Genomic DNA, 113,101 nt, shown 5'->3' on the forward strand with positions numbered 1-113,101 from the left:
GGGTTTCCCTGGCTGGCGGGCAGGATCATCGTCGATTACGGCCTGCCGACATTGATGGCAATTGTCATGGGCGTGGCGTCGTTGAATTGGCTGATCACGGTGGCGCGGCTGGTGTGGCGCAAAGCTTCTGCACACAAAATCTTACAGGTGAGCTAAGACCGTTCGTCGCCATCAAGGCACGAACCGCCAGCGGGGGCTGACCAATAAAGGGTAAGGACATTAATCATATGGAGACACCCCCATGAAGAATTCCAAGTTTGCCGCCCTCGCCCTCACCGGCCTGCTGTCTGCCGCATCGCTGAACGCCTTTGCCGCCACTTCCTCGACTGGCAAGACCGACCCGGTCGGCAGCCCGCCAAGCCCGGCCACCCAGGAATCCCAGGATTCGATGGGCACCGGCCTGGACACCAATGGCGGCGCGATCATCGACAACGGCGCTGGCGCTGACCCTCGCACCAAGGGTAACGACACCCAACGCCAGGCACCGGCTGCAGTCGGCAACGGCAAAATGGGCCCCGGCATCAGCAATGAGCCGAAGGTCAATAAAGGCGACGACTCGAACATCCCTGGCGCCCCAAAACAACCTGCGCCTTGAAGCATCCATAACGACACCGACACCCGATCATTCCCAGTGAAGAGGTACGCATGAACGTCGATAGAAACCTTGAAAAAGAAGTCCTCACCCGCCTGCTGCACGCCCACCCGAACGGTCTGGGCAAGGAGGTGCTGGATAACTACCGCGGTGGGAAGGAGGTTGCCAGTGTCTTGGCGTTCCTGCAGGACCGCGGATTTATCAAGGATGGGCATGTGATCACCGACGACGCCGGTGAATACTCGTTGAACCTGCCGATCAAGCTGACCGCGTCAGGCGTTGACGAGGCGCGCAAGCTGGAAGGCGAAAGCACCCAGTAATCCATTTTGTCTGGTCTGGCCCTGACAACAGGGCCAGTTGGAGTATCGCAATGCCTCTTGGAAGCAAAGCTAAATACACCGCCGCACAGAAGCGCAAAGCTGCCCGTATCGAACACAGTTACGAGCACAAAGGCGTGCCCAAGGAAGAAGCCGAAGCCCGCGCGTGGGCCACCGTCAACAAGCAGTCCGGCGGCGGCGACAAAGCCGGCGGTTCGGGCCAGTGCAAAGCGCCGCAGAAAAAAGCCGAGGCACGCAGTGATTCGGCCAAGCGAGCTGCCGCCAGCCGCGAGGGTCACCCTCGCACCGGTCGCACTTCGCTGGCGACGCAGACCAAGGAAAGCTTGCTGAAAGAAGCGCGGGCGAAGGATATTCCGGGCAGGTCGAGCATGCGCAAGGATGAGCTGATCGAAGCGCTGCGCAAGGCTGGCTGACGCCGGCCTTGCCGACACAACAAACGCAATGTGGGAGCCAGCTCCCACATTGTGTTTTGTGTTGCACATTCAGGGTCAGCGGTGAGCCGATACCAGCAGCATCATGGGGCGCTCTTGTTCTTCGGCCAATGCTGGCCGAGCAATGAGGTCCGCTTCGCTTGGCCCCCACTCCTGCACGTGACTGAGCGTGAACCCCGCCTGAATCATCAGAGTGAGCAACGTGCCCAGCGTACGGTGCTGCTTGATCACGCCTTCGGCCAACCAGTGAGTCACCCGCGGCCCTTCCAATTGATAGCCATCCACCGGCCAGCTTTTGCGGCCTTGATCATCGACCAGCCACCCCGGGTTGCGGGGTGCCATGAAGATCGGGTGCTCGATGGAAAACACCAGTCGGCCGCCAGGCACAAGAGCGTGGTGAATACGCTCGAACAGCCCCTTCAGATCGACGATGTAATGAAAGGCCAGCGAGCTGTAGGCCAGATCGAACGAGGCAGCAGGCAGGTCGAGCTGTTCCAGGTCGGCGATGGCATAGGTGATAGTCGCCGCAGAGGTCATCTGTTTGGCCCGCGCCAGCATCTTCTGCGACACGTCCAAGCCCAGCACATGAGCCGCGCCCTGCTCCTGCGCCCAGCGGCTGAACCAGCCATAGCCACAGCCCAGGTCCACCACTTTCAAGCCAGCCATCGGCGGCAACATTGCCTGTAAGGCAGGCCACTCCGGCGCGCCAGCCAGGCCTTCGACCGAGCGGCCCATTTTGCTGTAGCCCTCGAAGAAGGCTGGCGTGTCGTAGATGTTCTGGGTCATGGCGTCGCTCCGTGCTGAGTGGCGCCTATTCTGCCAACAACGCATCCACTTCGGCAGCCCCAGGTGAGGTTGCCGGCCCCCAGCGCGTGACCGCCAGCGCTGCGGCCGCATTGGCGCGGCGTGCCGCATCAGCCGGTTTCAAGCCCTTGGCCAACCCCGCAAGAAACACACCGGCATGCGCATCGCCGGCGCCGTTACTGTCCACGGCGGTCACCTTGAAGCCGGGCACATGCCTGGCCTCGCCTTGAAGGCTGACCCAGCACCCGTTCGGCCCGTCGCGCACCACCAGCAACGCATCGGCAGGCAAGTGCCGTTCAAGTTCGAGCAATGCCTCGGCCAGGGTATCGGCGCCGGTAAACGCCAGGGCTTCCGGGCCGTTGCTGGTCCAGATGTCGATGCGCGGCAGCAAGGCCACCATCAGCGCCGAGTCCGGCGCCTTGACCAGCGGCCCCGGGTCGAACACCACCGTGATGTCACGCGCCAGCGCCAGCAGCCAATCAAGCAATGCCTGGGCCTTGCCCTCGAGCAACAGGCTGTAGCCGCTGACGTACACGTAATCGTCCGCGCGCGGCACGACGTTCGCCAGGTCCTCGGCGCTCAAATCCCCTTCAGCGCCGATATGCGAAATGAAGGTACGTTCGGTGGTGGCTTCGGTCAGCGACACGCATAAGCCGGTGTCCTTGCCGTCGCTGGTCGCCTGGGCCATCTCTACGCCCTCGGCTTGCATGGCCGCGCGCGCCAGGTCGCCGAAACGGCCGTTGCCATGGCGACCGAGGTAAACCACCGGCAGACCATTGCGTCGGGCGGCGGCCATCACGTTGAAACCGCCGCCGGCTTCGAAGCTGGCAGAGCGCGCCAGCACATCGCCGCCAGTTGCAGGCAAGGTGTCGAGGGCCATGACCAGGTCGACGATGACCTGGCCGGTGTGCAGCAATCTAGACATTGGGGCTCTCTACTAAAGCCGGACGACGGTCAGCTGCGCCGCCCAGTACTGCGTAAATTCCGCCGGCCACCAGGAAGGTGACGATCCAGCCCAGCCCGTTGTGACCCAGCCATGAGTCGGACAGCGGGCCGGCGAACCAGATGTTTTCGGCCGTGGTGCCGATGGTGGTGAAGCTGAAGCCCAGCACGATGGCCACGGCCCAGGCGCCGAATGCACGCCATTCCACGCCGCCGCGATACCAATAGGCACTGCTTGGGCTCACGTCCAGCAAGTCTTTGGGGCTGTAGTAGTGGCGATGAAGCAAGTCGACCACGAAGATCCCGACCCACGCCGTAATCGGCACCGCCAGCAGCGAGATGAACGTGATGAACGGGCCGTAGAAACTGTCGGCAATCAGCATGAAGTAGATCGAACCGGCGAAGATCGCGACGATGTCGACGATCACCGCGTGCACGCGCTTGACCTTTAAGCCAAGGGTCAAGGTGGTCAGGCCCGCCGAGTACACCGACAGGTTGTTGGACAGCAGCAGGCCGCCAAACGCGGTGATCAGGTACGGCACGGCCATCCAGGTGGGCAGCATGTCGCGGATCGCGATGATCGGGTCAGTGGCCGAGGCCAAATCGTTGTTGCCCACCGACAGCAAGCCGCCGAGGGTGATCAGCAACACCAGCGGAATCCCCGCACCAAACGCGGCGGAGGCCACCAGGCGCACGGCCTTGACGCTGCGGTGCTGGTAGCGCGACATGTCGGCGCCGGCATTGGCCCAGCCGATACCGGTGCCGGCAGCCATGGTGCCGACGCCGATGATCATCGCGCTCAGCGGCGCCGGCGTGGCGTTGAACACCGCGCTCCAGTCGATGGTGGCGCAGAGGAAGCCGCCTACCAGGATGTTCAAGGCGCCAAATACGTAGGTCGCCCACTTCTGGATCACCAGCAAGGTCGCGTGGCCCAGACCGGAGACGGACAGGGTCAGCAGCACGAAGATGGCGATGAAGATCAGTGTCAGCACGGGCGCGCTTTTGGCTTCGACCGGCGAGTGGAACAGGATCGAACACAACGACAGCAACACGAACGCCGCCGTGGTGGTGTTGACGGTTTCCCAGCCCAGTCGCGACATCAGCGACACAAGGGTCGGGCCGATATTGCCGCGCACGCCGAAGATCGCGCGGGACAGCGTCAGGCTCGGTGCACGCCCGCGGCGGCCGGCAATCGAGATGATGCCCACCACGGCGAACGAGCCGGCGGCGCCGAGGATTGCGACAATGATCGCCTGCCAGATCGCCAGGCCACGGAACGCCACGAGGGTTGCGCCCAGCGGCAAACCGAGAATGCTGATGTTGGCCGCGAACCACACCCAGAACAGTTGCAGCGGATGACCGTTGCACTCGCCTTCAGGGACCGGTTCGATACCGCGTGTTTCCAATTGCCCGGCACTTTGGCCGGAAGAAGTGCTGCTCATGAGGGGTGCTCCTGGTGCCTGTATTGTTGTGGTTGTGGCAGATACTCAAGGTGAATCGACTCTCGGTCTTCCTGACTCTGCGAGTTCAATGCCTGCGGCGCTTAGCGAATTTGCAGCAGCCCCTGCACCAGCGGCTGCAAGTCCAGGCCATTGACCTGCTTGACCTGTTCAATCATCACGGGCGGCCAGCACTGCATGCCCAGGCACGCGCCCAACATCGCGCCGAGCATCGCGGCGATGGTGTCGGTGTCGCCGCCAAGGCTGGCGGCCAGGCACACGGCTTCAAAAGCATTCATCGCGCCCACCGCCACTTGCTGCGCGAGGGCAAACGACACCACCACCGATTCCTGGGAGGCGACAGAGGTGCCAATCAGTTCGTAAAGCAGGTCGGCAAACAGGGCTTTGTCGCCGCTGCCGACGCTCAAGGTCCGCGCCCAGCTGATGCGCGTGGAAATACGCCCACCGGCAATCCAGTGACCATGGTTTTCCGCCTGCTGGGCGATCTGCGTGCCGATGTTGAGCGCTTCGCCCAGGTCCACGCCGTTGATACCGGCTGAGACCACCGCTGCAACAGCGGCCGCGCTGGAGATGCCCAACGTGGTGTTGTGGGTGACCTGGCAGGCCTGGATCACCGCCTGGATGAACGGTGCCGGGTCGCTGACATCGGCGGCGATCCCCACCGGCGTGATCCGCATGGCGGCGCCGTTGGTGGTGCCATAGCGCCCGGACTCTTCCGGGGTGTGGCCGGCGAGGATCATGTCGATGGCGCGCTTGGTCGATGGCCCGAGCAAATCCTGGGAGCCCTTGGCGCGCATCGCCGCTTCCCAGTCGATCAAGCGCTGGGCGAGCACGGTCGGTTCGATCTTGCCGTGGCCTTCAACCAGCAACTCGCCGACCAGGATCGCCTGCTCAGTGTCATCGGTGATCGAACCGGCCGGCATGTTTGGCGCAATGGGTTGGTCGGCGTCGGCGTCTTCCAAACCCGTGATGGCACCGAAGCGCTGTTGCACCTGCTCGCGGCTCAAGGACTGGGTGGGCATGCCCAATGCGTCGCCCAAAGCCAAGCCGTAGAAGGCGCCGAGGGCGCGGTTTTGCGGGGTCATTTTGACGCTCCAAACTGCAGGTGCAGGCGAAAGTGCAGAGGGTCGAGCAAACTTTCGACGTACTCCATGAAGCGCTCGCGGCGGTCGTAGGTGGTGCGCGAAGCCTTGAGAAACACCGTGCCAGCGGGGCGGCCAAGCAGCTCGGCGTCTTCGTCGCTAAGGGGCTCGGCGCCGATCCATTGGTCACCTTCGGCGCCGACGTAGCCGTAGGCGGCCAGGGTGATGGTCAGGGAATTGTCGATCAGGCCGACGCGGGGCAGGCCTTCCAGGCCACCGGAGGCGGGCATCAGCGAGCGCTCCAGCGATACAGCCGTGCCATCGGTGGTACGCCGGCGACGGTCGAGGGCGATGAATTGGTCGCTGCCGAAACGGCTGAGCAGGTCGGGGCGGGTCACGGCTTCCAGGCGCAGCACATCGGTGGTGACCAGCGCCCCCGTGTCCGCCAGGGCCTGGGCCCAGCCGCTGTGTTGGTCGAGCACCATGCCGTCAAACGTGACGATGGAGCCGACGCCGCTCTGGGTCGCGATGTAGTTGCGGCGTTTGAGCTCGGCCAGGGCTTCGCGCAACGTGCCACGGCTGACCGCAAACTCTTCGGCCAACTGGTGCTCGCCTGGCAGCAGGAAACCGTCGGCCATCACCCCCGCCTCGATACGGCGGATGAGCTCGTCGACGACGCGTTTTTTCTTATCAAATCGGACATGTCTAATCATGTACAAATTGATAACCGATAGCGCCCGACGACAGCAAGCGAATTATTTCAGGAAGGTGAAAAAGCCGGCCTCAGGGCTCCAGGCCAATGCGGAAAAACTCCCCGGCGCTCCATACGCCAAGCCAGTTCTGACCGTTGATCGGACGGCTGACCGCCAACTCGACCAGTTGGTAGAAAACATTGCGATGCACGAGGGCTTCGAGGTTGGTGCGCACACGCAAATAGGGCGCGGGCTCCTGGGTGATGGGGTCGATTTCGACGCGCAGCGGGTGTTCGAGGCTGGCCTCGACGTGCTCGTCGACATTGGTAGTGAAGTGCAGCACCTGGCTTTCGCCCTGCCCTTGCACCTCAAGGGTTATCGCCACGAACGGTGCGTCATCGACGGTGATGCCGACCTTCTCTACCGGCGTCACCAGAAAATAATCATCACCGTCGCGGCGAATGATGTTGGAGAACAACTTGACCATCGGCTTGCGCCCGATCGGCGTGCCCTGGTAGAACCAGGTGCCATCGCGGGCGATGCGCATGTCGATGTTGCCGCAGAAATCCGGATTCCACAGGTGCACCGGTGCCGGCCCCTTGCCCTTGGGCAATTGAGCCAACAGGTCATTGGCCTTGGCGGAATCGGACATGCAGTTCTCCTTGAGTTTTTTACTGATCTCCCATGCCCAGCAGGCCGCGGGCGTACTGCGCCAGGGGGCGGGCAATCAGATCTTCTGGCTTGTTGTCGTGGAACGTCAGTAAACCGCCACGACTGCGAATACGTGCAGTATCAATCAAATACTGGGTGCTGGTCTCGATCAACATGATCTGGATGACGCCGCTGTCCAGCCCGACGCGGTCCAGCGCCTGTTGGTCCGTCCATTCATCGGCATTGCCGATGCGGTCATCGGCTGCAGCGAAGCGGCAATACAACAGGTAATGCGCACCCGCCCCACGGGCTTCGGCCATCGCCTGCTCCAGGCCTTCGGGCTTGCGCGCGCGGCGCACCATCGGGAAGTATTCGACAAAGCCGTTGAAGGCTTCTTCGGCCACCACGTTGGGTCGCGGATAAGCGCTGCCCGGCGGCACAAACGCACCTTGGGCGATAAAGACAAAAGAGTCCGGCTGTATGCGAATAGACGCAGTGCGGCGGGTATCACTGTGGTCCAGCAAGCCGGCGTCGCTCATCTGATAGCGGGTGCCTTCGGCCATATCGCTGACGGTCATGCAACCACTCAGCGTCAACGACGCCAGCAACAAAACCAGACTACGCATCCTAATCCTCCAGAAGCCGGTGACGGAAAACCGGCGAATGGGCGTGAGATGCAGAATCCGCGCCATCCGGCAGCGCCGCAAATGAAATGTGGGAGGAGCGTGCGTGGGCTAGCCGCCGATGATCTTCATGATGGTGGCACCGCCGGAGAAGGCCACTTCCTGTTTGTCGCCCAGGGCCTTCATCAGCAGCCCTTGCAAGGCTGGCAGCGCCTGATGGCGCGGCAGGTCGAGCAGGTCGCCGACGTAGTGCCGATTGCTCGACGACAGGCAACCGTGCAGCCAGCCGGTAGACGACAAACGCAGACGCGAACACGTCCGGCAAAACGGCACGCTTTCATTGGCGATGACACCAAAGAAGCCCTGGCCCGGCACTTCGTAGCGCACTGCGGTGGCGTCTACCGGCGCGTTGGCTTGCAGGTATTCGTGGTGTTCACCGATCAGGCTGAGCAGTTGCTGCAGGCTGACGAATTGCTGCAGGAACGCGTTGGAATCCTTGGCCAGATGGCCCATGCGCATCAGTTCGATAAAGCGCAGCTCGTAGCCACGCTCAAGGCAGTAGTCGAGCAGCGGCATGACCTGGTCCAGGTTCTGCCCGCGCAACGGCACCATGTTCACTTTGATCTTGATCCCCGCGGCGCGGGCCTGGTCCATGCCATCAAGCACGGTGGCCAAGTCGCCGCCGCGGGCGATGCTACGGAAGGCGTCGGCGTCCAGGGTGTCGAGTGAAACGTTGATGCGGCGAATGCCGGCATCCACCAGCAGCGGCAGTTTGCGCGCGAGCAATTGGCCGTTGGTGGTCAGGCTGATATCACTGAGGCCCATTCCGCCGACCGCGCTCATGAAGGCTTCCAGCTTGGGGCTGACCAACGGTTCGCCGCCCGTGATACGCAGTCGGTCGATGCCCGCCGCTTCAATCAGGTACGCCACCCCACGGGCCATAGCCTCGGCCGAGAGTTCGTCCTGGGCAGCCACCAGCCGCTTGCCGTTAGGCACGCAGTAGGTACACGCGTAGTTGCAGGCTGAGGTCAGGCTGATTCGCAAGTTGCGAAATCGCCTGCCTTGACGATCAACGATCATGGATCACTCCGGCAGAGGATGATTCGGGCGCGCTAAAAGCTGACCTATAAATCAACTTTTAGCAAGGTCCTTGCCTGAGTATATTCCTGGGGTACTGCAACTGGCAGTAAATCATTGCGCCATCACTGTCGGGAATAGCTCAAGCAGCGGGGGTTTCACCGCTCTTGGGCTCAGCGCCCGGCAGTTCAGCGCTGTGCTTGCGTTTGTTGCCCATGCGCACGCCGATGTCCATCAGGAACTGGAAGAAACCTTCCTGATCTTCCAGCACGTTGCTCCAGAACGGCGAGTGGTACAGCGCCACGGCGCCGTGCACCAACGCCCAGGCGGCGCAGTAGTGGAAATAAGGCGGCACATCTTCAAGCTTGCCTTCGCTGATGCGACCTTTGATCAGCAGGGTCAGGCGCTCAAAGTTCGAGGCGCGAATCTTGTGCAGCTCCTCGACCATTTCCGGGACCTGATTGCCCTTGACCACTTTCTCTTCCAGGCGATCAAACAGGCGGTAGCGCTGCGGATCACGCATGCGGAACTCGAAATAGGCGCGGGACAAGGCTTCTTTGTCTTTATCGACATCGGCCGAGTGCAGCAGCTCGTTCAAGTCGCGCTCGTAGTCGAGCATCAGGCGCAGGTAGATCTCGGCCTTTGACTTGAAGTGCTTGTAGATCGTGCCTTTGCCGATACCCACGGCATCCGCAATCATCTCGACGGTGACGCTGTCTTCACCTTGTTCGAGGAACAGCTTGAGTGCAGTGTCGAGAATTTCCTGCTCACGGCGGCGAAACTCACGGACCTTACGGGGTTCTTTTTGCATGAGGGAGAAGTCTGCAGAGGTCAAAGTGGGAGGGTTGCGCAGGGCCATTGATACGTGGCGATACGATTTACCCAGTGCGAGGGATTATCCCGACTGAACAGTCGTTGGGCAACGCCTATGTGAACCCGTTATGCACTTAACTTTCAGCACGCCAACGTTTTCGCCGTTATCAGTCAGAAACAATACGCGGTAATGACACCCGTGCACCTGCGCAATGAGAACTCAAGCGAAGCGCGCGTATTCCAAATCTGTTTAAAAAACGATCAGATGCGACTGGACTGAATGGGATCCTGATCAATACTTGAACTGTCGGCGTGGCATCTCCCCCAAGTGACGCGTCGACCTGGGTACCGACGGACTGTGTACCCTTGTTTACTCCTAATGGTCTTAGCCCGGATTCACCCCCCAGAACCCGGGTTTTTTTTGCCTGCAATTTGGCCCTATCAGCCGCCGACGTGGGCCAGTGGGAACAGGCGCTTGAAGTTTTCGGTGGTCTGCTCGGCGAAGCGTTCGTACGACTCACCCCGCAGCATTGCCAGGTAATCCGCTACATCGCGCACGTATTCCGGCAGGTTCGGCTTGCCGCGATGGGGGATGGGCGCCAGGTAGGGCGAATCGGTTTCCACCAGCAGGCGGTCGGCCGGCACCTGGCGCGCCACATCACGCAGGGCATCGGCGTTGCGGAAGGTGACGATGCCCGACAGGGAAATGTAGAAGCCCAGGTCCAGTGCGGCCTTGGCCATGTCCCAGTCTTCGGTGAAGCAATGCAGCACGCCGGCCTGGGGCAACGCGGCCTCGCGCAGCAGCGTCAGGGTGTCTGCGCGGGCGCCACGGGTGTGAACGATCACCGGTTTGCCGGTTTGCTGGGCGGCCTGCAGGTGCAGGCGGAAGGACGCCTGCTGCAACTCAGCGGCCTCGGGCTCGTAGTGGTAATCCAGGCCGGTTTCGCCAATCGCCACCACGCGTGGGTGATTGAGTTCGCCCAGGAGCCAATCGAGGGCGGGGGCTTCGCCGGGCTTGAGGTCCAGCGGGTGAATGCCCACCGAACAATCGACATCGGCATAACGATCAGCCAGCGCTTTGACGTCGGCGGCATTTTCAGCGCTGACACCAATGCACAGGAAGTGCCCTACTCCACGCTGGCGCGCAGCTTCAAGGGCAGCATCGAGGGAGCCACCATGTTGGGCAAGGTCGAGGCGATCAAGGTGGCAATGGGAATCTACGAGCATAGGAATGTACAACTTGAGTCACGGAAAGTGTCTGGCCGACGATACACCGTCGGCCGCGGAAATTAACGCCGGCCGAGCAAGCCGACCCACTGCACCAGCAATGCTTCGAGTAACAGCACGCGGTTGAGGTTGGCTTTGCCGAGCACCTTCTGGCGCTGGGCCAGAATCCAGTCCTGGATATTCAGCACCTTGTCCTGCGCGCTTTTCTGCGCCAGGTACTGCACCACTTTGCGCATGTCCGGCAGGCCCAGGCCGGTTTCATCCTGGGTCAACTGGTAGCGCAGGATGAGGCTCGACCAGTCACAGAACCAGTCGAACAGCAGCAATAACGGAATATCCTTCCACGCGCTTTCGGCCAGTTGCGTCGCGGACAGCTCCTGCTTGAGCAGCTTCTTCACGCCATCGACCACCAGCGCACGTTGTTCACGCACACCCTGGGCGTGCAGCTTCACGGCCGCCAAGGGGGAACCTGTGGCCAGGGTCAGCAACTCGACGCGTTCGTCTTCGCCGCACTCGGGCAGCGCCTGCGCCAGCCACTGCAGGCTCATCGCTTCGCTCGGCAATGGGCAGGCCTGCTGCACGCAACGACTGCGAATGGTCGGCAACAGGCGGCTGGACTGGTGACTCACCAGCAGAAGCACCGTATCGCCCGACGGCTCTTCCAGGCTTTTTAGCAAGGCGTTGGCGGCGTTGATGTTCATCGCCTCCACCGGCTCGATCAGCACCACTTTGCGCCCGCCCATCTGCGCGGTCTGCACCACGAAGCTGACGAGGTCACGCACCTGGTCGACCTTGATCGCCTTGTCGGCTTCCTCGGGCTCCAGCAGGTAGTTGTCGGGGTGGCTGCCGGCCTTGAGCAGCAGGCATGATTTGCACTCACCGCAAGCCTCCAGATTGACCGGGCGCTGGCATAACAGGCTGGCCATCAAGCGCTCGGCCAACGCACGCTTGCCGATACCCGCTGGCCCATGCAGCAAATACGCATGCGCATGCTGGGCACGCCCGGCCAGTTGCTGCCAGAGGCTGTCCTGCCACGGATAGGCCTCAGCCACGAGCGCGCTCCAGCAGCGTCGGCACCAGGGCGTCGATGGCGTGCTGTACCTGCGCCAGCGGCTGGGCCGCGTCCAGCAGGTGGTAGCGCGCGGGCTCCGCCTTGGCGCGTTGCAGGAACGCACTGCGCACCGCATCGAAAAACACCTGGCCTTCCAGTTCGAAGCGGTCCAGGCGACCCCGGGCACTGGCGCGGGCCATCCCCACTTCCACCGGCAGGTCGAACAGCAGGGTCAGGTCTGGACGCAAATCGCCCTGGACGAAAGTTTCCAACGTGGCGATACGCGCCAGGCACAAGCCGCGCCCGCCGCCCTGGTAGGCGTAGGTCGAATCGGTAAAACGGTCGCAAATCACCACCGCGCCACGCGCAAGAGCTGGGCGAATCACCTCGGCCAGGTGCTGAGCGCGTGCAGCAAACACCAGCAGCAGCTCGGTGTCCGCGTTCATCGGTTCCTCACCCGGGGCCAGCAATACTTCACGGATGCGCTCGGCGAGCGGCGTGCCGCCGGGTTCGCGGGTCAATACCACCTCGATGCCCTCCGCGCGCAGGCGTTCGGCCAGATAATCGCGGTTGGTGCTTTTGCCGGCGCCTTCCGGGCCTTCCAGAGTAATAAACAAGCCAGTCACAGGCAGTCCTTAGTCAGAGTCATTGCGGGCTTTGCGGCGCGGCGGTATCCGGCGCAGCCTCGACGGGCTTTTCAACCGGCGCTTCGGTCGGTGCTTCGGTCGGTGCTTCGGCAGGAGGCGCCGCGTCTTCCGCCGGTTTCACCGCCGGCGCAGGGCTGGAACGGTAATCGGCACGGCGCTTGAGCTGAAACTCGCGCACGGCGGCATTATGCGCATCCAGGTCATCGGAGAAAATATGGCTGCCATCGCCACGGGCGACGAAATACAGGCTGCTGCCCGGCACCGGGTTCAACGCAGCATGAATCGCCTCGCGGCCGACCATCGCGATCGGCGTCGGCGGCAGGCCGGCGATCATGTAGGTGTTGTAAGGGTTGGCTTCTTTGAGATGCGCGCGGGTCAACTTGCCGTTGTAGCGCTCGCCCAGGCCGTAGATCACTGTCGGGTCGGTCTGCAGCAACATGCCGATCTTCATGCGCCGCACGAACACGCCGGCGATTTGCCCGCGCTCTTCCGGCACACCGGTCTCTTTCTCGACCAGGGAGGCCATGATCAGCGCTTGGTAAGGGTCGGTGTAGGGCGCATCGGCGGCGCGTTTGCTCCACTCCTGGGCAAGTACATCATCCAGACGGTTGTAGGCTTTTTTGAGGAATTCGACGTCGGTCATGCCGCGCACGAAGCGGTAAGTGTCAGGAAAGAACCGCCCTTCAGGGAACACGCCGGGGTGACCAAGCTTGTCCATCACTTCACTGTCACTGAGGCCCGACAGGGTTTGCACGATCTTTTCATGCTTGGCGAGGGCCGACCGCACCTGACGGAAGTTCCAGCCTTCGACCAGCGTCAGGCTGTATTGCACCACTTCGCCGCGCTGCCACAGGCCAATCAAGCCTTCGGCGGTAAGGCCTGGGGTCATGCGGTATTCGCCGCTGTGCAGCGGCTGGCCGTCGAGGTTGAAGCGCCAGTACAGACGCAACCAGAAAGCATCATCCAGCACGCCTTCGGCTTCGAGGCGATTGAAGGTGCCCGTCGGGGTCGACCCGGCAGGCACATCAAGCAATTGTTCCTGGGTCAGATTCAGGGGCTGCTTCAAGGCAGAATCGAGCTTCCAGGCCGAGAAGCCCAGCAGCAAGCCTGCCGAGACCAGGCCGATCTGCAGCAGTAAAACCAGTTTTCGTATCAACTCAAATATCCAATAGCGCGCGAACAATGCCCTGCAGTTTACGGGTGAGCGGCCCAACCGACCAGCTCATCGCAGCGCAACTGCGCACCGGCCAAATGCCATAAACACTGTTGCACACGAAGACTTCATCGGCCTGCTGTAACTGCTCAACGCTGATGTCGGCCACGGCCAGCGGGATACCCAGTGCATGCGCCTGGGCGAGAATCTCGGCGCGCATGACCCCGGCAACGCCACAACGATTCAGATCAGCGGTCAGTAACACGCCATTGCGAACCAGGAACAGGTTGCTGAACACGCCCTCGATAACGCGACCAGACATATCCAGCATTAAACCTTCGGCATGCTCGGCATCCTGCCACTCGGCGCGGGCGATCACTTGTTCCAGGCGATTAAGGTGCTTGAGACCGGCGAGCAACGGCTGCTCGGCCAAACGGGTGGCGCACGCAAACAGGCGGATGCCGTCGGTTGCGTGAGCGTGGGGATAGGTCGCGGGCGGATTGCCCTGCAAGATACGGCGCACCGGGGCGCCGGAGTTGATGCCATAACCGCGCTGGCTGTCGCCGCGGGTGAGGATCAACTTAAGCACTGCGTCGCCAAGAGCGGCGGCGTAAGCCAAGACTTCGTTGCGGATCAGTGCGTGATCCGTGATCAACGCAAGGCGCCGGCAGCCCTCCTCAAGGCGTTGCAGGTGGCGGTCGAGCAGCACGGGCTGCCCGGCCTTGACGGCGATGGTTTCAAACAGCCCATCACCGTACGCCAGGCCGCGATCTTTCAGGGGCACGCTGTCCGCTGGCTGACCGTCGACCCAGCTGTGCATCACTCGGCGAACCGGCGGAACACCAGGGAGCCGTTGGTGCCACCAAACCCGAAGGAGTTGGATATCACCACGTCGATTGGCATCGGCTGGGCTTCGTGGGGGACGAAGTTCAGGTCGCAACCTTCGTCCGGCTCATCAAGGTTGATGGTCGGCGGAGCGACCTGATCCTTGATGGCCATTACGCTGAAGATCGCCTCGACCGCGCCTGCCGCACCCAACAGGTGGCCGGTCATGGACTTGGTGGAGCTGACCGCCAGCTTGTAAGCGTGCTCGCCAAACACCGACTTGATGGCCTCGGCTTCCGCCAGGTCGCCGGTCGGGGTCGAGGTGCCGTGGGCGTTGATGTACTGCACCTGGTCGGGATTCACCTTCGCATCGCGCAACGCATTGGTGATGCAGCGCGCAGCGCCGGCACCGTCGGACGGTGGCGACGTCATGTGATAGGCATCGCCGCTCATGCCAAAGCCGATCAGCTCGGCGTAGATGGTGGCGCCACGCGCCTTGGCGTGCTCCAACTCTTCGAGTACCAGGGCACCGGCGCCGTCAGACAGTACAAAACCGTCACGGCCCTTGTCCCACGGACGGCTGGCACGGGTCGGTTCGTCATTGCGCGTCGACAGCGCACGGGACGCGCCGAAGCCGCCCATGCCCAGGCCGCAGGCGGCCATCTCGGCGCCACCGGCGATCATCACGTCCGCCTCGTCATAGGCGATGTTGCGCGCCGCCATGCCGATGCAGTGAGTGCCCGTGGTGCACGCCGTAGCAATGGCGTAGTTAGGCCCCTGCGCACCCAAGTGGATGGACAGGAAACCGGAAATCATATTGATGATCGAGCCCGGTACGAAGAACGGTGAAATTCGACGGGGGCCGGAATCGTGCAGCGTGCGGCTGGTTTCTTCGATATTGGTCAAACCGCCAATACCCGAACCCATGGCCACGCCGATGCGGTCACGGTTGGCGTCGGTGACTTCCAGGCCGGCATTACGCACCGCCTGAAAACCGGCTGCCAGGCCGTACTGAATGAACAGGTCGAGTTTGCGGGACTCTTTGATCGAGAGATATTCCTCGACATTAAAGCCCTTTACCGAGCCGCCAAAACGGGTGGAATAGGCAGAAAGGTCCGTGTGCTCGATCAGACCGATACCACTGTGGCCAGCCAGAATGCCCTGCCAACTGCTTGGCACATCCGTACCCAGTGGCGACAACATACCCATACCGGTGACTACGACGCGTCTACGCGACACAGCACTCTCCTTTTTTCTTGATGGCGACACTTCGCTTCAGCACGCATTTTATCAGCGCTGAAGTTTCATCAGAGCTAAAGAAAAAACCGCACGCCGTTACAGCAGTGCGGTTTTTCCCTAACAGCAAGCGACGACTACAAACTATTACGCCTGGTGGGCAGTAACGTAGTCGATAGCAGCTTGAACAGTAGTGATTTTTTCAGCTTCTTCGTCCGGGATTTCGGTCTCGAATTCCTCTTCCAGAGCCATCACCAGCTCAACGGTGTCAAGGGAATCGGCACCCAGGTCTTCTACGAAGGAAGCGCTGTTGGTCACTTCTTCTTCTTTAACGCCCAGTTGCTCGGCGACGATTTTCTTGACGCGTTCTTCGATGGTGCTCATACCTTGTTTAACTCCTAATGGACAAATTCAGGCAGCTGGCCAGTGGGTAAGTGTATAGAAAGCCATTTCAGCTTTTCAACTGAAAGCTTCACCCTGTACCCGGTCGGCCACCAGCCTATAAATTAAGTTGCAGCTTTATAACGGATTTTAGACAGCTCGTATGACATTTTTTTGAAGCGATCCGTCACAATTTAACTCATGTACATCCCGCCGTTCACCGGGATTGTAGCCCCAGTCACGTATGCCGCACCGTCGGATGCCAGGAAAGTGACCACATTTGCGATCTCTTGAGCCTGGCCCAGACGGCCCAGCGGAATCTGCGTCAGCAACGCTTCACGCTGTGCTTCCGGCAGTTCGCGGGTCATATCGGTGTCGATGAACCCTGGGGCCACCGAGTTGACCGTAATCGACCGCGAACCGACTTCACGCGCCAATGCACGGCTGAAACCTTCCAGACCGGCTTTGGCCGCCGCGTAGTTTACTTGGCCTGCGTTGCCCATGGCACCCACTACGGAGCCAATATTGATAATTCGGCCCCAACGCGCCTTGGTCATGCCACGCAAAACGCCCTTGGACAGGCGAAACAGACTGTTCAAGTTGGTATCGACCACGTCGTACCACTCGTCGTCTTTCATGCGCATCATCAGGTTATCGCGGGTGATACCGGCGTTGTTCACCAGAATAGCCGGTGCGCCAAATTGTGCAGTGATTTGCGCCAGCACAGCGGCAACCGACTCATCGCTGGTCACGTTCAGCTCAAGGCCCGTGCCCTGAACGCCGTTTTCCTTCAAGGTGGCGGCGATACGCTCGGCACCCGAGGCGGATGTCGCGGTGCCGATGACTACGGCGCCCTGACGGCCCAGTTCCAGGGCGATCGCCTGGCCAATGCCACGGCTCGCGCCGGTAACCAGTGCAACTTTACCTTGCAGACTCATGCAGGCTTCTCCTAAGTTCGGGGATCAGGGATTCAGGCCAGTGCCGCGCGGGCGGCAGCGAAGGCATCCGGGGTATTGAGGTTGGCAGTCGAGACGCCGTCGGCGCAGCGCTTGTTCAGGCCAGCCAGGACCTTGCCCGGGCCACACTCGACAAGCTCGGTGGCACCCTTGGCCGCCAGGGTCTGGACCGACTCAACCCAGCGCACAGGCTTGTAGAGTTGCTCCAGCAGGTCGCGCTTGAGGGTCTCGAGGTCGGCGGCAACGGCCGCGCTGACGTTCTGCACCAGCGGAATCTGCGGCGCCTGCCAGTTGATGGCGGCGATGGACTCGGCAAACCGCTCGGCAGCCGGGCGCATCAGCTCACAGTGGGACGGCACGCTGACCGGCAATGGCAAGGCGCGCTTGGCGCCACGAGCCTTGCAACCTTCGATGGCACGTTCAACGGCGGCCTTGGCGCCGGCAATTACCACCTGGCCAGGCGAGTTGAAGTTCACCGCGCTGACCACTTCGCCTTGGGCCGCTTCGGCGCAGGCTTCGATCACCACGGCGTCGTCCAGACCCAGGATAGCGGCCATGCCGCCCTGCCCGGCCGGAACGGCTTCTTGCATCAGTTGACCACGACGCTCGACCAACTTGACGGCTTCAGCCAGGGTCAGGCTGCCCGCCGCCACCAGGGCGCTGTATTCGCCCAGGCTGTGACCGGCCACGTAAGCCGGGCGCGCGCCACCTTCAGCCAGCCACAGGCGCCACAGCGCGATCGACGCGGTGAGGATGGCCGGCTGGGTTTTATCGGTTTGATTGAGTTGTTCTTCCGGCCCTTGCTGGGTCAGCGCCCACAGGTCGTAACCCAGGGCGTCGGAAGCTTCCTTGAAGGTGTCCAGGATCAACGGATGTTGCGCGCCCAACTCGGCCAACATGCCGAGGGACTGCGAACCCTGCCCTGGAAAGACGAATGCGAGGGATGTAGACATGTAACAAGCCCCTAATGATCTGGTCGTCAAAAATGAACGCTCCCGATTTTGAGATGAATCCACGGGTGGGAGCGCACGAAACTGACAGATTGGATGGTCAATTGAACTGGCCGGTCACATTTAAGCATTCCCGGGCCAATTCGCCTAAGGCAACAAGTCTTCAAGACGGCCGTGCAAGCGTTGCGGCAGGTTTTCCTGGATCTCGATCAGCGCCCGCGCAATCGCACTTTGAAAACCTTGCACCCCCGCCGAGCCATGGCTTTTCACCACAATGCCCTGCAACCCCAGAAAGCTCGCACCATTGTGCCGCGCCGGCGCCAGGTCGGCCTGCAAGCGGCGCATCAATGGCAGCGCCAGGGCGCCGACCATGCGTGAGGCGAGGCTCTGCTTGAACAAGGCTTCGATACGCGTAGCGATCATGGTTGCCAGGCCTTCGCTGGACTTGAGCAGGATATTGCCGACAAACCCATCGCACACCACCACATCGGCTTCGCCACGGTACACACCGTCACCTTCGACAAACCCGACGTAGTTCACCCCCCGCGCATTTTGCAGCAAGGTGGCGGCGAGCTTGACCTGCTGATTGCCCTTGATGTCTTCGGTGCCGATATTCAGCAACGCCACCCTCGGCCGGGTCACGCCCAACGCCTCAGCGGCCACCGAGCCCATCACCGCGAACTGGAACAGGTGCTCGGCACTGCAATCGACGTTCGCACCCAGGTCCAGCAGTTGGCAGTAGCCTTTTTGTGTGGGGATGGCCGCGACCATCGCCGGGCGATCGATCCCGGGCAGTGTCTTGAGCACATGCCGCGACAACGCCATCAAGGCTCCTGTATTGCCGGCACTGACACAGGCTTGCACCTTGGCATCACGCAACAGTTCAAGCGCCACCCGCATTGAAGAGTCGGGCTTGCCACGCAGGGCTGCCGCCGGTTTGTCATCCATGCTGATGGTTTGACTGGCTGGCGTAATCGTCAGGCGCGCGCGATCCACCGCCGGATGGCTGGCAATCAATTCTTCAAGAAGGGAGGGTTGACCGACGAGGGTCAGGTGCAGCGAGGGCGTAGCAGACAGGCTGGCAATGCAGGCCTGAACAATGCTGCGGGGACCGAAGTCCCCGCCCATTGCGTCAATCGCGATGACTTGAGCAGACAAGTGATTACTCGTCAGCGCCCTTGTCGATCACTTTACGACCACGGTATACGCCTTCTGGCGATACGTGGTGACGCAGGTGAATTTCACCGGTGGTTTTTTCTACAGACAGAGTGCTTGCCGTCAGGGCATCGTGCGAACGACGCATGTCACGGGCAGAGCGGGATTTTTTGTTCTGCTGAACAGCCATAATTGATTAACTCCTAAACGTTTGGGTCACGCTTTAACTGCGCCAATACACTGAACGGGTTGGACCGCGTTACCTCGTCCTCGCTCGGCTCGGCCTCGTCATCGAGACCCTCCGGCTGCTGGCATTCTTCCGGATGATGAGCAGGCACAATGGGCAAGGCGAGCAAAAGCTCCTCCTCGATCAGTGCATGCAGATCCAAAGGATCTTCGCCCAGTTCCAGCACGTCATAACCTTTCGGCAACGACTGGGTATTCGCACCCTCCTTCACCACAGCGTAACTGCATTCGCTGTGAATCGGCAGGGTGACCAGCTCAAGACAACGCTGACAAACCATTTTGACTTCGGTGTCGATAAAACTGTGGATTACCACAGACTTACGTTCATCTCGTTCAAAAACAAATTTGGCCTGCACCGTACCGACAGTGTCGGAAAGCGGGTCGCAGAGTCTCTCCAAATCGGCCAGCAGCAATTCACCTTGAAGGGAAGTGCCACGATCTGCCAATTTGCGCGGGTCAACGTGAGGTGGAATCGGGTCATTCAACATAGGCGCAGCATTATAGGGATGCACCCGGCCATGTCAAAGGAAATTCAGCCCTGTGCGTCAGCCGGTCACCCCGCTAGAATCCCCGGCTGCTCTGAGGAGACGCCTATGCTGCCTTTATTACTTGCATCCAGCTCGGTTTATCGCCGGGAATTACTGAGCCGCCTGCACCTGCCGTTCATCTGCAGCTCGCCGGATATCGACGAAAGCCACCGTGAAAATGAATCCGCCATTGAGCTGGTCAAGCGCCTGGCCGAACAGAAAGCTCGCGCCCTCGCCGGCAGCCATCCGGGGCATTTGATCATTGGCTCCGATCAGGTCGCTGCTCTGGAGGGCAGGATCATCGGCAAGCCCCACACCTTCGAGAACGCGCGCGCGCAACTGCTGGCAGCGAGCGGCAAGCGTGTCAGCTTCCTTACCGGGCTGGCGCTGCTGAACAGCGAGACCGGGCACTGCCAGGTCGACTGCGTACCGTTTACGGTGCACATGCGCGAACTGAGCGCTGAACGCATCGAGCGTTATCTTCGGATCGAGCAACCTTATGACTGCGCCGGCAGCTTCAAGGCCGAGGGACTGGGCGTGAGCTTGTTCCAGAGCACCGAAGGGCCGGATGCGACCAGCCTGATCGGCCTGCCACTGATTCGCCTGGTGGACATGCTGCTGGCCGAAGGCGTACAGATCCCCTAAGCCCACCACAAAACCAATGTGGGAGCTGGCTTGCCTGCGATGCACACACCTCGGAACATCAGTCGAGCCGAGGTGACGCTATCGCAGGCAAGCCAGCTCCCACAGTTTGAACCCTGTCGCTTTCGAGGTATCAGCGCAACGTCGGGCCCTGGAAGCCCATGTACATAGCCAATTTCTCGGCCACACTGGCACCCAGCTTCTTGGAGAAGCGATCAAACGGCGATTCCTGAACAGTGAAATCCACCAATTCCTTCTCGCCAATCACGTCCCGCGCCACCGAGCTGGCACTGCCCAGCCCATCGATCAAGCCCAGCGGCAACGCCTGCTCACCCGACCACACCAGGCCGGAGAACAGCTCCGGATGGTCTTTGTCCTTCAGACGATCGCCACGCCCCTGCTTCACGCTGGCAATGAACTGACGGTGAGTGGTATCGAGCACGCCCTGCCAGAACTGGGTTTCATCGGCTTTTTGCGGCTGGAACGGGTCGAGGAATGCTTTGTGCTCACCCGAGGTGTAAGTGCGACGCTCAACCCCCAGTTTCTCCATGGTGCCGACGAAGCCATAACCGGCCGCCGTCACGCCAATGGAGCCGACCAGGCTGGCCTTGTCGGCGTAGATCTGGTCAGCGGCGCTGGCGATGTAATAGGCGCCCGAGGCGCCCAGGTCGGAAATCACCGCATACACCTTGATATCCGGGTGCAGGCCGCGCAGACGGCGAATCTCGTCATACACGTAACCCGACTGCACCGGACTGCCACCTGGGCTGTTGATGCGCAGGATCACACCCTTGACCTTCGGGTCTTCAAACGCCGCGCGCAGGCTGCTGACAATATTGTCGGCGCTGGCGGACTCTTTGTCGGCGATCACGCCACGCACTTCGATCAAGGCGGTGTAGTTGCTGCCACGGGTGGCGCTTTTTTCCATGTCCATCAGTGGACTGAACAGCACCAGCATCGCGAGCAGCCAGATAAAGGTCAGCAGCTTGAAGAAAATCCCCCAACGCCGCGCACGGCGCTGTTCCTGAACGCTGGCCAGGAGAGTCTTCTCCAGCAGCTTCCAGCTTTTATCATCGCTGCTATCCGCCTTTTCCGGCGCCTTCCACTCGTCACTCATGCCATTAACCCCAGCAAAGACTTATTGGGCCCGGCTGAGCCAGGCCTGCAGTTCGGAAAAATGATCAATCGTCAGCCTCGGCTCGTACTGCTGCAAGGCCTCGGCAGCCTGAGCGCCGTAGCTGACCGCCACACTGTCCATGCCAGCATTGCGCGCCATCATCAGGTCGAAGGAGGCATCGCCTACCATCAACGCCTGGCGCGGCGACACACCACAATGGGCAAGGATCTGCTCAAGCATCAGAGGATGAGGCTTGCTGGCGGTTTCATCCGCCGCCCGGGTGATGTCGAAATAATCTTCGAAGTTGTGCGCCTTAAGGACCCGGTCCAACCCGCGACGGGCTTTGCCGGTGGCGACTGCCAAGTGATAACCCTGGGCACGAAAGGCCTCCAGCGATTGCACCACACCGTCGAACAGCGGCGAAGGCGTGGCCTCCAGCGCGATGTAGTGTTCGGCGTAATGATCGCGAAAGGTCACCAGCTCAGCGTCACTGATCTTGGGGTACAGGGTACGGATGGCTTCAGGCAAGCCCAGGCCGATGATGCCTTTGACCGCGAGATCGGTGCACAACGCAAAGCCCGAGCGGGTTGAAGCTGCGTGCATTGATTCCACGATCCGCCCGATGGAATCGCACAGGGTGCCGTCCCAGTCAAAGATCAGCAGTTTGTAATCAAGGTGCGACACTCAAACGCTCCACGGTCTTGGCCCACATCTCGTCGACCGGCGCCTGCAGCTTCAACTCACCGCCATCAGGCAGTGGAACCGTCAGCATGTAGGCGTGAAGGAACAGGCGCTTGCCGCCCAGGTCGCGGATTTCCTTGGAGAAATCCTCGTCACCGTACTTGGTGTCGCCGGCGATGCAGTGGCCTGCGTGCAGGGTATGCACGCGAATCTGGTGAGTACGCCCGGTCACTGGCTTAGCCTCGACCATGGTGGCGAAGTCACCGAAACGGCGCAGCACCTTGAACAGGGTCAGGGCTTCTTTGCCCTCCTCGTCCACTTCAACCATACGCTCGCCGGAGCGCAGGTTGCTCTTTTGCAGCGGCGCACGAACGCTTTTGATCGAGCTCGCCCAGTTGCCACGCACCAGCGCCATGTAGCGCTTGTCGACACCATCGCCACGCAGGGCGGTGTGCAGGTGGCGCAACATGCTGCGCTTTTTGGCGATCATCAGCAGACCGGAGGTGTCGCGGTCCAGGCGGTGGACCAACTCCAGCTCCTTGGCATCCGGGCGCAACTGACGAAACGCTTCGATCACGCCGAAATTCAGGCCGCTGCCGCCGTGCACCGCAATGCCGCACGGTTTGTTGATCACGATCAGCTTGCTGTCTTCGAAAACAATTGAAGCCTCAAGGCGCTGCAGCAGGCCTTGGGCCAGCGGCACGGGTTCGTCACGCTCAGGCACGCGAACCGGCGGCACACGGACGATATCGCCCGCCTGCAGCTTGTACTCGGGCTTGATGCGGCCCTTGTTCACGCGCACTTCGCCTTTACGCAAGATGCGGTAAATCAAGGTCTTGGGCACGCCTTTGAGCCTGGCCAGGAGAAAATTGTCGATGCGTTGGCCGGCATATTCCGGCGAGACCTCGAGCAGCTGGACGCTGGGGGTCTGGGGGGCGGTAGTCGTCATGGCGGCGATGATAACAATTTTTTATGGAATTGAAGCACTTAATCATTGCTGCTATAGTCGCGAACGCCGCCAAAAGCGGCCTGGACAGAGGATATGCGGCAAACTGCCGGCCCTGACCATCGCAATTCATCAGGACGCGAGGCCGTCCTACGGGGCTTTTGCCACCTTGGAAGGCTCGAGATTGTAACAAGCGCAGGTGACATGAGGCCTGAAGCGAGTGCAGAAAGCAGAGTGAATACTCGCGTTCTGCGCCGATATTTACGGCCAGTTCACAAAGTGCAGTCAGTCTTGAGCCAGACCATGGCGAAAGCTTCGGAAACAACGCCTGTTAAGAGCTGAGTGAGAGCGCAGTCGCCCACACCTAGTCTTGTTTAGCCATGAGCGTGGACTCCCCATTGGAGAACACGGTAAATGCCAACCCGCTGCGGATTCTGCGCGCGGCAGCACCCGAATTATCAGGGATACGTGTAGGGTGGAGATGCACAACCGTCGGACCGTGTAGCACTAGGCTTATATTTAGACGCTTCATCTCGTCCACAGTCGCCGGTTGATTCCTCCTCCTGACCTTAGCTTTTGTTGAAGTGGTGCCTTTGTCACCACCGCTAACAAGCAGGACGCGTCCGTCGCGATACTGGCCCAATTGGCTCGTTATTGCTGGACACTGGAGTGGCCAACCACTCTTGACGCACCTGACACCGACCGTGAGAAGTCGTGTGTGCCGAACGCCGTTTCCGGCAGCCCGGAAACCGACGGTACAACATGAAAAGAATGCTGATTAACGCAACTCAACCCGAAGAGTTGCGTGTTGCACTGGTAGATGGCCAACGCCTCTACGACCTGGACATCGAATCCGGTGCACGCGAGCAAAAGAAGGCCAACATCTATAAAGGCCGTATTACTCGCATCGAACCAAGCCTTGAGGCTGCCTTTGTCGATTTCGGCTCCGAGCGCCACGGCTTCCTGCCCCTCAAAGAAATCTCCCGCGAATACTTCAAGAAAGCCCCAGAAGGCCGCGTGAACATCAAGGACGTCCTGAGCGAAGGCCAGGAAGTCATCGTTCAGGTCGAAAAAGAAGAACGTGGCAACAAGGGCGCCGCCCTGACCACTTTCATCAGCCTCGCCGGCCGTTACCTGGTGCTGATGCCGAACAACCCGCGTGCCGGCGGTATTTCCCGTCGCATCGAAGGCGAAGAGCGCAACGAACTGCGTGAAGCGCTGAACGGCTTGATTGCACCAGCCGACATGGGCCTGATCGTGCGCACTGCCGGCCTTGGCCGCAGCAGCGAAGAAATGCAGTGGGACCTCGACTACCTGCTGCAACTGTGGACCGCTATTAAAGAAGCGTCCCTGGATCGTTCCGCGCCGTTCCTGATCTACCAGGAAAGCAACGTGATCATCCGCGCCATCCGCGATTACCTGCGCCAGGACATCGGCGAAGTGCTGATCGACAGCGTTGAAGCCCAGGACGAAGCCCTGACCTTCATCCGCCAGGTAATGCCGCAGTACGCCAGCAAGATCAAGCTGTACGAAGACAGCGTTCCGCTGTTCAACCGTTTCCAGATCGAAAGCCAGATCGAGACCGCCTTCCAGCGCGTCGTCGAACTGCCTTCCGGTGGCTCCATTGTGATCGACCCGACCGAAGCCCTGGTGTCCATCGACATCAACTCGGCGCGTGCGACCAAAGGCAGCGACATCGAAGAAACCGCCCTGCAGACCAACCTGGAAGCGGCTGAAGAAATCGCTCGCCAGCTGCGCCTGCGTGACATCGGCGGCCTGATCGTGATCGACTTCATCGACATGACCCCGGCCAAAAACCAGCGCGCCGTGGAAGAAAAAGTCCGCGAATGCCTGGAAGCTGACCGTGCCCGCGTACAGGTCGGCCGCATCTCGCGCTTCGGCCTGCTGGAAATGTCCCGTCAGCGCCTGCGTCCATCCCTGGGCGAAAGCAGCGGCATCGTCTGCCCGCGTTGCAACGGCACCGGCATCATCCGTGACGTTGAATCGCTGTCCCTGGCGATCCTGCGCCTGATCGAAGAAGAAGCCCTGAAAGACCGCACCGCCGAAGTCCGCGCCCAAGTGCCGATCCCGGTTGCAGCTTTCCTGCTCAACGAAAAACGCAACTCGATCACCAAGATCGAACTGCGCACCCGTGCCCGTATCGTTATCCTGCCGAACGATCACCTCGAAACGCCGCACTTCGAAGTGCAGCGCTTACGTGATGACAGTCCGGAAGCCCACAGCGGCCAGTCCAGCTACGAAATCGCTGCTGCTGCGGCTGAAGTGGAAGAAGTCCAGCCAGCTGCCGCAACCCGCACCCTGGTTCGCCAGGAAGCTGCCGTGAAGACCGCGCCGGCGCGTGCCAACGCACCGGTACCTGCCGAGGTAGCCGCCCCGGTTGCCGCGCCAGCCGCCCTGCCTGAGCCAAGCCTGTTCAAAGGCCTGGTGAAATCGCTGGTCAGCCTGTTCGCCACCAAGGAAGAGCCTGTTGCTCCGGTAGTGGTTGAAAAACCTGCCACCGAGCGCCCGGCCCGTAACGAAGAACGTCGCAACGGTCGCCAGCAAAGCCGTAACCGCAACGGTCGCCGTGATGAAGAGCGCAAGCCGCGCGAGGAACGTGCACCGCGTGAAGAACGCGCGCCACGTGAAGAGCGTGCACCTCGCGAAGCCCGCGAAGAAACCCCGACCGTAGCCCGTGAAGAACGTGCACCGCGTGAAGAGCGCGCACCACGTACCCCACGCGCCCCTCGTGAAGACCGCAAGCCACGTGGCGAGCGTGAAGAACGTGTGCGTGAACTGCGCGAGCCACTGGACGCAGCGCCAGCCGTGGCTGCCGAAGCCGCCAGCGAAGAACGCCCGGCTCGCCAGCCGCGTGAAGAACGCGCCCCACGTGAAGAGCGCCAGCCGCGCCCACCGCGTGAAGAGCGTCAACCACGCGCCGAGCAAGCCGCTGCCGCCAGCGAAGAAGAAGTGCTGACGGGCGAAGAGCAACTGCAGGAAGACGGCCAGGACAACGCCGAAGGCGATCGTCCACGTCGTCGCTCCCGGGGCCAGCGTCGTCGCAGCAACCGTCGCGAGCGTCAACGTGACGCCAACGGCAATGTCATCGAAGGCTCGGAAGAGTCCGGCGAAAACGCAGAAGCCGCCACCGCCGAACCGACTGGCGCCGAACTGGCTGCCGGCCTGGCTGTGACAGCCGCCGTGGCCACCTCGGTGATCAGCGCACCTGCTGAAGCCCAGGCTCACGAGCAAGCTGAACGCGCCACTGCCGCCGTCGAAGACACCTCTGCTGTAGAAGCGCCACTCGCCGAAACGCCAGCGGTTGAAGCGCCAGTGGTTGAGGCCCCGGCAGTTGAAACGCCGGTAGTTGAAGCTCCAGTCGTCGAAGCAACCACCCCGATCGAAGCCCCAGTGGTGCCGGAAGTGGAAGTTGCATCGGTTCGCGAAGCCCAACCAGCAGTGGAAGTCACCGCTGTCGAGCCTGCACCGGTGGTTGAGCCTCAGCCAGTGGTTGAAGCCGTGGTTGAAGCGCCGGCTGTCGAAGAGGCTGCCCCGGCAGTGCGTGAAGTTCGCGAAGAACAGACCGCCTTCCAGTGGACTGCCGAGCCAGCCGCTCCGGTTGAAGCGCCAACCCCTGCCCCTGTGGCAGAAGAAGCGCCAGCACCGGTTGCCGAAGTGGTTGAAGCCGCTCCGGTGGTGGTTGCCGAGCCTGCGCCAGTGGTTGAAGCACCAGTGGTTGCCGAAGTCGCCGCCCCGGTGGTTGAAGCCGCCCCTGCCAGCGCCCTGACTGAAAATGGCCGCGCGCCGAACGACCCACGTGAAGTGCGTCGCCGTCGCAGGGAAGCTGAGGCCGCCGCCGCGGCAGCTGCTGCCGCACCGGCTGCTGCTGAAGTGGTCGAGGCGCCAGCCCCGGCTGCCGCTGAGCACGCCCCAAAGGCTTTGGAAGCAGAACACGAGCCTAAACCTCTCGTCTGATTCCATCAGCCACTAAAAAGCCCCGCCTGAGTGATCAGGCGGGGCTTTTTTATGGGCGATTGATTTGAGACCTGCGCAGTTCCAACACGGGAGCGAGCAAGCCCGCTCCCACATTCAGTCGGCGTTGAAATTCAGCCTCTGTGGCAGATCAACATCCCAAAGCACCCCCGGATCATTCACGTGAACCTGCGCTACCTTCGCCTGAGCGAACAGAGGCTTGGCGCCCCGATCCCCGGTCAACGCCATCAGGTCTGGCCCGAACGCACGACCAAACGCCACAGGATGGCCGCACGCTCCCGCATGCACCGGCACGCTGATACCCTCTTCCTGCAGCGCATCCAGTACCTGTTCAATGCTCGATGATTGAATAAACGGCATGTCGCCCAATACCACCAACCAGCCGTCTGCCGCGCCACTGGCCGCAACCACCGCCGCAAGGCTGTCGCCCATGCCGGCAGAATGCAGCAACAGGACTTCACAGCCGTAAGCCTGTGCCAGGCGAATCACCTCCAGCCGGTCCGGCGAAGTCACCACCCAGCGCTTTACAACCCGCTCAGGCAGATTCACGAGCACCTGCTCGATCACCGGCCGCGTCACACCATCTAGGCCCACGCAATCGGCCAGCAACTTGTCTTTATCAGCCCCCGCCTCAGCCCGAAAACGACTGCCCTGCCCTGCCGCCAGCACAATCGCGGCAACGGTCATTGGGCTGCTACCGGCAACGGCTTTTTCTGCAGTGGTGCCACGCCGTTCTTGATCGCAACGATTTCGGCCATCAACGACAACGCAATTTCCGACGGTGTATGACTGCCGATGTGCAAACCGATCGGCCCATGCAAGCGGGCAATGGCCTCCGCCGACAGGCCCAGCGCCGCCAGGTTCTCTCGGCGCTTCTGGCTGTTGACCCGTGAACCAAGGGCACCAATGTAGAACGCCGTGGAATTGAGCGCCGTCAGCAGCGCCATGTCATCCAGGCGTGGATCGTGGGTCAGGCAGACGATGGCAGTGCGTTCATCGGTCTGGATATTGAGCACCGCCTCATCCGGCATGCCCGGCACAAAGCGGCCGTGCTGCTCTTCCCAGCCATAAACAAACTCTTCACGCGGGTCGCAGATCAGCACTTCGAAATCCAGCAACCGCGCCATCTCGGCCACGTAGCGTGACAACTGGCCCGCACCGATCAGCAACAAACGCCAACGGGGGCCATAGATCGCGCGCAGGCGTTCACCATCGAAGGTCACGACATCGGTCTTGCTCGCACCGCTCAAGTTCACCTCGCCAGTGGCCAGGTCCAACTCGCGCGCAACGATTTCATGCGCCTCACACCGCGCCAGCAATTGGGCGACCCAAGCCCAGTTGTCCACGCGCTCTTCGGTCAGGCGTAATGTACCGCCGCAGGGCAAGCCAAAACGCGCAGCTTCATCCCGGGTAACGCCGTAGGTCACCAGTTGCACCGGTGGCCCATCGTCCGGCAAGCGACCGTCCTGCAAGCGCGCGATCAAGTCATCCTCGATGCAGCCACCGGACACCGACCCAATCACGACACCGTCGCCCCGCAAGGCCAACATCGCCCCAGGCGGGCGCGGCGCACTGCCCCAGGTCTGGACCACGCTGTAGAGCACCACTCGGCGCCCTGCGCGGCGCCAATCGAGCACGCTGCGCAAGACATTCAGATCCACACTGTCCATCAAAACTCCTGCAAGCGATTGCAGCGCAAACATGCGGCTGGCTAATGGGTTTTAGAGCGGACACCCCGGCGTGAGTTTCATCAGCATCGTCCGGTCAGGGCCAACGGACGTAGGCAGATACGAGCCTCATCGCGATTTGATGAAGCGGTGACTGACTGTAAATCAAAAGCACCGAAAAGTGACCCCGCAGAAACGCAAACGCCCCGATCCAGTCGGGGCGTTTGCAGAGCGTCTGGCGCGATTCACGCCTTCGGCATGTTACTTAACCGCAGGAGCTGGGCCTTCGGCCACGCCCAGGTCATCTTCCGGACGGGTGTCGGAGATGCCAGTGCCGCCGGACGCCAGCTCGCTGTGCAGCTTGTCGGTGTCCAGTTCCTTGACCCACTTGGCCACAACGATGGTGGCAACGGCGTTACCGACCAGGTTGGTCAGTGCGCGGGCTTCGGACATGAAGCGGTCGATACCCAGGATCAGCGCCAGGCCGGCAACCGGCAGATGGCCAACAGCCGACAGGGTGGCCGCCAGCACGATGAAGCCCGAACCGGTCACGCCTGCAGCGCCTTTGGAGGACAGCAGCAGCACCAGCAGCAAGGTGATCTGGTGGGTGATGTCCATGTGGGTGTCGGTTGCCTGAGCGATGAACACGGCCGCCATGGTCAGGTAGATCGAAGTACCGTCGAGGTTGAAGGAGTAGCCGGTCGGGATCACCAGGCCTACTACGGATTTCTTCGCGCCCAGACGCTCCATCTTGATCAGCATGCGTGGCAGTGCCGATTCGGAGGAGGAAGTCCCCAGTACGATCAACAGCTCTTCACGGATATAGCGAACCAGCTTCAACACGCTGAAACCGTGTGCGCGGCAGATGGCGCCCAGCACCACGACCACGAACAGGATGCAGGTGATGTAGAAGCAGATCATCAGCTGACCCAGCTGTACCAGCGAGCCTACACCGTAGGCGCCGATGGTGAACGCCATGGCGCCCAGGGCACCCAGTGGCGCGAGCTTCATGATCATGTTGATGATGTTGAACATCACGTGCGCGAAGCGATCGATGAAGTCCAGCACCGGCTTGCCGTAGGCACCCAGGCGGTGCAGGGCGAAACCGAAGATCACCGAGAACATCAGCACTTGCAGGATATCGCCGTTGGCGAAAGCGCCGACGATGGTGTTCGGGATCACGTTAAGGATGAAGCCAACCACGCTCTGGTCTGCACCGGCAGTCACGTAGGCCGCGACTTTGGAGGCGTCCAGGGTAGCCACGTCGATGTGCATGCCGGCGCCCGGTTGCACGACGTTAACCACGACCAGACCGATCAACAGGGCGATGGTTGAAACAACTTCGAAGTACAGCAGCGCGTAGCCACCGGTTTTGCCCACCGATTTCATGCTTTGCATGCCAGCGATGCCGCTGACAACGGTGCAGAAGATGATCGGGGCGATGACCATTTTGATCAGCTTGATGAAGCCGTCACCCAGTGGCTTGAGCGCCACGCCGGTCTGCGGGTAGAAGTGACCGAGCAAAATACCGATAACGATTGCAACGATCACCTGGAAATACAGGGATTTGTACAGTGGCTGACGAGTCGTCATTGCAAAGTTCCTCAATCGCACCGTGTGGCAAATATCCGCCATTGCCCACGACACTTGAATTGCGAACCCTCCTGCACTGGAGGGATTTGTTGTTTGCGAGGTCTGCTGAAACAGGCCTGCGCTGTTTTCTGTATCGCAAACGCCGTGCCACTTCGCTTAAAAAATGCTGAAGGCCTTTAGACATCAGGGCTGGGGGCAAGACGACGGCCCTGTACACCCTGGAAGATGTGGCGGAATTCCGCCAGGCCACCCGGTCTCGTCCTACAATTTGGCGGATATCCGCCTTGTTGCCTCTCTCGGTGATGGCTAACATCCGCCACTCCATGGACGAGGCCCTCACATGCGTGAACGTACCATCGCCAGCCACTACGCCCGGGCCGCCCTCGGCGGTGCGCGCCGGGTCGGCTACGACTGCTCGGGCCTGCTGCTGCAGGTGGGCATCACCCCCGAGCTGTTGACCGAACCCCGCGCCCGCATCGCCCCCGAGCAATTTACCCGGCTGTTGCAGAGGTTGTGGCTGGCGCTGGACGACGAATACCTGGGGTTTGCCGAAGGCCCGAGCAAGCGCGGCACTTTCGCCATGATGTGCCACGCGCTGATTCATTGCCGCACCCTGGAGAAGGCTCTGGAACGCGGCTTATTATTTTATAGCCTATTCCCACAGGGTCCGCGCTGGCAGCTGACGAGAGAAGGCGATATGGCCCGGCTGAGCCTGGACGATTCGCAGTTGTGGGACCCGGATCACTTCCTCAGTGAATGCCTGCTGGTGATCTGGCATCGCTTGGGCAGTTGGTTGATCGGCCAGCGTATCCGCCTGCAACAGGCAACGTTCAGCTACCCGATGCCGGCCCATGCCGGCGAATATGACCTGCTCTTTCCCTGCCCTCAGGTATTCGGCGCGCCACACAGCAGCCTGGTGTTTCCCAGCCGCTACCTGAGCTTGCCGCTGCTGCAGGACGAACGCACCCTCAAGCATTTTCTCGAGCGCTCCCCCGCCGACCTGCTGTCGCGGCCGGATGAAGGCGACAGCCTGAGCAGCCAGCTGCGCCGCCTGTTGAGCCGCGACCGCACGCCCTGGCCGGACCTGGAAGCGGTCGCGCAGCACCTGCACATCAGTCCTCAAACCCTGCGCAGGCATTTACGTGAGGAAGGCACCAGCTTTCAGGCGCTCAAGGATGAGTTGCGACGGGACATTGCCATCTATCATTTGGGACGAGCGGATTTGTCGTTGCAGGAGATTGCCGAGCAGCTGGGGTTTTCCGAGCCGTCGGCGTTTCATCGGGCGTTCAAGAAGTGGACAGGCTTGACGCCGGGGGCGTATCGGGCGCAGGAGAGTTAGCGCGGTGTTGTGTGTGTGCTGGCCTCATCGCAGGCAAGCCAGCTCCCACATTTGATCGGGTTCACATAATCAAAAGGTGGGAGCTGGCTTGCCTGCGATGGGGCCGGTCCAGGCGATACAAATCAAACCGCCGGAAAGTGAATCTTAAACGCCGCGCCGCCCAAGGGTGAGTCGCCCAAGGTCAGCCGCGCGCTGTAGCTTTCAATAATGTCCTTGACCACCGCCAGACCAATGCCCTGCCCCGGATGCTGGCGGTCCAGCCGCTCGCCCCTTTGCAGGATCCGCGCACGCTGATCAGGCGGCACACCAGGCCCGTCATCTTCAATGCACAGCTCGGTGCCTTCGAGGCTTTCTGTCAGGCTGATGCGCACTTCGCTCAGGCACAGGCGATAGGCGTTTTCCAGCAAGTTGCCGAGCATTTCGAGCAACGCGCCTTTCTCGATCGGCACATCGCATTCGGCCGGCAACTCAAAGGTCACCGTCACGCGTTTATCGCGATAGACCTTGTCCAGCGTGTCACACAGGCTTTGCAATACCGGCTCAAGGCGCACCTGGTGGCGCACCAGGCCGCTTTTACGCAAGCTGGCACGCTGCAACTGGTAGCCGATCTGCTGGCTCATCCGTTCGATCTGCGACTGCAATACCCAGGCCTGGCCGCGATCTTCCGGGCGCTGGGCCATGTCTTCACTCACACCCTGCAACACGGCCAGCGGCGTTTTCAGGCTATGGGCCAAGTCGTCGAGGGAATCGCGGTAGCGCGCCCGTTGTTCACGCTCGCTGTGCAGCAACCGGTTGAGAGAGCCCGTCAGACGCAGCAATTCTCGTGGATGCTCCTCGGAAAGGCTTTCGCGGGTGCCGCCTTCGATCTGGTCAAGTTCCTGGCTAAGGCGCCGCAGGGCTTGCAGGCCCCACGTCAGGCCCAGCCACAGCAACGTCAGCAACACCAGCAAGGCCGCGCCGAACCCCAGATAGAGGTTTTCCCGCAGGCCTTCAAGGGTCAGCTGGTATTCGCGCACTGGCTGCAGGGCCACGATACTGAACGCCGCGCTCTTGCCGCCCAGCAGCTTGACCTCGACGTCATACACGAAAAATTCCTGACCATTGGCCTCGCGAATGCGCGCGAACTCATTACCGCGCCCGTCGTAGCGCGGCTTGTAGTTGATGTTTTCTTCCTGGGTAGCGCGTGAGCGCCATACCAGATGGCCTTCACGGTCGTAGATATAGCCAAGCAGACGGCTATCGGTGAGGTTGAAACGCTCGTCCGGCAACTGCGCAGGCATCAGCAGGCGATTGTTTTCGACGCGCGCAGCAGAAATCAGGGTGGTGACGTCCGACGCCAGGCGCTGCTCGATGGAATCCTGCAGCGCCAGGCTGAACGCCCCTTGCATGGCGGGCAATAAGCCCAGCATGAACAACACGGCCAGGGTGGTGGCCGCCAGCATCAAGCGCACACGTAACGAGCGTATCAACGGCAGCGCTCATTAAACAGGTAACCCAGGCCCCGCACGGTGTCGATCGGCTTGAACCCCGCCGGCCCTTCCAGCTTGCGGCGCAGGCGGCCGACCAGCACTTCGATCACGTTCGGATCGCGCTCGTCGTCATCGGGATAAAGCTGCTCCATCAGGCGGTCCTTGGCGACGACTTGCTGATGGTGGCGCATCAAGTATTCGAGAATCCGATACTCATAGGCGGTCAGCGCCAGCGGCTGCTCATCCAGGGACGCTTGCTTGCGATTGAGGTCCAGCAGCAAGGGCCCGGCAACAATGGTCGACTGGGTGAAACCGCTGGAGCGGCGCAACAAGGCGTTCATCCGCGCCTCCAGCTCTTCGAACTGGAACGGCTTGACCACGTAGTCGTCAGCGCCGGCCGCCAAGCCTTCGACCTTGTCCTGCCAGTTGCCGCGGGCGGTGAGGATCAGGATCGGGAAGGTCTTGGCCTGGCTGCGCAGTTGGCGGATCAGGTCCAGGCCGCCCATGCCGGGCAGGCCCAGGTCGATGATGGCCAGGTCATGGTTGAATTGCCCGGTCTGGTACAGGGCTTCCTCGGCATTGGCCACGGCCTCAACCACGTGCCCGCTGTCGGTCAGGCGGGTGAACAGGTGATGACGCAACAGCGCCTCATCTTCCACGACCAGCAATTTCATAAGGCTCTCCAAGGCAATTCAACTGTCCGACAGGGGGATATCATAGCGGCCCTGCAAGTCTTGCGGGCGCAGTTTAATGCCATTGTATTGGCCCGTCAGGTGTTCGTAACCGGTGCGGTAGGCAGGTTGCGGGGCGCTCAGGCCCAGGGACTGGCCCCACGGCGCGGCCTGGGTGCCCGCGTCTTCGAAGCTGACACGATGGATCAGGTTGCTGGACTTCTTGGTTTTCTCGCCACCAAAGGCCGCAAATGCACCGTCCGACGCCTGGACGCCGGCAGTGGCACTGAGCATGGTTAACGCCAACATCAGCTTTTTGATCGCAGTCATGGTGCTTACCTCTACGCGTTTTGGCTGTTGAGCCCAGACTACGCAGGCGCCCCTGAACTCCCCCTGAACGGGCTCTGAACCGGGCCTGAACCGTGACGGGCTATCCACTGGCGCGCCAACTGACGCAAAATACCGCGCATGACGCCTCTACCCGCTTGCTGCACCCCACTTGATGCCCATTGGCCGCTGCCCGCTCCGTTGCCGGGCACGGTGTTTCTGAGCACCCGTTTCGATCCGGCCTTATTAGCCGCCGGTGATTTCCAGCGCTGCGCGGTGCCGCCTCCGGCCAGCATCCAGCGCTCGGTGGCCAAGCGCCAAGCGGAGTTTCTCGCCGGCCGCCTGTGCGCCCGCGCGGCCCTGCAACAACTCGATCACCTCGATTGCGTGCCGACCATCGGCGAAGACCGTGCGCCGGTGTGGCCTGAACACATCAGCGGCTCAATCACCCACAGCACCGGGCATGCGGCGGCGATTGTCGGGCACAAGGCGCAATGGCGTGGGCTGGGGATGGACCTGGAAAATGTGCTGGCCCTGGACCGGGCAGAACGCCTGGCCGGGGAGATTCTTACGGCTGAAGAAATGCAGCGCATGACAAGCGTGCCGCGCGAGCAGGTCGCCTTGTTGGTGACGCTGACGTTTTCGGCCAAGGAAAGCCTGTTCAAGGCGCTCTACCCGATCGTGCAGAAGCGCTTTTACTTCGAACATGCCGAGGTGGTGGCGTGGTCCGAGACCGGACAGGTGCGACTAAGGCTGCTGACCGACCTGTCTGCCGAGTGGTGCCATGGCACGGAGTTGGAGGGGCAGTTTGCGGTGGAGGGTGAGCAATTGTTGAGTCTAGTGGCCGTCAGGGCCTGATCTGACGCCATTGCTGGCAAGCCAGCTCCCACAGTTGGAATGCATTTCAACTGTGGGAGCTGGCTCGCCTGCGATAGCGATCTCAAGCCTTCTCCTGATCCCTGGGCCAACTCAGGCTGAAACACGCCCCACCCAGGTTGTTGCTCTTGCTGATCAACGCCCGCCCGCCGTGCCAATAGATGATCCGCCGCACAATCGACAAACCCAGGCCGTGCCCGCCGGAGGCGCGGGTGCGGCTGTCGTCCAGGCGCAGAAACGGCGTAAAGATGCGCTCCCAGGCGCTTTCCGGCACACCGGGGCCGTCATCTTCCACATCAATGCGGCAACGCACCTGCCCGACCTGGTAGCTGATCAACACCTGGCCCTGGGCGTGGCGCATCGCATTGCTCACCAGGTTTTGCACAGCGCGGTGCAGGTAGCGCGGCTCGGCATCGACCCAGGCGTCGTCCCAATGCGCCGACGACAGGCAAATACCACGGGCCACGTTGACCTGAGGGCGCAGTGGCGACAATTCGCCGATCACCTGATCGAGCAACGCGCTGAGGTCGACCCGCTGGAAATTCAGCTCCGGCGCGCCCTGCTCCAGGCGGGCGTAGGTGAGCATTTCGTCAACCAGGCCATCCAGGTCCTGGATATCGCTGTCCATGCCGTCCATGTATTTGCGCCGCGCCTCGGGGCTGGCGGCGTCGCCGATCATCTCCAGGCCAAAGCGCAGGCGTGCCACCGGAGTGCGCAATTCGTGGGACACCGCCCGCACCAGCTCACGCTGAATCGCCAGTAACTGCTGCAAGTGCTCGGCCATGCCATTAAAGGCCGCCGCCAGTCGCCCCACCGAGTCGGCGCCACGTGCCGGCACGCGGACCTCCAGATTGCCTTTGGCGATGCGTGTGGCCGCCGCTTCCAGCCCTTTGAGCCGCCGCTCAAGCTGGCGCACCAACAAATACACGATCAAGCCGATCAGGGTCAGGCTGATCAAGGCGATCAGGATCAGCCACTGCGGCGGGTAAGGGTTCATTTGGTACAGCGGGCCGATTTCCAGTACCCATGGCGTCCCGACCATGCCGGCAAACACGCGGATCGAATCGCCGCCCTTGCCCAGGGCCATCACCGTGTCGCCTTCCGAGACCCGTCGACGCTGATCGTCGTCCATGTCGGCCTGGTCCAGGGTCATCAGGTGCATGTCAAAACCAAAGCCCTTGGCTTCTTTTATGTCAGCGAGTTTTTGCGGCTGCTCGGCGACCGGAAAGCGCACCAGTTCGTCCGCCAGCAGGTAAATCGTCGCGCGGGCCAATTGTTCGCTGATCTGTTGCACTTCGCCGGTGAGTACCAGTTGTTCCTGCTCGCTGACCAGACGCAGCACCCGCGCCGCATGCGGCCCGGTCTGCTCGACCAGCACCTGGCCGCGTTGCAGGCGGTTGCGTTGGCTCAGGTCCAGTTGCGCGTCGGTGAGTGTGCGCAGTTCCAGGGGAATGCCCAGCAAACGCTCCCACACCGCCAGGGCGCGCTGGCGTTCGATGGCGCTCATGGGCTGCAGGTTGTCGCCCATCAACGCGAAGGTGCCGTGGGCCAGGCGTTCACGGTATTGGCCGCTGCGCACTTCATTGAGCAGGTGCAGGGCCAGTACGCCCAGCAATGCGACCAGGATCAGCGCCGCGCACATGCCGCCGTAGATGCGCAGGAAGATTGAGTTCACAGCGGCATATCGGCAGCGGCTTCGGGGACGAACAGGTAGCCTTTGCTGCGGATCGTCTTGATCAGGCGCGGGTGGATCGGGTCGTCGCCGATTTTGGGGCGAATGCGTGAGATGCGTACATCGATGGAACGGTCCTGGCCGTCGTAGCCGATGCCGCGCAGGGCGATAAAGATCTCTTCGCGCGACAGGATGCGCCCGGCATTCGCCACCAGCAGCCATAGCAGGTCGAATTCGGCGCTGGTCAACTCAATGCCGCCTTCGTGCAGCCAGGCTTCGCGCAGAGCGTTGTCCACCACCAAGGGGCCAAATTGCAGGCGACGCTGGTTTTCCACGGCGATCGGCAAGGCCGGCTCACTGCGCCGCAGCAGGGCCTGGATGCGCGCCAGCAACAGGCGCGGGCGCACGGGTTTGCACACGTAATCATCGGCACCCATGTCCAGGCCCTGCACCTGGTCCATGTCATCGGTGCGTGCAGTGAGCATCAGGATCACACCGTCATAGCGCTCGCGCACACTGCGGCAGATGCTCAGGCCATCTTCGCCGGGCAGCATCAGGTCGAGGATCACCAGGTCGGGCTGTTCGGCAATGATGCGTGCCGCCGCCAGGGCGCCGTCGCTTTCCACCGCCACCCGCAGGCCGTTGCTCTGCAAATAATCACGGGTCAACTCGGCCAATCGCTCGTCGTCCTCGACGATCAATATCTGCCAGGCTTCTTGCTCCATGCGCTACCTCGGTTCTAATTATTGTCATCTACGGGGCACACACTGCTGCCTCTATTGAAGGCCGATTGTAGCCATGCGCCAGCCCTCTGGCACAAGCCGGGAAATCCATTCGGTGATCGCATTTTTTTGTGGTAGGGTTCGCGCCCTCAAAATTCCAATCGGCTGTTTTTACCTTGGAATATTCGGTGACAAACGGCGCGATCCAGTAGTACTGCGGCCTACACGGGCGTTCTACGATTCATACACATTTTACCCACAGCGTTATCCACAGGTAGTGCGTTGCTAAGCCCCCCAAAACGCATTATCTTGTACCTCGGCGCTAAAAAAACCCTACATGTAGGGTTTTAAGCGAAAAACCAAACACAGATCAGACAAGAAACTCAAGCGCTTTCTTGCTCCCGTTTGGTTGGAACCAACGCATTTTTTAAAAGCCCAAACCGCGCACGCGGATGGCAGCCGTTTTCCAGCCTCCAGGGCAGAAAGCGGTACGGGTGTTGCAGTGCTTGAAGCGAGCAACTGTCACCCACCAGGAATACGGCGAAGGGCGCCTCATGGCCCGAACCGAAGACTTCGGCATGGAAGCGGCGCGATGAGCTCCCTTCCTCCTGTCCCGAAGTTGTTATGCCAGGCCCCAGGCCTGCTGTAAGTGCTTCAGGACGGAACGGTGGGCACCGTGATGGTGCCCAAATAAATATAGAATGTGGAGACAACCCCCCATGCAAACCGACACAACTCGCGAGAACCCGCAGGGCTCCGTGCCGCAGGCCGCTGATTCGAACCTGGATCTGTCCGCCACTGCACCTGGCCAACTGCGAGTGATCAAGCGTAACGGCACTGTCGTTCCTTACACCGATGACAAAATCACCGTCGCCATCACCAAAGCGTTTCTTGCAGTTGAAGGCGGCACCGCTGCTGCCTCGTCGCGCATCCATGACACTGTTGCCCGCCTGACCGAACAAGTCACTGCGACCTTCAAGCGTCGCATGCCCTCGGGCGGCACCATCCACATCGAAGAAATCCAGGACCAGGTCGAACTGGCCCTGATGCGTGCCGGCGAGCAGAAAGTTGCCCGCGACTACGTGATCTACCGTGACTCGCGCGCCAAAGAGCGCGCTGTACGCACCCCGGCTGAAGAAGCTGCCGTGCAAGCTCACCCGTCGATCCGCATCACCCTGGCTGACGGCACCTTTGCACCGCTGGACCTGGGCCGCCTGAACACCATCATCACCGAGGCCTGCGAAGGCCTGGAAGAAGTCGACGGTGACCTGATCCAGCGCGAAACCCTGAAGAACCTGTACGACGGCGTGGCCCTGACCGACGTCAACACCGCCTTGGTGATGACCGCCCGTACCCTGGTTGAACGTGAGCCGAACTACTCGTTCGTGACCGCGCGCCTGCTGATGGACACCCTGCGTGCCGAAGGCCTGGGCTTCCTGAAAGTCGCCGACAGCGCCACCCACCACGAGATGGCTGACCTGTACGCCAAGGCCCTGCCTGCCTACATCGCCAAGGGTATCGAGTTCGAATTGCTCAACCCGATCCTGGCCACCTTCGACCTGGAAAAACTCGGCAAGGCGATCAACCACGAGCGCGATCAGCAGTTCACCTACCTGGGCCTGCAGACCCTGTACGACCGTTACTTCATCCACAAGGACGGTATCCGTTTCGAACTGCCGCAAGTGTTCTTCATGCGCGTGGCCATGGGCCTGGCGATCGAAGAGAAGCACAAAGAAGACCGCGCCATCGAGTTCTACAACCTGTTGTCGTCCTTCGACTACATGTCGTCGACCCCGACCCTGTTCAACGCCGGTACCCTGCGTCCACAGCTGTCGAGCTGCTACCTGACCACCGTGCCGGATGACCTGTCGGGCATCTACCACGCGATCCACGACAACGCCATGTTGTCCAAATTCGCCGGCGGCCTGGGCAACGACTGGACCCCTGTGCGTGCACTGGGTTCGTACATCAAGGGCACCAACGGCAAGTCCCAGGGCGTTGTACCGTTCCTCAAAGTAGTGAACGACACCGCTGTAGCCGTGAACCAGGGTGGCAAGCGCAAAGGCGCTGTGTGTGCCTACCTGGAAACCTGGCACATGGACATTGAAGAGTTCATCGAGCTGCGCAAGAACACCGGTGATGACCGTCGTCGTACCCACGACATGAACACCGCCAACTGGATCCCTGACCTGTTCATGAAGCGTGTCTTCGATGACGGCCCGTGGACCCTGTTCTCGCCATCCGAAGTACCGGACCTGCACGACCTGACCGGCAAGGCCTTCGAGGAGCGTTACGAGTACTACGAAGCCCTGTCCCAGTACCCAGGCAAGATCAAGCTGTTCAAGACCATCCAGGCCAAAGACCTGTGGCGCAAAATGCTGTCCATGCTGTTTGAAACCGGCCACCCATGGCTGACCTTCAAAGACCCGTGCAACCTGCGCAGCCCGCAGCAGCACGTGGGCGTGGTCCACAGCTCGAACCTGTGCACCGAGATCACCTTGAACACCAACAAGGACGAGATCGCCGTTTGCAACCTGGGCTCGATCAACCTGCCGAACCACATCGTCAACGGCAAGCTGGACACCGCCAAGCTGGAACGCACCGTGAATACCGCCGTTCGCATGCTCGATAACGTTATCGACATCAACTACTACTCGGTACCACAGGCGCAGAACTCCAACTTCAAGCACCGTCCGGTCGGCCTGGGCATCATGGGCTTCCAGGACGCGCTGTACCTGCAGCACATTCCTTACGGTTCGGACGCTGCAGTCGAGTTCGCCGACAAGTCGATGGAAGCGGTCAGCTACTACGCCATCCAGGCTTCCTGCGACCTGGCCGACGAGCGCGGTGCCTACGAGACGTTCCAGGGTTCGCTGTGGTCCAAAGGCATCCTGCCGCTGGATTCGCAACAGATCCTGATCGAGCAACGTGGCCAGAAGTACATCGACGTTGACCTGGAAGAGTCCCTGGACTGGGCCCCGGTACGTGCCCGTGTGCAGAAAGGCATTCGTAACTCCAACATCATGGCCATCGCACCGACCGCCACCATCGCCAACATCACTGGCGTATCGCAGTCGATCGAACCGACCTACCAGAACCTGTATGTGAAATCGAACCTGTCGGGCGAATTCACCGTGATCAACCCGTACCTGGTTCGCGACCTGAAAGCCCGCGGCCTGTGGGACTCGGTCATGATCAACGACCTGAAGTACTACGACGGTTCGGTGCAGCAGATCGAGCGCATCCCGCAAGAACTCAAAGAGCTCTACGCGACTGCGTTCGAAGTGGACACCAAGTGGATCGTTGACGCCGCCAGCCGCCGTCAGAAGTGGATCGACCAGGCCCAATCGCTGAACCTGTACATCGCTGGCGCATCGGGCAAGAAGCTCGACGTGACCTACCGCATGGCCTGGTACCGTGGCCTGAAAACCACTTACTACCTCCGTGCCCTGGCCGCGACCAGCACCGAGAAGTCGACCATCAACACCGGCAAGCTGAACGCTGTTTCCAGCGGCGGCAACCACGGTGATGATTCGGTTCTCGCAGCACCAGCCGGTCCAGCGCCAGTGCCAAAGGCCTGCGCGATTGATGAGCCGGATTGCGAAGCTTGCCAATAAGCTGAGCTGATCCCGGGCTTGATTGCCCGGGGTTGAAAAAAACCGATAGACCCTGCTGCAGTGGGTTTATCGGTTTTTTTGTTTTTACGCTAAACGAATTCGTAGGCGTTGCCTTCCTGGGGAGCGCCGCCCCGCCCTCCCCACAACTCCACGCGCCCGCCAATTACCGCCATTGAATGGCCGCCATAGTCAACAACGCCCAGTGTGCCGCTTGCCAGCTCCGAACTCGAAGAGGCTTTGTAGAGGCCCTTCAACCCAAGCCGGTCCAGCGCCTCTTGCCCCATCTCACCGTTGTTCAAGCTTTGCATCGCATGCGCAAAACTCTGTTTTGAAGCCTCGGGATTGTCATCAAAACCATTCCCTTCCATCTGTGCACGCTTGGCACTCACCGCGTACATGAAGTTGGCGTCGGTCATCATAGAGGGGTTGTCCCCCTTGAACTGCGCGTAACTGGCGGCGTACCTCAGTTCAGCCTTGGATAAATCCAGTTCGAACCCATCGCGCATCTTGACGTGATAGCCACCAGCGGTCTCATGCACCTCAGCGAAAACATCAGTGGGCTTCTGCCCAAACTTCATCATCGCCCCCTTTATCGCGGCAACCGTGACGCAATTACCATCAGGCCCCTGGCTGAATCCACTCCAGATATTGTCCGGCTTCTTGCCCGGGTTACTTGCGTCCGGCTTGTAGTTGAAATGCTTGGAGCCCTCGGTAATCGGCAGATTACTCATGGGCTCACTGCCGCCAAAATCGCTTGGATTAACCCGACCGCCATCACCGCCTCCGCCACCGCGATCTGGCGACGGTGTGGGACGCGGTGTTGGAGACGGAGTCGCGTCGTCTGCAAACAGCTCCGGAAACAGCCTCTTCAACAGCGCAAGAAAATCTGTGACCGCATCGCGCTTCAGCTGCTCAAGGATCGCTTTGAATTTTTCATCTCCCAGCGCGTTTCGCTTGTCATTGAGCTTGTCGCGCAGGTCCTGGACCGTCTGGTTTTTGGAGGTTTTCTCGGCGTCATCCAACTGCCTGAGAAGCTGCGTGACCGCCTCTTTATCGGCATCGAACGCATCCCGGTTGCCCTCTGATCGGCTGACCCCATTCAGGTACTGCCCTGCCCACCCAACGCCATAACGCACACCTCCAGCCCCTTGGCCGGACATCGACGAACTTCCCATACCGAGCCACCTTGTGATCGAACACGTTGAGGCTTGATGAGTGGGAAGAACCGTGTGGCCGGTTCCAACACGGGCCTGTCGGCTGTAATCAGGCGAGAGGTGGGAATATTCCCCGATGCCAAATGGCAGGCAAAAAAAAGCCCCTCGATCGAGGGGCTTTTGTTGCGCGTGCGCGTCAGGCCAACAGCATCAGGTCATCTGAATGATGGTCTGCATGATGGTGCTCTGAGTGGAGATGGTCTTGGCGTTCGCCTGATAGTTGCTCTGGGCCTTGATCAGGTCCACCAACTCGTTGGTCAGGTTGACGTTGGAGTTCTCCAGGGATTTGGACACGATCGAACCCAGGGTACCGGCTTGCGGGGTGTCGTAACCCGGCTGGCCCGATGCATAGGTTTCTTTCCAAGTGGTGCCGCCCGCCGGCTGCAGGCCTTGTTCGTTGTTGAAGCTGGCCAGGGAAAGCTGGCCGATGGACTTGCTCTGCTGGTTGCTGAAGGTGGCGAACAATACGCCGTTACCGTCAATGTTCAGGCCGGTGATCTGGCCGGTGGCGTAGCCATCGGTGACCGGTGGGTTACGGTAGGTGGCCGAGTTGTACTGGGTGATGTTGCTCATGTTGATGGCAATCCCACCTGGGTTGGCGTTCGCACCGTTTTGGGTCCACACGCCGTCGGTCACTGTGCCTGGCACCCAGCCGGTCAGCTGCAAGGTCGTGCTGGAAGTGGTGCCCGTGACAATCCCGGTGAGCTTGCCGGAACCGTCGAAGCTCAACGTCGAGGCGACCGGCGGCGTCGAGCCTGTGCCGGTAGGCGCCGAACCGTCAGGGTTACGGCCATCGATCAGGGTGTAGGATTTCCAGGTGTTGGAATCTGTTTTCACCAGGTATTGCACCATTGGGTGGGCGTTGCCCTGGGTGTCATACAAGGTGGTGTTGTATTGGGTGCTGAAGGTGGTGGAGTCCGTTGGATCAAACGGCTTGGTCGTTTGATCGATCACCGGCGAAGACGAGTTCAGGTTACTGGTGGAATCGACTTTGGTGGACGCCTTGGGCGGCAGGTTCGACAGGTTCAATTGCAGGTCGGTCAGCGCGCCCTTGATGATGTTGCCGTCGGCGTCCGCCGCGTAGCCTTGCAGGCGCGAGGTGCCGGTGTTGTTGGTGATGTAGCCATCCTTATCCGAACGGAAGGAACCGCTGCGGGTGTATTCCAGCGAGCCGTCACTGCCCTTCTGAACGAAGAAGCCGCCGCCCTGGATCGCCATGTCCAGCAGACCACCGGTGTTGTTGACGTCACCCTGGGTGAACTGCTGGGAAACGGCCGCCAGGTTCACACCACTGCCGACACTGTTCTGGCCGGTGCCCAGCTTGGACGCGGCGTAGATGTCCGAGAACTCGGCACGGGACGACTTGAAGCCCGTGGTCGCGACGTTGGCGATGTTGTTGCCGGTCACGTCCAGTTGTTTGTTGGCCGCATAGAGGCCGCTAAGGCCGATGTTAAAAGACATGTTTCTCTCCTTCTGCCGTATTTAGCCGGCTCTATGTACCGATAGTCTGAATTTGCGACAGCTTGACGCTGCCCATGCCGCCGGCAAGGTTGAGCAGCATTTCGCCGCCGGTCTGGCTCAACGTCACGCTGGTCACTGTTGCCGGCAGCGAAGTCAACAAGGCAACCGAGTCGCCCGTATCATTTTTGGTGCTGGCCGCGAAGGTATAAGTCCCGGCGGGTGCGACCTCGCCGTTATCGTCCTTGCCATCCCAGATAAAGCTGGAATCACCGGCGCTTTGGGCGCCCATGTCGAGGGTGCGGACCACGTTGCCGTCCTTGTCGGTGATCTTCACGGAGACGTTGCCCGTCGCCGCGGTCACCGCCACCGAGCCGGTCATGCTCTTGCTGGTATCAACCATGGCCTTGTCGGTCTGGGTGATGATCGAACGCCCGACCATCGACGACGCCTGCAGCGCTTGCGAGGAGCTGAAGTTGCTGGAGATCGCATTCACCGAGTCGTTCAGGGTGTTGATGCCTTCCAGGCTGCTGAACTGAGCCAGCTGGGCCACGAAGGCGCCATTGTCCTGTGGCGACAGCGGGTCCTGGTTTTTCAGCTGGGTTACCAGCAGCTGCAGGAATGCATCTTTACCCAGCGCCTGGTTACCGGTGGCCGCCGTGGCCACCGAAGCGAGGCCGCTGTTGTCCGTCGAGGTCTTGACCTTGGAGTTGAAAAGGTCCTGAACCGGCGTGTTGGTTGTCGTAGAAGTGCTATCAACAATGGCCATTATTTGGCGCCCCTTATCACTGACCCAGGGTCAGGACCTTCTGCATCATGGTTTTGGCGGTGTTCATCATTTCCGCGTTGGTTTGGAACGAGCGGCTGGCGGAAATCATGTCGGCCATTTCCTCGACCACGTTGACGTTGGGGTAGTACACGTAACCCTTTTCGTTCGCGGCGGGATGGTTGGGTTCGTAGCGGGCTTCCAGATTGCTCTGGTCTTCGACCACGCCAAGCACCTGCACGCCCTGGCCTGCGGCGTCCTGGTTCTGGAACAGCGAGTCGCCGCTACCGCTCTGGCCACTTTGGCCGTCCTGAAACATGGTGGCGAACACCGGGTGACGGGCACGGTAGGTCTGGTCAATGCTCGAAGACACGGTCTCGGCGTTGGCGATGTTACTGGCGACGGTGTTCAGGCGCGTGGTCTGCGCGCTCATGCCACTGCCGGCAATATTGAAAACACTGGCTAAGGACATGGCTTACTCTCCACGCAGGGCTGACATCAGCCCTTTGAATTTGCTGTTGAGCAGGGTGAAGCTGGCCTGGAAGTTCACCGAGTTTTCGGCGTAGGCCGATTGCTCCAGCTGAGCGTCGACGGTGTTCTGGTCGATCGATGGCTGCATCGGCGTGCGATACAGCAACGACTCGTCACCATTGCTCAAGCCTTGCGCTTCAATATGACGGCTGTTGGTCATGTTCAAGGCGAAGGTGCCGTTCTTGGTCTTGTCCTGCTGTGCGGCGAGCACGGCAGAGAAGTCCAGGTCCCGAGCCTTGTAGTTCGGGGTGTCGGCGTTGGCAATGTTGTTGGCCAGGACTTCGGCACGCTGGGCGCGGAAGCCCAGGGCTTGTTCGTGGATACCGAGCGCTTTATCGAAGCTGATGCTCATGGCGGAAACCTTTAGGCTGACCTGCTTTTCGTAACAGGGTTATAGCAAGGCGCATGCCAATTCCATCGAGGCCCGTAATTCAAGGGTTTGCGGAGAGTTTGCCGGTGGCAATGCCAGAAAAGCGGCAACGGCCTTCCGCGTGGCGCCAGTAAAGCGGCAATACCGGTTGCCGCTTTTATGCAGACTGCCGGCACTGACACGGCTGCTTGGACGACAGGTTCAGCAGGCAGCCCTTCAATGCAACGGCCTGAACACTGAATATTGCGTCGCCTGGGCTTGAACCCTGCCGAATCGCGCGCATAAAAAACGGGAGGCCTTTGGGGGCCTCCCGTTTTTTAATGCTCATGTGCCGATCACTTGGCCTGGTAAATGATACCGGGACTGCACTGCACCATCTGGTAATGATCCGGCAACCCGTTCAGCGCCTCGGACGCACCAAGGAACAGATACCCACCACGCTTGAGCGTGCCGTGGATGCGCAACAGGATGTCTTTCTTCACCTCGGCCGAGAAATAGATCAGCACGTTGCGGCAGAACACCATGTCGAACTTGCCCAGGCTGGCGTAGCTGTCGAGCAGGTTGAACGAACGAAACTCCACCCGGCTCTTGATCGGTGCCTTGACTGCCCAGCGCCCCGCCCCTTTGGGGTCGAAGTAACGCTGCAGGCGCTCCTGAGACAAACCACGGCCCAGGGCCAGGCTGTCGTACTCGCCGGTCTTGCAATTGGTGAGCATGGTGCCGGACAAGTCAGTGGCGACAATCTGCGCCCCGGCCTTCAACTGGCCCATGTTCGTGCGCTCGAATTCGTCGATGGACATCGAGATCGAGTACGGTTCCTGCCCCGAGGAGCAAGCGGCCGACCAGATACGCAAGCGCTGGCCCGGGCTGGCCTTGATGGCCTCCGGCAGCACTTTGTTCTTGAGCACTTCGAAGGGGTAGGTATCCCGAAACCACAGGGTTTCGTTGGTGGTCATGGCATCCACCACCATTTCCTTGAGCCCGCTGCGCGGCTGGCCCTGAATGCGCTGGACCAACTCGCCCAGCGACTTGATGCCCTGCTGCTCCATCAGTTTGTTGAGGCGGCTGGATACCAGGTACTGCTTGTTTTCACCGAGCAATATGCCACAGGCTTTTTCCAGGAAGACCCGGAACTGTTCGAAATCCAAATTACCCGTAGACAATGATACCGCCTCTTAAATCGTGTGACCGCCAGGGGAACTCCCCTTAGCCGTGATCTGCTGCCTTGATCCGGTCGACTACCCGGGATGCCAGGTCATCAGGGCGGAATTTGGCCAGAAAGTCATCGGCACCGACCTTCTTGACCATCGCCTGATTGAATACGCCCGACAACGAAGTATGCAGGATGATATGCAATTTTTGCATGCGTGGATCGTTGCGTATTTCGGCCGTGAGCGTGTAGCCATCCATTTCCGGCATCTCGATGTCGGAGATCATCATCAAAAATTCTTCTTCCGGCTTCTTGCCTTCATCCACCAGCTTGCGCAGGTAATCCAGGGCCTGGCGACCGTCGTTGAGGGCCACCACTTCCACGCCGACGGTCTGCAGGCAACGGGTCACCTGCTTGCGCGCGACCGAGGAGTCGTCCACGGTCAGCACGCGCAGCGAGATTGCCTTGTGCGCCGTTTCGGCGTCGACGACGCCTACCGAAATCGACTCGGAGGTCGGTGCAACTTCCGCGAGGATCTTCTCCACGTCGATGATTTCCACCAACTGGTTATCGACCCGTGTCACCGCCGTCAGGTAGTGATCGCGCCCCGTGCCCTTGGGCGGCGGGTGGATCTCCTCCCAGTTCATGTTGACGATGCGCTCTACCGAGCGCACCAGGAAACCCTGGGTCTTGGTGTTGTATTCGGTAATGATCACGAACGGATTCTGACGGTCCTGCAGCCCCGCAGAGCCGGTGGCCAAGGCCAGGTCAAGAATGGGAATGGTCGCACCACGAATGTTGGCCACGCCACACACCACCGGACTGGACTTGGGCATGATCGTCAGTTTGGGACACTGCAGCACTTCCCGCACTTTAAACACATTGATGCCGTACAGTTGCTTGCCGTCCAGGCGAAAAAGCAACAACTCCAGGCGATTCTGCCCTACCAGCTGTGTGCGCTGGTTTACTGAATCCATTACTCCTGCCATGCCCAGACTCCTACGCAAAAACCTTAGGGGTACGACGCGTACCCAACACTAAACGGCACGAGCTTTGCTATTTATTGATTTATGAACCTTAAAACGACAGTTTCCCGACGCATCCCACGCTACCGCAGAGTTGTCTGCGTCTGGCTGGCATTGCTTGCCTTGGGCACGGGCACCATGGCCCGTGCAGATAATGTCACCCTGCCTGATCTCCTTATCGGCGTCACTCAAGGCTTTCTTGAATTCACTGTAGAAGATTATCTGGCGACCACGCAGACGCCGGGACGTTATGAAATTCAGGTGAACCAGTTGGACCCGCGCCTGCGCATGCCCATGTGCGACAAGGAATTGACAGCCACCCTGGAAAGCCCCGCCCAGCCCATCGGCCGCGTGACGGTCAAAGTACGCTGCGACGGCGCCTCGCCCTGGACTGTGTTCGTCCCGGCGCAGGTCAAACTGTTTCGTGATGTAGTGGTTGTCACACGCCCGCTCAAACGGACGGGCATCATCGGGTTTGAAGACGTTGCGCTGCGTGAACGGGATATCAGCTCGATCAGCCAGGGTTATCTCACCTCTGTGGACCAGGCCGTCGGGCAAAAACTTACCCGACCAATGGTCACCGACCAGGTGATTACGCTGGTGCATCTGGAACAGGCTGAAGTGATTCGCAAGGGCGACCAAGTGGTGATTTCCGCCAGCAGCGGCGGGCTGACGGTAAAGATGCCGGGCGAGGCGCTGTCCAATGGCGGCATGAGCGAACAGATCCGGGTCAAGAACCTCAATTCCAATCGCGTGATCAAGGCACAGGTGATGGCGCCAGGCCAAGTCGAGGTCGCTTTATAGATCACTGGTATCAAACGCCAGCTTTTCCTACACTGTGTTCTGGATGTCGACCTGTACAGGTTTATTGTCAATCGAGCCTAAAGTTTGTCCGGGTATGGCCGAAAACATGGCAAGCGTCCAAATACCCAGAGGTTTTTTTATCATGGTCATCGATTTCAGTCGTTTGAATAACACCCCGGCATTGCCCGGCAATACGCGCACCAGCGGTGCCAAGGACAGCGTAGAAGCCAAGGCCCAGCCAGCGCCCGCCAAGACCGAACAGGCCAGCGCCAGCCAAAGCGGGGAATCGGTTCACCTGAGCAATGAGGCTCAACAGTTGCAAAAGGTCACTGACTCGCTGCGCGACCAGCCGGTTGTCAATAAAGCCCGTGTGGCCGAGTTGAAACAGGCCGTTGCCGATGGCAGCTATAAAGTCGACAGCAGCCGTGTAGCCAGCAAGCTGCTTAACTTCGAAGCCGAGCGCTAGGCAAAGGCCTGCGCAGGGCTTTTGGACGCTTAAAACCCAAGGCCAGCCATGCACCACGACGAACATTTGCTTCAACTGATCATTGATGATCTGGCGCCGACGCAACATTTGCTCGAGCTGCTAAAGGAAGAGTCCCTGGCCCTGTACGGCCGGGACATGCGCTTGCTGGAAGAAATTCTGGCGCGCAAGCAGTCGCTGATTGTGCTGCTTGAACAGCACGGCAAAAAGCGCAGCGAAATTCTTCTCAGCCTGGGCCTCCCGGCTGATCACGACGGCCTCGCACAACTGGCCAGCCATTCTTCGGTTGGCGATCAGTTGCTGGCGCAGAGCACCGCACTTAATCAATTACTTGCCCAGTGCCAGGAAGCCAACCTGCTCAACGGTCAGTCGATCCAGCTGCAGCAAGCGACGACGGCCAATCAGTTGCGCATCCTTCACGGCGGAGAACCCCCGGCGCTGTATAACGCCCAGGGTTCCACCTCGCGTCTGGTCAAGCCAAGCACCCGCAGCCAAGCCTGACAGTGGTTTACAGCGCGCCCTATCCAAGGCGCGCTACATGCTGGCAAAATGCCGGTTCTTGCGTGTAGTCGTATTTTGTCTGGAGATGGAAGAACCGTGTTCAACGCCCTTAATGCGGAAGATGCTCCGCAGCCACCCAAGGTGCTCACCACGCCTCTGGAAATCGCCAGCACATTACGGATGCTGCAAGAAAGCCATGATCCACTGATCATCACTTTCCATGAACGCAGCCAGCGCTTTCAAAGCTACCTGGTGGACGTTGACCGGGACAGCAAGACGCTGATCCTGGACGAAATGATTCCGCGTGACGGTGAACGCTACCTCGAGAATGGCGAACCCTTTCGTATCGAAGGTTTCCACGATGGCGTACGCGTCGCCTGGGAAAGCAACGGCACGCTGACCATCAGTGAAAAAGACGGCCACCGCATCTACACCGGCAGCATGCCCGACGAGGTGGTTTACCACCAACGCCGCAATGCCTTTCGCGCGGCGTTGAAGCTGGCGCAACTGGTCAGCATCGAACTGGGCGGCGAGAAGCTCAAGGCGCCGATCAGCGGCAAGCTTCTGGACATCTCCGCCACCGGCTGCAAATTGCGCTTTGAAGGCGACATTTCCGAGCGCCTGCAGCTGGGCCAGGTCTATGACCGCTTTATTGCCGCCCTGCCCTTTGGCAGCATGACCACCTCTGTCGAGCTGCGTTACCTGCACTTCGAAGACAAGATCAACACCACCTTCGCCGGCGTGCGCTTTCACAACATGAGCGGGCTGGTGCAGCGCCAGGTTGAGCGGTTTGTGTATCAGTTGCAGCGCGAGGCGCGACGCTTTGACAAAGACGATGATCTTTAAGCGTTAAGCATTGCGGCAAAAAAAACGGGCGGATCCTGATGGGATCTGCCCGTTTTTGCATTCAGGGGCGCGCCCTGCTCAAGTCGTGAGGATGCTCCTCCGGCCCCAGAGGTTCCGGCGGCCCTTCGAAAGCTGGCTCGTCTACTGGCGGCTGTGGATCAGTGTCAGGCTCAGGATCCGGCACGGTAGTCTGCATCTGCTCCTGCACCACCGCCTCATCCACCCGAGGGTCCAGACATGCCACCAGCGGCGAGCTGGACATGCTGTCAGGCATTGCCACGTGGTGCAGCGGCGCATCGTCCACTTGGTGCAGGTTGGTCACCGCCTTCGGCCGGATACGCCACACCAGAATCAACGCACACAGGCTGAAAAACGCATACAGCATATGGCTGCCGAACAGCTTCATGACCACGCCCGCCAGCAGCGGCCCGACACTGGCGCCGATGCCGTAGGTGACCAGCAACATCGCGGTCAGCGATACCCGCCGATCGCCCTCGACGTGGTCATTGGAAAACGCCACCGCCAACGGATACAGGCAGAACTGCACCAGGGAACACAAAAACCCGGCCACGAACAGCACTTCCAGAGGCACCTTGGTGAGCAGCGCCAACGGCAACGCTGCCACCGCCAGGCATAAGGCAAAACACCGAATCAGCAGGGCGCGGTCATAGCGGTCTGAGAGCCAGCCCAAAGGCCACTGCACCACCAGCCCGGCGAAAATGCAGCTACCCATGAACAGACCCACTTGCTCGGTGGTCAGGCCTTGCTGCGAAGCATAGAGCGGTGCCAGACCATAGAACGAACCTACGATCAGCCCTGCGCCCAACACGGTACTAAGCGACTGAGGCACGCGCTTTATAAAGAAGCGCGGCTCCATCGGCGCAGGATGCAAAGGCGCCGGGTGAATGCGCCGGGTCATGGCGACCGGCACCAGGCACAGGGCGAAGCACAGCGCGACCAACATCAGCAGTTCGAGGCCGAGCTCCGGATGCATCACCAGGATCAGTTGACCCAGCACCAGCCCGAGGTAGGAGGCAATCATATAACCGCTGAACACCACGCCACGCTGCTTGGCGTCCGCCTGCTCATTGAGCCAGCTCTCGATGACCATGTACTGGCACATCATCCCCAGGCCCACGATCATCCGCAGTACGATCCAGGCGGGCAGCCAGTTGATCAGGCCATGGCCCAAAACGGCAGCCCCGACAATCCCGGCACACGTGGCATAGGCACGAATATGCCCGACACGGGCGATCAGGCGGTGCCCGATCTTGCCGCCCAACACCAGGCCAAAGTAGTTAGCCGCCATCAGCGCACCCACCCACAGACTGTCGACGTGGTCGGCTGCCAGGCGCAAGGCAAGGTAGGTGCTGAGCAGGCCGGACCCGATCAACATCATCAAGGAGGCGAAATAAAGGGCTCGAAAAGATTTCCAGATCTGGCGCATCGGCGTTCCGAGCGGCTCCTTGCAGTGAGAGTCAGGGCTATCGGCATGATAGTCCGGGGTTGCCGGGTCCGGACAGGCGATATCGGCTGTATCCGGGGAATATTTTGCATATGGCTCAGACGCTGCCTGGCCATGTGCAAGGTACACAGTTTGCGATAAATACACCGCGCACCTGCTGTGAACCCTCAACGGCTGCAAGGTTCGACCGGTGTTCACCAGGCGCGCACAAAAAAGCCCCGCCAGAGCGCTCTGGACGGGGCTTTTTCACAGGTGCTGAATCTGGTGTCCCAGGGCCGGTTCGAACGGCCAACCTTCCCCTTAGGAGGGGGATGCTCTATCCAATTGAGCTACTGGGACAAAATGACAGCCACCGGACAAGAGGCGCGGCGACGGACGGCGTGCATGTTAACGGCCGAGGTAGGTTTTGTCATGTCGTCCGTTGGCTTTTTGAGCGTAGGCCTGTCCTTGTTCTGCAGAGCGCGGTTTGAACCCGTAAAACCGGGGGATCCATCACCGTCGTGCAAAATGCACTCCCCCAAAATGCCAGCATTGCAAATTGCAACCTTACGGGCCGTTAAAGTAGACTTAAACCACTGATTTTATTGAAATAATAGTTTGGCACGAGACCTGCAATACTTCTCCTACAAAACCTAACCGGCCACGGCGTTAAGCGGAGAACATGACCATGAACAGTGCCCTTCTGTTAGCCCTCAACACCGTAGCCCTTGCTGCACTGGTGACCTTCCATTTTCAATCGACTGGCAGCAATGATCCCGCACAGATCAGCCAGGCGGTGCCGCACCATTTGCAACAACGCCCGCAATTGGCGGTGATGACGCCCAACGCACAATCGCCGGTACGCCTGACCCAGGGCAGTCAGGCCGCGCCAGCATCTGAACACTGGGTTTTCTGAGGGATCGCGAATGACTAAATCTGCCTGGCTGTTTTTGTGCCTGACCGTTGCAACCGGCATCGCAGGCCTTGGCGCCGATGCCCAAGATGCGCAGACCACCGCTTTTGTTGCTGCCGGTGTATGTGCAAGCCTTCTGCTGCTGACGCTCATCGTGGGCCGCAGAATCAAATTCGACCCCGTCTTACGCTGATCCCTCCCTCCTGCTTGTCCCCCTACCTTATGTCGCCTCGTGCTAGTAAATCGGCAAATTGCCACTAGTCTTAAACACGAGGGCAAAAGGCCATATTGCTATAGGATGTGCGGCCTCAAACCCTGCCGTGGCCTGGACTTGCGAGAAGTTCCTTTGCGGAATCACTCGTTGAAAAGTTTTCAAACCAGTCCGCAAAAATGCAAATGAGTGCTGGCATAAAGCCTTTAGGCAGTTCAATATTTGTCACAGAATTGACGCCAAGGAACTGTCAAATCTGAGGCATGATGCGGCCTCTTTGTAATTCGGGTTGAACTTTGGTCGTGAGCCTTGTCTTAACACTCATCTTGCGGCCAATTCCAAAAACCGCTCCCCTGAACTAACCGGTTAAATATATGCGCCCATTGAAACAGGCAATTTATTCCAGCCGTACGGCTGACAAGTTCGTCGTACGTCTGCCAGACGGAATGCGGGAACGCATTGCCGAGGTGGCTCGCAATCATCACCGCAGCATGAACTCCGAAATCATCGCGCGCCTGGAACAGAGCCTTATTCAGGAAGGTGCGCTGGGCGAAGAGTTGAGCATGCGCCTGGACAGCCCTGAGCTGTCACTGCACGAACGCGAACTGCTGCAGCGTTTTCGTCAGCTCTCCCACCGCCAGCAAAATGCTCTCGTCTCGCTTATTGCGCACGACGTCGAGGCGGCCGCAGAAGCCAATTGATCTGCAGTTGAAAGCCGAAGCCAGCCATGTGCTGGCTTTTTTTTGCCTGCGATTTGATAAAGGAGTGCCGGGAACAGACGGCAAAGCGGGAGCAGATGTGCTCCCGCTGAGGGGGATCAGAGCAGAAAGATCGTCGCCAGACCCAGGAAGATGAAGAAGCCGCCGCTGTCGGTCATGGCAGTGATCATCACACTGGCACCCATCGCCGGATCACGCCCAAGGCGCGCCAGGGTCATGGGGATCAACACCCCCATCAACGCTGCCAGTAGCAGGTTGAGGGTCATGGCGGCGGTCATCACGACGCCAAGCGACCAACTGCCATACAGCAAGTAAGCCACCACGCCGATCACGCCACCCCACACCAGGCCATTGATCAGGCCCACGGCCAGCTCTTTGCGCAGCAGGCGCGAGGAATTGGCCGTACTCACCTGATCCAGTGCCATCGCACGCACGATCATGGTGATCGTCTGGTTACCGGAGTTGCCGCCGATACCCGCCACAATCGGCATCAGCGCCGCCAAGGCCACCAGCTTCTCGATCGAACCTTCAAACAGCCCAATCACGCGCGAGGCGATAAAGGCTGTGATCAGGTTGATCGCCAGCCAGGCCCAACGGTTATGCAGAGAGCGCCAGACCGACGCAAAAATGTCTTCCTCTTCACGCAAACCGGCCATGTTGAGGACTTCGGTTTCACTTTCTTCACGAATCAGGTCGACCATTTCGTCGATGGTCAAACGGCCAATCAGCTTGCCGTTCTTGTCGACCACCGGCGCCGAGATCAAGTCGTAACGCTCAAACGCCTGCGCCGCCTCGTAGGCGTCCTCATCCGGGTGAAAGCTCACGGTGTCGCTGGCCATCAAATCCGCAACTTTCTTGTCCGGATCATTCACCAGCAGACGCTTGATTGGCAGCACGCCCTTGAGAATGCCTTCGTAGTCGACCACAAACAATTTGTCGGTGTGACCGGGCAACTCTTTCAGGCGACGCAGATAACGCAGTACCACTTCCAGGCTGACGTCTTCGCGGATGGTGACCATCTCGAAGTCCATCAATGCGCCGACCTGATCCTCGTCGTAGGACAGCGCGGAGCGCACTCGCTCACGCTGCTGGCTGTCGAGCGCTTCCATCAGCTCATGGACAACATCACGGGGCAGCTCGGGGGCCAGGTCGGCCAGTTCGTCGGCGTCCATCTCCCTGGCTGCTGCCAGGAGCTCATGATCATCCATGTCGGCGATCAGGGTTTCACGGACCGAGTCGGATACCTCGAGGAGAATATCGCCGTCGCGGTCGGCCTTCACCAACTGCCACAGGGTCAGTCGATCATCCAGCGGCAAGGCTTCGAGGATATAGGCAACGTCGGCGGAGTGCAGGTCATCGAGCTTGCGTTGCAGCTCGACGAGGTTCTGCCGGTGCACCAGGTTTTCGACGCGGTCGTGATGCGGACCTTCCTGGCGGTGCGTGAGGTCTTCGACCACGCGCTGGCGCTGCAGCAGCTCGATGACTTGAGCCAGGCGATCCTGCAGGCTGTCTTGCGTTTTCTTTACTTCTACTTCGGTCATAGGCGAACTCCACTCCCAGCAGCGGGGCACGCCGGAAGGATCAATCAGTCAATTCATGATTGGTAAAACGGGGTACTAAGTAACTACTGGGTAAGTCCATGGAGGTATTCCACAAGCCCCGGCGGGGCTGACGGGCGCAATGATACACCTTGCGTCGGTTTTAAACGTTAAAAAACTGGAAAGAACAAGCGCTTGCGAGCCAAAGCTGAGCTTTGGCTGCATCTATGAACTGCGACGACGCAGCGGATAAGGAAAACACATGGCGCGGGAGAAAAAGATAAAATCCCACACAAACCCCAGACGGCAAAAAGCCCGCACTAGGCGGGCTTTTTGTTTGTATGGTGCACTCGACAGGATTCGAACCTGTGACCGCTCGGTTCGTAGCCGAGTACTCTATCCAGCTGAGCTACGAGTGCAGATTGTGTTTTTAGACCAGATCACAACTGGTTGAAGCCGAGTCACCTGCATCGCTGCAACTGACTCTTAAGTGGTGCACTCGACAGGATTCGAACCTGTGACCGCTCGGTTCGTAGCCGAGTACTCTATCCAGCTGAGCTACGAGTGCATTTGTTGCCGCGCATTATAGGCCGTTCAATCTCTATGTAAAGCTATTTTTTCGAGTAATTTCAACAACTTACCGAAAAAACCAGATTGCAACGTACTAAGCAAATAATGGCGGAGAACGGGGGATTCGAACCCCCGACACCCTTTTGAGGTGTACTCCCTTAGCAGGGGAGCGCCTTCGGCCACTCGGCCAGCTCTCCGCAACACGGGGCGTATATTAACCACGTTCATCCCCGTTTGCAAACATAAAAAACGATAAAAATTAAAGGCTTGGTTCTTCGTCCTTCTCTTTCTTGATCCGCAGGTAAATTTCCTCGCGGTGGACCGCTACCTCTTTCGGAGCGTTAACCCCGATACGTACTTGATTGCCTTTGACGCCGAGCACGGTCACGGTGATTTCGCCATCACCGATAATCAGGCTTTCTGCGCACCGACGAGTCAGAATCAGCATACCTTTCTCCTCACGCATTTCAGTTCAGGAACAACAGTCTGCAAAAAAAAGGCGTTCGACCTACGACATGAAAGCCGTAGCCCTAACGGCCTAAGTATTGTCGAGCACACGCAAAAGACCATGCGCCCCACAAAAAAATGAAAGGCGCGGTAAACCGCGCCTTCCTGGCATCGCATCACTCGCCCTGTCGGGCCGGAGCGTCCAGCTCAAAAGCGGTATGCAGCGCGCGTACAGCCAGTTCCAGGTACTTCTCTTCGATCACCACCGAGACTTTGATTTCCGAGGTGGAGATCATCTGGATGTTGATGCTTTCCTTGGCCAGCGCCTCAAACATGCGACTGGCAACGCCGGCATGGGAACGCATGCCCACGCCCACGATCGACACCTTGGCAATCTTGGTATCGCCGACCACTTCACGGGCGCCAATCTCGCTTGCGGTGTTCTGCAGGATTCGCTCCGCCGCATCGTACTCGTTACGGTGCACGGTGAAGGTGAAATCGGTGGTGTTATCGTGCGAAACGTTCTGCACGATCATGTCGACTTCAATGTTCGCGCCACTGATAGGACCGAGGATCTTGAAGGCCACGCCCGGAGTATCCGGCACGCCACGGATCGTCAGCTTGGCTTCATCGCGGTTGAAAGCGATGCCGGAAATGATCGGCTGTTCCATGGATTCCTCTTCATCAATAGTAATGAGGGTGCCCGGACCCTCTTTGAAGCTGTGCAATACGCGCAGCGGAACGTTGTACTTGCCGGCGAACTCCACCGCGCGGATCTGCAGCACCTTGGAACCGAGACTGGCCATTTCCAGCATCTCTTCAAAGGTGATCTTGTCCAGGCGCTGGGCCACGGACACCACACGCGGGTCGGTGGTGTAGACGCCGTCCACATCGGTATAGATCTGGCATTCGTCAGCCTTGAGGGCCGCTGCCAGCGCCACGCCGGTGGTGTCTGAACCGCCACGCCCCAGGGTCGTGATGTTGCCCTGCTCGTCCACACCCTGGAAACCGGCTACAACTACCACGCGCCCGGCTTTGAGATCTGTGCGGATTTTCTGATCATCAATCTGCAGGATGCGCGCCTTGGTATGTGCGCTGTCGGTCAGGATGCGCACCTGGCTGCCAGTGTAGGACACCGCCGGCACACCACGCTTGTTCAGCGCCATGGCCAACAGGGCAATAGTGACCTGTTCACCGGTGGACACGATCACATCCAGCTCACGCGGCAGCGGCTGTTGATCACCGCTGATCGCCTTGGCCAGATCGATCAGGCGATTGGTCTCGCCGCTCATGGCCGACAGCACCACTACCAGGTCGTCGCCGGCGTCGCGGAATTTCTTAACCTTGTCGGCGACCTGCTCGATTCTTTCGACAGAACCGACCGAGGTGCCTCCGAATTTCTGTACGATCAAAGCCATTTCTAAGCCGCCTCAGCCCGTAAAGGGGCGCCCAATAAACAAATCTTCCAGCAGCTGAGCAAGCCCATGACTAGACCATGGGCTCATTAACAGTGCCTTAAATACCGGCCTCGACAAACGGCACGGTCAGGGCCAGGGCCGCGTCCAGGGCACCGGCGTCTACACCACCGCCTTGCGCCATGTCCGGACGACCACCGCCCTTCCCGCCCACTGCCGCGGCGGCTTGCTTCATCAAATCACCAGCCTTGAGTTGGCCAGTCAGGTCTTTGGTTACACCGGCAACCAGAACGACCTTATCCTCATGGACACTGCCGAGCAGGATCACTGCGCGGCCGAGCTTGTTCTTCAACTGATCGACCAAGGCCAACAGCGCCTTGCCGTCCTGACCATCCAGGCGCACGGCCAGGACTTTCACGCCCTTGACGTCCAGGGCAGAGGCCGACAGATCGTCGCCCGCTGCGCTGGCAGCCTTGGCCTGCAACTGCTCCAGCTGTTTTTCCAGCTGGCGGTTGCGCTCCAGTACACCAGAGAGCTTGTCGATCAGGTTGTCGCGGCTGCCCTTGACCAGGCTGGCCGCTTCCTTGAGTTGTTCTTCAGCCGCATTGAGGTAGGCCAGGGCCGCAGCACCGGTGACCGCTTCAATACGGCGTACACCCGAGGCCACACCGCCCTCACTGATGATTTTCAGCAGACCGATGTCGCCGGTACGGTTGGCGTGGATACCGCCACACAGCTCCACCGAGAAGCTGCCGCCCATGCTCAGTACGCGTACTTCGTCGCCATACTTCTCGCCAAACAGCGCCATGGCGCCTTTGTTCCTGGCGGTTTCGATGTCGGTTTCTTCGGTTTCCACCGGGGTATTCTTGCGAATTTCGGCGTTGACGATGTCTTCCAGCGCCTTGATCTGCTCAGGCTTGATCGCTTCAAAGTGGCTGAAGTCGAAACGCAGGCGCTGGCTATCAACCAACGACCCCTTCTGCTGCACGTGCTCACCCAACACCTGACGCAACGCGGCGTGCAGCAAGTGAGTGGCGGAGTGATTCAAAGCAGTTGCATGCCGCACGTCGGCATCCACTTGAGTGTCTACCGGCGCGCCAACGGTCAAGTTGCCCAACACCAACACACCGTGGTGCAGGAATGCGCCGCCGGTCTTGGTGGTATCGCGCACCTCAAAACGACCGGACGTCGAGCTCAGGTAGCCGCAATCGCCCACCTGGCCACCGGACTCGGCGTAGAACGGCGTCTGGTCCAGGACCACAACAGCCTCTTCGCCTTCATTGAGCACGTCGACCGATTGGCCGTCTTTATAAATGGCCACGATCTTCGCCGCGCCAACGGTCGCCTTGTAGCCGATGAACTCGGTAGGCACGTCAACCTTGACCAGCGTGTTGTAGTCCAGACCAAAGGAGCTGGCAGAGCGAGCGCGCACGCGCTGGGCTTCCATCTCACGCTCAAAACCCGCTTCATCGACGGTCAGCTCGCGCTCGCGGGCGATGTCGGCAGTCAGGTCCATAGGGAAACCGTAGGTGTCGTACAGCTTGAACACCACGTCGCCCGGCACCACGGTGCCTTTGAGCTCGGCCAGGTCCTGCTCCAGAATCTTCAGGCCGTGTTCCAGGGTCTTGGAGAACTGCTCTTCTTCAGCCTTGAGCACGCGCTCGATGTTGGCCTGCTGCTGCTTGAGTTCCGGGAAGGCATCGCCCATCTCGGCCACCAGCGCTGCAACGATCTTGTAGAAGAAGCTGCCGCTGGCGCCCAGCTTGTTACCGTGACGGCAGGCGCGACGGATGATCCGGCGCAGCACATAGCCGCGGCCTTCGTTCGATGGCAGTACGCCGTCGGCGATCAGGAAGCTGCAGGAACGGATGTGGTCAGACACCACCTTGAGCGACGACTGGCCTTCGTTGGCGCAGCCAATGGCGGCGGCCGAAGCGCTCAGCAGGTTGGTGAACAGGTCGATCTCGTAGTTGGAGTGAACGTGCTGCATCACCGCACTGATCCGCTCCAGGCCCATGCCGGTGTCGACCGACGGGGCTGGCAGCGGATGCAACACGCCATCGGCGGTGCGGTTGAACTGCATGAACACGTTGTTCCAGATCTCGATGTAACGGTCGCCATCTTCTTCCGGCGAGCCCGGTGGGCCGCCCCAGATATCGGCGCCGTGATCGTAGAAAATCTCGGTGCACGGGCCGCATGGGCCGGTATCGCCCATGGTCCAGAAGTTATCGGAGGCGTAAGGCGCGCCCTTGTTGTCGCCGATGCGAATCATGCGCTCGACCGGCACGCCGACTTCTTTGGTCCAGATGTCATACGCCTCGTCGTCCGTGGCGTAGACGGTGACCCAGAGTTTTTCCTTGGGCAGCTTCAACACGCCGGTCAGGAAGGTCCAGGCGAAGGTAATCGCATCTTTCTTGAAATAGTCGCCGAAGCTGAAGTTACCCAGCATCTCGAAAAAAGTGTGGTGACGAGCGGTGTAACCGACGTTTTCCAGGTCGCTGTTCTTGCCGCCGGCGCGCACGCACTTCTGGCTGCTGGTCGCGCGGGTATAGGCGCGCTTTTCCTGGCCCAGGAAGCAGTCCTTGAACTGGTTCATCCCCGCGTTAGTGAACAGCAGGGTGGGGTCATTGCCTGGGATCAAGGAGCTGGAGGCTACACGGGTGTGGCCTTGCTCTTCGAAGAAGCGAAGGAAGGCTTCACGGATTTCTGCGCTTTTCATTAGGTTCTTCCACGGAGTCTGCGGCCAAAGGCCAGTGCGCAACATCATCAGACGGAGCGACGGCAAAGGGCCGCATTATATCGGCCCTTTGCCGGTGGTACAGCGTGTTTATGTGATAGAAACAGTCAATTAGACGGTCTGCACCGTCATTTGCGTGAAAACTCGGCAAATGTCTGCACGACTTGCTCGATCTGTGCCCGGCTGACATCCAGGTGAGTGACCATACGCAGACGCGGCGCGGCGCTCAACTTGATGCCGCGCTCGGCAGCAAAGGCTTTCAACGCGTCGGCGCGGTCACCGATCTGCACGTAGACCATGTTGGTCTGCACCGGCTCCACCGCATAACCGGCCTTGCGCAGTTCATCGCCCAGCCACTGGGCATTGGCGTGGTCATCGGCCAGGCGCTGTACCTGGTGATCCAGGGCATACAGCCCGGCCGCCGCCAGAGAGCCGGCCTGGCGCATACCGCCGCCGACCATCTTGCGCAGACGACGCGCCTTGGCGATCAACGCGTGCGAGCCGCACAACACCGAGCCAATCGGTGCCCCCAGGCCCTTGGACAGGCACACCGACACCGAATCGAAGTGCTGAGCAATTTCCCGCGCGTCTACCCCAAGCTTGACCGCGGCGTTGTAGATCCGCGCGCCATCCAGGTGCAGCGACAGCCCATGTTCACGAGTAAACGCCCGCGCTTTCGCCAGGTAGTCCAGCGCCAGTACCTTGCCTTGCAGGGTGTTTTCCAGCGCCAGCAGGCGGGTGCGGGCAAAGTGGAAGTCATCCGGTTTGATCGCCGCCAGCACGTGGGCCAGGTCCAGTGAGCCGTCCGCCTGCACTTCCAGCGGCTGCGGCTGGATCGAACCGAGTACCGCCGCGCCACCGCCTTCGTATTTGTAGGTGTGGGCCTGCTGGCCGACGATGTATTCCTCGCCACGCTCACAGTGCGCCATCAACGCCAGCAGGTTGCTCATGGTGCCGGTGGGCACGAACAGCGCCGCTTCGAACCCCAGACGCCTGGCCAGCTCGGCCTCCAGCAGATTGACGCTGGGGTCTTCGCCGTAGACGTCATCACCGCTGACGGCGCTGGCCATCGCGTCGAGCATGCCGGGGCTGGGTTGGGTCACGGTGTCGCTACGCAGGTCGATCACAGACATGAAGCAGGCCTCTAACGGGGTGATGTGATGTGCTCTTGTGGGTGATTACTGCGGGCAAAGCCACGGAATATCAAGCCCCAATTGGCTTCAATCGAATACCAACCAAACAAACCGATATAGGTTATCGATACAGCGCTCGTGCAGTTTTTGAAAAACCATGTTAAAAACTCTCCGCCGCCAGGGTTCTGGCGGCAACGTTCTCAGGGCGGGGTGTAATTCCCCACCGGCGGTAATTGCACGCAATGTGCATAGCCCGCGAGCGCTTGGCGCCTCGAACTGCTCACGCAGGACGGCAACAAGGTCAGCAGACCCGGTGTGATCCCGGGGCCGACGGTCATAGTCCGGATGAAGAGAGAACGGGATTGGCACCTAAGGGCCGCGCGCTGGGTTCATGCTTGCATGAGGCAGTGGTTCGTACCCTTAAATCCCATTCGATTCATAACGCCCTGTTTTTTTCTTAAACAGGAGTCAGAACATGCAACCCACCGCAATCGACAGCAAAATCAAGAACCATCACGGCGAGCGCGTCGCGTTTATCCAGGCCTGCTGGCACAAGGATATTGTCGACCAATCGCGTAAAGGCTTCCTTGCCGAAATGATCGCCCAGGGCTACCAGGAATCGGACATCGATTTCTTCGAAGTCGGCGGCGCCTTTGAACTGCCCCTGCACGCCAAGCTGCTGGCCAAGACCGGCCGCTACGCCGGCATCGTCGCAGCCGCACTGGTGGTGGACGGCGGCATCTACCGTCACGAATTCGTCGCCCAGTCGGTAGTCAGTGGCCTGATGCAAGTGCAGCTGGAAACCGAAGTGCCGGTGTTCTCGGTGTCCCTGACTCCGCACCACTTCCACGCGGGCAGCGAACACCACACCTTCTTCTACGAGCACTTCGTCCACAAGGGCCAGGAAGCCGCGCGCACCTGCGCCGACACCTTGCACAAAGTGCGTGCAATCCGTCGCAGCGAGCAGAAACTGGCGGTATAAGTCGCCCCTGAAAACGCCCCGCCCACCCTGGTGAGCGGGGCGTTTTTCGTTCAAGCATCTACCACCGCGCCATGACGTATCTGCGGTCTAGTGAGCCACACGCCGGGCCACCGCCGGCCTTCTCACCTGACCGGGAGCCATCACGCCATGCACCGCCCTCTGTTTGTACCCGACACCCCCAGCGCCATTCACACCGTGCACGGGGGAAGCCTTTCGCCCACCGACGCAGAAAAAACCGCCAACCTGGGCGGTGCCCCGTCGCGTGCGCAGGTCTATCGGGACACGGCCGTTCGGGTCGAACGATTCAGGCTGCAGACCCGCCAGGATAAAGCGCCGCGCAGGGATACCCTGAGGTTTGCATTCACCGCCGATCAAAGCGAACTCTGGCTCGGCGCAGCGGGCGATCACCTGCACCTGTACGTAGGCACGGCGCTCTATCAGATAACGCCGTCTTCGCCGAGGCAAATCATCGAGCTGGTCACCGGCCATGGCGCCGACTGCATCCATGTCGATGACAGCCTCCAGAACCCCGTCAGCATTGACGCAGGCGCTGGCGACGACTACCTGCGCGTCGGCGGCCGTCACTCAACAATCCTGTCCGGCGAGGGCGATGACACGCTACGGATCAGCGCCGAGGACTGCACCGTCGACAGCGGCCCCGGCAACGACAGCACGCAGGTCATCGGCGCCGGCACCGCGCGTATCTACGCGGGTGACGGCGCCGACAGCATTCACGGCGGCGCCGGGCTCAACTTTATCGATGGCGGGCCGGGCGACGACGTGATTGTCGGTGGCAGCGGCCATCACCTGCTCAGCGGCGGCGACGGCAATGACACGATCAAGGCTGGCAGCGGCACTAACGTCATCTATCCGGGTAAAGGCCATGACCAAGTCAGCAAGCTCAAGGCGACAGACCGGGTATACAGCCTGCCCGGCGACACCCTGGTCGCCATGACCAACGACGAACGCTATGCGTGGTTGCTTGAAAAACTCGCCAGCCTGCCAACCGCGTCGCTCGAACAGGTCATGGCGGTGCTGTTCCCCACCGACCTCGACACGGTCCACCAGACGCTCGTGGCGTCCGGCGAGGCCGGTAAAACGGGTTTGTCGATTGGGGGAAACAGGCAGTTTGCTGCGCGCGTCGAATCCGACCTCAGCGTGCTGCGCGTTTCGCCCAACGGGCAAAAACTGCTCCACGCACTGGATATTGCGGCGCAACACAGTGGGCAACCCGTCAGCATTGAACCGGGTGACGAAAACAACGCCAGGTTCACGCCCTCCACCGACAGCGACACGCTGATGATCCGCGACGGCCAGCCCGGCACGCCGGCCTACGGCGGGCGCATCGAGTACAACCCCTTTTTCAGCCCACCGGGCTCGCTGCCGATCATCGGGCTCTATCACGAGCTGTGTCACGCCTATAACGCCGTCACCGGTACCGTGGCGCCCGGCACCACCGATGAAACTGACGGAGGCAAAACCGTTGCGATCAAAAACGTGGAGCGGCAAGCCGTGGGCCTGCCCCTCGATCTGGCGCCTTTCGACTTCGATCTGAACCCCGACACCCCGCCCACGCGGACCAACCCCGAGGCTTTTACGGAGAATGCGCTGCGCAAGGAATTCGGATTGCCGACACGCGACACGTACCTGGCGAAGCCTCAAGGGGACTAAACCAGCGCTGCGTCCGTGGTGGGCACAATCAGAATGCCGGCGCGCAAACCATTCTTCACTTTCGGGTTCGGGAAGATGATGCGTGCGCCCTCCTCCTCGATCACCCAACGGGTCTTGGCCACGTCTTCGGCCAGCAGATAGCCCTTGGCCAACGGCGAGAAGTTTTCCACGTCCGCCGGCAAATGCAGCAGGAAGGCATCACTGTGCTTGATCACTTCACGCGATACCGCAAACAGTTGCAGGCCATCCAGGCTGTCGGTGGCCGGCTCGCTGCCTTCGATGATCTGCGTCAGGCGCCTCTCCAGGCGGGAAACATCCACGCCCTGGTTCTGGCCGAACGGCCGCGCCTTGCCCAGCTCCAGAGTAAACGCCTCGGCGTTCAGTTGCTCATAGGTGAACGCGGTGAAGGTGATCGACGTCTTGTTCTGCAGCAGCACCGCTTGCATGCCGGCCGCACACAGGCGCGCCAGCTCGTGACGCGAATGCTGGCGACCTTCCTTCCACGGGTACAGCGCGAACTGCTCGATCTTCGAACCGCGAATGGCCGTGTGCAGGTCGTAATGCAGGCGCGAGCGCTCAGGCAGGCTGAAGAACGTGCGGGCCAGCTGCTCAAGCTCAGCGGCGCGCATGGCCTCAGGGCCAATGTTTTGTTCGTGACGGCCATTGAACAGCCGGTTGACGTCCAGCTCGAGGTAACGCTCGCCGCGGCGCATGGCCTCGGGGTTACCGAACAGGAACAGAATACGGGTGCGGGGTTTGATTTCCCCACGGGCAATGCCATGCAACAGGCGGTCGAGCAGTTCGATCGGCGCGGTTTCGTTGCCATGGATGCCAGACGACAGCAGCAGGTCGCTGCCGTTGTCCAGCGCTTGCGGCGGGCGCACTTCGAGCGCGCCCTCGCTGAGCCAGCGCATCTGCACGCCGTCGACAGTCAGTTGAATTTTTTGCGCCGGTTCGCGACCGGCGAGGGTCAGTTCAAGCAATTTGCCGAGGGCGAGCATAAGCAGCTTCCTTAGTGGTTGCAGCCAGGGCCGTGAACGTGATCGTCGTCATCACCTTCAACGTCGGCCGGTTCCATTTCCAGTTGCAGGCTCATCAGGTTGGTGGCCAATGGGCGCATCAGCAGGTTGGCGTATTCAGCGTCGCCTTCTTCCACGTCCACACCAATCAGCAGCTGGCCACGGCCGTCGTGCTGGATCCAGATTTCCTTGCCCTGCCAGACCACGGCGACGCGGGTGCAGGAGGTTTCCAGCTGGGTGCCGTCGGTGTCTTCAAGAATCAGTTTCAGGGTGTCGGTGGTCATAAAGAGTTCTCAGCCATAGGGTGTAAAAAAGTGGCGCTAGTTGATCTGGAAAGGATAAACCGAGCCCAGTTTAAGGATTTGCGTCAGTTCATCCAGTGCCGTCCGGCACTCAAGCAGCAATTGCGGATCAGCCAGGTCGGTTTCACGCAGGCTGTCGCGGTAGTGCTTGTCGACCCACTGGGTCAGCGTGTCGTACAACGGCGCGGTCATGATAACCCCTGGGTTCACCGCCGCCAGCTCAGTTTCATTCAACGCCACGCGTAAACGCAGGCACGCCGGGCCACCGCCGTTCTGCATGCTTTGTTTGAGATCAAACACCTTCACTTCACGGATCAGCCCGCCGGAGGCCGTCAGGCCTTGCAGGTACTGCCAGACGCGCTCGTTGGCGCGGCATTCTTCCGGCACGATCAGCAGCATCGAACCGTCGGCGCGGGTCAGCAACTGGCTGTTGAACAGGTAGGACCGTACGGCGTCCTCGACGCTGACCTGGGCGCGCGGCACGCACACTGACTGGAAGTTGCCGCCCAGCTTGCCCAACTTGCCTTGCAGCTCGGCGAGCATCTGCTCGGTATTGAGAAACGCGTCTTCGTGGTAGAACAGCACCTCGCCGTTGCCCACCGCGATCACGTCGTTGTGGAACACGCCGGCATCGATCACGGAAGGGTTCTGCTGGGCGTAGACCACGCCGTCATCCTTCAGGCCATGCAGGCGCGCGACGGCCCGGGAGGCTTCAAGGGTCTGGCGCGCCGGGTACTTCTGCGGCGCGGGGTAACGGGTGTCGAACGCGCTGCGGCCAAACACGAAGAACTCGACGCCGGCCTCGCCATAGTCACGGCAGAAACGCGTGTGGTTGGCCGCGCCTTCGTCGCCGAACTGCGCCACCGCCGGCAACGCGGCGTGATGGGCAAAGTGCTTTTGGTCGGCGAACATCGCACCCAGCACGCGGCTGGTGGTCGGGTGTTCGATGCTGCGATGGTATTTGCAGTTGAGGTTGGCGGCCGTGAAATGCACGCGGCCGTCCGCCGTGTCGGCACTCGGGCTGACGGTTGCGGCGTTGGCCACCCACATGCTGGAGGCCGAACAACTGGCAACCAGCAGCGGCATGGCGTGCTTGGCCGCCTGCTGAATCACCTGAGCGTCGGTGCCGCTGAAACCAAGGTTGCGCAACGCGGCCACGTCAGGACGTTCCTGCGGCGCCAGCACGCCTTGCACAAAGCCCATGTCCATCAGGGCTTTCATTTTCTGCAGCCCCTGCAACGCCGCAACCTTGGGGTTCGAAGACTGCTGGCTGTTGCTCTGGGACGCGACGTTGCCGTAGGACAAACCGCCGTAGTTATGGGTCGGCCCCACGAGACCGTCAAAATTGACTTCACAGGATTTCATCGGCGAGGCTCCACGAACATCTGTTTTTATAGGCATCAATAGCAGTCTTCACACCACCGCTACTCTCTATCTGTAAACCCGATCAACTGTGGGAGCTGGCTTGCCCGCGATGGCAGCGGCGCGGTTTGACTAAAGGACCGAGTTGCCCGCATCGCAGGCAAGCCAGCTCCCCCACAAGCCCGCTCCCACCTTTAGATCAGCGTAATACCTGGGGTCAACGTTGCCGGGACCACCAGGCTCGGCGTTTCCAGCGACGCCACCGGGTACGCGCAATAATCCGCCGCGTAATAGGCGCTGGCGCGATGGTTGCCCGACGCCCCTACCCCACCGAACGGCGCGGTGCTGGCAGCGCCGGTCAACTGCTTGTTCCAGTTGACGATGCCGGCGCGGCTTTCCAGCCAGAACTGCTGGTAGCGTGACTCGGAGTCCGACAACAAGCCCGCGGCCAAACCGTACCGGGTGTTGTTGGCCTCAGTGATCGCCGCGGCAAAATCAGCGTAGCGAATCACCTGCAGCAGCGGGCCGAACAGCTCTTCATCTTCGCGCTCGGTCACGCCGGTCACGTCGATAATGCCAGGCGTCAGCAACGCGGCCTGATCCTGTGGCTGAGTCATTTCCAACAGCGCCACGGCGCCGTTGGCCAGCATCAACGCCTGGGCGTCCATCAAGGCTTTGGCCGCGCCGAGGGAAATCACCGAGCCCATGAAGGGCGCCGGCTGCTGATCAAACGCACCCACTTCAATCGTCGCGCTGACCGCCACCAGGCGCGCCAGCAACGCATCGCCCCAGGCACCTTCGGGCACCAGCAAGCGACGCGCGCAAGTGCAACGCTGACCGGCCGAGATAAACGCCGACTGAATAATGGTGTAGACCGCCGCATCCACGTCGGCCACTTCGTCGACCACCAGCGGGTTGTTGCCGCCCATTTCCAGCGCGAGGATCTTGTCCGGGCGCCCGGAAAACTGCTCGTGCAGGTGATTGCCGGTGCGGCTGGAACCGGTGAAGAACAACCCGTCGATACCGGGGTTGGCCGCCAACGCGATACCGGTTTCCCGCGCGCCTTGCAGCAGGTTCAACACGCCCGCCGGCAAGCCGGCGTCGATCCAGCATTGCACGGTCAGCTCGGCGACTTTGGGGGTCAGCTCGCTCGGTTTGAACAGCACGGTATTGCCCGCCAGCAACGCCGGGACAATGTGCCCGTTCGGCAAATGGCCAGGGAAGTTGTAAGGGCCGAACACCGCCACCACGCCGTGCGGCTTGTGGCGCAACACGGCCGTGGCGTCGCCCAGCGGGCCGCTCTTCTCGCCAGTGCGTTCACGGTAGCTTTGCACCGAGATGGCAATCTTGTTGGCCATGCTGGTGACTTCGGTGGCCGATTCCCACAGCGGTTTGCCGGTTTCTTCGCCGATGCAACGAGCGATTTCGTCGGCGCGGCTTTTCAGCGTGGCGGCAAAGGTTTCCAGCACGCTGATGCGTTCTTCCAGCGGGCGCCGGGCCCAGCCTGAAAACGCCTGGCGCGCGGCCTGCACGGCGGATTCGACCTGTTCGACGCTGGCGCCATTGCCGGCCCACAGCACCTGCTGGGTCACCGGGTTGCGCGACTCGAACAGTTCACCCTGGCCCGCCAGCCAGCTACCTGCGATATACAGCGAATTCATTATTTCGACTCCCGAGCAGCAGACAACGCAACAGCGCGCACTTGATCACCCACCACCAGTTGCAGGCGTTTGGCGGTCTGTGGATCGACCACCAGCGTGCCTGCCGCCAGACGGGCCGGAGCGGCCGTGATGCGGCACTCCTCGCGCTTGCGGTTATGAATCAGGAACGGCGTAGCGTCGTCCCCTGGGGTGCCGATGGCCAACACCAGTGACTGGCTGTCGCGCACCGCACGGATTTTGCTGGTCTCACACTCCACCGCCGGGCCGGCGTCGAAGATATCGACATAGCCCTGGTAGCTGAAGCCTTCGCTCTTGAGCATGCTCAGCGCCGGCTCGGTGTCCGGGTGAACCTTGCCGATGACATTGCGCGCGTCTTCGGAGAGGAAGCAGCTGTACAGCGGAAATTTCGGCATCAGCTCGGCGATAAACGCCTTGTTGCCCACGCCGGTCAGGTAATCGGCCTGGCTGAATTCCATCTTGAAAAAGTGCCGGCCCAGGCTTTCCCAGAACGGCGAGCGCCCGGCGTCGTTGGACACGCCGCGCATCTCGGCAATGATCTTGTTGCCAAACAGCTGCGGGAATTCAGCGATAAACAGCATGCGCGCCTTGGCCAGCATGCGGCCGTTGAGGCCGTTGCGGTAATCGGCGTGCAGGAACAACGAGCACAATTCGGAGTTGCCAGTGAGGTCGTTGGCCAAAAACAGCGTCGGAATCTCGCGGTAGATGTTCAGCTCCTGGGAGGCGCTGACGGTCAGGCCGACCCGGAAGTTGTACCACGGCTCACGCAGGCCGACGGCGCCGGCAATGGCGGAAATACCCACCACGCGGCCTTCGTCGTTTTCCAGCACAAACAGGTAGTCGGCATCGCCACGCCCGGCTTCACCGCGAAAGGTTTTTTCCGCCCAGCCAACCCGATGGGTCAGGCGCTCTTCGTTGGCCGGCAAGGTGGTAAGGCCGGTGCCGGTGCTGCGCGCCAGATCAATCAGGGCCGGTAAATCGCTGCTGCGTACGGGACGAACGATCATGCTATCTCCTCAGACGGGCCGCCTGCTCCAGGCCACCCGCAAAACTCTGCTTTAAACAGCGACCAGGCGCACGCTGGCACCTTCGCCGACACCCAGGGCTTCGGCCGCGGCCAGGTCCAGGGTCACCGGTTTGCCGGGCGCGTAGTCCAGCTCCAGCATCACCGCGCGGTAATCCTGCAACTGCGCGTTGCTCACCAGGTACTGGCGGCCGGCCCCCTTGACCATTTCGCCGATCTTCACCGGCACCACGCGGCTCTGGGCAATCGAGCGAATGCCCGAAACCCGCGCGTGCAGCGTCGGGCCACCGTCGAAGATGTCGATGTAATGATCGGTCTCGAAGCCTTCCCGCATCAGGATGTCGAAGGTGATCTGCGCACGCGGATGCACCTGGCCCATGGCTTCCTGGGCTTCGTCGGGCAGCAGCGGCACGTAGATCGGGTAATGCGGCATCAGCTCGGCGAGGAAGGTGCGGCTTTTGAGCCCGCACAGGCGCTCGGCGGCGGCGTAGTTGAGGTCGAAGAAGTTGCGGCCAATGGCGTCCCAGAACGGCGAATCGCCGTTCTCGTCGCTGTAGCCGACAATCTCGGTCACCACCGAGTCGGCAAAGCGCTCGGGGTGGCTGGCGACGAACAACAGACGGCCACGGGAATTGAGTTCCGACCACGGCGAACCGACCAGCGCAGGCTTCACGTAGAAACTGGTGAGCAGGCTGTTGCCGGTCAGGTCGTGGCACTGGGAAAGCACGTGAATCTTGTTGTGGATCTTCAGCTCGCGGGACGCGTGCACGAAGGTTTCGTTACGGAAGCTGTAGAACGGCTCCGAGTAACCGGCCGACGCGACGATGGCCGAACAGCCGGCCAGCTCGCCGGTCTCGGTGTCTTCAAGCACGAAGAAATAGCTTTCTTCGCCATTGAAACTGACCTCGGCCGCGAAGGACGCTTCGCTGGCGGCGATCTTGTCGCTCAGGCGTTCCACATCATCCGGCAAGGAGGTGACACCAATCGGGCTGTCCGCAGCCAGACGCTGTACCTCGCCCAGATCAGCCATTTGCGCGGGGCGCATCACCAGCATGGTGTCACTCCTTAACTCGAAAAACTCATAGAGGAAAAAATGCCGGACACGGGATCTGAGTTCACCCAGATCCAATGTGGGAGGGGGCTTGCCCCCGATAGCAGTCTGTCAGTTGATAAATCCAGTGACTGATCCACCGCTATCGGGGGCAAGCCCCCTCCCACATTTTTGACCCAGTCCAGCCAGCAAAATGTGTCGCTATCAGGCTTGCGTCAGCGTCTTCACGGCGCGTTCAAAACGGTCCAGACCTTCCTGGATGTCCGCATCTTCCACCACCAGGCTCGGGGCGAAACGCACCACGTCGGGGCCGGCTTGCAGGATCATCAGGTTTTCTTTTTCAGCCGCGTTGAACACGTCCTTGGCCTTGCCCTTGAACGCGTCGCTGAGCACGCAACCAATCAGCAGGCCCATGCCGCGCACTTCGGTGAAGATGCCGTATTTCTCGCCGATCTGTTGCAGGCGCGCCTTGAACAGCTCGTGCTTGGCATTCACGCCAGCCAGCACTTGCGGGGTGTTGATCACGTCGATGACCGCTTCCGCCACCGCGCACGCCAGCGGGTTGCCGCCGTACGTGGTGCCGTGGGTGCCGACCACCAGGTGCTTGGCCAGGTCTTCACGGGTGAGCATGGCTGCAATCGGGAAACCGCCGCCCAGGCTCTTGGCGCTGGTGAGGATGTCCGGCGTCACGCCGTAATGCTGGTAGGCGAACAGGTGGCCGCTGCGGCCCATGCCGGTTTGCACTTCGTCGAACACCAGCAGCGCGTTGTTCGCATCGCACAGCTCGCGGGCGCCTTGCAGGTACGCCAGCTCAGCCGGCAATACGCCGCCTTCGCCCTGGACCGGTTCGAGCACCACGGCGCAGGTCTTGTCCGACACGGCAGCTTTCAGCGCTTCCAGGTCGTTGTAAGGCACGTGGGTGATGCCGGTGATTTTAGGCCCGAAGCCGTCGGAGTACTTCGACTGGCCACCGACGTTGACGGTGAACAGGGTACGGCCGTGGAAGCTGTTCAGCGCGGCGATGATCTCGTACTTCTCGGTACCGAAACGGTCGAACGCCACACGGCGGGCCAGCTTGAACGCGGCCTCGTTGGCTTCGGCGCCGGAGTTGCAGAAGAACACGCGCTCGGCAAAGGTGGCGTCGATCAGCTTGTGGGCCAGGCGCAGGGCCGGCTCATTGGTGAAGACGTTGGAAACGTGCCACAGCTTGTTGGCTTGTTCGGTCAGTGCACCGACCAGCGCCGGGTGGGCGTGGCCCAATACGTTAACCGCGATGCCGCCGGCAAAGTCGATCAGCTCGCGACCGGCCTGGTCCCAGACGCGCGAACCCGCGCCACGCACAGGGATAAATGCGGCAGGTGCGTAGTTGGGAACCATGACCTGGTCGAAATCGGCACGTTGCACCGGGGCTTGCTCAACGGACATCGGAGTCTCCTGAAGAGGAACGCCTGCCTGGAACTGGCGGGCGATGCAGGGATTGTAAGGACAGTTTTCAGTGCGGCCTTGCCGCCAAGCGACAACTTCTTATAGCGCCAACCCGCGTTTTCAGCGGGTTTACGCCAATGCGACAAATAGCATCGCAATGGCGCAGTTTAAACCGTGGGCTCGCCCAACGGCACCGATTTACGGCTCGCGCTTAATTATCTAACACGGATCGGCGACGGCGAACTGTTCTGCTGAGGGCATCATTTTATCCTCAGGAAGCTTTGCAATGAGCCAGCAACCCAGCGTGCCCGCCTTCGACCGGCTGATTCCGGCGCGCGACGTTCATCATGAAACGCTCAAAAACGCGATCCCCGACTGGCTGGGCAACGCGTCGGCCGCGCGTCGCAACGCCCTTAAAACCAGCGCCCCGGCGTGGTACGCCCAGCCCTCAGCCGAGCAGGACGCGGCGCTCAAAGGCCTGATCCGTGAGGCCTGGATCAGCCAGAACCGGCTCGACAAGGTCATGGACGCACTCAAGTCACCCGCCGACTTCGCCGCGCCCGCGCTGCAACAGGCGCTCAAGCAGCGTTTCGGTGTGGAGTGCGATGTGCGCAGCACCTACCTGCGCCTATCTGTACCGGCGACCATCCCCTGGTTCCCGGTGCGCTCCGGCGCAACGCGGATCAGGACCGTGTCGCTGCTGGACGCCGCCCTGCATAACTTTGAAGCTGGCGAAACCACTGTCGACGCCTACGAGCCACCGTCCGGTTTTATCACCCGCCCCACCGCCACCGGGCATTTCGAAACCCTGCCCGACATAGACACCCGTATCAGCGTGCCGGCCTTTACACGCCTGTGTCGCGAACTGGACCTTGGCGACCAATACAACACCTACCTCGAGCACTTCCTGGACCTCAACAACCCCGTCGCCGCTGCCTACCTGCAACACCGCTTCGACGCCAGCCAGATTGCCAACCTGAGACTCGCCCTGCACATGGCGCGCCTGCAGGGCGACCTGTCGCAAGCCAGCTCGCAGCGCCTGCAACAATTGCTGAGCAACCCGGCGGACTGCAACGCACTGCGCTGTCACGCCCTGAGCATCCTGTCCAGCCCGCTGACAGGCATTGTGCTATTTACCTCCGCGAACCTTGAGCGGGCCAATCACGTGGTGCCCGTCATTGCCTATATTCCGCACGACCCGCAACACCCGCTCAAGGAGTACCCCTCCAGCGTGCAGTTCATGCAGGCCCTGACCGCCGAGCTGCGCCAGCCTGCGTACCAGCAATTTTTCAGCCGTTTCGTGAACCACGACGAGCGCGGGCATTTTTTCGCCGACCTCGGCCAGCGCCTGTCCCGCGTCACCTGGCATGCGCACACCCGCGGCGACCCGCGCCCTGCCTGGCGGGATACGCCGGTGGACAAGCCTGAGCTGCAGTTTGCCGTCACACCGATCAGCGGCTCGGTGCTCGAACACCTTTACCAAACCACAGTGAGCAAGCTGTTCAATGACGCACGCGCTCAAGCCGTGTCCACCGCCAGCGCCGACCAGAAAACCCGCTGGGAGCGCTGGAGCCTGTTCGAAAAAATCGGCTCGGCCCTGCTGCAGATTGCCGCGCTGGTCGCCGCGCCGTTTGTACCGCCGGTGGGTTTACTGATGCTGGGTTACACCGCGTATCAGCTGCTGGATGACACGTTCGAGGGCATCGTCGACTGGGCCGAAGGCCTCAAGACCCAGGCGTTCGGGCACCTGATGTCAGTGCTGGAGCAGATGGTCCAACTGGGCATGTTCGCCCTCGGCCCGCCGCTTGCCGAAGGGTTGTTGCGCCAGCACTTGCCCGCGGAACTCTGGCAGTTTTTCGACCGCCTCAAACCCGTCACCTTGCCCGATGGCCAGCACCGGCTATGGCAACCGGACCTTGCGCCTTACGCCCAGGCGGTGACGCTGCCCGAAGGCTCGCGCGCCAACCCGCTCGGCCTGCACGCGCATGGCGAGCAAGACATCCTGCCCCTGTCCGGCGCGCATTACGCGCTGGGGCTCGACCCCAGCACCCAGACGCATTACTTCAAGCATCCCACCCGCACCAATGCCTACCGCCCAACGGCATACAACAATGGCCAAGGCGCCTGGGTGAGTGAGCTGGACCGGCCGCTGAGTTGGGACAGCGCCCAGTTGATGCGCCGTCTGGGCCATCAGGAGCAAAGCTTCAGCGACCTGCAACTGGCACAGATTCGCCACGTCAGCGGTGTCGAAGACGCGGCGCTGCGCAAACTCTACATGACCCGCGAACCCCTGCCACCGCTGCTGGCCGACACCCTCGAGCGCTTCAAGATCGACCAGGACCTGCAAACCTTCATCGACCAAATGAACAGTGATGACCCCCGTGTCCAGGCGCTGGCCGATGCCCAGACCCAACTGCTGCTCTTGACCAACTACGGGCTGTGGCCCACCACCAGAACCCTGCGCCTGATCGACAGCCGGGGACGCACGCACTGGGAAATCCCGGGCGCGCCAGACGCCAGCGTCACCCAGATTCATGAGCGCCAGCTGAACAATGGCGACCTGCTCCAGACCCTTATCGAAGCGCTGGACGAACCGCAAAGAAGGACGTTGCTTGGGGAAGCGTTCGGCGATCCCACAACCTCGCTACAAGCACGTACGCGTGTTCTCAGGAAAAAACTTGCCCACCTGGCACGGGAAAAACGCTGGGCGCTGTTCGAGTCGGCGTATCGCGCGCTGCAGCGTACCGACGATGCGCAGCTGAGCGCGCTTGTCGACGCGTCGCCGGGCTTGCCGGTGAGCGCCGCTGAAGCCCTGCGCGCCATCGCCAGCCCTGAGGAGCTGCGCGCCCTCGATCAAGGCCGGGTACCACGGCGCCTGATCGAGTTGGCGCACGAAGCCCAGCGAGAAATACGCGCCTGCCGTGCCTACGAAGGGCTGTACCTGGACAGCATCGACAACCAGGACACTGACCGCTTGGCCCTGCACTCCCTGCCCGATGTGCCGAACTGGCCCGCGGGGCTGCGCATTAGTGTCAGAAACGACACCGCTGATGGCCCGTTGCGCGACGTGATCGGTGATGAACGCGCCAGCGTTCAGCGCACGCTGGTTTACACCGCCAACGGCGACTACGTGCCCACCGACAGCAGCGGCCCGCTGTTTGGCGAAACCGACTTCTACACCGCCCTGCTCCAGGCGCTGCCCGACCCGGCGCGCGCTGCGTTGGGCATTCATATCGGCCAGGGCCCGGCCCTGCGCCAGGCGCTTGCTCGTCATGCCCTGCACCACTGGCACCTGCGCGAGTTGCTCGCGGACGCCCCCGTCGGCAAACCCGCCTACGACCCAAACATCATGCGCCTGCGCGGTGGTATGCCGGGCTATCGGCCGACGACCATGCCCGGCGCGCAGCACGCGCTGACCGCGCATGAACACGCCCGGCAACTGTTCCCGGCGTTGCCACGCACGCATATCGACAACATTGTGCGCAGCCTGGAACAAGCGCCCGGCGGGGTCACGACGGCGCTGAGCACGCTGCGCAACGAATACCAGCAACTTGAGCGCGACTTGCAGGCCTGGATCACTGCCACGCCGCGCCTGAGCGCTGACGCCGAGGTGCGCATCAGTCGTCAGGAACTCGCCTATGCCAGGCGCAACCGCACGGCCTGGGCCGATGAACTGCGCCGGGCCTGGCGCCTGGAAACCCCGCTCGATGCGTACTACGAGCCGCCCGCCCCCAATGGCTATCAACTGCACTTGAACTGGCCGATTGCCGGCAATCCTCCCGTGCTGCCCGGGCGTTTCGGTCATATCTCCAGCCTGTCGCTGGAAGGCGAGCAAGGGCCACTGGAGATCGACACGTTCCTGTCGATGTTTCCGTTCCTGCGCCGCCTGACCGTGCGCAACTTCAACCTCGACAGACTGCCCGATGGCGTCCCCGCGATACCCAGCCTCAATGAACTGGTCCTCAGCGATTGCAACATCACCTTGACTGCCCAGACCCGCACCGCGCTTGAAAACATGACCCGGCTCAAAACCCTCGACCTCTTCAACAACCCGCTGGGGCTCATACCCAGTGTCGAGAACATGCCTGGCCTGCACTTTCTGGATTTGAGCAACACCGGTATCACGCAATTGCCTGCCGGGATTTTGCAGCGCCCCCAGCTGGAGACCGCGCTGTTTCGGGACAACCGCATTGCTGAATTGCCCGACGCACTTTTCGAGCTTCCCGTGGCAACCAGTCATTCGTTCGACTTTTCCGGCAACCCGCTGTCTGGCCAGACCCTTGAGCAGGTCAAAACCTACTTCCAGCGCACCGGCAGTTATTGGGAGGCCAATGCGGCCCCGGTGGACATTGCCAGCGCGAAGATGCTTTACCCAACCTTGAGCAGTGACGAAATCAACCGCCTGATTTTCGGCCTGCCGGGCAACCTGGAAATGGGCAAGATCGAACTGGCGCGGCGGGACCTTGACTACAAGCAGCTGAACCACGAGCTGGACGCCTGGGTGAACAGCCCCGGTCTCGGCGAAACCGCCCCCTACCAGCGCGAGGCGTTCAAACAGGCGCTGCTCGCCGGATGGCGTCGGCAACTGAAGCAGGACGACCACAGCAACGACATTTATCCCACTTACGCGCTGGACATCTCTGCCCCCATAAGCGGCAAATTGCCGACACTCAGCAGCCGGTTCACCCACGTGTCGACCCTCAGGCTCCGTGGCGATGCTCAGCCGTTGGACGTGGGAAACTGGCTGGCAAGTTTTTCGGACGTGCAGCACCTGATCATTGAAGACTATGCGCTGGAGGATATTCCCGAGCCGGTTTTCCAACTGCCACAGCTCACGACCCTCAGCCTCGAACGCTGCAACCTGCGACTGTCAGCAAAAACCGTCCAGGCCCTGGAGGCAAAGAGCAACCTGGAACGGCTGAACCTGAGCGATAACCCTCTGGGGCAACTCCCGGACTTTACTTCGATGACCTCACTGGACAGCCTGGGGCTGCGCAACACCGGCCTCACAGAGATTCCGCCGAGCCTGCTCACGCCCCGCGAACGCAACCTCGTAGACCTGAGCCACAACCTGATCACGCAGATCCCCGAACCGCTGCTGCAAAGGCCGGCCCCAGTTACCAGCGCGTTTGATTTATCTGCCAACCCGCTGTCACGAGCGACCCTGGAACGGCTCAAGCGCTATTGCCAAACCCGCGGCGAGCACCTCCAGGTCGATGCGCCCGGCGCCTATAAAGCCCGCATCGCAGCCCTGTATCCGACGTTCACCGCCGCGGAGGTGAATGTGTTCATCTTCAGCTTGCCCGGCGATCTGGATGCGATTGACGGCGCCATCCGTCGTCTGGAAAGCGAATACGAGCGCCTCAGTGCAGACCTCACCCTCTGGGCACTGACCGTACCCGAACGGCATCCCATCCTTGATGTGGCACTGGACGAACAGACGGCGGCCGAGGAGCAAATCCAGCGCCTTGCCATCAAGACAACGCTGGAGGAAGGCTGGCGCCGCGAGAGCGAAATCGACGATTTCAATGGCGGGTATGGAGTGACCCATAAGCTGACGTGCCATACGTCGATCTTTGGCGAGCTGCCCACCTTGAGCGCACGGTTCGAACATGTTTCGCATCTGGAGCTCATCGGCGAAGGCACCACCACCAACGTTGAAGGCCTGGTGCGTGCATTCCCTAACCTGAGCACGCTGGCGCTGGATCAATACGCCCTGGGCGATATTCCCGACCTGATCTTCAACCTGCCAAGGCTGACCAGCCTGACGTTGACGCAAAGTCGCCTTCGCCTCAGCCCGCGGGCCGGCGCCAAGTTGCGAGACTTGCGTAACCTGGAGTACCTGGACTTGAGTGACAACCCGCTGGGCGGGGCGCCTGAGCTGGACAATATGCCCAGGCTGGAATGCCTCTACCTGCAAAACTGCGGGCTCAGCGAGGTACCGTTCGGGCTGTTTGACCGCCCTTATTTGCGCACCGTGGACCTGAGCGACAACCTGATCACCCAGGTCCCGGACGACATTCTAAGCATGCGCCAGCCGTGGGACGACGAGTCCGACCTCAGCGGCAACCCGCTGTCGGAGGGCAGCCTGGACCACCTTCGGCAGTATTTTCGCCAGACGGGCAATGATCTGCAGGTGGACGCAGCCGGCCTCAACGCCCAGGGCGCGCCCCTGACGCCACCGTCTACACCCGAACCGATGGAGGAATAACAGCGGTCAGCCGCGCTCGGACGGCACCGACGACAACTCGAACGGGCTGCTGCTGCGGCGTTGGTTGCGGTCTTCACGCGGGGTAGCGCCGAAGAAGTTGCGGTAGGCGCTGGAGAAGTGCGGGCCCGAAGAGAAGCCGCACGACAGGCCGATCTGGATGATCGACTTGCTGGTTTGCATGAGCATCTGGCGCGCCTTGTTCAGGCGCAATTCCAGGTAGTACTGGCTGGGAACGCGATTGAGGTATTGCTTGAAGATGCGTTCAAGCTGTCGTCGCGACACGCATACGTGCTGGGCGATTTCGTCGGTGGTCAGCGGCTCTTCGATGTTGGCTTCCATCAGCAACACGGCCTGGGTCAACTTCGGATGGCTGGAGCCCAGGCGGTTCTGCAATGGAATGCGCTGGCGCTCGCCGCCTTCGCGAATGCGTTCGACCACCAGTTCTTCGGAGACGGCGCCGGCCAGTTCGGCGCCATGGTCACGGGCCAGCACGGCCAGCAACAGGTCGAGTACCGACATGCCGCCGCAGGCGGTCAGGCGATCACGGTCCCAATCGAACAGATGGCTGGTGGCGATGACCTTGGGGAAACGCTCGGCAAAATCGTCCTGCCAGCGCCAGTGCACGGCGGCGCGGTAGCCGTCGAGCAGCCCCAGTTGCGCCAGCGGATACACACCCGCCGACAAACCACCGATCACGCAACCCGCCCGCACAAGCTGCTTGAGCGCCGCGCTCAGTTGCGAGGCGATGACGGTCGGCGGCTCGTCCGCCAGCAGGAAGAGTTTCTGGAAGCCCTCGAGCTTGCCGGCCCACGGCTCGCCCGGCAATTGCCAGGCGCCTTCGGTGGCAGGCTCGGCGAGCAGGAACGACAACTCGTAGACCACGTCCGGATGCACCCGCTGAGCAACGCGCAAGGCCTCCTCAGCCAGCGCAAGCGTCAGGGCTTTTGTGCTGGGCCAAATCAGGAAACCAATTTTGTGGGCGGTCATGGAGTGCTATCCGAAACGAAGAACGGTAATGAAGACAAGGGCCAATGCTAGCCCGGAAACCAACACAAATCTCAAAACATATGGAGATCCAATGTGGGAGATTGAGCCGATCTCAAGACTGTGAAGCATGCACTAACTCGGTGCACAAAGCAGTCTTGATTATTTCAGGCTGCCGGACAGGAACTGCTGCAACCGCTCAGACTGCGGGTTCACCAGCACTTCACGCGGGTTGCCACGCTCTTCAACGATGCCTTTGTGCAAGAACACCAGCTGGTTCGACACTTCACGGGCAAAGCCCATTTCGTGGGTCACCACCACCATGGTGCGGCCTTCCTGGGCCAGGTCCTGCATGACCTTGAGTACTTCGCCGACCAGTTCCGGGTCGAGCGCCGAGGTCGGTTCGTCGAACAGCATCACCTCAGGCTCCATCGCCAGGGCGCGGGCAATTGCCACACGCTGCTGTTCGCCGCCGGACATGTGGCCTGGGAACGCATCCTTACGATGGCCCACACCGACTTTGGCCAGGTAATGCTCGGCTTTTTCACGCGCGTCTTTTTTCGACATGCCCAGCACGTGCACCGGGGCTTCCATCACGTTTTCAAGCGCGGTCATGTGCGACCACAGGTTGAAATGCTGAAACACCATCGACAGGCGCGAACGCATGCGTTGCAGTTGCTTCGGGTCGGCAGCCTTCATGGCGCCGTCCTTGTTGGCCACCAGTTTCAGCTCTTCGTTGTTGAGCAGAATCTTGCCGGCGTGAGGTTGCTCGAGCAGGTTGATGCAGCGCAAAAAGGTACTTTTGCCTGAACCACTGGAACCGATGATGCTGATCACATCACCGGCCGCGGCGGCCAGGGACACACCTTTGAGCACTTCATGACTGCCATAGCGTTTATGCAGGTCTTGGACTTCAAGTTTGTACATGCGGTCGGTTCTCACAAAAACAGGTGGTCAGTCGTTGAGCAAGCGCCCGTGACGCAGCGCTTCGCGCCCCGCCACCTTGGCCAGCCAGAAACCCGCTTGGGCATAACGCAGCCGTTCAACGGCAAACAACACCCCGGACGTGCCCGCACACACAATGCTGACGCGGTCGGTCAAGGGGTCAATCACTTCAAAAATCGGCTCGCCGGTCTCCACCCAGTCACCGGCTTTACGCAGGTAACTGATCACGCCGGCATGGGGCGCGAACAACAGCTCGGTCCCCTCGAATGGCAGGCCTTCGCACGGCTCGTGCTGCGGCGCGGGCCATTCGCCCTTGATCAGGCCTTGTTCGGCCAGGAACGCGAGGATGCCTTCAGCGTGGAAGATCGCCTCGTCGCGGCCGGTGTCGGCCTGGCCGCCCAGCTCCAGGGTCGTCGCCAGGCACGCCAGCGGAATCTGCGCCTCGGGGAACGCCCGGGACAGGCGCAACCACGGCAGCGAACAGGCTTCATCAAACGAGCTGCCGCCGGAGTCTTCCGCCAGCAGGCCGACTTTCACATTCAAGTGCGCCGACAGCGAACGCCATTGCGGCCAGTGTTGCGGCAGCGCGTACATATGCAGCGCGGCTTCGGCATCGCAATGCAGGTCGAGGACGATATCGGCGGTGCAGGCGTGGCTGAGCAAAACGCGCTGCATGCCTTGCAACTGGCTGCTCGGCTCGGGCAACGCGGTGAGCGCATCGCTCATCGCCTGGCGGATCATGCGCACATTGGCGTGCGGGTCATCGCCCAGCTTGCCCTGGAGCAACGCGGCGACCGGCTCGCTCAACTCGACGAAATCACGGTTGAAGTTCTTGCCGCTGCCGACTTCGAAACGCCCCTGGTGGCTGCCTTGCAACAGCTGGCCCAGGCCCATCGGGTTGGCCACTGGCACCAGCTCGATCACGCCATTGAGCGCACCTTGCTGTTCCAGTTCGGTGAGGCGTTTTTTCAGTTCCCAGGCGGCGCGCATGCCGGGCAATTCGTCGGCGTGCAGGCTGGCCTGGAGGTAGGCCTTGCGCTCGCCGCTGCCGAAACGAAACACGCTCAGCTGGCGCTCGCAGCCCAGGTGGCCCCAGGGCAACAGGTGATCGATACGTTCCATATCAGTGCTTCCGTGGCGCCAGGTAGCTGAGCCAGCGGCGCTCGGCCAACTTGAACAGGCGTACCAGGATAAAGGTCAGGCACAGGTAGAACACGCCGGCCGTGATGTAGGCTTCGAACGGCAAGTAGAACTGGGCGTTCACTGTGCGTGCGGCGCCGGTGATGTCGATCAGGGTGACGATGGACGCCAGGCTCGTGGTCTGCAGCATCATGATCACTTCGTTGCTGTACTGCGGCAGCGCACGGCGCAGGGCCGATGGCAGCAGGATGCGGCGGTACAACTTGTAACGCGACATGCCCATGGCCTTGGCCGCTTCGATCTCACCGTTCGGCGTGGCCTTGAGGCTACCGGCGATGATCTCGGCGGTGTATGCGCTGGTGTTGATCGCGAAGGCCAGGCACGCGCAGAACGTGGCGCTGGACAGCAGCGGCCACAGGAAGCTTTCGCGCACGGCTTCAAATTGGGCCAGACCGTAGTAAATCAAAAACAGCTGCACCAGCATCGGCGTGCCGCGAATCACGTAGGTGTAGAGCCAGGCCGCACCATTGACGATCGGCTGCTTGGACACGCGCATCAAGCCCAGGGGCAAGGCGGCGAGCAAGCCGAAGAACAGCGAGATGGCGAGCAATTTCAGGGTGGTCACCAAGCCGCCGAGGTACAGCGGCATGGCGTCCCAGATGACGTTGTAGTCGAAGATCATAGATCAGCCGCCCTTACGCCTACCGAGTAGCGCTTCTCAAGATAGCGCAGGGCCAGCAACGACACGCTGGTGATCACCAGGTACATCGCCGCCACTGCGAGGAAGAAGGTAAAAGGCTCGCGGGTGGCGTCTGCCGCCTGCTTGGCCTTGAACATCATGTCTTGCAGGCCCACCACCGAAATCAGCGCGGTGGCCTTGGTGAGTACCAGCCAGTTGTTGGTGAAACCGGGGATCGCCAGCCGAATCATCTGCGGCACCATCACCCGGAAAAACACCTGGAAAGAGCTCATGCCATACGCAAGGCCGGCCTCGGCCTGGCCCTTGGGAATGGCCATGAAGGCGCCACGGAAGGTTTCCGACAGGTAGGCGCCAAAGATGAAACCCAGGGTGCCGATACCGGCGGCCAAGGGGTTCAAGTCGATATAGTCGTCATAGCCGAGCATCGGCGCGACGCGGTTCAACAAGTCCTGACCGCCGTAGAAAATCAGCAGGATCAGCACCAGGTCGGGGATCCCGCGGATCACCGTGGAGTACAAGTCACCCAGCCAGGCCAACCAGCGCACCGGCGACAGGCGTAACGCGACCCCGATCAGACCCAGAACAATGGCCAAGGCCATGGACGACAAGGCGAGCTGAAGCGTCAACCATGCGCCATCGAGGATGACGGCCCCGTAGCCTTTCAACATGATTCAGGTCCTCGAAAAGGGGGATGAAAAAATGGCGCAAACCGCAGGAATTCTGTTGCTTGCGCCATTCTGGACAGACAGCTAGGACGAGTTACTTAGGGTCAGCGCCGTAAATATCGAAGTCGAAGTATTTGTCCTGGATTTTCTTGTATTCGCCGTTGGCACGGATCGCTGCGATGGCCGCGTTGATCTTGTCCAGCTCGGCCTTGTCGCCTTTACGTACAGCGATGCCGATGCCGTCGCCGAAGTACTTGGCGTCGGTGAACTGTGGGCCCACGAACGCGTAGCCTTTACCGGCCGGGGTTTTCAGGAAGCCGTCTTGCAGCAGGGTGGCGTCAGCCACGGTGCCGTCGAGGCGACCGGCTTCCACGTCCAGGTAGATTTCGTTCTGCGAGCTGTAAGGCACAACCGTGGCGCCTTTAGGGGCCAGGACTTCCTTGGCGAAACGGTCGTGGATCGAACCGCGTTGCACGCCGATTTTCTTGCCTTTCAATTCATCCAGGCTGTCGCTGACCGTGGTGCCTTCCTTCATCACCAGCTGCGCTGGGCTCAGGTAGTAGCGGTTGGTGAAGTCCACGGACTTTTTGCGGTCTTCGGTGATGGACATGGACGACAGGATCGCGTCGATCTTGCGCACTTTGAGCGCAGGGATCAGGCCGTCGAATTCTTGCTCGACCCAGACGCACTTGACCTTCATCTCGGCGCACAGGGCATTGCCGATGTCGTAGTCAAAACCGACGATGCTGCCATCCGGCGCCTTCGAGGCAAACGGAGGGTAAGCCGCTTCGATACCAATCTTCAGGGGCTTTTCATCAGCGAAGGCCTGCATCGACAGCACGGACAGCGCCAGGGCGCCCAACAGCACAAGTTTCTTCATCTTGGGACTCCATCGGTAGGGCAAAAAGCAGAATGAGCCGTGGCCCACGATGCGACTTAAGTGAAACCGAATAGCGGTGCTGCGTCCTACCCCGGTTCAGCATGGGAGACGACGAGCGAGTGATCGGCATTCTAACGACAGGCCGGAAGCCGATATTTCCTCAATGCGACAACAATTTACAGAAGCACTGAGAAAGCGGTTCCAGCACATTGACAGCCTCTGAATTTTATGCAGAGACAAAAGATATTAAACCTGTTGATGCTGCAAATTGCGGGCCTATTATTCGCAAACCCTTCTAGCACGGCAAGTCTGGCGTTTAATCTTATTTCAGAGGGTGTCTAAAACGGGGCTTTTCGGGGCACGGGCGTAGCACTTTGCCTCAGGTTTGGGCGTGGGGTTACACATTTGCAGGCCTCGGTAACATTCAGAAACGTCCTACGGGGGAAGTCGATATTTATTGGTTTGGTGGTGATGCCCGTCTGTCAGACCGCCACTTCAGCCAGGTTGAAATACCCTCCAAATGTGGGAGCTGGCTTGCCTGCGATAGCGGTCTGCCTGTTAGCCCGCCTGTGCCTGTGCCACCCTCATCGCAGGCAAGCCAGCTCCCACAATGATTCGGTTTCGTCAGTGATAGCCAGTCAACAAAAAAGCCCCACCCGGCTCACGCCGAATGGGGCTTTATCCGACCCAACCCGCCTTACGCGACGTTCATGGTCTTGTGCGTTTCAATCAAATGCGCCACCACACCCGGATCAGCCAAGGTCGAGATATCCCCCAACCCGTCATATTCAGCCGTGGCAATCTTGCGCAGAATCCGCCGCATGATTTTCCCCGAGCGCGTCTTCGGCAAGCCCGGTGCCCACTGGATCACATCCGGCGACGCAATCGGCCCGATCTCTTTGCGCACCCAGTTTTTCAGTTCCAGGCGCAGCGCTTCGTTCGGCTCTTCACCATTTTTGAGCGTGACATACACATAGATGCCCTGCCCCTTGATGTCATGCGGCACGCCCACCACCGCCGCTTCGGCGACTTTCGGGTGTGCAACCATCGCGCTTTCGATCTCGGCCGTGCCCATGCGGTGGCCGGACACGTTCAACACGTCATCCACACGGCCGGTGATCCACCAGTAGCCATCCTCATCACGACGCGCGCCGTCGCCGGTGAAGTACATACCACGGAAGGTCTTGAAGTAGGTGTCGACGAAGCGGTCATGGTCGCCGTACAGCGTACGCGCCTGGCCTGGCCACGAATCGAGGATCACCAGGTTGCCTTCGGCAGCGCCCTCGATGATGTTGCCCAGGTTGTCCACCAACGCCGGCACCACACCAAAGAATGGCCGCGCGGCCGAACCCGGCTTGAGTGCGTGCGCACCCGGCAGCGGGCTCATCAGGGTGGCGCCGGTTTCGGTCTGCCACCAGGTGTCGACGATCGGGCAACGGGACTGGCCGACGTTCTTGTAGTACCAATCCCACGCTTCCGGGTTAATCGGCTCACCGACTGAACCGAGCAGACGCAAGCTACTGCCGTCCACGCCTTCGCAGGCGGCGGTGCCGGAAGCCATCATCGCGCGGATCGCAGTGGGCGCGGTGTAGAGGATATTGACCTTGTGCTTGTCGACGATTTTGCCGACACGGGTGATGTCCGGGTAGTTCGGCACGCCTTCGAACAGCAGCGTGGTCGCGCCATTGGCCAGCGGGCCGTAGACGATATAAGTGTGGCCGGTGACCCAACCGACGTCGGCGGTGCACCAGTAGATTTCGCCCGGGCGGTAGTCAAACACGCGCTCGTGGGTCAGGGCCGCATACAGCAGGTAGCCGCCGGTGGTGTGCTGCACGCCTTTGGGTTTGCCGGTGGAGCCGGAGGTATAGAGGATGAACAGCGCTTCTTCGGCGCCCATCTCTTTGGGCGCACACACAGTGCCCGCCACTTTCATCAGGTCTTCGTACCAGATGTCGCGATGCTGGTTCCACTTGATGTTGCCATTGGTGCGCTTGCACACGATGACTTTCTGGATGCTGCTGGTTTCCGGGTTGGTCAGTGCGTCGTCGACGTTGGCCTTCAGCGGAATTTTCTTACCGGCGCGGATGCCTTCGTCGGCGGTGATCACCACCTTCGACTTGCAGTCGATGATGCGACCGGCCAGGGCTTCCGGCGAAAAGCCGCCAAACACCACGGAGTGAATCGCACCGATGCGGGTACAGGCCAACATGGCGACCACGGCTTCGGGGATCATCGGCATATAGATAGTCACCACGTCGCCACGGTGCACATCCTGGCCGCGCAAGGCATTGGCGAACTTGCAGACTTCTTCATGCAGCTCGCGGTAGGTGATGGTGCGGCTTTCGGAAGGGTCATCGCCCTCCCAGATGATCGCCGCCTGGTCGCCACGCTCGGCGAGGTGACGGTCCAGGCAGTTGTAGGAAACGTTCAGGGTGCCATCAGCGAACCATTTGATGTCGACATGGTGGTCGTCGAAAGAGGTCTGCTTGACCGCGGTGAAAGGCTTGACCCAGTCAAGGCGCTTGGCTTGCTCGCGCCAGAAGCCATCGGGGTTGACCACCGACTGCTGGTACATGGCCTTGTAGGTCGCCTCGTCGGTCAGCGTGTTGGCTGCTACTTCGGGGCGAACGGGGTACAGGGAAGCCGCACTCATCTTTCTTACCTCGGTGACAATAGTTGTTTTTGTATGCCCTGTTGTAGCCGGGGCGCCCCCATAGAACCATTCGACGATGGTAGTAACAAGCCCCTACAAATTGCCCCGCCATGCCCAGTTACGGCTCTGGCCCGCGCCCTGCGTGGCTTTCCGGCTGGATGAAAAAACCTTTATCAGGGGATTGTTACAAAAACCGCCAATAGTGTTTATCAAAAGCACGGGTATATGAATATAACTCGCAAGCCTAAAATCAACTCCGCCAACAAGGCACAGTGATTAACAACGTAACAGCCCCCACGAAGGCAACGTTAATCCGAACTTCCCAACTCTTAAGTTACACACGCGGCCTCATAAGGGCCCCGTGACCCCTTTCGCCCTGAAGAAGGTAAGTAAAGAAATGAAAGCTCTCGTAGTTATGGCCCTCAGCAGCTTGTGCGCCACCGCCGCCCTGGCCGATGAGGCCCCGACCGAGCTGGCCGGCCAGAACGCCCCGATCGTTGAGGATTACACCTACAGCACTCACCTGGATGTTGCCAAAGTATTGTCCATGAGCACTGTTCCGGAAGTATGCCAAGTGGTACCGGTACAAATGGAATATGAAGACTCACACGGTCAACGTCATATTCTTAATTACCAAGTTATGGGCAACGGTTGTTCTAACGGGTAACAGGTTATTGAGTCAGGTTTAAACCGGATCTTGGTCGCCGCAAGTAATCGTTCTTGCGGCCAAGAACCTATTTCGAACCCACTATGAAACAAATGTGGGAGCTGGCTTGCCTGCGATGGCAATTTCAGCCTTACCCACCTCCCAAAGCCCGCCACCTACCCGCCTCTGCTGCCCCCACAAAACCTATCCCACCGCCCGTCAAAAAATTCCTGTCCCGGCAAAGCCTTGCAAACACGCGTCTTGGCCGAAAACCAAGCTATTTTGGCGCTCAATCGTGACCATCCGCCGCAACACAAAGCCGAATTTTTCCCTATAATGCGCGGGTAAATCGGGCCTGCAATATCCCTTTACACTGGGATGAAGAGCCAGACCTTGAGCCTGCGCTGGAGCATGCACCTGTCGCTCCGCCCCTCAAGCCTCACGCAGAACACCCGTTACCCAATTCCGTTTAATGCCTGCGCGAGCTGTTGCAACAAACGATTCCTTAAGATCCACCGCGGCCTCTGGGCCGTGTGAACACCCAACCATCCGGTTTCACACGGGCACCTTTGAGCCCTCACGCAGGAGACGACACGTCATGCTGAGCTGGGACGAATTCGACAAAGAAGAAGAAGGCGAAGTAGCCGCTAAAGGCGCCAACGCCGGCCACGCCACCGAAGCCAACATGGACCGCCTCGACGGTGCCGGCGCTGCCGCCGCCATCGAAGCCCGCGCCGTCACCGCCAGTGACTCCGCCGCCATCGTGCGCGCCAAGGCTGCCCTGGACAAACTCGACGTCGCCGAAGGCCTCGCTGAGCTTGAAGGCTCCGCCGCCCGCGTCGCCGTTGACGAAAAACGCATGATCAACTGCCGCGCCGACCTCAACCAACTCGTGCCCTTCAAGTACGACTGGGCCTGGCAAAAGTACCTCGACGGCTGCGCCAACCACTGGATGCCGCAAGAGGTCAACATGACCGCCGACATCGCCCTGTGGAAAAACCCCGAAGGCCTGACCGACGACGAGCGCCGCATCGTCATGCGCAACCTCGGTTTCTTCTCCACCGCCGACTCCCTGGTTGCCAACAACCTGGTGCTGGCCGTGTACCGCCTGATCACCAACCCGGAGTGCCGCCAGTACATCCTGCGCCAGGCCTTCGAAGAAGCGATCCACACCCACGCCTATCAGTACTGCATCGAATCGCTGGCCATGGATGAAGGCGAGATCTTCAACATGTACCACGAGATCCCATCGGTCGCCAAAAAGGCCGCCTGGGGCTTGAAGTACACCCGTTCGATCTCCGATCCGAAGTTCGAAACCGGCACCGTCGAGACTGATAAAGAGTTGCTGCGCAACCTGGTCGCTTACTACTGCGTGCTGGAAGGCATCTTCTTCTACTGCGGCTTCACCCAGATTCTGTCCATGGGCCGTCGTAACAAAATGACCGGCGTGGCCGAACAGTTCCAGTACATCCTGCGCGACGAGTCGATGCACCTGAACTTCGGTATCGATGTGATCAACCAGATCAAAATCGAAAACCCGCACTTGTGGGATGCCGAGATGAAGGAAGAAGCGACCCAGATGATCCTGCAGGGGACTCAACTGGAGATTGAATATGCGCGCGATACCATGCCGCGTGGGGTGTTGGGGATGAATGCAGCGATGATGGAGGACTATCTGAAGTTCATCGCTAACCGTCGTTTGTCGCAGATTGGCTTGAAGGAAGAGTATCCAGGGACGACGAATCCGTTCCCATGGATGAGCGAGATCATGGACTTGAAGAAAGAGAAGAATTTCTTTGAGACTCGGGTTATTGAGTATCAGACTGGTGGGGCGTTGAGCTGGGATTGATTCCCGCCTAAAACCAAGCCCTAGGAATAGATAGCCCCCCACTTCAGGGGGCTTTTAAACTCAACATCCAAATGCAGCCAGCAAATTCATAAAAATTAAAGTCTAGAAATTTACCACTGGACTGCCAATACTTTCCAAGAATGCCGAATACTGCTCTGGATCCTTTTCCTTCATTTTATTCAAAATAAACTGAGCGGATCGTTTCATCTCCGGCACATCAATTGGATTAATGCTTCGTTCAAAAACACCCGCCAAATGAGAGTACTCGTTATGAATCCTTTCTGTGAGCATTGACGCCTTACTGTCACTCCCAAAAAAACGCTCCAACTTATTATTATCCTTTTCGTTAGCATTGGGATACTTAAAATACAAGAAAGCCTCCAAAAACTTCCTGGCATTATTTCCGTAATTATAATAACACTCATGCTCTTGCTCTGCAGGCACATCCGCCGCGTTAGCGCATTTAAAAACCTGATGGAACAGATAATTAAACTCCGTAACATATGATTTTAAATATCCAGGCATAACTCTTAAACTACTTGTGCCACCCGAGTTTTCAATTATAAAATACCTCCGCTCCTGACTTACCCCATTTACGTCCAATGGAGCCAGCCGTTTTAGGTATTTCAAGAAGTCCAAATTATGAGTTGAAATAAACAATTGAGAATAATTTCCAGCACCAACAATCTCACTACTAATCAAACTAAATATGAAAAAAATATGATTACTATCTAAACTCGAAATTGGATCGTCAATATAGATAACCGGCTTGAACCCCTTAGTTTCAATGTCGTGAAGTTTTGCCATAAAATAACAAAACGCAATCAGACTACACTCACCCTCACTCAAATGATGCGCCTTGGCTCCGTTTCGTATAACCTCAAACTTAAATCCACCCTCTATCTCTTCCGACTTCAAAGACAACGCTCTATGACCAAAAAAATCATTCAAGTAAATATTTACGCGGTCGGCGCCTTTACTTTCGTCCTTCAACTCAGCCTTCAGAGAAACAATTTCAGCTGAAATCCTGTCTACATCAACTTTAGCTGCAGCCAAATCCACATTTTTCTTATTGCGATTATCTTCAAGCGAAGCTATATTTTTTTTCTCATCTAAAAACTTTATATCCGAGACAAACCTAAAAACATCTCTTAACTTTAACGAGGTTTGAGCACGTTTTTTTTCACCGGACAAATCGCTAGTAAATTTATTTGAAGCAACTCTATACTTCTCTAGTTTATCGTAGACATCCAAAACACCAGCACTTAAATCCTCAATAGGTGGTAGCTTTTTTGCGTGAAATATATCTTTAAGTCTTTCCTTCAAAGAGTCAGCTAGCGCATCCAGACTTTCAGTATACTTACCAGACAAGGTCCTCAATTCAAGTTCAGCCTCCAGCACGCCCTCTCTGAAATTAGAGTAATATTGAGAAATATCTATTTTCCCACCAACCATGAACCTACTTTGTTCGGACTCAATAGAGGATAACAGCTTACCTATATGCCCACGAAGATCTTCAGACTCCTTATTAAAATGAAGATCCAATTTATCCCACAAATCATCAGGCAATGGCGCACCACAGAAGCCACAGTCAGCTCTAACTGATTGATGCAATCTCCGCCCTTTCCTAACCCAGTCCTCTAAAAGATTATCCTCAAGTAACTCTCTCAACGGTTGAGTAACCGTTATTTTAACTTCAACTAATTGCTTCGCTTTAAAATATAAAGCTGAAAACAAAGGCTCAGAAAACGAAAAAGATGAAATCTCAGCTTTCACTTCCTCTCGCAATAAAGACTCTAGCTCTGGAACCTTGGCTTCTTCAACACAGGTAAATCCTTTCTTAAGAACCTGATCAATATCCTTGTTTAACTTGGGAGCATTATAGGTCGCATCACCATACAGTCGATTATGCTTAATTCCCGTTGCTTTATTATTGGCCTTATCCGAAACTTTGGACTCAAGAGCAGCAACTGCTGACTCAGTTGCTTTTTTAGCGGCAAGATACTCAGCCAATGCGGAGTTATAAATACCAACCTTGCCACTAACTCCATCACTTCCTAGCTCAGCCTCCCTTATTTGTATCTCATGCTCCAATCTATTATTATCATCTCCCAATATCGCAAATGAATTTACACTTTGCTCATCATCCACGATAAATCTTAAATTCTCCTTAACGAAGTCCTCATTAAAAACCCGGACCTTACCCTGAGAATAAGGAATTTGAGTTTCGTTAAAAAGACCACCAGAAGAAAGCTCAAATTCAAATTTCGGCGATTGGTACTTATCAGATATAACTCCTAACTCAAGCGACCTAAATATTCTGGACAGAGTTGTTTTTCCAGAATAATTTCTGCCATAGAGAATATTGACTGTTTTAAAATCGCTAGGGCGTCCATTTCCATCCTTAACCGTGGAGTCCCAATCAAAATTTGAATATACCGCCATGCCCTTGATTTTCTTTATTTTTTTGAACATTCAATGCTCACTTTTATTAATTCAGAAGTCGAAATTGGTTTACTCAGTCACCTCAAGTTTGTGAGGCAATCGCAATCCAGCCCCGGGCCACTCATATCAAAGTGCCTTCACTGCGCCCGGGGAGCATAGACCAGAAAACCCGTAATCCCGGGGGAAGATTCAGAAAACCTGTTACAAAATCTGAAGCTTGACCATCAAGGCGCTAACTCATAACCTCCTCCCTCCGGCGCCTAAGAAACGCCTCAAGTAGCGGCCTGACCGCTCCCGAAAGATGTGGTTTTTTGCGCCTACGGTTTTTTCGTGGGCGCAGGAAAAGACTCTGCTATGTCGGGAGTGGGCGAATACAAGACCCGAAAGGGAAATATGTCCGGCCTTCTACTTGGGGTTTCTTAACTCCCGGCGCCTTAGCCCTAAGAAAGCTATCAAGTAGAGGTAATGGAAATGCCTGCATCTGTCTGCGCCAGCTCGCAAACGCTCCTCCTTCCGGAGGTGTGCCATGTATGATCTTTTTTCTCCCACCGTATTTACCCGTTTAAACCTCCCTCTCCATGCCCTCCTTCTGGAAAACCAACCCTGGTTCTGCGCTCGCGACCTTGGGCGTCTTATGGGTTGGTATTTGGATGAGCGAACGACTCGCAAGCTAGATGAAGACCAACGAAGGAATGTAAATCTACTGTTCCACGGTCAACCGGAAGAAATGCTGATGATCAGCGAATCCGGTGCCTATGCATTACTGGTCTATCACTACACACCAGGCAATCGTCTATTGCGTAGCTGGCTCACCCACGAAGTTGTTCCGACATTGCGCGACGAGCGCCAACCTCGAACCGTGGAGCGCCCCTTGTTGAGCATGCTGGATTGGCCGGAGATGTCGTTGAACCTGCTGCATTGGCAGGATGAAGGTTGGATTAGGCTTCGGGACATGCCGTATTTGTTGGTTAATCGGACCTATCGGCGAGAATCAGCAAAGACTCCGTGGTGGCGCAAACTCACTCAACCTTTCCGAATGAAGCAGCGATTTCACTAAATTCCACGACAACCAAATCCGACCAATTCGTAGGAAATTTCGTAGACGCAATAATGGCTACTCAGTATCGTCCGAGGGTTTTCTACCCTCGGCGGCTGTATGGATATTACGAAAGAAAAAACGGACTGGAACGACGCTGAGCTGACAGCGGCGGTAGAGGCGTACTTGAAGATGTTGGCCTGGGAAAAGAGCGGCCAACCTTTCAACAAAGCACTCGAAAACCGCCTTCTGCGTGAAGGCCCGGTAGCGGGCCGTGCGAAGGGTTCTATTGAGTTTCGCATGCAAAATATCTCTACCGTGCTCGTCCGTATGGGCTGGGACCGCATCGAGGGCTATAAGCCCGCCAAAAATGTGGGCTCAGGCGTAGAGCAACGCATCCGCAATGCACTGGCCGCAAAGGGCGTGTTCGAATCAGAAGATGCTGCCCAAACGGCAGACGAACAAACGCTGATCCGCCGCGCATCCAAACTGCAGCGACAACCCTTCCATAAGCTACCCGACGGCATAGCCCAGCCACAGAAGGTATCGACCGTCAGCACCGCCTTTGTCCGCGACCCAAAGGTACGCGCCTGGGTACTAAAAGAAGCCAACGGCATCTGCGAAGGCTGCGGTTCAAACGCGCCTTTCGAGGTCGACGGCCAGCCATTTCTTGAAGTACATCACGTCAAGCACCTCGCCCAGAAGGGTTCGGATCGCACCAGCAATGCTGTAGCCTTGTGCCCCAATTGCCATCAGCGTTGCCACCGGTCGAGTGACCGGGAGGCTTTCACCGAGTCGCTGTACGCCAAGATCGGAAGATTGGCACGGGAGTAAACTCCTGCTGTCACACCTGATGCACGCTTAATAAACACTAGATAGGACCGAGGCCAACCCGTGAACCCAGACATGCTCGAAGCCGGCCCAATGGACGCCAAAGTACTCTCCGTCTTTGACTTCGACGGCACCCTGACCCATCACGACAGTTTCGTGCCCTTCCTCAAGTTTGCCTTTGGCACCGGCGAGTTCTATGGCCGGATGGTCAAGCTGGCGGTGCCGGGCCTGCGTTTTTTGCTGCGGCAGATCAGTCGAGATGAGTTGAAGGCGCAGTTGATCCGCACCTTTATGACCGGGGTTGAGAAGGCGTGGGTTCAGCAGCAGGCTGAGGCGTATTGCCAGCGCACGTGGAGCAAGCTGATGCGCCCGACTGGGTTGCAGTCGGTGGCGGATGAGGTGAAGTCCGGGGCGGAGGTGACGTTGTGTTCGGCGTCGCCGGCGTTGGTGTTGCAGCCGTTTGCGAATCGGTTGGGGATCAAGTTGATTGGCACTGAGCTTGAGGTGGTCGACGGGGTGTTGACGGGCAAGCTCACGGGGAATAATTGCCGCTGTGAGAATAAGGTGCTGCGGCTTGAGGCGGTGTATGGGGATTTGGGCGATTATCGGCTCAGGGCCTGGGGCGATACCCGTGGGGATCGGGAGTTGTTGGCGGCGGCGCAGGATGCGCATTTTCGGCATTTTCATTCGAAGAAGAAGCAGGGCAAGTTGCAGCGGTGATGTGGGTGGATGGGGTCGGCGGGTGGACCGAGGTGATCCCATCGCTGCCTCGCTGGGGCTCGAGAGCTCCCACATTTTGATCGGTGCAGGCCAGACAACGCACTAGCATGGGGTGCTGGGGGTCGATACAAATAGCGGGGTCGGCAGCGGACCGAGTTGATCCCATCGCTGCCTCGCTGGGGCTCGAGAGCTCCCACATTTGGGCTTTGTTGGCCTGTTGATCGTTGCTCGGCGGGGGTTATGTTGCGGCTTTGAGGTCTACGTCCAGGGCTGTGGCGAAGGCTTTTACCATTGGGCTTCTTGGCGCGTTGTGGCGCAGGATCAGGTTGAAGGCGGTGCTTAGGTGAACCTGCTCCGGGCACAGTGCGCGCAGGCGCCCTTCCCTGACCAGTGGCGCGGCGTAGTGTTCGGGCAGGAAGCCTAGGAAGCGGCCGGTGAGAATCAGGATGGCGACGGCTTCAACCTGTGAGGCCGAGGCGGACTGGCTGTCGTAGGTGACGAAGTTGGCTTTGTCGCGATGGATTGCATACCGGTGGTTGACCACTTCGTATTGGCGCAGCACTTCTGGCGTGATGTCGCTCGCGTTGAACAGTGGGTGTCCTACGGCGCAGTAGGCGTGGGCTTTTTCTTCGTACAACGGGAAGTAGTCGAATTCTTCGCGGCGTTGGTAAACCGGCACGATGCCGACGATCAGCCGCCCTTCCACCACGCCGCGCTCAACTTCGTCCAATTGCGAGGCATGTAGGCGCAATCTAATTTTTGGCGATTCGCTGTGTAGTTTCCCTAACGCGGTAATTAGCGGCGAATTAACGTCGGAGACGGTGTTATCAATAACGCCCACACTTAGGTCGCCGATGAGTTCATTTTGCGCCGAACTAAGTTTGTCTCTGAAACTGTCCACCGAGGTAAATAACTCGATGGAAGCCTGATACACCAACTTGCCTTCTTCGGTCAGGCCAAAGCCTTCCCGGCCCCTTGTACACAGGCGCATGCCGATGCGAATTTCAAGGTCGGAGATCTGTTTGCTGATGGCCGCCAGGCCCACGTTCAGCTCGTTTTGCGCGGCGCTGAAGCCGCCTGCTTCGACCACGGCCATGAACACGCGCAGTAATTTGAAGTCCAGCCCGCTCAGTTGCAGGGGCGGTCGTGTGCCGGGTTTTGGCGGCATGTTTCCAGAAGTGGAAAGTGGGGTTTCCATAATACGCGTTGACCTCAAGTGCCATATTCAACAGGCTTCAACCCAATCCTTGAACATAGCCAGGCGGCGATAATGGCCGTAAACATCCGCCCTTGGCAACCTTGAATATAGCGGGTTGAACAGCACACAGAGGCTGATTTAACACCCGTAAAAACCTGACACTACGATCAGGTCTTTTTAGTTTTTTACTGCCTCCGACTCTTCTAAAAACAAGCGTGAGGAATACCGATGTCCCAGCCCACCGACCGCCTTTGGGGTGCTCGTTTCAAGACCGGCCCGTCTGCTGCATTGGCCGCGTTGTCGCGTTGCCCTGAGCGCTATTTTCGCCTGACGCCCTACGACCTGGCCGGCTCCCGTGCCCATGCCCGCGAGTTGCAACGCGCCGGTTTGCTGGATGAGTCCGAGACCCTGCGCACCCTCGAAGCCCTGGACCGCATTGGTGAGGACTTCGCCGCCGGGCGCCTGCATCCAACCCTGGATGACGAGGACGTGCACACCTTTATCGAACGCGTATTGACCGAGCGCCTGGGCGCCTTGGGTGGCAAGTTGCGCGCCGGGCGTTCGCGTAACGATCAGACCGCCAATGATCTGCGCCTTTTCCTACGCGACCATGCGCGCATCATCACCACTGAGGTGTTGGGTTTGCAGCAGGCGTTGGTGGAGCAGGCTGAGCAGCATGTGGAGAGCATCTGCCCGGGCTTCACGCACTTGCAGCAGGCGCAACCGATTGTGTTTGCCCACCATTTGCTCGCCCATGCGCAATCGATGCTGCGCGATGTGCAGCGTTTGGTGGATTGGGATGCGCGCACCGCGTTGTCACCGTTGGGTGCTGCCGCGATGGCAGGCTCGGCGATTGCGCGCCAGCCAGAGCATTCGGCCAAGGAAATGGGCTACACCGGGCCGTGCGAAAACTCGATCGACGCCGTCGCCAGTCGTGACCATGTGGCGGAGTTCCTGTTTGTGGCGGGCATGCTCGGGGTGAATATTTCGCGGCTGTCGGAGGAGTTTTGCCTGTGGTCGTCGCGCCAGTTTCGCTGGGTGGTGCTGGACGATGCCTACGCCACCGGCAGCTCGATCATGCCGCAGAAAAAGAACCCGGACATTGCCGAACTGGCGCGGGGCAAGGCTGGGCGCTTGATTGGCAACCTGACCGGGTTGATGTCGACGCTCAAGTCGTTGCCGCTGTCGTACAACCGCGATCTGAGTGAAGACAAGCACAGTGTGTTGGACAGTGTGGACACCTTGCTGCTGGTGCTGCCAGCGATGGCCGGGATGGTCGCGACGATGAAGGTGCAAGTTGAAGAGCTGCGGCGTCAGGCGCCGATGGGCTTCACCTTGGCGACTGAGGTGGCGGATTGGTTGGCCACGCGCGGCGTGCCGTTCAAGGAGGCGCATGAGATTACCGGCGCCTTGGTGCAAGCCTGCGAGAAACACGAGATTGAGTTGTGGGAAGCCTCACCGGCGATGTTAGCGCAGGTGGATGCCCGGCTGCTGCCGGAGGTGCGGGACTGCTTGACCCTGGAAGCGGCGATTGCGGCGCGCAGTGGTTGGGGTGGGACGGCGCCGGAGCGGGTTCGGGAGCAGATTGGGCGGTTGAAGACTGCCTTGGCTGAGCAGCAGAGATGGGCTGAGAGTTATCAGGGGTTTCGGATTTAAACCTGGGCCTTTGTGGTGAGTTTGCTGGCGCTTTCGCAGGCAAGCCAGCTCCCACATTTGAACCATGTTTTAACAGTTGGATCGAGTACAGCAGTGGAGTAGCACCATGAACCAAACCCCGGCGGAGCGCCTGGAAGCCGAGCGCAAGTTGTCCGAGAACCAGTTCGATATCACGCAGTACGAGCACGTGCCGCGTCGCTATTACGGGCGGATGTTTTTCGCCACGTTGATCGTGATCGCATTGGCCGCGTTGCTGCGTGCCTTTGCCAATGGCCAGATCGAATGGTCCTACATCGGGCAGTTCCTCACGTCTGAGGCCATTCTGTGGGGCCTGGTCAACACCATCGTCATGTCGATTCTGGCAATGGCGCTGGGCGTGGTCATCGGCGTGATCACGGCGATCATGCGCATGTCGGCCAACCCGATCCTGCGCTACGTGGCCATCACTTACACCTGGCTGTTCCGCGGTACGCCGCTGATTCTGCAGCTGTTGCTGTGGTTCAACCTGGCGCTGATTTTCCCGGTGATCGCCATACCCGGCCTGTTCAGCATCGACACCGTCGACCTGATGACGCCATTCGTGGCCGCGCTGCTCGGCCTCAGCATCAACCAGGGCGCCTACACCGCCGAAGTGGTGCGCGCCGGCTTGCTGTCGGTCGACACCGGCCAGTACGAAGCCGCCAAGTCCATCGGCATGCCAAGCCTGCAAGCGCTGCGTAGGGTGATTCTGCCGCAGGCGATGCGAGTGATCATTCCGCCGGTAGGCAACGAGTTCATCAGCATGGTGAAAATGACCAGCCTGGCCAGCGTGATCCAGTATTCGGAGCTGCTGCACAACGCGCAAAACATCTACTACGCCAACGCCCGCGTCATGGAGCTGCTAATTGTGGCCGGCATCTGGTACCTGGCGGTGGTGACTGTTCTTTCATTTGGTCAAAGCCGCCTCGAGCGTCGTTTTGCCCGCGGCGCCGGCAAGCGTTCGTAAGTCTGGGTTGAGGAGATTTGCCCCATGAGAAGCATCGTCAAGGCCGTCAACCTGAACAAGTATTACGACGAGTATCACGCGCTGCGCGACATCAATATCGAGGTCGAGCAAGGCGAAGTCATGTGCATCATCGGCCCGTCCGGCTCGGGTAAAAGCACGTTGCTGCGCTGCGTCAACCAGCTGGAAAAGATCGACAAGGGCGGCCTGTGGGTCGACGGCGAACTGGTCGGTTACCGCGTCGTCGGCAACAAGCTGCATGAGATGAATGAATCGCAGATTGCCCGCCAGCGCCTGGCGACCGGCATGGTGTTCCAGCGCTTCAATTTGTTCCCGCACATGACCGTGTTGCAAAACATCATCGAAGGCCCGGTGCAGGTGCTCAAGCGCTCGCCCAAGGAAGCCATCGAAGACGCGCTGGAGTTGCTGGCCCGCGTCGGCCTGGCGGACAAGCGCAATGCCTACCCGGTGGAATTGTCCGGCGGCCAGCAACAGCGTGTGGCCATTGCCCGCGCGCTGGCGATGCGCCCCAAGTTGATGTTGTTTGACGAGCCCACGTCAGCCCTCGACCCGGAGCTTGTAGGCGAAGTGCTGTCGGTGATGCGCGATTTGGCCACCACCGGCATGACCATGATCGTGGTCACCCATGAGTTGGGCTTCGCCCGCGAAGTCTCCAACCGCATGGTGTTTATGGACGCCGGCCAGATTGTGGAAGCCGGCAGCCCTGAAGAAATTCTAATAAGCCCACAAAACCCGCGTACCCAAAGCTTTATTTCTGCCGTTCGCACTTAACTAAAAAACTAACGAGAACGCCCCCATGAAAAAATTGTTTATCCCAACGTTGCTCGCAGGCCTGATGGCCTCCTCGTGTGTATTCGCGGCATTGCCGGCGGCAATCAAGGACAAGGGTGAGATCAGCGCGGCCATCGTGCCGAACTACCCGCCGATGGATTTCAAGGACACCGCCACCAACAAACTCACCGGCCTTGACTTCGACCTGGGCAACGCCCTGGCCGAGCGCCTGGGCGTGAAGATCAAGTGGCAGGAGACCGGCTTCGAGCAGATGCTCAGCGGCCTGACCACCAAGCGCGTCGACATCGTACTGTCAGGCATGAGTGACACCGCCGAGCGCCAGAAGGCCGTGACCTTCATCGACTACTTCACCAGCGGCCCGCAGCTGTACACCCTGGCCAAGCGTGAAGACCTCAAGGAATTGACTGACCTGTGCGGTAAAAAAGTCGGCACCAGCCGCCGTACCACCTGGCCGTCGGAAATTTCCGCGTGGAGCAAGGAAAACTGCGAAGCGGCGGGTAAGCCAGCGGTCGTGGTGATCGGCACTGAAGGCTCTGCGGATGCGCGCGCGCAATTGCAGCAAAACCGTTTGGACGCGGCGATGCAGGGCAGCGAGACGATTCCTTATTTGATGTCGTTGGACAAGGGCAAGTACAAGCCGGTGGGCCTGGCGATTTCCAAGCAGTTCACGGGGCTGGGGATTGAGAAGAGCAACACCGAGCTGGTCACGGCGATCAGTGAGGCGTTGCAGGGCATGATTGATGATGGCACGTACGGCAAGATCCTGAAGAAGTGGGATCTGGAACAGGGTGCGGTTGAAAAAATCAGCATCAATGCCGGGCAGTAAACACTGCAAAAACCTGTGGGAGCTGGCTTGCCTGCTCCCACATTTGAATTGTGTTGTATTGGAAAATTAATAAGGACATCCGCCCCACCGTGGCCACCTACTCCCTGGTAATCCGCCGCCTGATGATCTGCTCGGTGACCATCGTCGTCAGCCGCGCCATGACCAGTCCGCTGCTGGCCCTTTGGCTGAGCACGCGCCTGGGCCTCAACCAGCAGGACATCGGCTTGCTGATGGGCATCGCCGTGTTCATCGCCACGTTGCTCGGCCTCTATGGCGGCTACGTCATTGACCGCCTGGAAAAGCGCAAGCTGCTGATCCTGGCCATGCTTTCCAGCGCCATCGGATTTTTGTTGCTGACCTTTGCCAGCAACCTCTACCTCACCACCCTGACCCTGGTGATTACTGAAGCCGCGTCGGCACTGTTCCTGATCGGCTCCAAGGCCATCATCAGCGAAAACCTGCCGGTGGGCGACCGCGCCAAAGTATTTTCCCTGCGCTACACCCTGACCAACGTCGGCTATGCCACCGGCCCGATGGTGGGTGTGGTGATCGCCGGGCAGATCCCCTGGGCGCCGTTCCTGATCGCCAGCGCCATCGCCCTGGGCAGTGTGTTCCTGATGATCGGCATTGCGCCGACCCAGCGCGACAACAGCAACAAACCCCTGAGTTTTCTCACGACCCTGCGCACGCTACGCAGCGACCGCACGCTGATCCTGTTCACCAGCGGCAGCCTGTTGAGCACCATAGTCCACGGGCGCTATACGCTTTATCTGTCACAGTTTCTGCTGGTGGCCTACAAGCCCGCCGAGGCGCTGAAGATTCTGTCGGCGGTGCTGGCCTGCAACGCCATCACCGTGATTTTGATGCAGTACCAGATCGGCCGTTTTCTCAAACGTGAACAGCTGCGCTACTGGATCGTGCTGGGCACGTTATTGTTCATTGTCGGGCTGATCGGTTTCAGTCTGGCGGACAGCCTGGTGACCTGGTGCCTGGCGATGTTCGTGTTCACCTTGGGCGAGATGATCATTTACCCCTCGGAATTCCTGTTCATCGACACCATCGCCCCGGACGCGCTGCGCGGCAGTTATTACGGTGCGCAAAACCTGGCGGCATTTGGCGGGGCGATGAGCCCGGTCATTTGCGGGTACCTGCTGATCAATGCGGCGCCGGTCAGCATGTTCTATGCCCTCGGCGCATTGACCGCGGTAGGCGGCACCTTGTGTTTCCTGAGTGGGCGGCGTGTGGCCGGTACACCGCCTCTCTAATGTGGGAGCTGGCTTGCCTGCGATAACGGTGGGCCAGCTTGCCTATCCGTAAACTGACACACCACCTTCGCAGGCAAGCCAGCTCGCACATTTTTTGCTCTGCGTAGCGGCTTCTATTTGCGTAATATCCAGCCACTCATCTCACGGACCCGAGCCCCATGAAATTCGACACGGCCTACAGCCTGAGTCTCGATGACAAACTGTCGATCTACGACGTACGAGACCTGAATTTCGACGAAACCAGCCCTTTCGACTCCGACAAGGACAGTTTCCTGTGCCCCAACGATGAATGCCGCGCGGCGTTCGATGCGGGCAACGCGCTCAGCACCTTCAACGCAAAAAACGTCAACTATCAGCGTACGCCGCACTTCAAGAACAAGGCCAGTACCCAGCACATCGACGGCTGCCGCTACGCCAGCACGCACAAGACTGCGACCGGCGAAACCGATGACGAGCGCGAGGATAATTTCCCATCGGAATGGGTCCTGACACGGCGCCAGTACGAGCGCAAGCCTGCCGTGACCGGCTCCGAAGCCGGCATCCCACACGATCCGACGAAGGTTGCATCTACTCGGGCCAGTTCGTCCCACAGCGCCAGCGACGCTACCCCAGACAAAACCAGCGTGTTCGCCCACCCGGTGGAATGCTATGTGTCGAATATCGACGACAAAGACAAGCTCAAGAGCATGCCGCTGAAGATCGGCGATCACACGGCAACCTACTGGACATTTTTCAAGAAGATCGAGTACCTGCAAGACAACAACGGCCTGATCTACTGGGGCAAAATCAAGCAGATCAAGGACTACACCGCCAGCTTTCGCATCGATTTCGAAAAGAAGGTGTGGCTCGACAAGAAGCCCTACTCGGTCAACGTCTACCTGAGCAAAAAACTCATCGAAAACTACCGCAAGCGCACGGCGTTCCTGGAACAGATCAAGGCGGCGGCAGACAGTAAAAAGGCGCTGTATTGCTTCTTTTATGGGGTCACGCCGCAATTGAAACAGGTGCCAAGCAAGAAGAACCCCGAGCAGACATTCGGGGTTTTCAGCGCGAATATCGAGAACCTGGATCACTTGATCATTCGAGAAGCGCCGGGCGTGGAATAACGCGCGGCTGAAACGCCATTAAAAAAATCCAGTTGATGAGCGGTCAAAACAACTGTACAAAAACACAGTATAGTTTGCCTTCCCCCGTCGAACCTGGAGAACCCCCCATGTCCTCTCTGGCAATGAGCTCTTTCGTAGAACAGCAGATCGTCCTGCACCAATTCACCGCCAAGCACAGTGTGCAGGCCCGCGCGATGCTTGGTTGGAGCCGAGAAGAACTGGCCCGACAAACCGGGCTGGCGGTCGAAACGGTGCAACGCTTTGAAAGCCAGGGCGATGTAGATGATGAAACCCGCCTGGTATTGGCCTTTCGGCTGGAGGCTGAGGGGCTGGTGTTTTTCCCAGGGTTTGCGCCGGGTTGGGGCATGAGTGCGCGCAAGTTCGACAAGGCCCCGGCCGAGCCCGCGGCACAAGGCATCATTTCGCGCTTGATGGGCTCAACAGCGGCATCAATTGATTCACCAGCGCCTCAACCGAATGGTGCGTAGCGTCCAGCCGGATCACCGGGCAGGTCAGTGGCTTCAGCCAGCTTTCATGCCGACGCAGGCTGCGTAGGCTGTGGTTACCATCATCGTAACGAGCAGCCCAGGCGAGAAACGCGACGCTGTTTTCATGGCGGCTGCCGCCCTCCAGAATCCGGTCACCATAGCGCTGCTCTTCGCGCAGCCGCAGGCGGTGCAGGCGAACCTGCGGGTCTACACGCAGGAACACCACATGGGTGAACTGCGGGATCATGGCATCGCCCCATCCGCACACTGAGCCGGACAGCACCCAGCCTTCGAGGCCGGCACTTTGTTCCTGTAACAGACGCGTGCGTTCATCCCGTAACCGAGCGACGGTGAACGGTTCCGGAGTTTGCTGCCAGAAGAAGTCGTCGGAGTCGAAATAAACCACATTCAAGCGTTCGGCCAAGGCTTTGCCCAAGGTCGTAGTGCCTGCGCCTGCAGCGCCGAGGATGTGAATTTTATAGCGCATGACTTGCCCCCTTAACTTGAGTGTAAGCCGTTGGGGCATCAGGCCTGCAATTGCAGCGCGCGGCGCATCATTTGTGGCGGCTGGCCGAAGGCACGCAGGAAGGCGCGACGCATGCGCTCCGGGTCACCGAAGCCGGTGTCGCGGGCAATGATGTCGATAGGGTGGTCGCCGGATTCAAGCATCAGCCGCGCTGCTTCAATGCGCAGGCGTTCGATCGCCTTGGCCGGGGTGTGGCCGGTTTCGCTGCGAAACAGACGGCTGAACTGGCGCGGACTAAGGTGCGCGACGTCGGCCAGCCGTTCAACCGAAAGCTCTTCCTGCAAATGCTGGCGGGCGAAGACCAGGGCGGTTTGCACACGGTCGGACTTGGGGTCGATGTCCAGCAGCGCGGAAAATTGCGACTGGCCGCCCGCACGGCGATGGTAGATCACCAACTTGCGCGCAACCTCGCGGGCCACCTCTACACCCAGGTCGTTTTCGACAAGTGCCAGGGCCAGGTCAAGGCAGGCGGTCATGCCGGCAGAAGTCCAGAGTGGGCCGTCGACAGTGAAGATGCGGTCTTCTTCAAGCCTCACTTTGGGATACGCCTGACGAAAGGCACGGGCGTGGTACCAGTGAGTGGTTGCCTTGCGGCCTTCCAGCAGCCCGGCCGCCGCCAGGTGGAAAGAGCCGGTGCAGGCAGAAGTCACACGACGCGACGTCACCACTGCGTGCTGCAAGTAGCTGAGCAGGCCAGGCGTGGCATCGAGTACTTCGTTATCGCCCACTACCAACACCGTGTCGTACGGACCAAAGGGCACCGTATCAATGGCAAAACCCATGGAGCTTTTGACCGGCCCGCCCTCCTCGGATACCAGGTCTACCCGATAGAACGGCTGTTCCACTTCCAGATTGGCGAATTCAAACACCGTACTGGTGCTCAGGCTGAGCATCTGAAAACCCGGAAACAGCAAAATACCGACAGACACCATGGCCAAACCTCATGTCTCTAAAGGAGGGATATACGACATTGCAGCCACGACATTACACCCATAATCTTGGTTGCAACAAGGCCCCCTTTCCTCGGCCCTCCTGGAGCAACTGCAATGACTCAATCCAAAGGTTATGCGCTGATCACCGGCGCTTCTTCGGGCATTGGCGCCACCTACGCCGATCGCCTGGCTCGCCAGGGTTACGATCTGATATTGGTGGCGCGTAACCAGCACCGACTGGAGCGGCTGGCGACTCAGCTCAACGCCGATACCCAACGGGATATCCAAGTGGTGGTGGCCGACCTGAATCTGCCGGCCGATCTGGCCCGTATCGAACAGATCCTGCACGACGACAGCCGCATCAGCCTGTTGGTGAACAACGCCGGCATCGGTGCCACCGCGCCCTTGCTCGACAGCGATGCGGACAAGATGGAGGCGATGATCCTGCTCAATGTGCTGGCCCTGACCCGCCTGGCCAAAGCTGCAGCAACCAACTTTGTCGCCCAGGGTCGCGGCACCCTGATCAACATCGGCTCGATCGTGGCGGTCGCACCCAAGTTGCTGAATGGTGTTTACGGGGGCACCAAAGCATTTGTGCAGGCGTTTTCCGAATCACTCGAGCATGAGCTGAGCGACAAGGGTGTACGGGTTCAAGTGGTGTTGCCCGGTGCCACCGCCACCGAGTTTTGGGACGTTGCCGGCCTGCCGGTGAGCAACCTGCCCGAGACAATGGTCATGACCACGCAAAACCTGGTGGACGCCGCATTGGCAGGGCTCGCACAAGGTGAGAGGGTCACCATCCCGTCACTGCCTGACAGCCTGGATTGGGACGCTTACGAAACCGCGCGCCTGGCCTTGGGGCCAAACCTGTCACACAGCAGCCCGGCCCCACGTTACGGCGTGTAGTCAGCGAATAGACTAAAGCCCAGGTCAGTGGCCGCCTGGGCCGCCGGCGCTGATCTGTCGATAGGCACGCAGCAACGCGTGCAAAGCATCGCGAGACCCTCGAGCGCCATAAAACCAAAGCTTCGTGCCCTCTGCCAACGGCTCGCAAACGGCGGGATACCCGCTTAAGCACGCACTATGAAACGCCGCACATTGATCGTCAGACACCAAGGCATCAAGACGATGCCTGGTCACCAGATCGTCGATTTCACGCGTCTGCAAAGAGAATTGAAGGCTGTGGTCTGCACGTCGTGCATCTACCGGTACCAATTGCGCACCGGCCTGTTGCAGGACGTCGAACGCTCGGCGCAAGGCTGCGCTGTGTTCAATGGCTTCGTAATGGGCCCCGTGCACATACCGGTCAGCGAACCCGATGCGCCACCCTGCGAGCACCTTGGCAGCGGTAAAGGTGCTGTTCACAGGCCCTGTGGGCTCGATACCACTCAAGGCGACGAGTAACAGCGCAGGGTCTCGCTCGGATTTTAGCAGCGGGGCCACGGCGTTGTAACCGGGAATGAGTGCGAAGCCCTTTGGAGGGTCAGCGCCGAAGACGATACCGCCCAGGCTGGCTTTATCGGTGTGGGCCTGGGCCGGCGCAGCGTTCGCGCCGCCCGCTTCACCCGCTTCCGGCAAGGAAGGCCCAAGCCGACAAGGCAAGCCCAACCGCCAATGCTCCCTACAGTTTTTTTCCATCAGAACCTGCACCCCGACAATGACCGTGCGGGATCATCGCACTCTCATCGAAGGGTTGTCGCAGGGCTGAAATACCCTGAAAACTCATTTTCCTACGGCCCCAAACTTCAGCCCGCAGCGTGCTCTTTCGCACCTTGAGTTTCCACGTCCAACCACCACGCATGCCCACGCTCAGGCTGGTTCAGATTGAACGCTTGCCCCATCGCCGGCGTGGTAATCGAAACGTTGCGCTCCCAGGCCAGGGCCATGATGCGGTCGAACGGCTCGTGCCAGGCATGGAACGCCAGGTCGAACGTGCCGTTGTGAATCGGCAGCAACCAACGGCCTTTAAGGTCGATATGCGCCTGTAAGGTTTGCTCCGGCTGCATGTGCACATGGGGCCAGTCGACGTTGTAAGCACCTGTTTCCATCAGCGTGAGATCAAACGGGCCGTATTGTTCGCCGATGCGTTTGAAACCGTCGAAATAACCGGTGTCGCCACTGAAAAACACCCGCCGCGCACCGTCGATCATCACCCAGGAACACCACAGGGTCTGGTTGCCGTCAAACAGACCGCGCCCGGAAAAGTGCTGGGCCGGCGTGGCGATAAAGCGAATGCCATCGACCTCGGTGCCTTGCCACCAATCCAGTTGCCTGACTTTGCTGGCGTCCACACCCCATTTCACCAGGGTGTCGCCCACACCCAGCGGGGCGAGAAAGTAGCGGGTTTTGTCGGCCAGCTGGACCACGGCCTTATGGTCCAGATGGTCATAGTGATTGTGCGAAAGAATCACCGCTTCCAGCGGCGGCAAGTCTTCAAGGCTGATGGGCGGCTGATGGAAGCGCTTGGGCCCGGCCCAACTGAACGGTGAGGCACGCTCGGCAAACACCGGGTCGGTGAGCCAGAACTTACCGCGCATTTTCAGCAACACGGTGGAATGCCCCAGACGGAACACGCTGTGATCGGGAGCGGCCAACAGCTGCTCGCGTGTCAGCGGTTGCACCGGGATCTTGCCCACAGGGCGCGTGCTGCGCGGCTTGTTGAAAAGCATGTTCCAGAAAATCCGCAACGTCTTGCCAAAGCCGCCGTGCTGCACTGGGGCATCGTTGGTGAAATGCCCTTGCTCCTGCTCGGCAGGTTTGAGTGCTTCAGGCGAAGGGTCGAGACGGCTTGAAATCGTGGCCATTACAGAGTGACTCCTGGGGTCCGCTCATAAATTACACTGCACAGTGTAGTTTCTAGATTGCAACAAAACCCGGAGCAAGTAAACTACCGAGTGTAATTTCATCCAAGAGCCGAACGCATTCCATGACTGCTCCCCAACGCCTCACCGACCGCAAACGCGAAGCCATCGTGGCAGCGGCCATCACCGAGTTTCGGGCTAACGGGTTCGAGGTCACCAGCATGGACAAAATCGCCGCCACCGCCGGTGTCTCCAAGCGCACGGTCTACAACCACTTTCCCAGCAAGGAAGAGTTGTTTGCAGAAATCCTGCACCAGTTGTGGGCCAGCAGCGTCGCCCAGCTGGACGCCAGCTACGCCAGTGACCGCCCCCTGCGCGAGCAATTGCGCGGTTTGCTGCAGGCGAAGATGCAGATGATGTCGGACGCCAACTTCCTCGACCTGGCCCGCGTCGCGATCGCCGCCACCATTCATTCGCCCGAACGCGCGCAAGACATGGTCAACCGCTTGAGCAAGCGCGAGGAAGGCTTCACCCAGTGGGTACGCGCGGCCCAGGAAGATGGCCGCCTGGCCTGCACCGACCCGGCCTTTGCGGCCCATCAGATACAGAGCCTGCTCAAGGCGTTCGCCTTCTGGCCGCAAATTACCCTGGGCCAACCTACCCTCGACGCGGCCAGCCAGGCCAGCGTTATCGAATCGGCCATCGACCTGTTCCTGGCCGGCTACGAAGTCAGCCCTGCCCGTTCGCAATAAAGCCTGTTGCATGAGCGACATTCCAAGTCGTTTTTAGCGCATTCACCCGGTGTGCTACGCAAATGGCTTGGAAGGACACTGATTATTCCCACGCGAATAACTGACAATATTCACACCTATTATCCGATCAACGGTTCCCACCGCTGACGCACGCTGTCGCATCTGCAAAAAAGAGCTGACCCGGAACACTATGGAAAACAGACGAGGCAAAGGGCTGTCATTTGCCAGGCGTATCTACAAGCCAAGGATCATCGGCCTGGGTATCGGCTGTATCAGCGTCATCGGCGCCCTTTACCCATTGGCGATGCCGGGCTGGGTATGGGCCTTGCTGATATTCAACGGTTATGCCTGGGCCCATGTGGCGTACCAGCTCTCCACGCGCTCGCAATTTCCCTACCAGGCCGAACAACGCAACTTGCTCTATGACTCGCTGCTGGGCGGTTTCTGGGCGGCGGCCACGCAATTCACACCGCTGACGACCGTGACCATCCTGTCGATGATGACCATGAACAACGTCGCGGCCGGGGGCAAGCGCCTGTTTCTGCGCGGGCTGGTGGCACAGGCGGGCGGTATCGGCGTGGCGTGGGCGCTGTTGGGGATCAAGTTCAATCCCAACGTCAGCCTTGCCCAGGTGTATACCTGCCTGCCGATGCTGACGCTTTATCCGATGGCGATCGGCATGGTCTGCTATCAGTTGGCAATCAAACTCTCGGAACACAAACGCGCCCTCAGCGCCCTCAGCCGCGTCGACAGCCTCACCGGCCTGCTCAATCATGGCTCATGGAAAGACCTGCTCAATCTCAAGTTCCACAAATGCCAGCAGCAACACAGCCACGCCACCATTGCCTTGATCGATATCGACCATTTCAAACAGATCAACGACACCTATGGCCATATCGTCGGTGATCAGGTGTTGCGCCAGTTGAGTCAGGAGTTGCGTCAACACCTGAGGGAAAATGACTTGGCCGGCCGTTACGGCGGCGATGAGTTCTGTGTGATTCTTCCGCAAATGTCACTGGAAGAAGCTGCGCTGGTCATGGAACACATGCGAGAAACTTTTAGTAACTATCGCAATTCGCAGATCCCGGAGTTGCGCGTGAGCCTGAGCATTGGTCTGGCAGACTTCCAACCCGTCTTCAGCGATGCAGCAATGTGGCTCAACGCCGCGGATCGCGCGCTCTATGTCGCCAAGGACTCCGGTCGCAACCGGGTGAATATCAGCCACTACGTCGTCGCCCACTCCGCTTAAGTCGTCCTACGACACCTCGTCTGAATTCTCTTCAGACACACTGCTGCAGAAGCATAATGCCACCATTGGTCGCCTACTCAATGACGTTCCCGCCCTGAAGGCGAACTTCTTGGCCGGCCGATCACTCTGAACCCGTTGTTCAACCCCCCTCTGTCGGCACAAGGAAGCTGACAATGAGCAAGTCAACCGTAAGGCCTGGTGCCCTACGGGGGCAGGCGCAAATTCATGGATACCTCTGACGCGTGCTTCCCCGAGCTCTCGAACATGCTATTCAACGCCCACAAAAAAACCATCAACACCCTGCAACACACCAATGCTCAACAAGCCAGCTTGCTGGATGCCATCGAGCGCTCCATGGCGGTGATCGAATTCGATCTGCAAGGCACCGTCCTGCGGGCCAATGAGAATTTCCTCAAGACCATGAGCTACCGCGCCGAACAGATCGCGGGCCAGCCCCACCGGATGTTCTGCACCCCCGCGTTCACGCGCAGTGCCGAGTACAACCAGTTGTGGACGCAGCTGCGTAATGGCCAATTTCAGTCGGGCACCTTTGAGCGCGTCGGCGGCGACGGCCAATCGGTATGGCTGGAAGCCAGCTACAACCCGGTGCGCGATCACACGGGCCAGGTCATCAAAGTGGTGAAATACGCCATGGACGTCACCCCGCGCCTGCAGGCCGAAAGCGAAGCCAACGCCAAGTTGGGGGCCATCGACCGGGCCATGGCGGTGATCGAATTCAACCTCGACGGCACCATCATTACCGCCAATGCAAATTTCCTGCAGCGCATGGGCTACAGCCTGGCGCAGATCCAGGGCAAGCATCACCGCCTGTTCTGCAAGCCGGACCTGGCCAACAGCTCGACGTACAGTGAGTTCTGGAAGCGCTTGAACCAGGGCGAACTGTTCAACGGCCAGTTTGAACGCATCGACAAAAACGGCCAGACGGTGTGGCTGGAGGCCAACTACAACCCGGTGTACGACGCCAGCGGGCGCCTGTGCAAAGTGGTGAAATTCGCCTCCGACATCACCGCCAGAGTGCAACAGCATGCCGCCGACGCTGCCAGCGCTGCCCAGGCTTATCACATCTCGCTGAGCACTCGGGATATCGCCGAAAAGGGCGCCGATGTGATCCAGCAAACCGCCAGCGGCATGCGCGAAATTGCTGCCGACATCGATGGCTCCTCGCAACTGATCGCCAAGCTGGGCGAGCGTTCGCAGCAGATCACGGCCATCGTCAACACCATCCGCGGCATCGCCGACCAGACCAACCTGCTGGCCCTCAACGCCGCCATCGAAGCGGCGCGCGCTGGCGAACAAGGCCGTGGTTTTGCCGTGGTGGCCGATGAAGTGCGGCAACTGGCGGCACGCACCAGCGGCTCGACGGCGGAAATTTCCAGCATGATCGCGATGATCCAGGAGGAAACCCGCCAAGCCATCGACAGCATGGAAGGGACACGCGACCGCGCCGCTCAAGGTGTGGAGTTGGCCAACCAGGCCGGCACGGTGATCCTGCAGATTCGCGAAGGCACGGGCGAGGCCGTGCAGGCGGTGAGCGCGTTTGCCAATGAGCGGGGCAACAACTGACCTGATCTTCATGTGTCTGGCCGGGGGCTGGGTCTATAGTGCTGACTAGTCTTTACGCCAAGGATTCGAGCCCGCCATGACCCCAGACAAGCCAGAAGCTGCCCCCGTCGATCACCTGCGTTTCCACCGAGGCCACGCCCACCTGGCGCCGACCTTTGGCAACGACACCTTTGCGCTCAAGGCCGAAGCGTTCGCGCGCTTCTTTGGTACGCCCACCTTTCTCGGCGCGCAAACCGCGATCGTGATCTTGTGGGTAGTGCTGAACATGACCGGCATCACCCACTTTGACGTGTACCCGTTCATCCTGCTCAACCTGGCCTTCAGCCTGCAATCGGCCTATGCCGCGCCGCTGATCCTGCTGGCCCAGACACGCCAGGCTGCCCGCGACAAAGCCCAGTCCGACGCCGATGCCCAGCACCGCGAAGCGCTGGCCATTGCCAACACCGAGCGCCAGGCCCAAGCCGAACAAACCACCAAGCAGTTGCTGGAACTGCTGGAGCAGAACACCCGCCTGACGGAAATGACCAAGCAACTGACCGAGCGTATCGAGACCCTGACCTGCGAGATGCATGAGCAGTTCATGCGCAAACCCTGAGGGCGAAGCCGTTGGCTTAGTTATGGAGAGCGCACTTGTTATGGCGAGCGCGGCTTGTTGTGGCGAGCGGGCTTGCCCCGCGATGGGCTGCGCAGCAGCCCCAAAACCTGACACTGCGGTTTACCTGAAGAATCGCGTGGGCCTATCTGGGGCCGCTTCGCAGCCCAACGCGGGGCAAGCCCGCTCGCCACAGAAACCCGCTCGCCACAACAAGCACTGCTCGCCACACCTACCCCGCCAGTCACAAAAGGCGCCGTTCATGGCAATCGCACATGCCGCCCCAATTCATCAAACAACGTGACCACCGAACGCAACGCCCGGCAATCCGGACGTGTCAGCAGCCACAATGCGGTGTTCCGCCCCGCCAACGCCGGCCCCAGTGGTTGCAAGCCATCGCCCAAGAGAAAATCCGGCAGCGCCGCCACGCCCAGGCCCGCGCGTACCAACTCGGTGACCGACAACATGCCGTTGCAGCGATAGCTGGGACGCACGCCCGGCAAATGCTCGCGGCGCCAGGCGACGGTGGGGTGATCGGGCAGGAAGTCGTCCGGGGCGATCCACGGCAGCTCAGCCAACTCGCGGCCTGCGTGCTGGCGCGCAAAACCGGCACTGGCACACACTTGATAGGCGACTGTGCCCAGGCATCGACCGACAAGGTGCTCCGGCGGCGTCTTGGTCAGGCGCAGGGCAATGTCCGCATCGCGGCGGCTGAGGTTGGCGAAATCATTCGATGTGCTCAACTCCAGGGTCAACGCCGGGTATTCGGGCATGAACCGCGCCAGCGCCGGCAGCAGCAAACCTTGCAGCACTGAGTCGGTACAGGTCAGGCGCACGGTGCCGCTGATCACTTCGCCGCCCTGCTCCACGCCAATGCGCGCCGCCTCCAACGCTTGTTCTGCGTGCTCGGCCTGCTGCGCCAGGTTGCTGGCCAGGCTGGTGGGCAGGTAACCGGCGCGGCTTTTTTCAAACAGGGTCTGGCCCAAGGCGGCCTCCAGCCGACGCACCGCACGGAACACCGTGGACACATCCACCCGTAACAGCGCCGCCGCCCGCGCCAGGGTGCCGCCGCGTACCAGGGCGAGGATCAGCGAGAGGTCGGGATAGTCGATTTGATAGTGCGTGGGTGCATTGAGCATGTGGGCGAACGCCAATTTTGATTGCGTGAGCGCCAATCTATAGTGGGCACCAGGACACAACAAGCCATGGGACGTACACGATGAAAGCCAGCACCTTGCACCTTGCCCTGATCGGCGACTACAACCCCGACGTCACCGCGCACCAGGCCATCCCCGTGGCGCTGCAACAGGCGGCCGACGCCCTGAACCTGAACGTTCACGTGCAATGGCTCGACACGGACTCGATCACGCCCAGCACTCAATTGCATGCGTTCGACGGCTTCTGGTGTGTGCCCGCCAGCCCCTACCGCGACACCGACGGCGCACTGCGGGCGATCCGGTTTGCCCGCGAACACAAGCGCCCTTTCCTCGGCACGTGCGGCGGTTTTCAACATGCGGTGCTCGAATATGCCCGCAACGTGCTGGGTTGGGCGGATGCCGAACATGGCGAGCTGGCCCCGCACGCCAAGCGTGCGGTGATCACACCGCTCAGTTGCGCGCTGGTAGAGGCCACGGACACCGTGCGCCTGGCGCCCTACACCCGCATCGCCGAGGCCTACGGCACGCTGGATATCCACGAGGGTTATCGCTGTCGCTACGGCATCAACCCCGAGTTCGCCAACGCACTGTTGGAAAGCGACCTGATTCCCAGCGGCCACGACTCGGCCGGCGATCTGCGCGCCATCGAATTGCTCGACCATCCGTTTTTTGTCGCCACGCTGTTCCAACCGGAACGTGCCGCGCTCAAGGACGTCACGCCACCCTTGGCGATCGCCCTGCTCAAGGCCTGTCTGGAGTTGTCACGATGATCGCCAACACACCCGCCACGCCCTACTACGCAGTGATTTTCAGCTCATTGCGCAGCGAGGGCGATCAAGGCTACGGCCAGGCCGCCGCCCGCATGCTGGAACTGGCGCGTGAACAACCGGGGTTTCTGGGGGTGGAGTCGGCGCGCGAGGACGGCTTGGGGATCACCGTGTCCTACTGGGAAAGCGAGGCGGCGATCCTGGCCTGGAAGCAGCAGGCCGAGCACCGCGAGGTGCGCGAGCAAGGCCGCGCCACCTGGTACTCGGCGTTTCACACACGCGTGTGCAAGGTGGAGCGGGCCTACACCTTCCAGAAGTGAAATGCGTTGCCCTGTGGGAGCTGGCTTGCCTGCGATGGCATCAACTCGGTTTTACTCAGAGACCGCGTCGTCTGAATCGCAGGCAAGCCAGCTCCCACCTCTGATCTTCATTGCCGGCAAAACAACAGGCGCTTAGCTGACCAAACTGCGCAACGCACTGATCTGCGGGACTTCTACCCGGCGCATGTACACGCGCAACGGCTCGGTGATGTTGATGCGGTCGTCGATGTTCTGGTCCAGCAGCAACTGCAGGCGTTCGCGCGACAGGGTCATGGCGTGGTCGGCGGCCGGCAGCCAGACAAACTCAGCAGTGGGAATGATGCCGTCATCGGCCACGTCCATGCCGAAGGCATCTTCGCTGAAACGCACAATGTACTGGCCGGTTTTGCGGTTCAGGCCG

At 59.9% G+C, this 113,101-nt stretch carries 105 protein-coding genes, 4 tRNA genes and 1 riboswitch (2 of these 110 running past the window's edge); of the genes, 38 read left to right on the forward strand and 71 right to left on the reverse strand.

Going from position 1 to position 113,101, the window contains the following annotated elements:
* The 4 genes from NTD89_RS15495 to NTD89_RS15510 form a co-directional block, all read left to right on the forward strand.
* Window positions 1-156, forward strand: the 3' end of a protein-coding gene (locus NTD89_RS15495; RefSeq protein ID WP_262208509.1) for an MFS transporter. It extends 1,050 nt beyond the left edge of the window; 156 of the gene's 1,206 nt are visible here — the last part of the coding sequence; the start codon falls outside the window, past its left edge; it ends in the stop codon at window positions 154-156.
* An 85-nt stretch (window positions 157-241) separates the two neighbouring features.
* On the forward strand, window positions 242-595 hold the full coding sequence (locus NTD89_RS15500; protein ID WP_145159255.1) for a hypothetical protein: 354 nt from the start codon (window positions 242-244) through the stop codon (window positions 593-595).
* 50 nt (window positions 596-645) lie between these two features.
* Entirely contained in the window at window positions 646-912 is a 267-nt protein-coding gene (locus NTD89_RS15505; RefSeq protein ID WP_262208511.1) for a hypothetical protein, read from the forward strand.
* Window positions 913-962: 50 nt separating this feature from the next.
* Window positions 963-1,343, forward strand: coding sequence for a Rho termination factor N-terminal domain-containing protein (locus NTD89_RS15510; protein WP_262208512.1), 381 nt, complete (start codon window positions 963-965; stop codon window positions 1,341-1,343).
* A 75-nt stretch (window positions 1,344-1,418) separates the two neighbouring features.
* Here the strand turns inward: NTD89_RS15510 and NTD89_RS15515 are convergent, their stop codons facing one another.
* From NTD89_RS15515 to NTD89_RS15615, 21 genes are all read right to left on the reverse strand, one after another.
* Window positions 1,419-2,147, reverse strand: a complete 729-nt coding sequence (locus tag NTD89_RS15515) for a class I SAM-dependent methyltransferase (RefSeq protein WP_262208513.1) — start codon at window positions 2,145-2,147, stop codon at window positions 1,419-1,421.
* A gap of 25 nt (window positions 2,148-2,172) precedes the next feature.
* Window positions 2,173-3,090 carry a PfkB family carbohydrate kinase gene (locus NTD89_RS15520; protein WP_262208514.1) on the reverse strand — a complete coding sequence of 306 codons (918 nt, stop codon included), beginning with the start codon at window positions 3,088-3,090 and terminating at the stop codon, window positions 2,173-2,175.
* Entirely contained in the window at window positions 3,083-4,549 is a 1,467-nt protein-coding gene (locus NTD89_RS15525) for a purine-cytosine permease family protein (protein WP_145159265.1), read from the reverse strand. The genes NTD89_RS15520 and NTD89_RS15525 overlap by 8 nt, the downstream gene beginning before the upstream one ends.
* 101 nt (window positions 4,550-4,650) lie before the next feature.
* Complete coding sequence (locus tag NTD89_RS15530; protein ID WP_262208515.1) at window positions 4,651-5,652, reverse strand: ADP-ribosylglycohydrolase family protein; 1,002 nt, start codon at window positions 5,650-5,652, stop codon at window positions 4,651-4,653.
* Window positions 5,649-6,362, reverse strand: coding sequence for a GntR family transcriptional regulator (locus NTD89_RS15535; protein WP_145159269.1), 714 nt, complete (start codon window positions 6,360-6,362; stop codon window positions 5,649-5,651). The genes NTD89_RS15530 and NTD89_RS15535 overlap by 4 nt, the downstream gene beginning before the upstream one ends.
* A gap of 70 nt (window positions 6,363-6,432) precedes the next feature.
* Complete coding sequence (locus NTD89_RS15540; RefSeq protein WP_262208516.1) at window positions 6,433-6,993, reverse strand: DUF1285 domain-containing protein; 561 nt, start codon at window positions 6,991-6,993, stop codon at window positions 6,433-6,435.
* Between the two features lie 19 nt (window positions 6,994-7,012).
* Window positions 7,013-7,618 (reverse strand): DUF4823 domain-containing protein, encoded by a 606-nt coding sequence (locus tag NTD89_RS15545; RefSeq protein WP_106576165.1) that lies wholly within the window; start codon window positions 7,616-7,618, stop codon window positions 7,013-7,015.
* A gap of 108 nt (window positions 7,619-7,726) precedes the next feature.
* Window positions 7,727-8,695, reverse strand: a complete 969-nt coding sequence (locus NTD89_RS15550; RefSeq protein ID WP_145159273.1) for a GTP 3',8-cyclase MoaA — start codon at window positions 8,693-8,695, stop codon at window positions 7,727-7,729.
* A gap of 139 nt (window positions 8,696-8,834) precedes the next feature.
* Complete coding sequence (locus NTD89_RS15555; RefSeq protein ID WP_106576163.1) at window positions 8,835-9,503, reverse strand: TetR/AcrR family transcriptional regulator; 669 nt, start codon at window positions 9,501-9,503, stop codon at window positions 8,835-8,837.
* 443 nt (window positions 9,504-9,946) lie between these two features.
* On the reverse strand, window positions 9,947-10,732 hold the full coding sequence (locus tag NTD89_RS15560) for a TatD family hydrolase (protein ID WP_145159275.1): 786 nt from the start codon (window positions 10,730-10,732) through the stop codon (window positions 9,947-9,949).
* A gap of 62 nt (window positions 10,733-10,794) precedes the next feature.
* The gene (locus tag NTD89_RS15565) at window positions 10,795-11,784 is read right to left on the reverse strand and encodes a DNA polymerase III subunit delta' (protein ID WP_262208517.1); all 990 of its coding nucleotides are present in this window, start codon (window positions 11,782-11,784) and stop codon (window positions 10,795-10,797) included.
* Window positions 11,777-12,409: a dTMP kinase gene (gene tmk, locus NTD89_RS15570; RefSeq protein WP_262208518.1), complete on the reverse strand. Its 633-nt coding sequence runs from the start codon at window positions 12,407-12,409 to the stop codon at window positions 11,777-11,779. The genes NTD89_RS15565 and tmk overlap by 8 nt, the downstream gene beginning before the upstream one ends.
* A gap of 19 nt (window positions 12,410-12,428) precedes the next feature.
* Complete coding sequence (gene mltG / locus NTD89_RS15575; protein WP_262208519.1) at window positions 12,429-13,586, reverse strand: endolytic transglycosylase MltG; 1,158 nt, start codon at window positions 13,584-13,586, stop codon at window positions 12,429-12,431.
* 1 nt (window position 13,587) lies between these two features.
* Complete coding sequence (gene pabC / locus NTD89_RS15580; RefSeq protein WP_262208520.1) at window positions 13,588-14,403, reverse strand: aminodeoxychorismate lyase; 816 nt, start codon at window positions 14,401-14,403, stop codon at window positions 13,588-13,590.
* Window positions 14,403-15,647: a beta-ketoacyl-ACP synthase II gene (gene fabF / locus NTD89_RS15585; RefSeq protein WP_145159285.1), complete on the reverse strand. Its 1,245-nt coding sequence runs from the start codon at window positions 15,645-15,647 to the stop codon at window positions 14,403-14,405. The genes pabC and fabF overlap by 1 nt, the downstream gene beginning before the upstream one ends.
* Window positions 15,648-15,791: 144 nt before the next feature.
* Window positions 15,792-16,028 (reverse strand): acyl carrier protein, encoded by a 237-nt coding sequence (gene acpP, locus NTD89_RS15590; protein WP_016973676.1) that lies wholly within the window; start codon window positions 16,026-16,028, stop codon window positions 15,792-15,794.
* A 191-nt stretch (window positions 16,029-16,219) separates the two neighbouring features.
* Window positions 16,220-16,963: a 3-oxoacyl-ACP reductase FabG gene (fabG, locus tag NTD89_RS15595; protein WP_010566560.1), complete on the reverse strand. Its 744-nt coding sequence runs from the start codon at window positions 16,961-16,963 to the stop codon at window positions 16,220-16,222.
* A 32-nt stretch (window positions 16,964-16,995) separates the two neighbouring features.
* Window positions 16,996-17,934, reverse strand: coding sequence for an ACP S-malonyltransferase (gene fabD, locus NTD89_RS15600; protein WP_262208521.1), 939 nt, complete (start codon window positions 17,932-17,934; stop codon window positions 16,996-16,998).
* A 144-nt stretch (window positions 17,935-18,078) separates the two neighbouring features.
* Window positions 18,079-19,089, reverse strand: coding sequence for a phosphate acyltransferase PlsX (gene plsX / locus NTD89_RS15605; RefSeq protein ID WP_262208522.1), 1,011 nt, complete (start codon window positions 19,087-19,089; stop codon window positions 18,079-18,081).
* A 4-nt stretch (window positions 19,090-19,093) separates the two neighbouring features.
* Entirely contained in the window at window positions 19,094-19,276 is a 183-nt protein-coding gene (gene rpmF, locus NTD89_RS15610; protein WP_008152339.1) for a 50S ribosomal protein L32, read from the reverse strand.
* A gap of 13 nt (window positions 19,277-19,289) precedes the next feature.
* Window positions 19,290-19,820, reverse strand: a complete 531-nt coding sequence (locus tag NTD89_RS15615) for a YceD family protein (RefSeq protein ID WP_032886799.1) — start codon at window positions 19,818-19,820, stop codon at window positions 19,290-19,292.
* A gap of 105 nt (window positions 19,821-19,925) precedes the next feature.
* Between NTD89_RS15615 and NTD89_RS15620 the strand changes: the two genes are divergently transcribed.
* Window positions 19,926-20,504: a Maf family protein gene (locus NTD89_RS15620; RefSeq protein WP_242196141.1), complete on the forward strand. Its 579-nt coding sequence runs from the start codon at window positions 19,926-19,928 to the stop codon at window positions 20,502-20,504.
* A 130-nt stretch (window positions 20,505-20,634) separates the two neighbouring features.
* Here NTD89_RS15620 and NTD89_RS15625 read toward each other — a convergent pair whose 3' ends face one another.
* The 3 genes from NTD89_RS15625 to rluC are packed head-to-tail and all read right to left on the reverse strand — an operon-like array spanning window position 20,635 to window position 23,248.
* Window positions 20,635-21,618 (reverse strand): S49 family peptidase, encoded by a 984-nt coding sequence (locus tag NTD89_RS15625; protein ID WP_145159295.1) that lies wholly within the window; start codon window positions 21,616-21,618, stop codon window positions 20,635-20,637.
* A gap of 21 nt (window positions 21,619-21,639) precedes the next feature.
* Window positions 21,640-22,302: an HAD-IA family hydrolase gene (locus NTD89_RS15630; RefSeq protein ID WP_262208523.1), complete on the reverse strand. Its 663-nt coding sequence runs from the start codon at window positions 22,300-22,302 to the stop codon at window positions 21,640-21,642.
* Window positions 22,289-23,248 (reverse strand): 23S rRNA pseudouridine(955/2504/2580) synthase RluC, encoded by a 960-nt coding sequence (rluC, locus tag NTD89_RS15635; protein ID WP_058427510.1) that lies wholly within the window; start codon window positions 23,246-23,248, stop codon window positions 22,289-22,291. The genes NTD89_RS15630 and rluC overlap by 14 nt, the downstream gene beginning before the upstream one ends.
* Window positions 23,249-24,007: 759 nt before the next feature.
* Here rluC and rne point away from each other — a divergent pair.
* Window positions 24,008-27,220, forward strand: a complete 3,213-nt coding sequence (rne, locus tag NTD89_RS15640) for a ribonuclease E (protein WP_404484396.1) — start codon at window positions 24,008-24,010, stop codon at window positions 27,218-27,220.
* 114 nt (window positions 27,221-27,334) lie between these two features.
* Here the strand turns inward: rne and NTD89_RS15645 are convergent, their stop codons facing one another.
* From NTD89_RS15645 to NTD89_RS15655, 3 genes are all read right to left on the reverse strand, one after another.
* Entirely contained in the window at window positions 27,335-27,925 is a 591-nt protein-coding gene (locus NTD89_RS15645; protein ID WP_262208525.1) for an NTP transferase domain-containing protein, read from the reverse strand.
* The gene (locus NTD89_RS15650) at window positions 27,922-28,908 is read right to left on the reverse strand and encodes an XdhC family protein (protein WP_262208527.1); all 987 of its coding nucleotides are present in this window, start codon (window positions 28,906-28,908) and stop codon (window positions 27,922-27,924) included. Before NTD89_RS15650 ends, NTD89_RS15645 begins: the two co-directional genes overlap by 4 nt.
* Window positions 28,909-29,166: 258 nt before the next feature.
* Window positions 29,167-30,498, reverse strand: a complete 1,332-nt coding sequence (locus NTD89_RS15655; protein ID WP_145159305.1) for a dicarboxylate/amino acid:cation symporter — start codon at window positions 30,496-30,498, stop codon at window positions 29,167-29,169.
* Window positions 30,499-30,838: 340 nt separating this feature from the next.
* Between NTD89_RS15655 and NTD89_RS15660 the strand changes: the two genes are divergently transcribed.
* Window positions 30,839-31,837, forward strand: a complete 999-nt coding sequence (locus tag NTD89_RS15660) for an AraC family transcriptional regulator (RefSeq protein WP_145159307.1) — start codon at window positions 30,839-30,841, stop codon at window positions 31,835-31,837.
* Between the two features lie 122 nt (window positions 31,838-31,959).
* Here NTD89_RS15660 and NTD89_RS15665 read toward each other — a convergent pair whose 3' ends face one another.
* From NTD89_RS15665 to NTD89_RS15675, 3 genes are read right to left on the reverse strand one after another with little or no spacing between them, the layout of a single operon-like run.
* Entirely contained in the window at window positions 31,960-33,306 is a 1,347-nt protein-coding gene (locus NTD89_RS15665; protein ID WP_262208529.1) for an ATP-binding protein, read from the reverse strand.
* Window positions 33,303-33,980 (reverse strand): response regulator, encoded by a 678-nt coding sequence (locus NTD89_RS15670; protein WP_017138377.1) that lies wholly within the window; start codon window positions 33,978-33,980, stop codon window positions 33,303-33,305. The genes NTD89_RS15665 and NTD89_RS15670 overlap by 4 nt, the downstream gene beginning before the upstream one ends.
* Window positions 33,981-33,998: 18 nt before the next feature.
* A complete protein-coding gene (locus NTD89_RS15675; protein ID WP_145159311.1) occupies window positions 33,999-34,307 on the reverse strand; it encodes a hypothetical protein in 309 nt (102 codons plus the stop codon).
* A 138-nt stretch (window positions 34,308-34,445) separates the two neighbouring features.
* On the opposite strand from NTD89_RS15675, the gene NTD89_RS15680 reads away from it, so the two are divergent.
* Entirely contained in the window at window positions 34,446-35,162 is a 717-nt protein-coding gene (locus NTD89_RS15680; protein WP_262208533.1) for a 4'-phosphopantetheinyl transferase, read from the forward strand.
* 82 nt (window positions 35,163-35,244) lie between these two features.
* Here the strand turns inward: NTD89_RS15680 and NTD89_RS15685 are convergent, their stop codons facing one another.
* Together NTD89_RS15685 and NTD89_RS15690 are read right to left on the reverse strand one after the other, a co-directional pair.
* A complete protein-coding gene (locus NTD89_RS15685) occupies window positions 35,245-36,855 on the reverse strand; it encodes an ATP-binding protein (protein ID WP_242196164.1) in 1,611 nt (536 codons plus the stop codon).
* Window positions 36,852-37,577 carry a response regulator gene (locus NTD89_RS15690; RefSeq protein WP_145159317.1) on the reverse strand — a complete coding sequence of 242 codons (726 nt, stop codon included), beginning with the start codon at window positions 37,575-37,577 and terminating at the stop codon, window positions 36,852-36,854. Before NTD89_RS15690 ends, NTD89_RS15685 begins: the two co-directional genes overlap by 4 nt.
* A gap of 716 nt (window positions 37,578-38,293) precedes the next feature.
* Here NTD89_RS15690 and NTD89_RS15695 point away from each other — a divergent pair.
* The gene (locus NTD89_RS15695) at window positions 38,294-41,191 is read left to right on the forward strand and encodes a ribonucleoside-diphosphate reductase subunit alpha (protein ID WP_145159319.1); all 2,898 of its coding nucleotides are present in this window, start codon (window positions 38,294-38,296) and stop codon (window positions 41,189-41,191) included.
* A gap of 89 nt (window positions 41,192-41,280) precedes the next feature.
* Here the strand turns inward: NTD89_RS15695 and NTD89_RS15700 are convergent, their stop codons facing one another.
* The 7 genes from NTD89_RS15700 to NTD89_RS15730 all read right to left on the reverse strand — a co-directional run bounded on the left by NTD89_RS15700 (window position 41,281) and on the right by NTD89_RS15730 (window position 47,669).
* Window positions 41,281-42,366, reverse strand: coding sequence for a hypothetical protein (locus NTD89_RS15700; RefSeq protein ID WP_262208537.1), 1,086 nt, complete (start codon window positions 42,364-42,366; stop codon window positions 41,281-41,283).
* 189 nt (window positions 42,367-42,555) lie between these two features.
* Window positions 42,556-43,866 (reverse strand): flagellar hook protein FlgE, encoded by a 1,311-nt coding sequence (gene flgE / locus NTD89_RS15705; RefSeq protein ID WP_262208538.1) that lies wholly within the window; start codon window positions 43,864-43,866, stop codon window positions 42,556-42,558.
* Window positions 43,867-43,897: 31 nt separating this feature from the next.
* Window positions 43,898-44,632: a flagellar hook assembly protein FlgD gene (flgD, locus tag NTD89_RS15710; protein WP_242196168.1), complete on the reverse strand. Its 735-nt coding sequence runs from the start codon at window positions 44,630-44,632 to the stop codon at window positions 43,898-43,900.
* 16 nt (window positions 44,633-44,648) lie between these two features.
* Window positions 44,649-45,101 carry a flagellar basal body rod protein FlgC gene (flgC, locus tag NTD89_RS15715; protein ID WP_106576134.1) on the reverse strand — a complete coding sequence of 151 codons (453 nt, stop codon included), beginning with the start codon at window positions 45,099-45,101 and terminating at the stop codon, window positions 44,649-44,651.
* A gap of 3 nt (window positions 45,102-45,104) precedes the next feature.
* Window positions 45,105-45,512, reverse strand: coding sequence for a flagellar basal body rod protein FlgB (gene flgB, locus NTD89_RS15720; RefSeq protein ID WP_010208346.1), 408 nt, complete (start codon window positions 45,510-45,512; stop codon window positions 45,105-45,107).
* A 353-nt stretch (window positions 45,513-45,865) separates the two neighbouring features.
* Window positions 45,866-46,693 carry a protein-glutamate O-methyltransferase CheR gene (gene cheR, locus NTD89_RS15725; protein WP_119741973.1) on the reverse strand — a complete coding sequence of 276 codons (828 nt, stop codon included), beginning with the start codon at window positions 46,691-46,693 and terminating at the stop codon, window positions 45,866-45,868.
* A gap of 43 nt (window positions 46,694-46,736) precedes the next feature.
* On the reverse strand, window positions 46,737-47,669 hold the full coding sequence (locus NTD89_RS15730) for a chemotaxis protein CheV (protein ID WP_242196171.1): 933 nt from the start codon (window positions 47,667-47,669) through the stop codon (window positions 46,737-46,739).
* A gap of 81 nt (window positions 47,670-47,750) precedes the next feature.
* Between NTD89_RS15730 and flgA the strand changes: the two genes are divergently transcribed.
* The 4 genes from flgA to NTD89_RS15750 all read left to right on the forward strand — a co-directional run bounded on the left by flgA (window position 47,751) and on the right by NTD89_RS15750 (window position 50,340).
* A complete protein-coding gene (flgA, locus tag NTD89_RS15735) occupies window positions 47,751-48,509 on the forward strand; it encodes a flagellar basal body P-ring formation chaperone FlgA (RefSeq protein WP_262208539.1) in 759 nt (252 codons plus the stop codon).
* A 142-nt stretch (window positions 48,510-48,651) separates the two neighbouring features.
* Window positions 48,652-48,975 carry a flagellar biosynthesis anti-sigma factor FlgM gene (flgM, locus tag NTD89_RS15740; protein ID WP_145159357.1) on the forward strand — a complete coding sequence of 108 codons (324 nt, stop codon included), beginning with the start codon at window positions 48,652-48,654 and terminating at the stop codon, window positions 48,973-48,975.
* 48 nt (window positions 48,976-49,023) lie between these two features.
* Window positions 49,024-49,494 (forward strand): flagella synthesis protein FlgN, encoded by a 471-nt coding sequence (locus NTD89_RS15745; protein ID WP_145159358.1) that lies wholly within the window; start codon window positions 49,024-49,026, stop codon window positions 49,492-49,494.
* 96 nt (window positions 49,495-49,590) lie between these two features.
* Window positions 49,591-50,340 (forward strand): flagellar brake protein, encoded by a 750-nt coding sequence (locus NTD89_RS15750; RefSeq protein ID WP_119741971.1) that lies wholly within the window; start codon window positions 49,591-49,593, stop codon window positions 50,338-50,340.
* 61 nt (window positions 50,341-50,401) lie between these two features.
* On the opposite strand, the gene NTD89_RS15755 is transcribed toward NTD89_RS15750, so the two are convergent.
* Together NTD89_RS15755 and NTD89_RS15760 are read right to left on the reverse strand one after the other, a co-directional pair.
* On the reverse strand, window positions 50,402-51,787 hold the full coding sequence (locus NTD89_RS15755) for an MFS transporter (protein WP_145159359.1): 1,386 nt from the start codon (window positions 51,785-51,787) through the stop codon (window positions 50,402-50,404).
* A gap of 280 nt (window positions 51,788-52,067) precedes the next feature.
* A tRNA-Arg gene (locus NTD89_RS15760) sits at window positions 52,068-52,144 on the reverse strand.
* Between the two features lie 328 nt (window positions 52,145-52,472).
* Between NTD89_RS15760 and NTD89_RS15765 the strand changes: the two genes are divergently transcribed.
* The 3 genes from NTD89_RS15765 (at window position 52,473) to NTD89_RS15775 (ending at window position 53,609) form a co-directional block, all read left to right on the forward strand.
* The gene (locus NTD89_RS15765) at window positions 52,473-52,700 is read left to right on the forward strand and encodes a hypothetical protein (protein ID WP_145159360.1); all 228 of its coding nucleotides are present in this window, start codon (window positions 52,473-52,475) and stop codon (window positions 52,698-52,700) included.
* A 10-nt stretch (window positions 52,701-52,710) separates the two neighbouring features.
* Window positions 52,711-52,890 (forward strand): PA3371 family protein, encoded by a 180-nt coding sequence (locus NTD89_RS15770; RefSeq protein ID WP_106576125.1) that lies wholly within the window; start codon window positions 52,711-52,713, stop codon window positions 52,888-52,890.
* Window positions 52,891-53,282: 392 nt separating this feature from the next.
* Window positions 53,283-53,609 carry an Arc family DNA-binding protein gene (locus NTD89_RS15775; protein WP_003193592.1) on the forward strand — a complete coding sequence of 109 codons (327 nt, stop codon included), beginning with the start codon at window positions 53,283-53,285 and terminating at the stop codon, window positions 53,607-53,609.
* 116 nt (window positions 53,610-53,725) lie between these two features.
* On the opposite strand, the gene mgtE is transcribed toward NTD89_RS15775, so the two are convergent.
* The 8 genes from mgtE to ltaE all read right to left on the reverse strand — a co-directional run bounded on the left by mgtE (window position 53,726) and on the right by ltaE (window position 61,467).
* Window positions 53,726-55,168 carry a magnesium transporter gene (mgtE, locus tag NTD89_RS15780; RefSeq protein WP_145159361.1) on the reverse strand — a complete coding sequence of 481 codons (1,443 nt, stop codon included), beginning with the start codon at window positions 55,166-55,168 and terminating at the stop codon, window positions 53,726-53,728.
* Between the two features lie 339 nt (window positions 55,169-55,507).
* A tRNA-Arg gene (locus NTD89_RS15785) sits at window positions 55,508-55,584 on the reverse strand.
* A gap of 72 nt (window positions 55,585-55,656) precedes the next feature.
* Window positions 55,657-55,733: transfer RNA gene (locus NTD89_RS15790), tRNA-Arg, on the reverse strand.
* A gap of 108 nt (window positions 55,734-55,841) precedes the next feature.
* A tRNA-Ser gene (locus tag NTD89_RS15795) sits at window positions 55,842-55,932 on the reverse strand.
* Window positions 55,933-55,994: 62 nt separating this feature from the next.
* Entirely contained in the window at window positions 55,995-56,183 is a 189-nt protein-coding gene (csrA, locus tag NTD89_RS15800; RefSeq protein ID WP_003175645.1) for a carbon storage regulator CsrA, read from the reverse strand.
* A 175-nt stretch (window positions 56,184-56,358) separates the two neighbouring features.
* The gene (locus NTD89_RS15805) at window positions 56,359-57,600 is read right to left on the reverse strand and encodes an aspartate kinase (RefSeq protein ID WP_056861669.1); all 1,242 of its coding nucleotides are present in this window, start codon (window positions 57,598-57,600) and stop codon (window positions 56,359-56,361) included.
* Between the two features lie 97 nt (window positions 57,601-57,697).
* Window positions 57,698-60,316 carry an alanine--tRNA ligase gene (gene alaS, locus NTD89_RS15810; RefSeq protein ID WP_262208540.1) on the reverse strand — a complete coding sequence of 873 codons (2,619 nt, stop codon included), beginning with the start codon at window positions 60,314-60,316 and terminating at the stop codon, window positions 57,698-57,700.
* Between the two features lie 146 nt (window positions 60,317-60,462).
* Window positions 60,463-61,467, reverse strand: coding sequence for a low-specificity L-threonine aldolase (gene ltaE, locus NTD89_RS15815; RefSeq protein WP_262208541.1), 1,005 nt, complete (start codon window positions 61,465-61,467; stop codon window positions 60,463-60,465).
* A 192-nt stretch (window positions 61,468-61,659) separates the two neighbouring features.
* Window positions 61,660-61,829: riboswitch (FMN riboswitch) on the forward strand.
* Window positions 61,830-61,942: 113 nt separating this feature from the next.
* Here ltaE and NTD89_RS15820 point away from each other — a divergent pair.
* Together NTD89_RS15820 and NTD89_RS15825 are read left to right on the forward strand one after the other, a co-directional pair.
* Entirely contained in the window at window positions 61,943-62,449 is a 507-nt protein-coding gene (locus NTD89_RS15820) for a 6,7-dimethyl-8-ribityllumazine synthase (RefSeq protein ID WP_145159367.1), read from the forward strand.
* Window positions 62,450-62,596: 147 nt separating this feature from the next.
* On the forward strand, window positions 62,597-64,120 hold the full coding sequence (locus tag NTD89_RS15825; protein ID WP_262208542.1) for a M91 family zinc metallopeptidase: 1,524 nt from the start codon (window positions 62,597-62,599) through the stop codon (window positions 64,118-64,120).
* Here the strand turns inward: NTD89_RS15825 and astE are convergent.
* The 7 genes from astE to NTD89_RS15860 all read right to left on the reverse strand — a co-directional run bounded on the left by astE (window position 64,117) and on the right by NTD89_RS15860 (window position 71,982).
* Entirely contained in the window at window positions 64,117-65,121 is a 1,005-nt protein-coding gene (gene astE, locus NTD89_RS15830; RefSeq protein WP_242196192.1) for a succinylglutamate desuccinylase, read from the reverse strand. The two genes, NTD89_RS15825 and astE, sit on opposite strands and share 4 nt — an antisense overlap.
* An 11-nt stretch (window positions 65,122-65,132) precedes the next feature.
* Complete coding sequence (locus tag NTD89_RS15835; RefSeq protein WP_003214319.1) at window positions 65,133-65,423, reverse strand: hypothetical protein; 291 nt, start codon at window positions 65,421-65,423, stop codon at window positions 65,133-65,135.
* A 36-nt stretch (window positions 65,424-65,459) separates the two neighbouring features.
* The gene (gene astB / locus NTD89_RS15840; RefSeq protein ID WP_262208543.1) at window positions 65,460-66,806 is read right to left on the reverse strand and encodes an N-succinylarginine dihydrolase; all 1,347 of its coding nucleotides are present in this window, start codon (window positions 66,804-66,806) and stop codon (window positions 65,460-65,462) included.
* Between the two features lie 191 nt (window positions 66,807-66,997).
* Window positions 66,998-68,467, reverse strand: coding sequence for a succinylglutamate-semialdehyde dehydrogenase (gene astD / locus NTD89_RS15845; protein ID WP_262208578.1), 1,470 nt, complete (start codon window positions 68,465-68,467; stop codon window positions 66,998-67,000).
* The gene (gene astA, locus NTD89_RS15850) at window positions 68,464-69,489 is read right to left on the reverse strand and encodes an arginine N-succinyltransferase (protein WP_003193612.1); all 1,026 of its coding nucleotides are present in this window, start codon (window positions 69,487-69,489) and stop codon (window positions 68,464-68,466) included. The genes astD and astA overlap by 4 nt, the downstream gene beginning before the upstream one ends.
* Window positions 69,490-69,540: 51 nt before the next feature.
* Entirely contained in the window at window positions 69,541-70,560 is a 1,020-nt protein-coding gene (aruF, locus tag NTD89_RS15855; RefSeq protein WP_106576116.1) for an arginine/ornithine succinyltransferase subunit alpha, read from the reverse strand.
* 201 nt (window positions 70,561-70,761) lie between these two features.
* Window positions 70,762-71,982: an aspartate aminotransferase family protein gene (locus NTD89_RS15860; protein WP_145159375.1), complete on the reverse strand. Its 1,221-nt coding sequence runs from the start codon at window positions 71,980-71,982 to the stop codon at window positions 70,762-70,764.
* Between the two features lie 286 nt (window positions 71,983-72,268).
* Between NTD89_RS15860 and NTD89_RS15865 the strand changes: the two genes are divergently transcribed.
* On the forward strand, window positions 72,269-78,193 hold the full coding sequence (locus NTD89_RS15865) for a dermonecrotic toxin domain-containing protein (RefSeq protein ID WP_262208544.1): 5,925 nt from the start codon (window positions 72,269-72,271) through the stop codon (window positions 78,191-78,193).
* A gap of 6 nt (window positions 78,194-78,199) precedes the next feature.
* Here NTD89_RS15865 and argR read toward each other — a convergent pair whose 3' ends face one another.
* The 7 genes from argR to acs form a co-directional block, all read right to left on the reverse strand.
* On the reverse strand, window positions 78,200-79,180 hold the full coding sequence (gene argR, locus NTD89_RS15870) for a transcriptional regulator ArgR (RefSeq protein ID WP_106576113.1): 981 nt from the start codon (window positions 79,178-79,180) through the stop codon (window positions 78,200-78,202).
* A gap of 159 nt (window positions 79,181-79,339) precedes the next feature.
* Complete coding sequence (locus NTD89_RS15875; protein WP_003214336.1) at window positions 79,340-80,104, reverse strand: ABC transporter ATP-binding protein; 765 nt, start codon at window positions 80,102-80,104, stop codon at window positions 79,340-79,342.
* 27 nt (window positions 80,105-80,131) lie between these two features.
* Window positions 80,132-81,244 (reverse strand): succinylglutamate desuccinylase/aspartoacylase family protein, encoded by a 1,113-nt coding sequence (locus tag NTD89_RS15880; RefSeq protein WP_262208546.1) that lies wholly within the window; start codon window positions 81,242-81,244, stop codon window positions 80,132-80,134.
* 1 nt (window position 81,245) lies between these two features.
* Window positions 81,246-81,944, reverse strand: coding sequence for an ABC transporter permease (locus NTD89_RS15885; RefSeq protein WP_106576111.1), 699 nt, complete (start codon window positions 81,942-81,944; stop codon window positions 81,246-81,248).
* Window positions 81,941-82,630: an ABC transporter permease gene (locus tag NTD89_RS15890; RefSeq protein WP_032886746.1), complete on the reverse strand. Its 690-nt coding sequence runs from the start codon at window positions 82,628-82,630 to the stop codon at window positions 81,941-81,943. The genes NTD89_RS15885 and NTD89_RS15890 overlap by 4 nt, the downstream gene beginning before the upstream one ends.
* Before the next feature lie 91 nt (window positions 82,631-82,721).
* A complete protein-coding gene (locus NTD89_RS15895) occupies window positions 82,722-83,507 on the reverse strand; it encodes an ABC transporter substrate-binding protein (protein ID WP_106576110.1) in 786 nt (261 codons plus the stop codon).
* Between the two features lie 697 nt (window positions 83,508-84,204).
* Window positions 84,205-86,160 carry an acetate--CoA ligase gene (gene acs / locus NTD89_RS15900; protein ID WP_056861684.1) on the reverse strand — a complete coding sequence of 652 codons (1,956 nt, stop codon included), beginning with the start codon at window positions 86,158-86,160 and terminating at the stop codon, window positions 84,205-84,207.
* A 397-nt stretch (window positions 86,161-86,557) separates the two neighbouring features.
* Between acs and NTD89_RS15905 the strand changes: the two genes are divergently transcribed.
* Window positions 86,558-86,827 carry a DUF2790 domain-containing protein gene (locus NTD89_RS15905; protein WP_145159385.1) on the forward strand — a complete coding sequence of 90 codons (270 nt, stop codon included), beginning with the start codon at window positions 86,558-86,560 and terminating at the stop codon, window positions 86,825-86,827.
* Between the two features lie 577 nt (window positions 86,828-87,404).
* Entirely contained in the window at window positions 87,405-88,655 is a 1,251-nt protein-coding gene (locus tag NTD89_RS15910; RefSeq protein ID WP_032879817.1) for a ribonucleotide-diphosphate reductase subunit beta, read from the forward strand.
* A 102-nt stretch (window positions 88,656-88,757) separates the two neighbouring features.
* Here NTD89_RS15910 and NTD89_RS15915 read toward each other — a convergent pair whose 3' ends face one another.
* Window positions 88,758-91,130 carry an AAA family ATPase gene (locus NTD89_RS15915; RefSeq protein ID WP_262208547.1) on the reverse strand — a complete coding sequence of 791 codons (2,373 nt, stop codon included), beginning with the start codon at window positions 91,128-91,130 and terminating at the stop codon, window positions 88,758-88,760.
* Between the two features lie 496 nt (window positions 91,131-91,626).
* Between NTD89_RS15915 and NTD89_RS15920 the strand changes: the two genes are divergently transcribed.
* From NTD89_RS15920 to NTD89_RS15930, 3 genes are all read left to right on the forward strand, one after another.
* Window positions 91,627-92,157 (forward strand): Bro-N domain-containing protein, encoded by a 531-nt coding sequence (locus tag NTD89_RS15920; RefSeq protein ID WP_262208548.1) that lies wholly within the window; start codon window positions 91,627-91,629, stop codon window positions 92,155-92,157.
* Between the two features lie 99 nt (window positions 92,158-92,256).
* A complete protein-coding gene (locus tag NTD89_RS15925; RefSeq protein WP_262208550.1) occupies window positions 92,257-92,970 on the forward strand; it encodes an HNH endonuclease signature motif containing protein in 714 nt (237 codons plus the stop codon).
* Window positions 92,971-93,042: 72 nt separating this feature from the next.
* Window positions 93,043-93,687: an HAD-IB family hydrolase gene (locus tag NTD89_RS15930; RefSeq protein ID WP_145159589.1), complete on the forward strand. Its 645-nt coding sequence runs from the start codon at window positions 93,043-93,045 to the stop codon at window positions 93,685-93,687.
* A gap of 238 nt (window positions 93,688-93,925) precedes the next feature.
* On the opposite strand, the gene NTD89_RS15935 is transcribed toward NTD89_RS15930, so the two are convergent.
* On the reverse strand, window positions 93,926-94,885 hold the full coding sequence (locus tag NTD89_RS15935; protein WP_242196216.1) for a LysR family transcriptional regulator: 960 nt from the start codon (window positions 94,883-94,885) through the stop codon (window positions 93,926-93,928).
* Window positions 94,886-95,113: 228 nt separating this feature from the next.
* Here NTD89_RS15935 and argH point away from each other — a divergent pair, with 228 nt between their 5' ends.
* The 7 genes from argH to NTD89_RS15970 all read left to right on the forward strand — a co-directional run bounded on the left by argH (window position 95,114) and on the right by NTD89_RS15970 (window position 102,021).
* The gene (gene argH, locus NTD89_RS15940; protein ID WP_262208551.1) at window positions 95,114-96,541 is read left to right on the forward strand and encodes an argininosuccinate lyase; all 1,428 of its coding nucleotides are present in this window, start codon (window positions 95,114-95,116) and stop codon (window positions 96,539-96,541) included.
* A 106-nt stretch (window positions 96,542-96,647) separates the two neighbouring features.
* On the forward strand, window positions 96,648-97,526 hold the full coding sequence (locus NTD89_RS15945) for an amino acid ABC transporter permease (RefSeq protein WP_017134649.1): 879 nt from the start codon (window positions 96,648-96,650) through the stop codon (window positions 97,524-97,526).
* Window positions 97,527-97,550: 24 nt separating this feature from the next.
* Entirely contained in the window at window positions 97,551-98,315 is a 765-nt protein-coding gene (locus NTD89_RS15950) for an amino acid ABC transporter ATP-binding protein (RefSeq protein ID WP_119741579.1), read from the forward strand.
* Between the two features lie 25 nt (window positions 98,316-98,340).
* Window positions 98,341-99,162: an ABC transporter substrate-binding protein gene (locus tag NTD89_RS15955; RefSeq protein ID WP_262208552.1), complete on the forward strand. Its 822-nt coding sequence runs from the start codon at window positions 98,341-98,343 to the stop codon at window positions 99,160-99,162.
* Between the two features lie 89 nt (window positions 99,163-99,251).
* Window positions 99,252-100,427 carry an MFS transporter gene (locus tag NTD89_RS15960; RefSeq protein ID WP_262208554.1) on the forward strand — a complete coding sequence of 392 codons (1,176 nt, stop codon included), beginning with the start codon at window positions 99,252-99,254 and terminating at the stop codon, window positions 100,425-100,427.
* Between the two features lie 158 nt (window positions 100,428-100,585).
* Window positions 100,586-101,533, forward strand: a complete 948-nt coding sequence (locus NTD89_RS15965) for a hypothetical protein (RefSeq protein ID WP_262208555.1) — start codon at window positions 100,586-100,588, stop codon at window positions 101,531-101,533.
* A 107-nt stretch (window positions 101,534-101,640) separates the two neighbouring features.
* Window positions 101,641-102,021, forward strand: a complete 381-nt coding sequence (locus NTD89_RS15970; RefSeq protein WP_262208557.1) for a multiprotein-bridging factor 1 family protein — start codon at window positions 101,641-101,643, stop codon at window positions 102,019-102,021.
* Here NTD89_RS15970 and NTD89_RS15975 read toward each other — a convergent pair.
* Both NTD89_RS15975 and NTD89_RS15980 read right to left on the reverse strand, forming a co-directional pair.
* Complete coding sequence (locus NTD89_RS15975) at window positions 101,951-102,508, reverse strand: AAA family ATPase (RefSeq protein WP_145159403.1); 558 nt, start codon at window positions 102,506-102,508, stop codon at window positions 101,951-101,953. The genes NTD89_RS15970 and NTD89_RS15975 overlap by 71 nt on opposite strands.
* A gap of 38 nt (window positions 102,509-102,546) precedes the next feature.
* Window positions 102,547-103,479 carry a GlxA family transcriptional regulator gene (locus NTD89_RS15980; protein ID WP_262208559.1) on the reverse strand — a complete coding sequence of 311 codons (933 nt, stop codon included), beginning with the start codon at window positions 103,477-103,479 and terminating at the stop codon, window positions 102,547-102,549.
* Window positions 103,480-103,593: 114 nt separating this feature from the next.
* On the opposite strand from NTD89_RS15980, the gene NTD89_RS15985 reads away from it, so the two are divergent.
* Window positions 103,594-104,385, forward strand: a complete 792-nt coding sequence (locus NTD89_RS15985) for an SDR family NAD(P)-dependent oxidoreductase (RefSeq protein WP_262208560.1) — start codon at window positions 103,594-103,596, stop codon at window positions 104,383-104,385.
* A gap of 24 nt (window positions 104,386-104,409) precedes the next feature.
* Here the strand turns inward: NTD89_RS15985 and NTD89_RS15990 are convergent, their stop codons facing one another.
* The gene (locus tag NTD89_RS15990) at window positions 104,410-105,117 is read right to left on the reverse strand and encodes a hypothetical protein (RefSeq protein ID WP_262208561.1); all 708 of its coding nucleotides are present in this window, start codon (window positions 105,115-105,117) and stop codon (window positions 104,410-104,412) included.
* Window positions 105,118-105,224: 107 nt separating this feature from the next.
* Window positions 105,225-106,283 (reverse strand): MBL fold metallo-hydrolase, encoded by a 1,059-nt coding sequence (locus tag NTD89_RS15995; RefSeq protein WP_119741564.1) that lies wholly within the window; start codon window positions 106,281-106,283, stop codon window positions 105,225-105,227.
* Between the two features lie 122 nt (window positions 106,284-106,405).
* On the opposite strand from NTD89_RS15995, the gene NTD89_RS16000 reads away from it, so the two are divergent.
* The 4 genes from NTD89_RS16000 to NTD89_RS16015 all read left to right on the forward strand — a co-directional run bounded on the left by NTD89_RS16000 (window position 106,406) and on the right by NTD89_RS16015 (window position 110,460).
* Window positions 106,406-107,032 carry a TetR/AcrR family transcriptional regulator gene (locus NTD89_RS16000; protein WP_145159411.1) on the forward strand — a complete coding sequence of 209 codons (627 nt, stop codon included), beginning with the start codon at window positions 106,406-106,408 and terminating at the stop codon, window positions 107,030-107,032.
* A gap of 190 nt (window positions 107,033-107,222) precedes the next feature.
* Window positions 107,223-108,281 carry a diguanylate cyclase gene (locus NTD89_RS16005; RefSeq protein ID WP_262208562.1) on the forward strand — a complete coding sequence of 353 codons (1,059 nt, stop codon included), beginning with the start codon at window positions 107,223-107,225 and terminating at the stop codon, window positions 108,279-108,281.
* A gap of 264 nt (window positions 108,282-108,545) precedes the next feature.
* Window positions 108,546-109,865: a methyl-accepting chemotaxis protein gene (locus tag NTD89_RS16010; protein WP_145159594.1), complete on the forward strand. Its 1,320-nt coding sequence runs from the start codon at window positions 108,546-108,548 to the stop codon at window positions 109,863-109,865.
* 76 nt (window positions 109,866-109,941) lie between these two features.
* Window positions 109,942-110,460, forward strand: coding sequence for a DUF1003 domain-containing protein (locus NTD89_RS16015; RefSeq protein ID WP_119741558.1), 519 nt, complete (start codon window positions 109,942-109,944; stop codon window positions 110,458-110,460).
* A gap of 257 nt (window positions 110,461-110,717) precedes the next feature.
* Here NTD89_RS16015 and NTD89_RS16020 read toward each other — a convergent pair whose 3' ends face one another.
* Window positions 110,718-111,596, reverse strand: a complete 879-nt coding sequence (locus NTD89_RS16020; RefSeq protein WP_262208563.1) for a LysR family transcriptional regulator — start codon at window positions 111,594-111,596, stop codon at window positions 110,718-110,720.
* Window positions 111,597-111,676: 80 nt separating this feature from the next.
* Between NTD89_RS16020 and NTD89_RS16025 the strand changes: the two genes are divergently transcribed.
* Both NTD89_RS16025 and NTD89_RS16030 read left to right on the forward strand, forming a co-directional pair.
* Entirely contained in the window at window positions 111,677-112,384 is a 708-nt protein-coding gene (locus NTD89_RS16025) for a CTP synthase (protein WP_262208564.1), read from the forward strand.
* Complete coding sequence (locus tag NTD89_RS16030) at window positions 112,381-112,701, forward strand: antibiotic biosynthesis monooxygenase family protein (protein WP_145159419.1); 321 nt, start codon at window positions 112,381-112,383, stop codon at window positions 112,699-112,701. The genes NTD89_RS16025 and NTD89_RS16030 overlap by 4 nt, the downstream gene beginning before the upstream one ends.
* 132 nt (window positions 112,702-112,833) lie before the next feature.
* Here the strand turns inward: NTD89_RS16030 and NTD89_RS16035 are convergent, their stop codons facing one another.
* Window positions 112,834-113,101, reverse strand: the 3' portion of a protein-coding gene (locus tag NTD89_RS16035; protein WP_262208566.1) for a DUF2025 family protein. Its footprint extends 56 nt past the window's final position; the window shows 268 of its 324 coding nt (coding positions 57-324); the start codon falls outside the window, past its right edge; it ends in the stop codon at window positions 112,834-112,836.

It is taken from the genome of Pseudomonas sp. 14P_5.3_Bac1 (assembly GCF_025466135.1).
In the GTDB taxonomy this organism is placed as follows: domain Bacteria; phylum Pseudomonadota; class Gammaproteobacteria; order Pseudomonadales; family Pseudomonadaceae; genus Aquipseudomonas.

What these genes read in the sequence shown, in the direction of transcription:
- NTD89_RS15970 (WP_262208557.1), top strand. Translation starts at nt 101,641, where the DNA reads ATGTCCTCTCTGGCAATGAGCTCTTTCGTAGAACAGCAGATCGTCCTG.
- NTD89_RS15660 (WP_145159307.1), top strand. Translation starts at nt 30,839, where the DNA reads ATGCGTGAACGTACCATCGCCAGCCACTACGCCCGGGCCGCCCTCGGC.
- NTD89_RS15935 (WP_242196216.1), bottom strand. Translation starts at nt 94,885, where the DNA reads ATGGAAACCCCACTTTCCACTTCTGGAAACATGCCGCCAAAACCCGGC.
- astB (WP_262208543.1), bottom strand. Translation starts at nt 66,806, where the DNA reads ATGAAATCCTGTGAAGTCAATTTTGACGGTCTCGTGGGGCCGACCCAT.
- acs (WP_056861684.1), bottom strand. Translation starts at nt 86,160, where the DNA reads ATGAGTGCGGCTTCCCTGTACCCCGTTCGCCCCGAAGTAGCAGCCAAC.
- NTD89_RS15730 (WP_242196171.1), bottom strand. Translation starts at nt 47,669, where the DNA reads ATGGCAGGAGTAATGGATTCAGTAAACCAGCGCACACAGCTGGTAGGG.
- flgC (WP_106576134.1), bottom strand. Translation starts at nt 45,101, where the DNA reads ATGTCCTTAGCCAGTGTTTTCAATATTGCCGGCAGTGGCATGAGCGCG.
- NTD89_RS15650 (WP_262208527.1), bottom strand. Translation starts at nt 28,908, where the DNA reads ATGGACAGTGTGGATCTGAATGTCTTGCGCAGCGTGCTCGATTGGCGC.
- NTD89_RS15920 (WP_262208548.1), top strand. Translation starts at nt 91,627, where the DNA reads ATGTATGATCTTTTTTCTCCCACCGTATTTACCCGTTTAAACCTCCCT.
- NTD89_RS15545 (WP_106576165.1), bottom strand. Translation starts at nt 7,618, where the DNA reads ATGCGTAGTCTGGTTTTGTTGCTGGCGTCGTTGACGCTGAGTGGTTGC.
- flgB (WP_010208346.1), bottom strand. Translation starts at nt 45,512, where the DNA reads ATGAGCATCAGCTTCGATAAAGCGCTCGGTATCCACGAACAAGCCCTG.
- NTD89_RS15530 (WP_262208515.1), bottom strand. Translation starts at nt 5,652, where the DNA reads ATGACCCCGCAAAACCGCGCCCTCGGCGCCTTCTACGGCTTGGCTTTG.
- NTD89_RS15765 (WP_145159360.1), top strand. Translation starts at nt 52,473, where the DNA reads ATGAACAGTGCCCTTCTGTTAGCCCTCAACACCGTAGCCCTTGCTGCA.
- NTD89_RS15995 (WP_119741564.1), bottom strand. Translation starts at nt 106,283, where the DNA reads ATGGCCACGATTTCAAGCCGTCTCGACCCTTCGCCTGAAGCACTCAAA.
- NTD89_RS15535 (WP_145159269.1), bottom strand. Translation starts at nt 6,362, where the DNA reads ATGATTAGACATGTCCGATTTGATAAGAAAAAACGCGTCGTCGACGAG.
- NTD89_RS15880 (WP_262208546.1), bottom strand. Translation starts at nt 81,244, where the DNA reads ATGGAACGTATCGATCACCTGTTGCCCTGGGGCCACCTGGGCTGCGAG.
- flgA (WP_262208539.1), top strand. Translation starts at nt 47,751, where the DNA reads ATGAACCTTAAAACGACAGTTTCCCGACGCATCCCACGCTACCGCAGA.
- NTD89_RS15825 (WP_262208542.1), top strand. Translation starts at nt 62,597, where the DNA reads ATGCACCGCCCTCTGTTTGTACCCGACACCCCCAGCGCCATTCACACC.
- NTD89_RS15930 (WP_145159589.1), top strand. Translation starts at nt 93,043, where the DNA reads ATGCTCGAAGCCGGCCCAATGGACGCCAAAGTACTCTCCGTCTTTGAC.
- NTD89_RS15540 (WP_262208516.1), bottom strand. Translation starts at nt 6,993, where the DNA reads ATGTCCGATTCCGCCAAGGCCAATGACCTGTTGGCTCAATTGCCCAAG.
- rne (WP_404484396.1), top strand. Translation starts at nt 24,008, where the DNA reads ATGAAAAGAATGCTGATTAACGCAACTCAACCCGAAGAGTTGCGTGTT.
- NTD89_RS15860 (WP_145159375.1), bottom strand. Translation starts at nt 71,982, where the DNA reads ATGTCCGTTGAGCAAGCCCCGGTGCAACGTGCCGATTTCGACCAGGTC.
- NTD89_RS15990 (WP_262208561.1), bottom strand. Translation starts at nt 105,117, where the DNA reads ATGGAAAAAAACTGTAGGGAGCATTGGCGGTTGGGCTTGCCTTGTCGG.
- NTD89_RS15905 (WP_145159385.1), top strand. Translation starts at nt 86,558, where the DNA reads ATGAAAGCTCTCGTAGTTATGGCCCTCAGCAGCTTGTGCGCCACCGCC.
- NTD89_RS15625 (WP_145159295.1), bottom strand. Translation starts at nt 21,618, where the DNA reads ATGAGTGACGAGTGGAAGGCGCCGGAAAAGGCGGATAGCAGCGATGAT.
- NTD89_RS15945 (WP_017134649.1), top strand. Translation starts at nt 96,648, where the DNA reads ATGAACCAAACCCCGGCGGAGCGCCTGGAAGCCGAGCGCAAGTTGTCC.
- NTD89_RS16025 (WP_262208564.1), top strand. Translation starts at nt 111,677, where the DNA reads ATGAAAGCCAGCACCTTGCACCTTGCCCTGATCGGCGACTACAACCCC.
- NTD89_RS15965 (WP_262208555.1), top strand. Translation starts at nt 100,586, where the DNA reads ATGAAATTCGACACGGCCTACAGCCTGAGTCTCGATGACAAACTGTCG.
- NTD89_RS15895 (WP_106576110.1), bottom strand. Translation starts at nt 83,507, where the DNA reads ATGAAGAAACTTGTGCTGTTGGGCGCCCTGGCGCTGTCCGTGCTGTCG.
- NTD89_RS15775 (WP_003193592.1), top strand. Translation starts at nt 53,283, where the DNA reads ATGCGCCCATTGAAACAGGCAATTTATTCCAGCCGTACGGCTGACAAG.
- NTD89_RS16015 (WP_119741558.1), top strand. Translation starts at nt 109,942, where the DNA reads ATGACCCCAGACAAGCCAGAAGCTGCCCCCGTCGATCACCTGCGTTTC.
- alaS (WP_262208540.1), bottom strand. Translation starts at nt 60,316, where the DNA reads ATGAAAAGCGCAGAAATCCGTGAAGCCTTCCTTCGCTTCTTCGAAGAG.
- NTD89_RS15915 (WP_262208547.1), bottom strand. Translation starts at nt 91,130, where the DNA reads ATGTTCAAAAAAATAAAGAAAATCAAGGGCATGGCGGTATATTCAAAT.
- rpmF (WP_008152339.1), bottom strand. Translation starts at nt 19,276, where the DNA reads ATGGCTGTTCAGCAGAACAAAAAATCCCGCTCTGCCCGTGACATGCGT.
- NTD89_RS16005 (WP_262208562.1), top strand. Translation starts at nt 107,223, where the DNA reads ATGGAAAACAGACGAGGCAAAGGGCTGTCATTTGCCAGGCGTATCTAC.
- flgD (WP_242196168.1), bottom strand. Translation starts at nt 44,632, where the DNA reads ATGGCCATTGTTGATAGCACTTCTACGACAACCAACACGCCGGTTCAG.
- NTD89_RS15515 (WP_262208513.1), bottom strand. Translation starts at nt 2,147, where the DNA reads ATGACCCAGAACATCTACGACACGCCAGCCTTCTTCGAGGGCTACAGC.
- acpP (WP_016973676.1), bottom strand. Translation starts at nt 16,028, where the DNA reads ATGAGCACCATCGAAGAACGCGTCAAGAAAATCGTCGCCGAGCAACTG.
- NTD89_RS15680 (WP_262208533.1), top strand. Translation starts at nt 34,446, where the DNA reads ATGACGCCTCTACCCGCTTGCTGCACCCCACTTGATGCCCATTGGCCG.
- NTD89_RS15865 (WP_262208544.1), top strand. Translation starts at nt 72,269, where the DNA reads ATGAGCCAGCAACCCAGCGTGCCCGCCTTCGACCGGCTGATTCCGGCG.
- NTD89_RS15955 (WP_262208552.1), top strand. Translation starts at nt 98,341, where the DNA reads ATGAAAAAATTGTTTATCCCAACGTTGCTCGCAGGCCTGATGGCCTCC.
- flgE (WP_262208538.1), bottom strand. Translation starts at nt 43,866, where the DNA reads ATGTCTTTTAACATCGGCCTTAGCGGCCTCTATGCGGCCAACAAACAA.
- NTD89_RS15520 (WP_262208514.1), bottom strand. Translation starts at nt 3,090, where the DNA reads ATGTCTAGATTGCTGCACACCGGCCAGGTCATCGTCGACCTGGTCATG.
- csrA (WP_003175645.1), bottom strand. Translation starts at nt 56,183, where the DNA reads ATGCTGATTCTGACTCGTCGGTGCGCAGAAAGCCTGATTATCGGTGAT.
- NTD89_RS15500 (WP_145159255.1), top strand. Translation starts at nt 242, where the DNA reads ATGAAGAATTCCAAGTTTGCCGCCCTCGCCCTCACCGGCCTGCTGTCT.
- NTD89_RS15980 (WP_262208559.1), bottom strand. Translation starts at nt 103,479, where the DNA reads ATGGTGTCTGTCGGTATTTTGCTGTTTCCGGGTTTTCAGATGCTCAGC.
- NTD89_RS15770 (WP_106576125.1), top strand. Translation starts at nt 52,711, where the DNA reads ATGACTAAATCTGCCTGGCTGTTTTTGTGCCTGACCGTTGCAACCGGC.
- NTD89_RS15670 (WP_017138377.1), bottom strand. Translation starts at nt 33,980, where the DNA reads ATGAAATTGCTGGTCGTGGAAGATGAGGCGCTGTTGCGTCATCACCTG.
- NTD89_RS15755 (WP_145159359.1), bottom strand. Translation starts at nt 51,787, where the DNA reads ATGCGCCAGATCTGGAAATCTTTTCGAGCCCTTTATTTCGCCTCCTTG.
- NTD89_RS15745 (WP_145159358.1), top strand. Translation starts at nt 49,024, where the DNA reads ATGCACCACGACGAACATTTGCTTCAACTGATCATTGATGATCTGGCG.
- NTD89_RS15875 (WP_003214336.1), bottom strand. Translation starts at nt 80,104, where the DNA reads ATGTACAAACTTGAAGTCCAAGACCTGCATAAACGCTATGGCAGTCAT.
- fabD (WP_262208521.1), bottom strand. Translation starts at nt 17,934, where the DNA reads ATGTCTACATCCCTCGCATTCGTCTTTCCAGGGCAGGGTTCGCAGTCC.
- ltaE (WP_262208541.1), bottom strand. Translation starts at nt 61,467, where the DNA reads ATGTCTGTGATCGACCTGCGTAGCGACACCGTGACCCAACCCAGCCCC.
- NTD89_RS16000 (WP_145159411.1), top strand. Translation starts at nt 106,406, where the DNA reads ATGACTGCTCCCCAACGCCTCACCGACCGCAAACGCGAAGCCATCGTG.
- NTD89_RS15510 (WP_262208512.1), top strand. Translation starts at nt 963, where the DNA reads ATGCCTCTTGGAAGCAAAGCTAAATACACCGCCGCACAGAAGCGCAAA.
- astE (WP_242196192.1), bottom strand. Translation starts at nt 65,121, where the DNA reads ATGCTCGCCCTCGGCAAATTGCTTGAACTGACCCTCGCCGGTCGCGAA.
- flgM (WP_145159357.1), top strand. Translation starts at nt 48,652, where the DNA reads ATGGTCATCGATTTCAGTCGTTTGAATAACACCCCGGCATTGCCCGGC.
- NTD89_RS15985 (WP_262208560.1), top strand. Translation starts at nt 103,594, where the DNA reads ATGACTCAATCCAAAGGTTATGCGCTGATCACCGGCGCTTCTTCGGGC.
- NTD89_RS15645 (WP_262208525.1), bottom strand. Translation starts at nt 27,925, where the DNA reads ATGACCGTTGCCGCGATTGTGCTGGCGGCAGGGCAGGGCAGTCGTTTT.
- NTD89_RS15805 (WP_056861669.1), bottom strand. Translation starts at nt 57,600, where the DNA reads ATGGCTTTGATCGTACAGAAATTCGGAGGCACCTCGGTCGGTTCTGTC.
- NTD89_RS15890 (WP_032886746.1), bottom strand. Translation starts at nt 82,630, where the DNA reads ATGTTGAAAGGCTACGGGGCCGTCATCCTCGATGGCGCATGGTTGACG.
- aruF (WP_106576116.1), bottom strand. Translation starts at nt 70,560, where the DNA reads ATGCTGGTGATGCGCCCCGCGCAAATGGCTGATCTGGGCGAGGTACAG.
- NTD89_RS15620 (WP_242196141.1), top strand. Translation starts at nt 19,926, where the DNA reads ATGCTGCCTTTATTACTTGCATCCAGCTCGGTTTATCGCCGGGAATTA.
- pabC (WP_262208520.1), bottom strand. Translation starts at nt 14,403, where the DNA reads ATGCACAGCTGGGTCGACGGTCAGCCAGCGGACAGCGTGCCCCTGAAA.
- NTD89_RS15655 (WP_145159305.1), bottom strand. Translation starts at nt 30,498, where the DNA reads ATGACGACTCGTCAGCCACTGTACAAATCCCTGTATTTCCAGGTGATC.
- NTD89_RS15835 (WP_003214319.1), bottom strand. Translation starts at nt 65,423, where the DNA reads ATGACCACCGACACCCTGAAACTGATTCTTGAAGACACCGACGGCACC.
- NTD89_RS15550 (WP_145159273.1), bottom strand. Translation starts at nt 8,695, where the DNA reads ATGATCGTTGATCGTCAAGGCAGGCGATTTCGCAACTTGCGAATCAGC.
- NTD89_RS15560 (WP_145159275.1), bottom strand. Translation starts at nt 10,732, where the DNA reads ATGCTCGTAGATTCCCATTGCCACCTTGATCGCCTCGACCTTGCCCAA.
- NTD89_RS15950 (WP_119741579.1), top strand. Translation starts at nt 97,551, where the DNA reads ATGAGAAGCATCGTCAAGGCCGTCAACCTGAACAAGTATTACGACGAG.
- NTD89_RS15700 (WP_262208537.1), bottom strand. Translation starts at nt 42,366, where the DNA reads ATGGGAAGTTCGTCGATGTCCGGCCAAGGGGCTGGAGGTGTGCGTTAT.
- astA (WP_003193612.1), bottom strand. Translation starts at nt 69,489, where the DNA reads ATGATCGTTCGTCCCGTACGCAGCAGCGATTTACCGGCCCTGATTGAT.
- mgtE (WP_145159361.1), bottom strand. Translation starts at nt 55,168, where the DNA reads ATGACCGAAGTAGAAGTAAAGAAAACGCAAGACAGCCTGCAGGATCGC.
- NTD89_RS15675 (WP_145159311.1), bottom strand. Translation starts at nt 34,307, where the DNA reads ATGACTGCGATCAAAAAGCTGATGTTGGCGTTAACCATGCTCAGTGCC.
- NTD89_RS15615 (WP_032886799.1), bottom strand. Translation starts at nt 19,820, where the DNA reads ATGTTGAATGACCCGATTCCACCTCACGTTGACCCGCGCAAATTGGCA.
- NTD89_RS15925 (WP_262208550.1), top strand. Translation starts at nt 92,257, where the DNA reads ATGGATATTACGAAAGAAAAAACGGACTGGAACGACGCTGAGCTGACA.
- fabG (WP_010566560.1), bottom strand. Translation starts at nt 16,963, where the DNA reads ATGAGTCTGCAAGGTAAAGTTGCACTGGTTACCGGCGCGAGCCGTGGC.
- argH (WP_262208551.1), top strand. Translation starts at nt 95,114, where the DNA reads ATGTCCCAGCCCACCGACCGCCTTTGGGGTGCTCGTTTCAAGACCGGC.
- NTD89_RS15820 (WP_145159367.1), top strand. Translation starts at nt 61,943, where the DNA reads ATGCAACCCACCGCAATCGACAGCAAAATCAAGAACCATCACGGCGAG.
- NTD89_RS16020 (WP_262208563.1), bottom strand. Translation starts at nt 111,596, where the DNA reads ATGCTCAATGCACCCACGCACTATCAAATCGACTATCCCGACCTCTCG.
- NTD89_RS15505 (WP_262208511.1), top strand. Translation starts at nt 646, where the DNA reads ATGAACGTCGATAGAAACCTTGAAAAAGAAGTCCTCACCCGCCTGCTG.
- NTD89_RS15910 (WP_032879817.1), top strand. Translation starts at nt 87,405, where the DNA reads ATGCTGAGCTGGGACGAATTCGACAAAGAAGAAGAAGGCGAAGTAGCC.
- rluC (WP_058427510.1), bottom strand. Translation starts at nt 23,248, where the DNA reads ATGACGACTACCGCCCCCCAGACCCCCAGCGTCCAGCTGCTCGAGGTC.
- NTD89_RS15695 (WP_145159319.1), top strand. Translation starts at nt 38,294, where the DNA reads ATGCAAACCGACACAACTCGCGAGAACCCGCAGGGCTCCGTGCCGCAG.
- NTD89_RS15885 (WP_106576111.1), bottom strand. Translation starts at nt 81,944, where the DNA reads ATGATCTTCGACTACAACGTCATCTGGGACGCCATGCCGCTGTACCTC.
- NTD89_RS15555 (WP_106576163.1), bottom strand. Translation starts at nt 9,503, where the DNA reads ATGCAAAAAGAACCCCGTAAGGTCCGTGAGTTTCGCCGCCGTGAGCAG.
- NTD89_RS16010 (WP_145159594.1), top strand. Translation starts at nt 108,546, where the DNA reads ATGCTATTCAACGCCCACAAAAAAACCATCAACACCCTGCAACACACC.
- argR (WP_106576113.1), bottom strand. Translation starts at nt 79,180, where the DNA reads ATGACCGCCCACAAAATTGGTTTCCTGATTTGGCCCAGCACAAAAGCC.
- NTD89_RS15525 (WP_145159265.1), bottom strand. Translation starts at nt 4,549, where the DNA reads ATGAGCAGCACTTCTTCCGGCCAAAGTGCCGGGCAATTGGAAACACGC.
- NTD89_RS16030 (WP_145159419.1), top strand. Translation starts at nt 112,381, where the DNA reads ATGATCGCCAACACACCCGCCACGCCCTACTACGCAGTGATTTTCAGC.
- NTD89_RS15690 (WP_145159317.1), bottom strand. Translation starts at nt 37,577, where the DNA reads ATGGAGCAAGAAGCCTGGCAGATATTGATCGTCGAGGACGACGAGCGA.
- NTD89_RS15975 (WP_145159403.1), bottom strand. Translation starts at nt 102,508, where the DNA reads ATGCGCTATAAAATTCACATCCTCGGCGCTGCAGGCGCAGGCACTACG.